The 115,343-nt window shown below is 36.8% G+C and carries 114 protein-coding genes and 2 pseudogenes (2 of these 116 cut by a window edge); 90 read left to right on the top strand and 26 right to left on the bottom strand.

Features of this window, described 5'->3' with window-relative positions:
* The 3 genes in view from U9R83_RS14680 to U9R83_RS14670 are tightly spaced (at most 1 nt apart) and all read left to right on the top strand, a layout consistent with a single transcriptional unit that may run on beyond the window.
* Positions 1–206, top strand: partial view of a sigma-70 family RNA polymerase sigma factor gene (locus U9R83_RS14680; protein WP_102813042.1) — the 3' portion only. 331 nt of this gene lie to the left of the window's left edge; only the last 206 of its 537 coding nucleotides appear in the window; its start codon lies off the left edge, out of view; the stop codon is at positions 204–206.
* A gap of 1 nt (position 207) precedes the next feature.
* Positions 208–606: a PadR family transcriptional regulator gene (locus U9R83_RS14675; RefSeq protein WP_243549455.1), complete on the top strand. Its 399-nt coding sequence runs from the start codon at positions 208–210 to the stop codon at positions 604–606.
* Positions 603–1,877, top strand: coding sequence for an FtsW/RodA/SpoVE family cell cycle protein (locus tag U9R83_RS14670; RefSeq protein WP_226555322.1), 1,275 nt, complete (start codon positions 603–605; stop codon positions 1,875–1,877). The genes U9R83_RS14675 and U9R83_RS14670 overlap by 4 nt, the downstream gene beginning before the upstream one ends.
* A gap of 10 nt (positions 1,878–1,887) precedes the next feature.
* Here the strand turns inward: U9R83_RS14670 and U9R83_RS14665 are convergent, their stop codons facing one another.
* Positions 1,888–2,175 carry a hypothetical protein gene (locus tag U9R83_RS14665; protein ID WP_014459530.1) on the bottom strand — a complete coding sequence of 96 codons (288 nt, stop codon included), beginning with the start codon at positions 2,173–2,175 and terminating at the stop codon, positions 1,888–1,890.
* A 221-nt stretch (positions 2,176–2,396) separates the two neighbouring features.
* On the opposite strand from U9R83_RS14665, the gene U9R83_RS14660 reads away from it, so the two are divergent.
* From U9R83_RS14660 to U9R83_RS14650, 3 genes are all read left to right on the top strand, one after another.
* Positions 2,397–2,885 carry a GyrI-like domain-containing protein gene (locus U9R83_RS14660; protein ID WP_014459531.1) on the top strand — a complete coding sequence of 163 codons (489 nt, stop codon included), beginning with the start codon at positions 2,397–2,399 and terminating at the stop codon, positions 2,883–2,885.
* 93 nt (positions 2,886–2,978) lie between these two features.
* The gene (locus U9R83_RS14655; protein ID WP_014459532.1) at positions 2,979–3,269 is read left to right on the top strand and encodes a hypothetical protein; all 291 of its coding nucleotides are present in this window, start codon (positions 2,979–2,981) and stop codon (positions 3,267–3,269) included.
* 324 nt (positions 3,270–3,593) lie between these two features.
* Entirely contained in the window at positions 3,594–4,052 is a 459-nt protein-coding gene (locus U9R83_RS14650; protein WP_014459533.1) for a hypothetical protein, read from the top strand.
* A gap of 41 nt (positions 4,053–4,093) precedes the next feature.
* Here the strand turns inward: U9R83_RS14650 and U9R83_RS14645 are convergent, their stop codons facing one another.
* Positions 4,094–5,314, bottom strand: coding sequence for a DUF418 domain-containing protein (locus U9R83_RS14645; RefSeq protein ID WP_243549453.1), 1,221 nt, complete (start codon positions 5,312–5,314; stop codon positions 4,094–4,096).
* Positions 5,315–5,479: 165 nt separating this feature from the next.
* Between U9R83_RS14645 and U9R83_RS14640 the strand changes: the two genes are divergently transcribed.
* The 6 genes from U9R83_RS14640 to odhB all read left to right on the top strand — a co-directional run bounded on the left by U9R83_RS14640 (position 5,480) and on the right by odhB (position 13,820).
* Complete coding sequence (locus U9R83_RS14640) at positions 5,480–6,376, top strand: NAD-dependent epimerase/dehydratase family protein (RefSeq protein WP_028412863.1); 897 nt, start codon at positions 5,480–5,482, stop codon at positions 6,374–6,376.
* Positions 6,377–6,497: 121 nt separating this feature from the next.
* A complete protein-coding gene (locus U9R83_RS14635) occupies positions 6,498–6,944 on the top strand; it encodes an OsmC family protein (protein WP_033579404.1) in 447 nt (148 codons plus the stop codon).
* A gap of 139 nt (positions 6,945–7,083) precedes the next feature.
* Positions 7,084–8,628, top strand: coding sequence for an MDR family MFS transporter (locus tag U9R83_RS14630; RefSeq protein WP_028412865.1), 1,545 nt, complete (start codon positions 7,084–7,086; stop codon positions 8,626–8,628).
* 66 nt (positions 8,629–8,694) lie between these two features.
* Positions 8,695–9,282 carry a PadR family transcriptional regulator gene (locus U9R83_RS14625; RefSeq protein WP_028412866.1) on the top strand — a complete coding sequence of 196 codons (588 nt, stop codon included), beginning with the start codon at positions 8,695–8,697 and terminating at the stop codon, positions 9,280–9,282.
* A 364-nt stretch (positions 9,283–9,646) separates the two neighbouring features.
* Positions 9,647–12,508 (top strand): 2-oxoglutarate dehydrogenase E1 component, encoded by a 2,862-nt coding sequence (gene sucA, locus U9R83_RS14620; protein ID WP_033579402.1) that lies wholly within the window; start codon positions 9,647–9,649, stop codon positions 12,506–12,508.
* A 16-nt stretch (positions 12,509–12,524) separates the two neighbouring features.
* The gene (odhB, locus tag U9R83_RS14615) at positions 12,525–13,820 is read left to right on the top strand and encodes a 2-oxoglutarate dehydrogenase complex dihydrolipoyllysine-residue succinyltransferase (RefSeq protein WP_014459542.1); all 1,296 of its coding nucleotides are present in this window, start codon (positions 12,525–12,527) and stop codon (positions 13,818–13,820) included.
* 41 nt (positions 13,821–13,861) lie between these two features.
* Here odhB and U9R83_RS14610 read toward each other — a convergent pair whose 3' ends face one another.
* Entirely contained in the window at positions 13,862–14,470 is a 609-nt protein-coding gene (locus U9R83_RS14610; protein ID WP_033579400.1) for a TetR/AcrR family transcriptional regulator, read from the bottom strand.
* A gap of 193 nt (positions 14,471–14,663) precedes the next feature.
* Between U9R83_RS14610 and U9R83_RS14605 the strand changes: the two genes are divergently transcribed.
* From U9R83_RS14605 to U9R83_RS14570, 8 genes are all read left to right on the top strand, one after another.
* Positions 14,664–15,839, top strand: a complete 1,176-nt coding sequence (locus U9R83_RS14605; protein WP_243549452.1) for a YhgE/Pip domain-containing protein — start codon at positions 14,664–14,666, stop codon at positions 15,837–15,839.
* Positions 15,840–15,874: 35 nt separating this feature from the next.
* Positions 15,875–17,386: an FAD-dependent monooxygenase gene (locus U9R83_RS14600; protein ID WP_328575322.1), complete on the top strand. Its 1,512-nt coding sequence runs from the start codon at positions 15,875–15,877 to the stop codon at positions 17,384–17,386.
* A 149-nt stretch (positions 17,387–17,535) separates the two neighbouring features.
* Positions 17,536–17,670: a hypothetical protein gene (locus U9R83_RS14595; protein WP_258873831.1), complete on the top strand. Its 135-nt coding sequence runs from the start codon at positions 17,536–17,538 to the stop codon at positions 17,668–17,670.
* A 171-nt stretch (positions 17,671–17,841) separates the two neighbouring features.
* On the top strand, positions 17,842–18,534 hold the full coding sequence (locus U9R83_RS14590) for a response regulator transcription factor (RefSeq protein ID WP_025751271.1): 693 nt from the start codon (positions 17,842–17,844) through the stop codon (positions 18,532–18,534).
* Positions 18,531–20,000 (top strand): sensor histidine kinase, encoded by a 1,470-nt coding sequence (locus U9R83_RS14585; protein ID WP_243549450.1) that lies wholly within the window; start codon positions 18,531–18,533, stop codon positions 19,998–20,000. Before U9R83_RS14590 ends, U9R83_RS14585 begins: the two co-directional genes overlap by 4 nt.
* A 25-nt stretch (positions 20,001–20,025) precedes the next feature.
* The gene (locus U9R83_RS14580; RefSeq protein ID WP_115654227.1) at positions 20,026–21,093 is read left to right on the top strand and encodes a TolB family protein; all 1,068 of its coding nucleotides are present in this window, start codon (positions 20,026–20,028) and stop codon (positions 21,091–21,093) included.
* A gap of 166 nt (positions 21,094–21,259) precedes the next feature.
* Positions 21,260–22,021, top strand: coding sequence for a M15 family metallopeptidase (locus U9R83_RS14575; RefSeq protein ID WP_243549449.1), 762 nt, complete (start codon positions 21,260–21,262; stop codon positions 22,019–22,021).
* A gap of 110 nt (positions 22,022–22,131) precedes the next feature.
* Positions 22,132–22,803: a DUF421 domain-containing protein gene (locus U9R83_RS14570; protein WP_328575321.1), complete on the top strand. Its 672-nt coding sequence runs from the start codon at positions 22,132–22,134 to the stop codon at positions 22,801–22,803.
* A gap of 28 nt (positions 22,804–22,831) precedes the next feature.
* Here the strand turns inward: U9R83_RS14570 and U9R83_RS14565 are convergent, their stop codons facing one another.
* The 3 genes and pseudogenes from U9R83_RS14565 to corA all read right to left on the bottom strand — a co-directional run bounded on the left by U9R83_RS14565 (position 22,832) and on the right by corA (position 26,333).
* A complete protein-coding gene (locus U9R83_RS14565; RefSeq protein WP_115654226.1) occupies positions 22,832–23,566 on the bottom strand; it encodes a polysaccharide deacetylase family protein in 735 nt (244 codons plus the stop codon).
* A gap of 83 nt (positions 23,567–23,649) precedes the next feature.
* Positions 23,650–24,927 (bottom strand): polyamine aminopropyltransferase, encoded by a 1,278-nt coding sequence (locus tag U9R83_RS14560; protein WP_014459551.1) that lies wholly within the window; start codon positions 24,925–24,927, stop codon positions 23,650–23,652.
* Between the two features lie 443 nt (positions 24,928–25,370).
* Positions 25,371–26,333: pseudogene (gene corA / locus U9R83_RS14555) on the bottom strand (magnesium/cobalt transporter CorA).
* A 148-nt stretch (positions 26,334–26,481) separates the two neighbouring features.
* Here corA and U9R83_RS14550 point away from each other — a divergent pair.
* From U9R83_RS14550 to U9R83_RS14480, 15 genes are all read left to right on the top strand, one after another.
* Entirely contained in the window at positions 26,482–27,339 is an 858-nt protein-coding gene (locus U9R83_RS14550; RefSeq protein WP_274596490.1) for an STAS domain-containing protein, read from the top strand.
* A 220-nt stretch (positions 27,340–27,559) separates the two neighbouring features.
* Complete coding sequence (ssuD, locus tag U9R83_RS14545; protein ID WP_140451444.1) at positions 27,560–28,630, top strand: FMNH2-dependent alkanesulfonate monooxygenase; 1,071 nt, start codon at positions 27,560–27,562, stop codon at positions 28,628–28,630.
* A gap of 121 nt (positions 28,631–28,751) precedes the next feature.
* Complete coding sequence (locus U9R83_RS14540) at positions 28,752–29,525, top strand: alpha/beta hydrolase (protein ID WP_115654222.1); 774 nt, start codon at positions 28,752–28,754, stop codon at positions 29,523–29,525.
* 79 nt (positions 29,526–29,604) lie between these two features.
* The gene (locus U9R83_RS14535; protein ID WP_013057578.1) at positions 29,605–29,805 is read left to right on the top strand and encodes a DUF6501 family protein; all 201 of its coding nucleotides are present in this window, start codon (positions 29,605–29,607) and stop codon (positions 29,803–29,805) included.
* Between the two features lie 300 nt (positions 29,806–30,105).
* Positions 30,106–30,345 carry a YiaA/YiaB family inner membrane protein gene (locus U9R83_RS14530; protein WP_013057577.1) on the top strand — a complete coding sequence of 80 codons (240 nt, stop codon included), beginning with the start codon at positions 30,106–30,108 and terminating at the stop codon, positions 30,343–30,345.
* A 124-nt stretch (positions 30,346–30,469) separates the two neighbouring features.
* The gene (locus tag U9R83_RS14525) at positions 30,470–30,991 is read left to right on the top strand and encodes a hypothetical protein (RefSeq protein ID WP_328575320.1); all 522 of its coding nucleotides are present in this window, start codon (positions 30,470–30,472) and stop codon (positions 30,989–30,991) included.
* A gap of 109 nt (positions 30,992–31,100) precedes the next feature.
* Positions 31,101–31,319 (top strand): spore germination protein, encoded by a 219-nt coding sequence (locus tag U9R83_RS14520; RefSeq protein WP_013083687.1) that lies wholly within the window; start codon positions 31,101–31,103, stop codon positions 31,317–31,319.
* Between the two features lie 6 nt (positions 31,320–31,325).
* Positions 31,326–31,559 carry a hypothetical protein gene (locus tag U9R83_RS14515; protein WP_115654219.1) on the top strand — a complete coding sequence of 78 codons (234 nt, stop codon included), beginning with the start codon at positions 31,326–31,328 and terminating at the stop codon, positions 31,557–31,559.
* Positions 31,560–31,714: 155 nt separating this feature from the next.
* Complete coding sequence (locus tag U9R83_RS14510; protein WP_013057574.1) at positions 31,715–32,056, top strand: DUF1033 family protein; 342 nt, start codon at positions 31,715–31,717, stop codon at positions 32,054–32,056.
* Positions 32,057–32,153: 97 nt separating this feature from the next.
* Positions 32,154–32,684: an RNA polymerase sigma factor SigY gene (sigY, locus tag U9R83_RS14505; protein ID WP_013057572.1), complete on the top strand. Its 531-nt coding sequence runs from the start codon at positions 32,154–32,156 to the stop codon at positions 32,682–32,684.
* Entirely contained in the window at positions 32,681–33,001 is a 321-nt protein-coding gene (locus U9R83_RS14500; protein WP_115654217.1) for a YxlC family protein, read from the top strand. Before sigY ends, U9R83_RS14500 begins: the two co-directional genes overlap by 4 nt.
* A complete protein-coding gene (locus U9R83_RS14495; RefSeq protein WP_115654216.1) occupies positions 33,001–33,201 on the top strand; it encodes a transcriptional regulator in 201 nt (66 codons plus the stop codon). The genes U9R83_RS14500 and U9R83_RS14495 overlap by 1 nt, the downstream gene beginning before the upstream one ends.
* Positions 33,202–33,393: a PLD nuclease N-terminal domain-containing protein gene (locus U9R83_RS14490; protein WP_014459563.1), complete on the top strand. Its 192-nt coding sequence runs from the start codon at positions 33,202–33,204 to the stop codon at positions 33,391–33,393.
* Positions 33,394–33,405: 12 nt separating this feature from the next.
* A complete protein-coding gene (locus U9R83_RS14485) occupies positions 33,406–34,296 on the top strand; it encodes an ABC transporter ATP-binding protein (protein ID WP_115654215.1) in 891 nt (296 codons plus the stop codon).
* Positions 34,293–35,069 (top strand): ABC transporter permease, encoded by a 777-nt coding sequence (locus U9R83_RS14480; RefSeq protein ID WP_328575319.1) that lies wholly within the window; start codon positions 34,293–34,295, stop codon positions 35,067–35,069. Before U9R83_RS14485 ends, U9R83_RS14480 begins: the two co-directional genes overlap by 4 nt.
* Positions 35,070–35,096: 27 nt before the next feature.
* Here U9R83_RS14480 and U9R83_RS14475 read toward each other — a convergent pair whose 3' ends face one another.
* Complete coding sequence (locus tag U9R83_RS14475; RefSeq protein WP_014459566.1) at positions 35,097–35,900, bottom strand: lipid II flippase Amj family protein; 804 nt, start codon at positions 35,898–35,900, stop codon at positions 35,097–35,099.
* A gap of 506 nt (positions 35,901–36,406) precedes the next feature.
* Between U9R83_RS14475 and U9R83_RS14470 the strand changes: the two genes are divergently transcribed.
* The 6 genes from U9R83_RS14470 (at position 36,407) to U9R83_RS14445 (ending at position 41,156) form a co-directional block, all read left to right on the top strand.
* The gene (locus tag U9R83_RS14470) at positions 36,407–37,054 is read left to right on the top strand and encodes a VC0807 family protein (protein WP_013057564.1); all 648 of its coding nucleotides are present in this window, start codon (positions 36,407–36,409) and stop codon (positions 37,052–37,054) included.
* Between the two features lie 161 nt (positions 37,055–37,215).
* Positions 37,216–37,890 carry a GntR family transcriptional regulator gene (locus tag U9R83_RS14465; protein WP_251466313.1) on the top strand — a complete coding sequence of 225 codons (675 nt, stop codon included), beginning with the start codon at positions 37,216–37,218 and terminating at the stop codon, positions 37,888–37,890.
* Positions 37,887–38,579 (top strand): DUF2848 family protein, encoded by a 693-nt coding sequence (locus U9R83_RS14460; protein ID WP_144632903.1) that lies wholly within the window; start codon positions 37,887–37,889, stop codon positions 38,577–38,579. The genes U9R83_RS14465 and U9R83_RS14460 overlap by 4 nt, the downstream gene beginning before the upstream one ends.
* Positions 38,576–39,358, top strand: a complete 783-nt coding sequence (locus tag U9R83_RS14455; RefSeq protein ID WP_310876496.1) for a carbon-nitrogen family hydrolase — start codon at positions 38,576–38,578, stop codon at positions 39,356–39,358. Before U9R83_RS14460 ends, U9R83_RS14455 begins: the two co-directional genes overlap by 4 nt.
* A gap of 39 nt (positions 39,359–39,397) precedes the next feature.
* A complete protein-coding gene (locus U9R83_RS14450; protein ID WP_310876495.1) occupies positions 39,398–40,693 on the top strand; it encodes an MFS transporter in 1,296 nt (431 codons plus the stop codon).
* Positions 40,694–40,883: 190 nt separating this feature from the next.
* Positions 40,884–41,156 carry a hypothetical protein gene (locus U9R83_RS14445; protein WP_223260190.1) on the top strand — a complete coding sequence of 91 codons (273 nt, stop codon included), beginning with the start codon at positions 40,884–40,886 and terminating at the stop codon, positions 41,154–41,156.
* Positions 41,157–41,213: 57 nt separating this feature from the next.
* Here the strand turns inward: U9R83_RS14445 and U9R83_RS14440 are convergent, their stop codons facing one another.
* Positions 41,214–42,914 (bottom strand): L-lactate permease, encoded by a 1,701-nt coding sequence (locus U9R83_RS14440; protein WP_115654212.1) that lies wholly within the window; start codon positions 42,912–42,914, stop codon positions 41,214–41,216.
* Positions 42,915–43,296: 382 nt separating this feature from the next.
* On the opposite strand from U9R83_RS14440, the gene U9R83_RS14435 reads away from it, so the two are divergent.
* The 7 genes from U9R83_RS14435 (at position 43,297) to U9R83_RS14405 (ending at position 52,877) form a co-directional block, all read left to right on the top strand.
* Positions 43,297–44,622 carry an FAD-binding oxidoreductase gene (locus U9R83_RS14435; RefSeq protein WP_042992070.1) on the top strand — a complete coding sequence of 442 codons (1,326 nt, stop codon included), beginning with the start codon at positions 43,297–43,299 and terminating at the stop codon, positions 44,620–44,622.
* Positions 44,623–45,984, top strand: a complete 1,362-nt coding sequence (locus U9R83_RS14430; protein WP_115654210.1) for a (Fe-S)-binding protein — start codon at positions 44,623–44,625, stop codon at positions 45,982–45,984.
* Positions 45,968–47,419 carry an FAD-linked oxidase C-terminal domain-containing protein gene (locus U9R83_RS14425; RefSeq protein WP_328575318.1) on the top strand — a complete coding sequence of 484 codons (1,452 nt, stop codon included), beginning with the start codon at positions 45,968–45,970 and terminating at the stop codon, positions 47,417–47,419. Before U9R83_RS14430 ends, U9R83_RS14425 begins: the two co-directional genes overlap by 17 nt.
* 172 nt (positions 47,420–47,591) lie before the next feature.
* A complete protein-coding gene (locus U9R83_RS14420) occupies positions 47,592–49,769 on the top strand; it encodes a malate synthase G (RefSeq protein WP_328575317.1) in 2,178 nt (725 codons plus the stop codon).
* A gap of 108 nt (positions 49,770–49,877) precedes the next feature.
* Positions 49,878–50,654, top strand: a complete 777-nt coding sequence (locus U9R83_RS14415; RefSeq protein WP_014459574.1) for a fumarylacetoacetate hydrolase family protein — start codon at positions 49,878–49,880, stop codon at positions 50,652–50,654.
* Positions 50,655–50,706: 52 nt separating this feature from the next.
* The gene (locus U9R83_RS14410; RefSeq protein ID WP_013057552.1) at positions 50,707–51,501 is read left to right on the top strand and encodes an IclR family transcriptional regulator; all 795 of its coding nucleotides are present in this window, start codon (positions 50,707–50,709) and stop codon (positions 51,499–51,501) included.
* 143 nt (positions 51,502–51,644) lie between these two features.
* A complete protein-coding gene (locus U9R83_RS14405) occupies positions 51,645–52,877 on the top strand; it encodes an aminopeptidase (protein WP_328575316.1) in 1,233 nt (410 codons plus the stop codon).
* 60 nt (positions 52,878–52,937) lie between these two features.
* Here U9R83_RS14405 and U9R83_RS14400 read toward each other — a convergent pair whose 3' ends face one another.
* Positions 52,938–54,062, bottom strand: a complete 1,125-nt coding sequence (locus U9R83_RS14400; RefSeq protein WP_328575315.1) for a site-specific integrase — start codon at positions 54,060–54,062, stop codon at positions 52,938–52,940.
* Between the two features lie 790 nt (positions 54,063–54,852).
* On the opposite strand from U9R83_RS14400, the gene U9R83_RS14395 reads away from it, so the two are divergent.
* From U9R83_RS14395 to U9R83_RS14345, 11 genes and pseudogenes are all read left to right on the top strand, one after another.
* Positions 54,853–55,548 (top strand): hypothetical protein, encoded by a 696-nt coding sequence (locus U9R83_RS14395; RefSeq protein WP_328575314.1) that lies wholly within the window; start codon positions 54,853–54,855, stop codon positions 55,546–55,548.
* Positions 55,549–55,634: 86 nt separating this feature from the next.
* A complete protein-coding gene (locus U9R83_RS14390) occupies positions 55,635–56,168 on the top strand; it encodes a hypothetical protein (protein ID WP_328575313.1) in 534 nt (177 codons plus the stop codon).
* Between the two features lie 586 nt (positions 56,169–56,754).
* Positions 56,755–57,246, top strand: a complete 492-nt coding sequence (locus U9R83_RS14385) for an HNH endonuclease (RefSeq protein WP_328575312.1) — start codon at positions 56,755–56,757, stop codon at positions 57,244–57,246.
* Positions 57,247–57,589: 343 nt separating this feature from the next.
* Positions 57,590–58,366 carry a hypothetical protein gene (locus tag U9R83_RS14380; protein WP_328575311.1) on the top strand — a complete coding sequence of 259 codons (777 nt, stop codon included), beginning with the start codon at positions 57,590–57,592 and terminating at the stop codon, positions 58,364–58,366.
* A 465-nt stretch (positions 58,367–58,831) separates the two neighbouring features.
* Positions 58,832–58,969 carry a hypothetical protein gene (locus U9R83_RS14375; RefSeq protein ID WP_328575310.1) on the top strand — a complete coding sequence of 46 codons (138 nt, stop codon included), beginning with the start codon at positions 58,832–58,834 and terminating at the stop codon, positions 58,967–58,969.
* A 62-nt stretch (positions 58,970–59,031) separates the two neighbouring features.
* The gene (locus tag U9R83_RS14370; protein ID WP_328575309.1) at positions 59,032–61,140 is read left to right on the top strand and encodes a hypothetical protein; all 2,109 of its coding nucleotides are present in this window, start codon (positions 59,032–59,034) and stop codon (positions 61,138–61,140) included.
* A gap of 1,122 nt (positions 61,141–62,262) precedes the next feature.
* Positions 62,263–63,057, top strand: a complete 795-nt coding sequence (locus U9R83_RS14365; protein ID WP_328575308.1) for a hypothetical protein — start codon at positions 62,263–62,265, stop codon at positions 63,055–63,057.
* Between the two features lie 73 nt (positions 63,058–63,130).
* On the top strand, positions 63,131–65,032 hold the full coding sequence (locus U9R83_RS14360; RefSeq protein WP_328575307.1) for a hypothetical protein: 1,902 nt from the start codon (positions 63,131–63,133) through the stop codon (positions 65,030–65,032).
* A 493-nt stretch (positions 65,033–65,525) separates the two neighbouring features.
* Positions 65,526–68,267, top strand: coding sequence for a restriction endonuclease (locus U9R83_RS14355; protein ID WP_328575306.1), 2,742 nt, complete (start codon positions 65,526–65,528; stop codon positions 68,265–68,267).
* Positions 68,268–68,419: 152 nt separating this feature from the next.
* A pseudogene (locus U9R83_RS14350) lies at positions 68,420–68,536 on the top strand (aminopeptidase); the annotation flags it as partial.
* 119 nt (positions 68,537–68,655) lie between these two features.
* On the top strand, positions 68,656–69,492 hold the full coding sequence (locus U9R83_RS14345; protein WP_014459589.1) for a hypothetical protein: 837 nt from the start codon (positions 68,656–68,658) through the stop codon (positions 69,490–69,492).
* Positions 69,493–69,521: 29 nt separating this feature from the next.
* Here U9R83_RS14345 and U9R83_RS14340 read toward each other — a convergent pair whose 3' ends face one another.
* Positions 69,522–69,656: a hypothetical protein gene (locus tag U9R83_RS14340; RefSeq protein ID WP_014459590.1), complete on the bottom strand. Its 135-nt coding sequence runs from the start codon at positions 69,654–69,656 to the stop codon at positions 69,522–69,524.
* Between the two features lie 80 nt (positions 69,657–69,736).
* Positions 69,737–70,228, bottom strand: a complete 492-nt coding sequence (locus U9R83_RS14335; protein WP_014459591.1) for a hypothetical protein — start codon at positions 70,226–70,228, stop codon at positions 69,737–69,739.
* A 407-nt stretch (positions 70,229–70,635) separates the two neighbouring features.
* On the opposite strand from U9R83_RS14335, the gene U9R83_RS14330 reads away from it, so the two are divergent.
* The 3 genes from U9R83_RS14330 (at position 70,636) to U9R83_RS14320 (ending at position 72,817) form a co-directional block, all read left to right on the top strand.
* The gene (locus U9R83_RS14330) at positions 70,636–71,055 is read left to right on the top strand and encodes a hypothetical protein (protein ID WP_014459592.1); all 420 of its coding nucleotides are present in this window, start codon (positions 70,636–70,638) and stop codon (positions 71,053–71,055) included.
* Between the two features lie 72 nt (positions 71,056–71,127).
* Entirely contained in the window at positions 71,128–72,111 is a 984-nt protein-coding gene (locus U9R83_RS14325) for a hypothetical protein (protein ID WP_328575305.1), read from the top strand.
* Positions 72,112–72,238: 127 nt separating this feature from the next.
* Positions 72,239–72,817, top strand: a complete 579-nt coding sequence (locus U9R83_RS14320) for an HAD-IA family hydrolase (protein WP_014459594.1) — start codon at positions 72,239–72,241, stop codon at positions 72,815–72,817.
* A gap of 2 nt (positions 72,818–72,819) precedes the next feature.
* Here U9R83_RS14320 and U9R83_RS14315 read toward each other — a convergent pair whose 3' ends face one another.
* From U9R83_RS14315 to U9R83_RS14305, 3 genes are all read right to left on the bottom strand, one after another.
* Positions 72,820–73,416, bottom strand: coding sequence for a mechanosensitive ion channel family protein (locus tag U9R83_RS14315; protein ID WP_328575304.1), 597 nt, complete (start codon positions 73,414–73,416; stop codon positions 72,820–72,822).
* Between the two features lie 852 nt (positions 73,417–74,268).
* On the bottom strand, positions 74,269–75,291 hold the full coding sequence (locus U9R83_RS14310) for a hypothetical protein (RefSeq protein WP_014459596.1): 1,023 nt from the start codon (positions 75,289–75,291) through the stop codon (positions 74,269–74,271).
* Between the two features lie 969 nt (positions 75,292–76,260).
* Positions 76,261–77,724: a hypothetical protein gene (locus U9R83_RS14305; RefSeq protein ID WP_115654203.1), complete on the bottom strand. Its 1,464-nt coding sequence runs from the start codon at positions 77,722–77,724 to the stop codon at positions 76,261–76,263.
* A gap of 313 nt (positions 77,725–78,037) precedes the next feature.
* Here U9R83_RS14305 and U9R83_RS14300 point away from each other — a divergent pair, with 313 nt between their 5' ends.
* From U9R83_RS14300 to U9R83_RS14280, 5 genes are all read left to right on the top strand, one after another.
* Positions 78,038–78,919, top strand: a complete 882-nt coding sequence (locus tag U9R83_RS14300; RefSeq protein WP_209366847.1) for an HAD family hydrolase — start codon at positions 78,038–78,040, stop codon at positions 78,917–78,919.
* 558 nt (positions 78,920–79,477) lie between these two features.
* Positions 79,478–80,302: a pyruvate, water dikinase regulatory protein gene (locus U9R83_RS14295; RefSeq protein ID WP_208733339.1), complete on the top strand. Its 825-nt coding sequence runs from the start codon at positions 79,478–79,480 to the stop codon at positions 80,300–80,302.
* Positions 80,303–80,422: 120 nt separating this feature from the next.
* Positions 80,423–81,925: a malate:quinone oxidoreductase gene (locus U9R83_RS14290; RefSeq protein WP_243549446.1), complete on the top strand. Its 1,503-nt coding sequence runs from the start codon at positions 80,423–80,425 to the stop codon at positions 81,923–81,925.
* A gap of 249 nt (positions 81,926–82,174) precedes the next feature.
* Positions 82,175–82,834 carry a 2OG-Fe(II) oxygenase gene (locus tag U9R83_RS14285; RefSeq protein ID WP_209366843.1) on the top strand — a complete coding sequence of 220 codons (660 nt, stop codon included), beginning with the start codon at positions 82,175–82,177 and terminating at the stop codon, positions 82,832–82,834.
* A gap of 418 nt (positions 82,835–83,252) precedes the next feature.
* Positions 83,253–84,077: a thermonuclease family protein gene (locus U9R83_RS14280; RefSeq protein ID WP_209366841.1), complete on the top strand. Its 825-nt coding sequence runs from the start codon at positions 83,253–83,255 to the stop codon at positions 84,075–84,077.
* A gap of 66 nt (positions 84,078–84,143) precedes the next feature.
* On the opposite strand, the gene U9R83_RS14275 is transcribed toward U9R83_RS14280, so the two are convergent.
* The gene (locus U9R83_RS14275) at positions 84,144–84,287 is read right to left on the bottom strand and encodes a hypothetical protein (RefSeq protein WP_158307786.1); all 144 of its coding nucleotides are present in this window, start codon (positions 84,285–84,287) and stop codon (positions 84,144–84,146) included.
* 159 nt (positions 84,288–84,446) lie between these two features.
* Between U9R83_RS14275 and U9R83_RS14270 the strand changes: the two genes are divergently transcribed.
* From U9R83_RS14270 to U9R83_RS14230, 9 genes are all read left to right on the top strand, one after another.
* On the top strand, positions 84,447–85,001 hold the full coding sequence (locus tag U9R83_RS14270; RefSeq protein ID WP_013057535.1) for a GNAT family N-acetyltransferase: 555 nt from the start codon (positions 84,447–84,449) through the stop codon (positions 84,999–85,001).
* Between the two features lie 197 nt (positions 85,002–85,198).
* Positions 85,199–85,759, top strand: a complete 561-nt coding sequence (locus U9R83_RS14265; RefSeq protein WP_014459607.1) for a hypothetical protein — start codon at positions 85,199–85,201, stop codon at positions 85,757–85,759.
* Between the two features lie 199 nt (positions 85,760–85,958).
* Positions 85,959–86,789 carry a YitT family protein gene (locus tag U9R83_RS14260; RefSeq protein ID WP_116740831.1) on the top strand — a complete coding sequence of 277 codons (831 nt, stop codon included), beginning with the start codon at positions 85,959–85,961 and terminating at the stop codon, positions 86,787–86,789.
* Positions 86,790–87,102: 313 nt separating this feature from the next.
* Positions 87,103–87,516 carry a DUF4395 domain-containing protein gene (locus U9R83_RS14255; RefSeq protein ID WP_115654196.1) on the top strand — a complete coding sequence of 138 codons (414 nt, stop codon included), beginning with the start codon at positions 87,103–87,105 and terminating at the stop codon, positions 87,514–87,516.
* 243 nt (positions 87,517–87,759) lie between these two features.
* A complete protein-coding gene (nikA, locus tag U9R83_RS14250) occupies positions 87,760–89,283 on the top strand; it encodes a nickel ABC transporter substrate-binding protein (protein WP_328575303.1) in 1,524 nt (507 codons plus the stop codon).
* Between the two features lie 2 nt (positions 89,284–89,285).
* Positions 89,286–90,227, top strand: a complete 942-nt coding sequence (gene nikB / locus U9R83_RS14245; RefSeq protein WP_226555333.1) for a nickel ABC transporter permease — start codon at positions 89,286–89,288, stop codon at positions 90,225–90,227.
* A complete protein-coding gene (nikC, locus tag U9R83_RS14240; RefSeq protein WP_328575302.1) occupies positions 90,224–91,030 on the top strand; it encodes a nickel transporter permease in 807 nt (268 codons plus the stop codon). The genes nikB and nikC overlap by 4 nt, the downstream gene beginning before the upstream one ends.
* Positions 91,031–91,035: 5 nt before the next feature.
* Positions 91,036–91,833 (top strand): ABC transporter ATP-binding protein, encoded by a 798-nt coding sequence (locus U9R83_RS14235; protein ID WP_014459614.1) that lies wholly within the window; start codon positions 91,036–91,038, stop codon positions 91,831–91,833.
* Positions 91,834–91,842: 9 nt separating this feature from the next.
* Positions 91,843–92,613, top strand: coding sequence for an ABC transporter ATP-binding protein (locus tag U9R83_RS14230; protein WP_115654193.1), 771 nt, complete (start codon positions 91,843–91,845; stop codon positions 92,611–92,613).
* Positions 92,614–92,678: 65 nt separating this feature from the next.
* On the opposite strand, the gene U9R83_RS14225 is transcribed toward U9R83_RS14230, so the two are convergent.
* Together U9R83_RS14225 and U9R83_RS14220 are read right to left on the bottom strand one after the other, a co-directional pair.
* Complete coding sequence (locus tag U9R83_RS14225; RefSeq protein ID WP_014459616.1) at positions 92,679–92,975, bottom strand: hypothetical protein; 297 nt, start codon at positions 92,973–92,975, stop codon at positions 92,679–92,681.
* A 689-nt stretch (positions 92,976–93,664) separates the two neighbouring features.
* The gene (locus tag U9R83_RS14220) at positions 93,665–95,053 is read right to left on the bottom strand and encodes a DUF2254 domain-containing protein (RefSeq protein WP_328575301.1); all 1,389 of its coding nucleotides are present in this window, start codon (positions 95,051–95,053) and stop codon (positions 93,665–93,667) included.
* Positions 95,054–95,158: 105 nt separating this feature from the next.
* Between U9R83_RS14220 and U9R83_RS14215 the strand changes: the two genes are divergently transcribed.
* Positions 95,159–95,605 carry a DUF4385 domain-containing protein gene (locus U9R83_RS14215; protein ID WP_226555337.1) on the top strand — a complete coding sequence of 149 codons (447 nt, stop codon included), beginning with the start codon at positions 95,159–95,161 and terminating at the stop codon, positions 95,603–95,605.
* On the opposite strand, the gene U9R83_RS14210 is transcribed toward U9R83_RS14215, so the two are convergent.
* Positions 95,606–96,919, bottom strand: coding sequence for a hemolysin family protein (locus U9R83_RS14210; protein WP_014459621.1), 1,314 nt, complete (start codon positions 96,917–96,919; stop codon positions 95,606–95,608).
* Positions 96,920–97,187: 268 nt separating this feature from the next.
* Here U9R83_RS14210 and U9R83_RS14205 point away from each other — a divergent pair, with 268 nt between their 5' ends.
* Positions 97,188–99,221: a Na+/H+ antiporter gene (locus U9R83_RS14205; RefSeq protein ID WP_115654189.1), complete on the top strand. Its 2,034-nt coding sequence runs from the start codon at positions 97,188–97,190 to the stop codon at positions 99,219–99,221.
* Positions 99,222–99,281: 60 nt separating this feature from the next.
* Here U9R83_RS14205 and U9R83_RS14200 read toward each other — a convergent pair whose 3' ends face one another.
* Positions 99,282–99,818 (bottom strand): histidine phosphatase family protein, encoded by a 537-nt coding sequence (locus U9R83_RS14200; RefSeq protein WP_014459623.1) that lies wholly within the window; start codon positions 99,816–99,818, stop codon positions 99,282–99,284.
* A 263-nt stretch (positions 99,819–100,081) separates the two neighbouring features.
* Between U9R83_RS14200 and U9R83_RS14195 the strand changes: the two genes are divergently transcribed.
* Complete coding sequence (locus tag U9R83_RS14195; RefSeq protein ID WP_014459624.1) at positions 100,082–100,963, top strand: M23 family metallopeptidase; 882 nt, start codon at positions 100,082–100,084, stop codon at positions 100,961–100,963.
* A 29-nt stretch (positions 100,964–100,992) separates the two neighbouring features.
* On the opposite strand, the gene U9R83_RS14190 is transcribed toward U9R83_RS14195, so the two are convergent.
* Positions 100,993–101,451: a hypothetical protein gene (locus U9R83_RS14190; protein ID WP_014459625.1), complete on the bottom strand. Its 459-nt coding sequence runs from the start codon at positions 101,449–101,451 to the stop codon at positions 100,993–100,995.
* A gap of 154 nt (positions 101,452–101,605) precedes the next feature.
* Here U9R83_RS14190 and U9R83_RS14185 point away from each other — a divergent pair, with 154 nt between their 5' ends.
* The 4 genes from U9R83_RS14185 (at position 101,606) to U9R83_RS14170 (ending at position 104,587) form a co-directional block, all read left to right on the top strand.
* On the top strand, positions 101,606–102,295 hold the full coding sequence (locus U9R83_RS14185; RefSeq protein ID WP_080564761.1) for a GntR family transcriptional regulator: 690 nt from the start codon (positions 101,606–101,608) through the stop codon (positions 102,293–102,295).
* An 80-nt stretch (positions 102,296–102,375) separates the two neighbouring features.
* On the top strand, positions 102,376–103,407 hold the full coding sequence (locus U9R83_RS14180; RefSeq protein WP_014459627.1) for a zinc-dependent alcohol dehydrogenase: 1,032 nt from the start codon (positions 102,376–102,378) through the stop codon (positions 103,405–103,407).
* Positions 103,404–104,165, top strand: coding sequence for a glucose 1-dehydrogenase (locus tag U9R83_RS14175; protein WP_013083640.1), 762 nt, complete (start codon positions 103,404–103,406; stop codon positions 104,163–104,165). The genes U9R83_RS14180 and U9R83_RS14175 overlap by 4 nt, the downstream gene beginning before the upstream one ends.
* Positions 104,166–104,227: 62 nt before the next feature.
* Positions 104,228–104,587 carry a hypothetical protein gene (locus U9R83_RS14170; RefSeq protein ID WP_014459628.1) on the top strand — a complete coding sequence of 120 codons (360 nt, stop codon included), beginning with the start codon at positions 104,228–104,230 and terminating at the stop codon, positions 104,585–104,587.
* A gap of 43 nt (positions 104,588–104,630) precedes the next feature.
* Here the strand turns inward: U9R83_RS14170 and U9R83_RS14165 are convergent, their stop codons facing one another.
* Positions 104,631–104,861 (bottom strand): hypothetical protein, encoded by a 231-nt coding sequence (locus U9R83_RS14165; RefSeq protein ID WP_013057513.1) that lies wholly within the window; start codon positions 104,859–104,861, stop codon positions 104,631–104,633.
* A 253-nt stretch (positions 104,862–105,114) separates the two neighbouring features.
* Between U9R83_RS14165 and U9R83_RS14160 the strand changes: the two genes are divergently transcribed.
* Complete coding sequence (locus U9R83_RS14160) at positions 105,115–105,627, top strand: topology modulation protein (RefSeq protein WP_328575300.1); 513 nt, start codon at positions 105,115–105,117, stop codon at positions 105,625–105,627.
* Positions 105,628–105,709: 82 nt separating this feature from the next.
* Here the strand turns inward: U9R83_RS14160 and U9R83_RS14155 are convergent, their stop codons facing one another.
* Together U9R83_RS14155 and U9R83_RS14150 are read right to left on the bottom strand one after the other, a co-directional pair.
* Complete coding sequence (locus U9R83_RS14155) at positions 105,710–106,378, bottom strand: glyoxalase (protein ID WP_209366835.1); 669 nt, start codon at positions 106,376–106,378, stop codon at positions 105,710–105,712.
* A gap of 43 nt (positions 106,379–106,421) precedes the next feature.
* The gene (locus U9R83_RS14150; protein WP_209366824.1) at positions 106,422–106,823 is read right to left on the bottom strand and encodes a hypothetical protein; all 402 of its coding nucleotides are present in this window, start codon (positions 106,821–106,823) and stop codon (positions 106,422–106,424) included.
* Between the two features lie 128 nt (positions 106,824–106,951).
* Between U9R83_RS14150 and U9R83_RS14145 the strand changes: the two genes are divergently transcribed.
* On the top strand, positions 106,952–108,184 hold the full coding sequence (locus U9R83_RS14145; RefSeq protein ID WP_328575299.1) for an MFS transporter: 1,233 nt from the start codon (positions 106,952–106,954) through the stop codon (positions 108,182–108,184).
* Positions 108,181–108,645 (top strand): GNAT family N-acetyltransferase, encoded by a 465-nt coding sequence (locus U9R83_RS14140; RefSeq protein ID WP_209366819.1) that lies wholly within the window; start codon positions 108,181–108,183, stop codon positions 108,643–108,645. Before U9R83_RS14145 ends, U9R83_RS14140 begins: the two co-directional genes overlap by 4 nt.
* 163 nt (positions 108,646–108,808) lie before the next feature.
* Here the strand turns inward: U9R83_RS14140 and U9R83_RS14135 are convergent, their stop codons facing one another.
* Complete coding sequence (locus tag U9R83_RS14135; RefSeq protein WP_116740784.1) at positions 108,809–109,720, bottom strand: DMT family transporter; 912 nt, start codon at positions 109,718–109,720, stop codon at positions 108,809–108,811.
* A 167-nt stretch (positions 109,721–109,887) separates the two neighbouring features.
* Positions 109,888–110,034, bottom strand: coding sequence for a hypothetical protein (locus U9R83_RS14130; protein WP_013057506.1), 147 nt, complete (start codon positions 110,032–110,034; stop codon positions 109,888–109,890).
* A 208-nt stretch (positions 110,035–110,242) separates the two neighbouring features.
* Here U9R83_RS14130 and U9R83_RS14125 point away from each other — a divergent pair, with 208 nt between their 5' ends.
* Both U9R83_RS14125 and U9R83_RS14120 read left to right on the top strand, forming a co-directional pair.
* Positions 110,243–111,133: a LysR family transcriptional regulator gene (locus U9R83_RS14125; RefSeq protein WP_050690503.1), complete on the top strand. Its 891-nt coding sequence runs from the start codon at positions 110,243–110,245 to the stop codon at positions 111,131–111,133.
* An 85-nt stretch (positions 111,134–111,218) separates the two neighbouring features.
* On the top strand, positions 111,219–112,391 hold the full coding sequence (locus U9R83_RS14120) for an iron-containing alcohol dehydrogenase (RefSeq protein WP_014459636.1): 1,173 nt from the start codon (positions 111,219–111,221) through the stop codon (positions 112,389–112,391).
* A gap of 38 nt (positions 112,392–112,429) precedes the next feature.
* Here the strand turns inward: U9R83_RS14120 and U9R83_RS14115 are convergent, their stop codons facing one another.
* Entirely contained in the window at positions 112,430–112,762 is a 333-nt protein-coding gene (locus tag U9R83_RS14115; RefSeq protein ID WP_209366817.1) for a hypothetical protein, read from the bottom strand.
* Between the two features lie 199 nt (positions 112,763–112,961).
* Here U9R83_RS14115 and U9R83_RS14110 point away from each other — a divergent pair, with 199 nt between their 5' ends.
* Both U9R83_RS14110 and U9R83_RS14105 read left to right on the top strand, forming a co-directional pair.
* Positions 112,962–113,999 carry an EAL domain-containing protein gene (locus U9R83_RS14110; RefSeq protein ID WP_226701331.1) on the top strand — a complete coding sequence of 346 codons (1,038 nt, stop codon included), beginning with the start codon at positions 112,962–112,964 and terminating at the stop codon, positions 113,997–113,999.
* 172 nt (positions 114,000–114,171) lie between these two features.
* Positions 114,172–115,343, top strand: partial view of a YeeE/YedE family protein gene (locus U9R83_RS14105; protein ID WP_226701330.1) — the 5' portion only. Its footprint extends 73 nt past the window's final position; 1,172 of the gene's 1,245 nt are visible here — the first part of the coding sequence; its start codon is at positions 114,172–114,174; the stop codon falls past the right edge of the window.

Raw genomic sequence — 115,343 nt, 5'->3', positions numbered from 1 at the left:
AAATGGTAAAAAAAGAGGAGTCTGAAGAATTGGTTCAAACTGTAATGAGTCTTCCATTAAAGTATAGAGAACTCATTTATCTGCATTATTTCGAAGAATACACAATTAAAGAAATAGCTGAGCTTTTATCTATTAATTCTAATACGATTAAAACACGATTACGGCGTGGAAAAGAATTGTTAAAACAAATGATAGAGGAGGGCTAATATGGATGAAAGATTACGTCATCTAAAAGGCTCAATGAAGCAATCTGTATTCCAAAACCTGAAGTTTACTGACAAGCACAAGCAAGCTATTAAGCGACAAATAAAACAAGAAAACATTTTACTGCCAGCGCTACAGCTTCTGTCAGTTGAAAAAAATGGAATAGAACTTGTTCAAAAACTACGGAGTAGAGGAATTCAAGAGTTTGATGAACAAGAAGGGTTTGTGTACATTCTGCTGCATCAGCTTGAGCAAAAATCATACGTAACAAGCCGCTGGAAAGAAGATCAGAAGAAATACTATCAGCTGAATAGTAAAGGTAAAAAGGTAATTAAAAGCTTAGAAAATGGAAGTCAACGATCAGCTTTTGTCCTTCAAGGGTTATTAGGAGGAGGACAATGAAAAAAGAAGAATTTTTACAGTCAATTACTCAAGAAATAAAACATAAAGAAGCAAAAGAAGCAGTGTATCAAGAGCTTGATACCCATATTAAAAACTTAGAACGAGAATCTATTCAGCGCGGTGTTTCTCAAGAAGAAGCTGAAAAAAAAGCTGTTGAACAAATGGGCAGTTCAGCGGAACTAAGCAGACGCTTTCAAAAGCTATACCGCACAAAGATTGATTGGATCTTAGTTTCATTATTTGTTGCAGCGTTAGGCTTAGGAATGTTGACAATTAAGCTAGGTTCATCTATATCAATGGAAACCAAACTTATTACTGCATTAATTGGACTAGCCCTGACAGCAGTATGTGCTTTTCAAAACTACCGCAAGTGGAGAGAGTGGGGGTGGGTAGCATTTATAGCTCCTACACTCCTCCTTGTAGTATTTAATCTGCATATATTGCCAGAAAGGATTCAACCAAACGTTCAAGGTACAACCGTAGTAAACCTATCTTTTTTTAGCCTAGATTTAAATTTCATTTTAATATTTTATTTAATAGGTTGGGGATATATTTTACAACGTAGGTCATGTAACGTTCCCATTATAGCAGTACTATTTATTTTAACCATAGTCTTATACGGGCGTTTAACTAGTATTCCTAATGTGATGATGTACATCATCATGATCGCTTCTATGTTTATATTTAGTGCTCGTAAACATGCTAAAAAGATCACTTTGTTGTTTCTGCTCACACTGTTTATAATTATAGCCGTTATGCTGCTCCTTTCAGGAAGCTCTTATTACTTAAGTCGTCTATCAATTGCGCTGCATCTAGGGAAAGATCCAGCAGGGGCAGGCTACGTCCCTGTACATCTTTCTCGCCTGTTCCATCAAGCTGAGTGGCTTCCTCAAGCTAATCCATCAGAGGGATACCGAATAGGTGGAATCGACACAGAATTTGTATATGCAGGTTTGACCTATGCCTACGGCTGGGGAATTTCAATTTTTATTATGCTAGTGTTGAGTGCTTTATTAGTAAAAATGATACTGTTAATTAAACAGATTCGCGATCCGTTTGGAAAAATGCTTGTTTCCGGAAGCGTAAGCGTGTATGCATTTCAGTTGCTTTATAATTTAGGTATGTCGTTTAATCTCCTCCCAATTATGGGTGTATGGTTGCCATTTATAAGTTATGGTGTGGGTCCCACAATTGCAAATGCGGTGTTCATTGGCATTGTGCTTAGTATATATAAAACAAAAGATATACCGATAAAAGAGCTGGCTAACTAAGCCAGCTCTTTTATGATGCAATAGCATACAATAGCTGCTTTTGCAGTTTGGGAGATAAAGGAATATTTTGATATAATTCGTAAATATGATGTTCATTCCGGTGATAACAAATCCAATCCTTGTATGTTCTTTTTAAGAAGATGCGAAAAAACACGATTCGCTTATTCGTGCCGCCTGTTTTTAATTCAATTTTCAAATCATCTGTTTCTAATGTATACTGTACTGTAGAAGAGGAAAGAGCAAGTTTAGTTGTTTTTTTACTTGTTTTAATGAATTCCGCAAGTTCAATGATCTTCATTTTTTTACCTCACTCTATTGTAAATTAGGGGTATCTTATACGTATGATGTGTACAAAGAAAATAGAATCGTTTTTTTATAGTTTAGAAGAATGATCTTTAGCCCCTTCATTAAGGGATTTGCATAAAAGGTTGACGTTTTCTTTGAATACAAATAAAATGCATATTAAGAAGTATTTCCCTCATTGTAACTACAGAAAAAGAAGAATTAAGGGGGCTCAATATGTTGACTGACTTAGTCGTAAGTCAAAAAGTAGTCAAGGTAAATGAATTTACTGTTGTAGGAGTGCCTATTCGAACAGATGAACCTGTGGAAGAAACGGGCACAGGTCTTATTCCTGAGCACTGGCAGACTTTTTATAAACAACAGTTAGCTAATAAAATCGCCAATAAAGTAAATGGTAATACATTTGCTCTTTATACAGAATTTGAATATAATCAAAAAATGGATTTTACATTTGCTCTCGGATATGAAGTTTTACCCGGCGGCGAACTGAAAGATGATATGAGAGAGTTTATCATCCCAGAAGGTGAATACATGGTGTTTACAACAGCTATCGGTCCAGCTAGACAGGTAGTCGTAGAGGCTTGGGCTTATATTCGCGAGTGGGCTAAAAAAAATCATCGTGCCTATAAAATAGATTTTGAATTATATGATGAACGCTGTATCGATCCTGAGTACAGTCAAGTTGATATTTACGTTTCGATTTAATAGCTAGTTTTGCTAAGTAGTTAAGATGCAGATAAGCGTTTTTTGCTGCGTTCTTACTTTTGACGATAGGAATACAAAAGGGGTTTAGTGAGAGTGATCAGCAACGATTTATTACAAGCTTTAAAAGACGGATATAAACAGAGAATTAAATGGGTACTTATAAGTCAAATGGCACTGTTCATCGCCGTAGCAGTCATACTTGTATCAAATTTTGTCACTAAATTTTCGTTTAACCAATTAAGCTTTATTTTTGTTTTGGTTAGTATAAGTTCGCTGTTATCAGGGGTAGAGCACGTATTGTTAAAACGTGAGAAGTGGCAATGGATTTTTGATTTTATTTTAGCTGCTTTTTTTATTGGTTTATCTATTTTTTTACACCGTTAAAGCGCCTGGTTCAGCGCTTTTTTATTTTGAGCAGCTCAGCACACAATCTTCGGACCTTTCTAGTATAAACAAAACAAAAATAGGTATTTATGACGAAAATAGTCAGAAAATTTAGTAAAAAAGTCTTGTATCCTGTCTTTATTTCGATTATGATAAGTTTACACCCTTCGTATTCACTTCTTTGGATGTCAGTACCTCTATTTTTACACTACAGAAAAGAGGTGAAGCCATTTCTTCAGTTTTCCTGCTAGCCTGCATATTAACCCTTTTAGCTATTTTATTTAGTAGCAACTACCCTCAAAATTAAAGGAGAGATCCGCGCTTATGTCAAAAGCTCCTGTAAAAACCGATATTGAACTTCAACTATCTGAAACGCACTTTTTCCAACTGCTTGATTTAATTTATTTAGGTAACTGGATGGTCACAGCATGTTCTGGAGTGGAAGATGAGCATGCACAGGAATATACGGACGTAGAAAAACAAATGTTTTCACACGCAGAGCCTTTCCTTGAAAAAGGACCTTTTCACATGCTAAACAGTGAGGTTATGTTTACAGAAGAACATGAAGATTCTCTTCAAGATATTATTGGAGAATATGATAACGAAGTGTTTTGGGAAGCGCTAGCCTATCGCATGGCTAAACGAGATGTGATAGAGCAAATAGGACCCATTAAAGAAATAAAAAATGAAGTCTTTATGCAAATTTTCCATCGAGAAATGGATTATATACGAGAGTTTGAGACAAATGGAATTAAACGAATAACTATACCGCCTTTGCAGTAAAGGAGACAAATCGGCTTTCAAACTTGAAGGCCGATTTGCTGTTAAGCTGAAGCTTTCCTATTCCGTCTGAGAGGTGGGAAAGATCGGTATGTAAAGCTCCGCCATAACCATTCACACGGACCGTAATAGAAATAATAAAGCCACCACTTATTAAAAAGAAGCTGGAGTGTATATATAATGAGACAAATAATCGTGCTTTCTGTTAAGGTAAGAGTTCCGTATAAACCAAAGGCTCGAACCATCCACAGGCAAATTAAAGTTTGGCTAAGGTAAGTTGTTAAGGCCATTGTTCCGCTATACTTAAAAAGACCCAGCATCGAAGCGTAAGGAGAAAATTGCAGGAATAACAGTAAGGTGGTAAGATAAAAAAAACATAGAAAAATGCCGCTCAAACTTGTAAAAAGGTGAATGGCCGCCTGCTGATAGAGTCCATATTTTAAAATTTCTAGTTTTAAGATAGCGAGAATGATAGTTAAAGTAAAACCTGCTGCGCCTGATATTAACTGAATTTTCTTAAAAAAAGAACGGTTTTGTTCGATACTATGTATGAATCCTTTTTTAGCAGTATATAAGCCAAACAACAACATAGAAAATACGGGAAAGATAGAAAACGGTAGATTTAATAGCATAGGCACCACTTCAACATTCAAACGATAAAACAGCCAAGATAAATAGTCTGCTTGCCTGTAGGTGGATAAATATTGGGTTAAGACATGTTCATGTGAAGCTTTATACTCCCACTGAGCCTCCTGCAAGACGTGTGCTGGAATAAAAAACTGCATACAAGCCAAAAGATAAAAAAAGCATAGCAAGCCTATTGCCCACAGCAAAATCGTCTTAGCTTTTCGATTGTAAAAAAAGAATAATAAAAGACCGCCAATAGCATACACATGCAAAATGTCTCCATACCAGAAAAAGACAAGATGAAAAAGCCCGATTAATAGCAAAGTAGCCATTCTTCTTGACCATAAAGCAGCGGCAAAGTACTGCTTTTCTTCAGCTCTATGCAAAAAAATTCCGCATCCAAGTCCAAACAAAAAAGAAAAGATGGTAAAAAACTTCCCTTGGACAAACAGCTGCAAGAATAAATCAATATAAGCATCTATTCCTTCATACTTATAAGAAACATTGTACAGCTGAAAAATAAATATCGGAGAAGTAAAAGCCGGTATATTCACTAAAAAAATGCCCAGCAAAGCAATGCCCCGAATAATATCAAGAATAACAAGACGTTCTTTAAGGGGAAGTGGAGAAGGATTCATCGCTGTCGCTCCTTTTGGTTAGATATGTACATCTTAACACGGCAGTGGCGAAAAAATAGGTGGAAGTACAAAAAAATAAGCGGAAAGATTCATAGCTTTATGGATGAAAAAGTTGGATAATAATGGTATGGTCACCCATATCAAATATGAAAGGTGGAGAAAAAGATGAAAACAGCACTTGTGTTAGGTGGAACGCGTTTTTTCGGAAAAAATTTAGTTCAGACATTGCTTTCTAAAGGAGTACAGGTTACGTTAGCAACGCGAGGTAAAACACCGGATGATTTCGGCGACCGAGTTGAGCGAATTTTTCTTGATCGTGTAGAAAAAGATTCTGTAATCGAAACAACAAGAGGAAGAAAATGGGATGTTATCTTCGATCAAATATGCTATTCTTCACACGGCGCAGCTGTTGCTGTTGAAGCTTTTCGTCATAGTACGAGTCACTATGTACTTACCTCGACTCTTTCAGTATATGGTTCTTTAGAAAAAACGTGTTATGAAGAAGATTTTGATCCATACAAGTATCCTATTTCATATACACGCCGTGAAAATATTTCCTATCAAGAAGGAAAACGCCAAGCCGAGGCAGTATTCTTTCAAAAAGCACCGTTTTCGGTAACAGCTGTCCGTTTTCCAATTGTTATGGGAAAAGATGATTATACGGACCGCTTGCGTTTTCACATAGAAAAAATTATGCATGGAGAAGAAATTGGTGTACCGGCTATTGAAGCAGAAATGAACTTCATTTCACAGGAAGAAGCAGGTGAATTTTTAGTTTGGTGTGCAGAACAGAAGCTAAAAGGGCCGATTAACGCTTGTTCAAATGGTACCATTTCACTCAAAAATTTATTTTCATATATTGAACAAGCAGCGGATAAAACAGCAAGAACAACCTCTCGTTTAACGGATGAAAATAGTTCTCCGTACGGAGTAGATCATTCTTGGACGATGAGCAATGAAAAAGCTAGCTTTTGGGGATATTCATTTACGAACCTGCAGGACTGGCTGCCTTCATTAATCAAAACTGTCGTTGAAAGCGAAAAGAAAGTACCTTTAAGTTAGAGAACAACAAAGACTGCACGTTTAGCAGTCTTTTTGCTGTTACAAGCAGAACATTTTTATTTTATGAGCAAAAAAGGTACGCTAAGTATACATCATTATATAGAAGAAAGAAGGATACACTATGGCAAAACATCACTTTCATTTGCAAGCAAATTGGCCAGGAGGCCGAAATGAAGTGGGAACAATTGAAGCAGGGCAATTAAAAACAAACATTTCTATTCCACCAGAAATGGACGGGCCAGGAGCCGGGACAAATCCAGATGAAATGCTGCTAGGAGCAGCAGCCACCTGCTACATTATCACGCTTGCAGCGATGCTAGAAAGAAGTGGAATCCATCAGGAGGCTTTAACGATGGAATCAGAAGCTATCGTGGATGTAACGAATGGTGTGTTTACGTACGAAAAAATCATTCATAAACCTCACGTGATCGTCACACCTGAATTTGCGGCCCAAGAAGAGAAAATCAATCGACTTATAAAAAAAGCAGAAACGTCCTGTATGATTTCAAGAGCCATTCAAGGAAATGTAGAGATCGAATTAGAACCTCAGTTCACAGTAAAAGCGTAATGAATCCATTACGCTTTTGTTATGTTTATTTCTAAAAAATAGCACATTTAAGATTGTAAAATACTCAAATTTGAATATAATAATTTAAGTAGCTATCATTTCTGTTCATCAAAAAGATGACGCGAAAGGAGGAACTGAAATGGTTTCATCAGAAAAACATATTCGTTTTATCGTAGCAGGATTGCTGCTCGGTATTTTTATGTCAGCCATGGATAATACCATCGTAGCGACGGCTATGGGGAAAATTATTTCTGATCTAGGCGGATTAGATAAGTTTGTTTGGGTTACGTCCGCTTATATGGTTGCCGTGATGGCAGGTATGCCGATATTTGGTAAACTATCTGATATGTACGGCCGTAAACGGTTTTTTATTTTTGGGTTAACCGTATTCTTACTTGGATCCGCATTGTGTGGTTTAGCACAAAGCATTGTGCAGCTAAGTATTTACCGAGCGATTCAAGGAATTGGAGGAGGAGCGCTTCTTCCGATTGCTTTTACCATCGTATTTGATATTTTCCCTCCTGAAAAACGCGGGAAAATGACGGGATTATTAGGTGCCGTTTTTGGCTCAGCAAGCGTATTTGGTCCGCTTCTCGGTGCTTACATTACGGAATACATCAGCTGGCACTGGGTGTTTTACGTGAACGTGCCAATTGGACTTTTATCGTTATTTTTTATTATGCGCTTTTATAAAGAGTCAAAAAGTCATAAAAAGCAAAAAATTGACTGGGCTGGTGCAGCCACTCTTGTCATTTCAGTAGTAAGTTTAATGTTTGCTCTTGAACTTGGAGGAAAAGAGTATGAGTGGTCTTCTCCGCAAATTTTATCTCTTTTTGCTATCTTTGCTGTGGCGCTGTCACTCTTCTTTTTTGTGGAAAAGCGCGCGCAAGAGCCGATTATTTCATTTTGGATGTTCAAGCGCCGTTTATTTGCAACATCACAGATTCTCGCTTTCTTATACGGAGCAACGTTTATTATTTTAACGGTATTTATTCCTATTTTCGTTCAAGCTGTCTACGGAGGTTCTGCTACAAATGCAGGTTTAATTTTAACTCCGATGATGTTAGGCTCGGTAGCAGGAAGTGCGATCGGCGGGATTTTTCTCACAAAAACAAGCTTCCGAAACTTGATGATTATGTCCGTTTTTTCATTTGCAGTAGGAATGTTCTTGTTAGGAACAATGGAACCTGATACACCTCGTTGGATGCTCACGGTATTTATGATTTTGACTGGATTTGGCGTAGGGTTTAGCTTTTCTCTTTTACCAACGTCGTCAACTCATAAGCTAGATCCACAGTTTAGAGGTTCTGCCAACTCAACAAACTCATTTGCTCGTTCTTTAGGAATGACGCTGGGAGTTACGATTTTTGGAACGATTCAAAGCAATACATTTACAAATGAGCTGCAGCGCAATTTTCAAGGTATGGGAAATGGATCACAAGGAGCATTTTCTCAAATAGGAGATCCGAGTGCAGTTTTTCAATCAAGTGCCCGAAACAGCATTCCGCCTCAAATATTAGATAAGATTGTTGATGCTATGTCTACATCGATCACGTATGCATTTATGCTTGCTCTTATTCCAATTGCAGTAGCTATTATTACTGTCTTTTTAATGGGAAATGAACGAGTGGAAGTTCCCCCTAAAAAGCGGGTAGAAGCTAAGGAACCGGCAGCTCAAAAATAGAAAAGGCACGAATTTATTCGTGCTTTTTTTACTAAATAAGATGCATGTCAAGAGGTGAAAGGTGTTATGAGTGTTAAATTAGTCATACTGGGCTTATTAATGGAAGGAAATAAGCACCCTTATGAAATTCAGCAAACCATTAATGAAAGACAAATGAAGCACTATATTAAACTTGCAAGCGGTTCTTTATATTACGCTTTTGATACGCTCGAAAAAGATCAGTTGGTGAAAGTAGTCGATGTGATTCGAGAGACGAACAGACCTGAAAAGACCGTTTATTCTATCACGGATGCAGGAAGAGAAGAATTTGAACGCCTTTATTTTGAACAGCTGTTAAAAAAAGAGCATATGCATAGACCTGTTTATGCTGCTCTTTCATTTACTTCTTACGTGGATCAAAAAAAAGTGGCTTCTGCTTTAGAAAAAAAGATTGAGGAAACGGCAGCTTATTTAGAAAAAATGCAAAATTTGTACCAAGTTAAAAAGGTGGATCATTCCATTGCAAATCTGTCGATCATTATGCGCACGATTATGCATTTGAAAGTAGAACTAACTTGGTTCACTCATTTACTCGAAGCGGCGAAAAGCAGCAAGCTTACAGAAGTAGATGATGGTTATTTTAAAGACGTTGAAAAAATCGTAGATGAGTTTTAAAAAAAGAAGCAAAACGCTGCTTCTTTTTTTAAATAGTCATAAAATATATTTCAAGCAATTTAATTTTGCCAAAAGCTAGGTCAATAACAATTAATTAACACCTGATTCGACCTTTAATCAGCTTTACTTATAAAACGCTTTCAAAAAGTAGTAAGACTATTAAAAAAGTAAAAAAAATTAAAGAAATATAGCGATTTCATTTTGATTGACGAGTAAAAGAGTGGTAAAATATAAGCAGATATCAGATACACACGCAGTGAGATTTATCACTCGTTGTAAAGATGTCAGACGATAAGGTAATCGACATTCAAAATGGAAAGATTGTTGAGTACGACAATTATTATAACTCGTTGGGGGTTTTATCATGGGTAACGAAACGTCGAATAGAGGGGAGCCTTGGCAAGGATTTTTGGGTCCGAACTATGGCTATGTATTAGAACAGTATGAGTTATATGAAGAGCAGTCAGATCTAGTAGATCCAGACTTAAAAGAATTATTTGATTATTGGGGTGCTCCTCCATTAAACGAAAGTGAGCAGGTTCAGCAAGCTGAATACGCACAGGCTGCACCTTCAGCTAACACATCTAAAATTGCATCGGCTATTAAGCTAGCGGAAAACATCCGTGCTTATGGTCATCTATACGCGTCAATTAAGCCTCTTGAAAGCGAGAAGAAAGATCCTGTCTTGCTTCACTTGGAAGATTACAATTTAACGCAAGAAGATTTAAAATCAATTCCGGTTGATATTTTATGTACGAATGCGCCATCACACGTCAAAAATGGTTTAGACGCAATTAACTATTTAACAGATGTCTACACAAAAACCATTGCGTTTGAATTCCATCACGTACATAACATGGAAGAGAATAAGTGGCTGACTGATATGGTCGAGTCAGGTGCTATTTTCCAACCTCTTTCAAATGAGAAAAGAACTTCTGTATTAAAGCGTTTAACAGAAGTAGAAGGCTTTGAACAATTTTTACACCGTACATTTGTCGGACAAAAACGCTTTTCTATTGAAGGCGTAGATATGTTAATTCCACTTGTAGATGAATTGATTGCACGCTCAGTGGAAACAAGCCCAAAAACGGTTAATATCGGTATGGCTCACCGTGGACGTTTAAATGTATTAGCACACGTATTAGGCAAGCCGTATGAAATGATTTTTGCGGAATTCCAGCATGCGCCTAACAAGGAATTAGTTCCTTCAGAAGGTTCAATCGGTATCAACTACGGCTGGACGGGAGACGTAAAATATCACCTGGGTGCCGACAAACAAATTAAAGCAGAGAACACAGTTCGAGCTCGTTTGACATTGGCTAGTAACCCTAGTCACTTGGAGTTTGTTAATCCGGTTGTGGAAGGGTTTACAAGAGCGGCTCAAGATGAGCGTGATGTGAATGGATACCCGAAACAAGATGTAAAAAAATCGTTCGCGATTTTAATTCACGGAGATGCTGCGTTCCCTGGTGAAGGTATTGTACAAGAAACGCTGAACTTAAATCAATTGACTGGTTATCAAACAGGTGGAACAATCCACATTATTGCTAACAACATGATTGGATTTACAACAGAAAGCGTCGATTCTCGTTCAACAAAATATGCAAGTGACTTAGCAAAAGGGTTTGAAATTCCAATTGTTCACGTAAACGCGGATGATCCGGAAGCCTGTTTAGCGGCTGCTTATTTTGCTTATGAGTATCGCAGACGTTTTAACAAAGATTTCTTGATTGATTTAATTGGATACCGTCGATTTGGCCACAATGAAATGGATGAACCGTCTGTAACGCAGCCGAAGATGTATGAAATTGTGACAAAACGTCCAACCGTTCGTGCTATGTATGCAAAGCAGCTCGAAGAACAAAACGTTATTCAAAGCGGTCAAGCAGATCAAATTAATGAAGAGTTACAAGCGAAGTTAAAAGCAGCTTATGAGAAAGTACCGCCAAAAGCTGAAAAACAACATAGAATTATGGAAATGCCACAAGCAGTCTTCAAAGGAATTTCAGATATTGATACATCTGTTACAAAAGAAGAGCTGTTTGAAGTGAATCAAGAGCTAGTGAAATACCCTGAAGGATTTAACGTATTTCCAAAACTTGATCGCATCTTATCTAAACGTGCCAAAGCGTTTGAAGAAAATGAAAGCGTGGATTGGTCATTGGGTGAGGCATTTGCATTTGCTACGATTTTAAGAGACGGCACGCCAATTCGTATTACAGGCCAAGATTCTGAACGTGGTACGTTTGCACATAGACATCTTGTTCTTCATGATCATAAGACAGGGGATGTTTACTCACCACTACACGCAATGAAGAACGTAAGCGCTTCCTTTGATATTCGTAACAGTCCATTATCTGAAGGTTCAGTGCTTGGATTTGAATACGGCTATAATGTATTTGCTCCTGAAACGCTTGTTCTTTGGGAAGCACAATTCGGTGATTTTGCCAATGCAGGTCAAGTTATTATTGACCAGTTTATTGCAGCAGGTCGTGCTAAGTGGGGACAAAAATCTGGAATGGTCTTATTGCTGCCACACGGCCATGAAGGTCAAGGGCCAGAACACTCAAGCGCTCGTCTAGAACGTTATTTACAGCTAGCTGGAGAAAACAACTGGACAATCGCAAACGTAACAAGCGCTGCGCAATATTTCCACTTACTTCGACGACAAGCTGCCATTTTACAGCGCGAAGAAGTAAGACCGCTAGTAGTTATGACACCAAAAAGTTTGCTTCGTAATGCTTTTAGTGTGTCAAACCTTGAAGAGTTTACAAAGGGCTCTTTCCGCTTAGTAGTAGAACAGCCTGGATTAGGCAAAAAAGAAGATGCAGTTGAACGAATCGTTCTGTGCAGCGGAAAAATCAGCAGTGAGTTAACGGAACGCTTAAACAAAGCAGAAGATGATAAAGATTGGCTACACGTTCTTCGTCTAGAACAAATTTATCCGTTCCCAAGACGCGTAATTGCTGAAATCTTTGCTCGCTATAAAAATTTAAAAGAGATTGTCTGGTTACAAGAAGAGCCTGAAAACATGGGCGCATGGAACTATGTAGAAGATCGACTGCGTGAAGTAGCACCAGAAGGAGCTACTGTTGACTACATCGGCCGCACAAGACGCTCAAGTCCAGCTGAAGGAGATCCAACAGTTCACAGACAAGAACAAGAACGTATTTTACAAGATGCATTAACTAAAAATGAAATTGCTAACGACGTTGTTACACGATAAGGAAGGGGAATGAACCATGGGAGAGATTAAAGTACCGGAATTAGCAGAATCAATTTCTGAAGGAACAGTTGCACAGTGGCTAAAACAAGTAGGAGATTTCGTTGAAAAAGGCGATTATATCGTTGAACTTGAAACAGATAAAGTTAACGTTGAAATTACAGCTGAAGACTCTGGTGTGCTAACAGAACTTCTTGCTGGCGAAGGCGACACAGTGCAAGTTGGTGAAACAATTGCGCGTCTTGAAGCGAAAGAAGGAGCTTCAGCACCAGCAGCACCAAAAGCTGAAGAAAAACCAGCAGAGGAAGCACCAAAACAAGAAGCTGCTCCAGCTCAGCAAAAAACAGTTGAAGAAGTAGCGCCAGCAGCTGAAGCGCCTCAACAAGGAAATCAAAAACAATGGCTGATTGCTTCTCCTGCAGCTCGCAAAGCAGCAAGAGAACGCGGAATCAAGCTAGATCAAGTACCAACTACTGATCCTCTTGGCCGTGTGCGTAAACATGATATTGATTCATATGCAGATCAAAAATCAAATGAGCAAAAACAGCAGGCACAAGCAAGTAAGCCAGCTAACCCGGTATCTCCGTCTCCAGCGGCAAGTGAAAATAGCGACAAACCTGTTGAACGCGAACGTATGTCACGTCGTCGTCAAACAATTGCCAAACGTCTCGTTGAAGTTCAGCAAACAGCGGCTATGTTGACAACGTTTAACGAAGTAGACATGACGGCTGTTATGGCTCTTCGCAAACGACGTAAAGACAAATTCTTTGAACAGCACGACGTAAGACTTGGCTTTATGTCATTCTTCACAAAAGCAGTAGTAGCAGCACTTAAAAAATACCCATTATTAAATGCTGAAATTCAAGGCAACGAGTTATTAATTAAAAAATTCTACGATATTGGTATTGCTGTGTCAGCTCCAGACGGTCTTGTTGTTCCAGTTGTACGTGATGCTGACCGTAAAACATTCGCTGGTATCGAAGGATCTATCGTTGATTTAGCGAAAAAAGCGCGCGACAACAAATTAGCATTAAAAGATTTACAAGGTGGAACGTTCACAATTACAAACGGCGGTGTATTCGGTTCATTAATGTCTACACCAATTTTAAACGGGCCTCAAGTTGGTATTTTAGGAATGCACAAAGTTCAGCTTCGTCCGGTAGCAATTGATGAAGAGCGTATCGAAAATCGTCCGATGATGTACATTGCACTTTCTTACGATCACCGTATCGTTGACGGCAAAGAAGCCGTAAGCTTCCTAGCTACTGTTAAAGAACTATTAGAAGATCCAGAATCTTTATTACTAGAAGGTTAATAAAAAGAACCTGCTATTCTCCGAGAGAATAGCAGGTTCTTTTATGTTCGCTTAATGCCTGCAACATAAGCAGGACCCAAAAAAGTCATGCTAGCGAGTGTCAGAGCCATTTCTCTAGGTGACTGCTTCATATCTTGTTCTAGCCAGTGCTGAATGACGCCAAGATGCGCTGACGTTACATAAGACATTAAATGTTCAAGTGGAACAAGCGGAGGCGTTTTATTATCCATGAGCTCTAATTTTTCCAGCATATTGGTTTTCATAACTTCTTTAATTTTAAGATGAAAGCCAGGGTTGCCTTTTGGACCAAGCATAACCTGCATAAAACGCGCATTCTCTTGAATATATTCAAAAAGCGCAATAATAAACGGCAAAGGCTGTTCTTTCAAATTAGCAGATACAATCTCATTTGGATTTGCTTTTTTGATAAATTCTTTTATTTCTTGAATGACTTCATTTTCACTTTTTTCAAGCAAATCGTATTTGTCTTGGTAGTGTAAATAAAAAGTTCCTCGATTAATATCGGCTTTTTTCGTCAGATCTCTGACCGTTACGCCTTCAAATCCTTTCTCTTCCATTAATTCTGTTAAAGCATCTCGGATAAATTTCTTCGTTCGAATAATTCTACGATCTGTTTTTGAATTCCCCACAGTTTTTAAACACCTACTTTTTTCTTTAATAATGAACAGTTATGTGTTTTGTGTTAAGTAAGCGACATTCCCATGATTATTGCATATTGAGAATGCAGGTAAATTTATTATAATTTACATAGTGATCACTAATCAACAGCATGTACATTATCTCTCCGTCAACGTGTATATGGTTAAAGAAGGGGATATCTATATGAAATTAAGTAACCAAAAGCTTATATATCTTTCACCAATTATAGTGGTAGCAGTTATTTTCATTTTTACCCTAACGTTAATTCCTTCAGTAAGCCAAGCACCTAAGAATTTGCCAATCGCATTTGTAAATGCCGACGAAGGAATGACAGTTCCAGCAAAGGGTAAGGTAAATATAGGAGATCATATAAAACAAAATATGAAGAGTTCAAGCGCTGAACAGTCTTCGGTTAAATGGATTTTTGTATCAACTACTAAAGAAGTTGAAAAAGGGTTAAATAATCAAAAATACTACGGAGCGCTTATCATTCCAAAAGATTTCACCAAAAAACAGGCGACTCTTCAGACGGCTCAGCCTGAGGCACCTGCTATTAGATTGTTAGTGAATCAAGGAATGAATACAGCTGCTTCAACACTAGCCAGTCAGGTGCTAAACGGAGCAGTTGATCAGATGAATGAAAATATGCGCTTGCAGCTAGTGAAAAGATTTGAACAAAGCGGAACGCAACTAAGTGCAAACCAAGCATTAGCACTCGCTGCACCGATTCAAAAGACAGTGATAAACGTCAATAAAACAGGGACTCATAGTGTCAACGGAAATGCCCCCGTTTCATTATTTCAGCCGCTGTGGATGGCAAGCATAGCAGGGGCAGCAGTTGTCTTCCTCAGCATCCACAAAATCACGTTTTCTTCTCGCAAAGAGAAATTTGTTAACCAAGTAGGATTCGTAATCATTGGTGCTACACTTGCTTTAGCTGCAGGTTTCGGGCTAGCGTGGCTAGCTGAAGTAGTTGGAATAAGCGTTCCTTCATTTTTGGATACAGCACTATTCTTAGCTATTGCTTACTTCAGTTTTTTCACCTTGATATCAGCCGCACTTTCATGGTTAGGACTAAAGGGACTTCCGATTTTCGTTATTATTCTATTTTTTGGCGCACCGCTGCTTCCAATGGCCCCAGAAATTATGCCTGATTTTTATCGAGAGTGGATTTATCCATGGCTGCCAATGAGGTTTATGGTAGATGGCGTAAGAGAACTATTTTTCTTTGGAGAACATCTGACATGGAATTCTTCTGTATCTGCTCTAGCTCTTATCTCTTTAATAAGTTTGTGTGCTCTGTTTGCTTCTGCTTTACCTGCATCTTCTGTAAAAAAAGAGAAGTCTCGCTCAATATAAAAGATACTGCAACTGAATGAGAAGGAGAGATAATGATGAAGCCACAAATCCTAATCGTTGGTGCCGGACCTACTGGCCTTGTGATGGCCTATAATTTAGCAAGACATAACATTTCTTTTCGAATTATTGATAGAAACGAAGGGCCTGGGCAAGCCTCCCGGGCAATGGCTATTTTACCACGAACCCTTGAATTTTATCAGCAGTTCGGTTTTGCAGATGAAGTCATAGACCGCGGGATTAAGATGGAAGATGTATACGTCCGAGTAAAGAATAAAATGAAAGCAAAAGTTCATCTAGGATCTTTAGGAGAAGGATTAAGTCCTTTTCCTTTTGTTCTTACATTTCCACAGGACGACCACGAGCGGTTTCTGCTTGAAAAATTAAAAAATCTTGGGATTGAAGTAGAATGGAAGACGGAGTTACTATCTCTAGCTGAACACGGAGAAGGGATAAAAACTTTATTAAAAGCCCAGCAAGAGGAAACCGCTTATTTTAAGTATATTTGTGGATGTGACGGAGCACACAGTACAGTTCGTAAACAAATGAATATAGAGTTTAAAGGAGAAAAATATAAACAGCATTTTTATGTGATGGATGTTCACGGCTCTGGTGAAGTGATGAAGGATCAAAAAATCAGTATTTCATTTAGCAATGAAGAATTTTTGATTTGTATGCCTGTTAGAAGTAAAGGAACGTATCGAATGATCGGCATTATTCCTTCAGCTCTTTTGGATCAAAACGATATAAAAGCTGAAAATATTCAAACTTTTCTTCAACAAACATTTGGTGCTGAGATTGAAAATATAAATTGGTTCTCAACATACAATATCCATCACAGAGTAGCAAGTCGTTTCCGACAGGGACGTATTTTTCTAAGTGGAGATGCGGCCCATATTCATAGTCCTGCAGGCGGACAAGGAATGAACACAGGAATTGGAGATGCAATCAACCTTTCATGGAAATTAGCAGCTGTCCTTCAACGCAAAGCGGCACTTTCCATATTAGATACATACGAAGAAGAAAGGTTGCCTTTTGCAGAGCTGCTTGTAAATACAACTGATCGCGCTTTTAAGCGAATGGTGGCACGAGATAAAACGAGTCAATTTTTTAGAAAACATATCTTTCCGTCTGTACTATCCTTTTTATTTCGTTTCCCTTATCCTCGTCACAAAGCATTTACGATTTTATCTCAAATCCGCATTGAGTATCGAAGTAGTGACCTAAGCAGCGGGAAAGGAACAAATGTGCAAAGTGGTGATCGGTTACCTTATGTAGAAGGGAATTTTGAATATTTACAGTCTATAAACTGGCAAATACATGTCTATGGAACAGCAGCAGAGAAGCTAAAAAAGAGCATGCAAGAAAAAGACTTCTCCTTGCACGAGTTTTCTTGGAACCCTTACTTAAAGAAAGCAGGGCTTCAAAAAGATGCTCTATACGTTATTAGACCGGATGGATACATTGGTTTTATTAGCAGCGAGCAGCGTATAGATCTACTTCATCAATATTTGAATACTCATAAAATCCTGCCTTTTACAAATGAATAATAACGCTAATAAAAAGCTAAGACAACATGATTTTAGCTGAAAGAAAATTGGATCGATGAATCGAGATTTCTCAAGGAAAATCAACTTTATTCGAATTTTTTTATAGTCATGGTAAACGTAGATTTCATCTATTTAGTTTACTCTAGCGGTTGATTGGAGTACAAGGCGCAGACTCCTGCGGGAAAAGCGGAATAGGTGAGACCCCGCAGGAGCGCAAGCGACGAGGAGGCTCAGCGGCCGCCCGCGGAAAGCGAAGCCTTGCACGGAAATCAACAGCGGTGTAGCGAGCAGTCAAGCTCATTGACCCCATTTGTTCGTTTTTAGATTGAATTGATTTTGTTATGTCTCAATCTATTTATTTTTGTTTACAATTTCGAAACAACTTGGAGATGTTTTTGCTAAAGCTGTTTGATAAGATAGACGAAGAGAAATATCAAATGAAAGTACGTGATACATTGAATAAAAGGATTTTAGTAGTTGATGATGAAAAAAGTATTGCTACAGCGGTATCTTATGCTTTCAAGCGCGAAGGATATATTGTAGACACAGCATCTGACGGTGAAGAAGCACTTGAAAAAGTAAAAAGCTTTCGACCTGACGTGATGATATTAGATGTGATGATGCCGAAATTAACCGGCTATGAAGTATGCCGAAAACTTGAGAATCGAAGAGGAATGGGGATTATCTTGTTAACGGTTAAAAATGATATCGTCGATAAAGTTCTAGGCTTAGAGTTAGGCGCTGATGATTACATGACCAAGCCGTTTGATGTAAGAGAACTTGTAGCTAGAGCTAAAGCACTTGTTCGGCGAATGGAAAAAAATGAAGCTCCTGAAGCTGTGGGAGAAATCACGGTGGGAAAAGTGAAGGTGAACTTAATTCAGCGCACGTTACATGTTGCCAATGAGTTAGTTAAGCTTACACCAAAGGAGTTTGATCTTATTGCTTTATTACTTGCCAATTTAGAGAGAGTATACACACGAGAAGATTTACTAGATCTTGTCTGGGGGATGGATTATGCAGGCGGTACACGTACGGTAGACATTCACATGCAGCGCCTTCGAAAAAAAGTAGGAGAAGCAGAGCCTTATTTGCTTCAAACGGTATATGGGGTTGGATATAAAGCGACAGCAGGGATCAATGAATGAAAATCAGCCTAAAAGCTAAGATGGGGCTCGTTCTTGCTTTTTTAATTATTTTAACAGTAACCGTACTGAGCGTACTTGTGTTAAAAGGAATTGAGACAAATCAGCGTGATCAGCTAGAAAGTGAACTTATTCAAAAAAGCAAAGCAGCCGAGCAGACGATTCGTCAAAGTTATGTAACCGGTGACACGTCTTTGAATACAGATTCTTTTCTTCAGCAAAAAGGACAGCGTCTTGCCTCTTCGATTGCATCACAAAGCGGAATGCAAACAGTCCTATATAATCAAAAAGGACAGGAAGAAGGAAGCTCTATTCCCATCGGCCAAAAAGATGTGGATGTTTCTGACACGCTTAGCTATGCTTTGAAAGGAAAAATAGCTTATCAAATCTCGGGTTCTTCCCTTATTTACTTTGCACCTGTGTCAATCGATAATCAATTTATCGGCGCCATTCGTTTTGACCATTCCCTAAAAAATAATCAGCAGTTTATAGCTGACATTAGGCACCTATTTCGTACTTGGGGAACGATTGCAGCAGCAGCAGCTTTTTTAATTGGCTACGCTTATTTTTACCGTATTGCTTCGCTTATTGCTAGCCTTCAAAAAACTTCACAGCAGATTCGAAAAGGTCGTTATTTAACCGACCTGCCGTTCAAACGGCGCGATGAACTCGGGGAGCTCAGTCAAGGCTTGTTTTTTATGAGTACGTCGATTGAAAAAAATATCGATCAAATGAATGAAGAAAAAAGAAAGCTTGAGTTCGCTATTTCGAAACTGCAGTCTCTTGAACAGCAGCAAAAGCAGTTTATCGGTAACATCAGCCACGAATTTAAGACGCCTTTAACATCGATCAAAGCTTATGTTGACTTACTTGATATGTATCGAGATGATCCTCAGCTTATGGAAGACGGCGTGCAAAATATTCGTAAAGAAACGAATCGCCTTCATGAAATGGTAGATAAAATCTTAAAACTTTCAGCGCTTGAGAAATATGATTTCGAGCAGCGGCCAGAGAAAGTTGAATTGAAGCGGCTTATAGAAGACATATGCGATCGTATGAAAGGAAAAGCAGCTAAATTTGATTTGACTCTTCATACAAATATAAAAGAAGCAGTTGTTTGGGCTGATCGTGAAAGCTTAATACACATTTTTATCAATTTAATTGACAATGCTATTAAATATAATGAACCAGGCGGAAAAGTGGAAGTAACGTCTTACACTTTAGAGAATTCTATTATTGTGGATGTAGCTAACACCGGAATAGGGATTCCACCCGAAGCAGAAGAGAAATTATTTCAACCATTTTTCACCGTAAATAAAGATCGGTCGCGTTTATCCGGAGGTACAGGCCTTGGCTTAGCATTAGCCAAAGACTTAACTGAAAAGCAAAAAGGCGTTATCAAGCTGCATCATTCTGATTCTAAATGGACGATTTTCAAAGTGTCGTTTCCTTTGAAAACAGAGAAATGAGTTAGCTAAAAGGAGTGAACCGTTATTGAAACGGTATAGATTAATGATATGTATAGCAAGCACTTTTCTTATTTTAACATCGTGCGGACAAGAAGAAAGCCATAGAGAAACCGTTGAAAAACCCGACAAGAAAATTACTGTATTGGACCAAGTAGATAAAGATGGAAAAATAGAAGTGAAAGACGTTCAGGATATTAACGGCGTAAGGGCGTTTCAATTTTTAAACGAAAACACAATGATTGTTAGTAAAGAAAATAAACAATTTCGTTCGCACGATTTCGGTCCCAAAGAAGTATATGCACAGAATCTAGCTACTTATAATCTAAAAAACAAGTCTACTTTTGTGTTGCATCCAAGCAATGAAATTCAACATGCGGCGAAGCTTTCTCCGAACGGTGAATATCTTTTTTATAAAGTAGCAAAAGGCGAAGATACATTTGGTTATATGATGAACCTTCAAACAAAAAAAACAGTTAAAATAAAGAATGTTCTGCTCTATCCATCAAGCGGAGAGTGGCTTAATAATTCAGAAGTAATGTTTATTACAATGGAAGGAAAGCTTTCTAAAGCAAATGTAAAAGGAGAAGCAGAACCTCTGTTGCACAGAGACGATCGAATCTTAGATGCAGTTAAAGGAATAGGTGGCATTTATTATATTGGTGTAAACAACCAGCTGTTTTTTCTTCATAACGAACAGACGGACCCTGAAAAAATCCGAGATAATGTGGTTTCTATTATCCCGTCTCCAAACGGAAAACAATTAGCGCTCGTTCAGCAAAAAGATGCCCAAACGAGAACGTTGTCTATCACAGATTTAAAAGGATCAGAGGCCTTTCAGCTTGCTCTGTCCACTCAAATTTTTGGCGTAAGCTGGTCTCCCGACGGTTCGAAATTAGCTTATAACTTTATTTCTGAAAAAAAGGGAGATAAAGGGATATTCATAGCAGATGGATTAACAGGAGATGTTACACACTTAAACGTAAATTTAGACTATGCTGCTGATCAGCTTGCTTGGAGTCAATCAGGAAATAAACTAGTTGCATCGAGCTTTACGCAAAATCAAGTTCATACGTATATTATCTTTTTGAAATAGACTGCTTAGGCTTAGGCAGTCTATTTATATTTTTTCACACCTTAATTTTTTTTAGAGTGTTTACAAGTTTGAAACAACTGAATAACAGACAGAAACATTTATATTTTATCCTTTCTTTATAGGCTTTTGTAGCGCATCAAAAGCCGTTTGAAAGGAGTAAGACATCATGAAATACTTTTTAGTTATTTGTTCTTTAGCTTTTACGCTGATGATAGCGGGATGCGGAACAAACAATTCTTCATCAAATACCGCCAGAGAATTTACAAAACATGGACAGGCTCAAAAAATAGAAAGCTCACCAGCTTCTTCACCTTTAACGAAACCTAACGTAGACGAAACAGTGGTCATAGCGAATCCAGAATCGTTTACGGCTTTAGTCAATAAAAAGCATCAGCTTCCTGACTCCTATCAGCCTTCTGATTTGGTCTATGCTGACGTTCCATTTATCTTTAGCGAAAAAATAGAAAAAAGAATGCTTAGAAAGCCTTCAGCCCAAGCACTTGAAGAACTTTTCCGAGATGCTGAAAAAGAGGGAATCAGCTTACTTGGTGTATCCGGTTATCGATCTCACGAGCGTCAAAAAGAGCTTTTTGCATTTTATGCAAAGCGAGACGGTGAAGAACAAGCACTAACCTATAGCGCCTATCCTGGAACAAGTGAACACGAAACGGGACTAGCAATCGATGTCACGGGAGGAAGCGGAATGTGTGCTGCAGCAGACTGCTTCGCTGATACACCAGAAGCTCATTGGCTTTCAAAAAATGCGTATCAATACGGATTCATTATTCGATATCCTGAAGGTGAAGAGCAGGTTACCGGCTATAAATACGAACCATGGCACCTTAGATATGTAGGGAAAAAAGCAGCCGCATCCATTTTTAATCAATATGCAACGTTAGAAACCTATGCAAGTAAGAAAAAAGCTTAATCAAAAGTTCTATAACTGGAGAACGAAGAAAAATCAAAAGTCAGGTTTATCACTCTCACATATGATACAAACTGATACTATAACATGCTTGCTATAGAGGAAGGGTATCAATGTATAAAGATATTGCGATTGAACTGATATGTGGATTTTTAGCGCTATTTATTATGCTGAAGCTTTTAGGTAAGACGCAGTTTGCTCAAATCACTCCGTTTGACTTTATTACAACGCTTGTCCTGGGAAATATTGTGGGGGATGCAGCTCTTGAAAAAGGAGTAGAGTTAACTGAAATTCTTTATAGCGTTTTGATTTGGGGGCTTCTAATTTACGCAGTGACAAAGCTATCTCAAACCTTTACAGGATTTAGGGGAATTCTTGAAGGCAAGCCTTCAATGATTATTTATAAAGGGAAAATCCTTTATAAAGAGCTTAAGAAAAACAACTTGGATTTGAATCAACTTCAGCATCTAATGAGACAGCAAGGGTATTTTTCACTGTATGAAGCAGAATACGTCATTTTAGAAACGAATGGAGAGGTGAGCGTCGCTCCTAAACATGAATTCGGCCCTCCGACGAAAAATGATTTAAACATCCCTTATTCTCAAACCAATTTACCCATTGCTTTAATTATGGATGGAAAAGTAGTGCCTGGCAATTTAAAAGAAGCTAACGTAGATGAAAAGTGGTTAAAAAAACAGCTGGCAATCAAAAAAATAAAGGAATACAACGAAGTTTTTTATGCTGAATGGCAGCAAGAGCGAGGGCTAGAAATAACAAAATTCTAAAAACCCTTTCCTTTTAAGGAAAGGGTTTTTAGCTTTCTTTTAATAGCTTAGCAAAATCTTCAATCGTTGTAGAATACGTGACGTACAGACGAGGAATAAGATAGTTTTCATTCTTTTGTCCGCTTTCAGTAAAAAAATTTGGAATCGTTGAAAGACCAAATGTATAATTCTTTTTTGTTTCGTCGACTACGCGGCTATTGACCTTTCCATAGGGGTAAGCAACAGCAATAACTGGCCTGCTCGTAATGGCTTCAATTTTTCGTTTTGAATCAGCTAGCTCATAGGATAAATTTTTCGTCTTAGTTAAGTCCGGATGAGTAGCGGTATGAGACTGAATAGAAAAAAATCCTGAATCAATAAATTTTTTTAAATCGGCTGGCGACAAACGGTTGGGACGGCCGATAAAGTCTGAAATCACAAAAATTGTAGCCGCTGGATGAAACTGAGGGCTGGCTGCTCTTTGGAAAATAGGCAAGATAGTAAGATTATTTTTATATCCATCGTCAAATGTAATAAATATAGGTTTTTTCACACGCTTTAGTTCCTGCCATTTTTCAAATGTTAGCGGCGTATATCCTTGCTTTTTAAGATAAAGAAGCTGTTTCTCAAAATTTTCAGGCGTCACATACAGTTCTTTTTCCCCGTGGCCTGTGTAGGCATCAATAGAATGGTAAATCAGGACAGGCACTTTCACTTGGCTAAAAGCGGGGGAAGGGAAAATAACAGTTAGCACTAAGATAACAAAAACCGAAATTTTTCTCATAACAATCCTTTCTGTTGCACAGTGGTGACGAGACTGTTTTAGTATGTCAAAAGAAAAGGAATGTATAAGCCAAGCTTTCTTTTTTACAAATATAAGCCTTCTTTTTTAAATATTTTATGCAGAACCAAGTGCTCAGCAGAGTTCACAACTGCAAACTGTTTTTTAGAAAGCGAATGGGGAGAAAAACGCATTAGCTTAGTAAAGTCTGATGGCAGCGTAGTAGATGAAACATCAGTAGAGAGTACCGGGGCAGACAAAGGTGTTTTCGAGCCGATGTGAAAACCCCAATCTCCGAAAGAGGGAATAATGGTGTGGTAGCTCAACGTATAAAACTGAGAAGCTTTCATCGTCTTATTAATGCTCCAAAAAACGATAGGTGTGTCTCTAGGAGAATTTGACTGACATACGACCAAGCCGCTGCGCGATAGTGAACGTTGGAGAAGTGCGTAAAATTCTTTTGTATAAAGAGCACTTATGTTTTTGTTAGTAGGATCAGGAAAGTCGATAATGATAATATCATAACACGCTGAATTCAAAGAGAGGTAGTCAACAGCATCTTGAATATGAACGGTGACACGAGAATCTTCGAATGAGCGTTGATTTAACTTCTTTAATTCTTCTACATTCATCGCAGCATTTACCACGTCAGCATCTATTTCCACAAGGTCTATTTCTTTAACTTCTTTATATTTAAGAACTTCTCGCAAAGCTAAACCATCTCCTCCGCCTAGAATAAGAATGCGGCGAGGACTTAAGGAAGCTGCAAATATAGGGTGTACAAGAGCTTCATGATACGCATGTTCATCCAATGAGCTAAATTGCAGCTGTTCATCCAAATACATTCGAATATCAGATGCTTTAATCAGCTGAATATCTTGAATACTGTTTTTCTGATGAAACAAAATGTCATGCTGGCCTGATAAGATCTGCTGTAGACTAACGTGATCTGAGTCATCTCCACCATTGAGAAGACGGGTGCTTTCAGCATGCTGACGATTTTTTGTTGGAGTTTCGGCGTGTTGAATTCCGCGAGAAATCGAATACACAACAGCTTTTTTTGAAGCTAATTGCTTCAGCAACGCATAACCAATTTCAATTATTTCTTTGTCTCCGCACGTATAAAAATCTAATGAAGCGTAGTTTTCCTCCGGCCACGTATGAATAGACAAGTGAGAGGTAGCTAATACGAGAATGCCTGTAATGCCTTGGGGCGTAAACTGGTGAAAGTAACAGTGCAAAACTTCCATCTCTGCATCTAGTGCAGCTTCAACAAGAATTCTCCTTAAAAGTGAGGGGTCGTTTAATATCACTTCATCGCATTCGAACGCATCCATTAGCAAGTGTTCGCCTTTAGTATCCACTACGTCAGCCTCCTTTCTGAGCATTATTTTCACTATCTTATGAAATTTTTTAGAAAAGGGAAACGTAAGCACGTTATTTTATGGATATTTTCGGGAAATAACTAGTTATCATCACATAGAAAGGCGGTTGAGACAAACATATTTTCGTTGAAGGAAGATCCGAACAATGAATCCATATTCTTGATAGGAATCGAAACCTTTCGAATTTTTTCATTGGTAGGATGAACGTAGGCTTCATGTATGTAGGATTTCTAGCGGTTGATTGGAGGGCAAGGCGAAGACTCCTGCAGGAAAAGCTGAACAGGTGAGGCCCCGCAGGAGTGTAAGCGACGAGGAGGCTCACGCCCCCCGCAGAAAGCGAAGTCTTGCGCGGAAACCAACAGCGGTGTCTCAAGCGATTCATGCTATCTCATTTATCTTTAAGTGGGATTGATTCAATGTCTCTACTCTTTATCAGCATTAAACCAGCCTTTTCGCTTGAACCATAAAATTAAACCAAGCGTTATCACTCCCATGAAGCCAAGCACAAAGAAATAGCCATAGTGCCACTTTAGCTCAGGCATATTTTCAAAATTCATTCCGTATACGCCAACGATAAATGTAAGGGGAATAAAGATAGATGAAATAACAGTCAGTGTCATCATGATTGAATTCATCCGGTTTGAATTAAGAGAAAGATAATTATCACGCATATCAGACGTCATTTCCCGATTTGATTCAATCATATCGGCTAATTTTAATAAGTGGTCATAGACATCTTTAAAATACCTTTTTTGTTCAGGATGAACATCTAGGCGTTCAGAATTTATAACACGGTACAATAAATCGCGCATAGGCAAAATGGTTCTTCTGATTTTTAGCAAATCACTTCGAAGTTTGAATACATCTTCCATTAAAACAGAAATGGATTTCTTTGCATCTATGTTTTCTATATCATTCAGCTCATCTTCAATCTGGTATACAGTGGGGAAATATTCATCTACCACTTTATCCATCACAGAATACGCAAGATAGCTTATCCCTTTTTCTTAAATCGAAGGTGTATGAAGCAGCTTTTCCCATACTTTATCAATTGCAGCTGACGGGTGAAAATGAAAAGTAACCATATAATTTTCGCCGATAAAAAGGTCAACTTCTTCAGCTTCTAACGTTTGACGATTTAACGAATGAAGGACAAAAAAACTGTATCCTTCATAATAATCGAGTTTTGGACGCTGCAGAAAATGAAAGCAATCTTCAATCGCTAACGGATGAAAGTGGAAGGATGATTGAAGCAGCAGCGCTTCTTCTTCAGAAGGGCAGTTAAAGTCAATCCAATAGTACTGAATAGAAGGGTCGTGAATCTGATCTAATTGTATATGTTTCACAAGTTTGTCATCGTTCGTAAGAGCTAACGTTCGTATCATTTGAAAACTCCTTCGTGTTTTTATAGCCATTTTCAATGTAGCATAAAATCATAAACTACACGTATTTTTTTAAAAAATTTTCTTTCTTCTCTTTTTATAAAACTAGTAAGGGGGAAAAAGTTGAATTATAATGATAGTAGTAGCTGGTATGGAAAGGGGAATCGTTTTGAATAAAAATGAAGCACTTCGAATGTTTTTCTTAAAACATGCAGATCAACTGACGGAAGAATGGTATGAAAGCATTGAAGACAATGACCCAGAATCGGTTTATGCATCTACTCATCCGGAAGTCATTTCAGTATTAAAAGGTCAAAATAATGAATTTCATTTATACATAGCCGATGTATTTATAAAAAGTGAAAAAGAATTTTTTGATTCATTTGAAACGTGGATTTTAAAGATTGCGGAAGACGGAGAGCATGTAAGAACGCCTATTCATTATATTATTCGAGAATTTTTCCGAGTTAGAAAACAGTATTTAACGTATTTAAATCAATTTGTAGAAGAGTATGACCAAGATATTACGCAAGAAGAACTAGACGAATGGAACGAATTGATTGTACGCGTGTTTGATATCACCGTTTATAAATTTGTTGAAGAGCACCATCAGCATTCAAGGCGGTTGCTTGAAGCACACAAGGAGCTGATTAATGAGCTGAGTTCCCCAGTTATTCCATTGAGCGATCATATTGCGATTCTTCCGCTTGTTGGGGATATCGACACAGCAAGAGCGCGCCGAATTTTAGAAAATACGCTAACTCGCTGCGCTGAACAGCAAGTGAATCACCTTTATATTGATATTTCAGGAGTGGTTATTGTTGATACGATGGTTGCTCATCAGATTTTCCAGCTGATTGATGCATTAAAATTAATAGGTGTAGAATCAACGATCTCTGGGGTACGTCCTGAAATCGCGATTACCGCTTCTCATTTAGGTTTATCGTTTGAAAATATATCAACAAAATCAACCCTTGCTAATGCAATGGCCTCACGTATGAGGAAATAAAGCGAACAAGAATTACTTTTAATTCTTGTTTTTTTTATTTCAATTCACACTTGACATATAGGTTAAAGAGGTATTATGATTTTACTAATTTAATAAATAAAAAGAGTTGTATTACATACGCTAATATAAAAATGCATCTCTGTAATTAGCGGACAAGAATTGAACAAACAATATGAAAACGCTTTATATAGAATACGAGAATATTTAGGAGGAAATGGAAATGAACATCTTATGGTTTTTCCCTACAGCAGGCGACGGACATTATCTAGGCACAACCGAAGGAAGCAGAACAAGCGACATTCACTACTTAAAGCAAATCGCACACGGGCTGGATTATCTAGGATATGACGGCGCTTTATTGCCTACTGGTTCAAATTGTGAAGATTCATGGGTGATTGCATCGGCACTTGCTTCCGTTACGAATCGACTGAAGTTTTTAATTGCACTTCGCCCAGGTGTCATGTCTCCCACACTTTCAGCACGGATGGCTTCGACATTCGATCAAATGTCAAACGGCCGACTTATGTTAAATATTGTGACGGGAGGAGATCCTGTGGAGCAAGCAACGTACGGTAACTATTTAAGTCATGATAAACGCTATGAGTTAACAGATGAATTTTTAACGATTTGGCGAGATGTAATGGCAGGAAAAAAAGTGAATTATAAAGGAGAACATGTTGATGTAACAGGCGCGTACATTCCATCGCCTCCTGTCCAAAAACCGTATCCTCCGCTGTACTTTGGCGGATCTTCTCCAGCAGGAAAAGAAGTAGGAGCAAAGCATGCAGATGTATATTTGTTATGGGGAGAGCCGCCCGCAGTGATTAAAACAAAAATTGATGAGATGAAAGAAAAAGCTGCAAACGAAGGTAGGGACATTCGTTTTGGTATTCGCCTCCACGTTATTGTAAGAGAATCGGAAGACGAAGCGTGGGAATCTGCAGATAAATTAATTAAACATGTTAATGATGATACGATCAAAGCGTTTCAAGATAAGTTTGCCTCATTTGACTCCACTGCCCAAAAAACACAGTCAAGTTTGCACAGCGGCACAAAAGATCGAAGTGCACTGGAGATTGCTCCGAATCTATGGGCTGGAATTGGCTTAGCACGAGAAGGAGCTGGAACCGCTCTTGTTGGAAGTCCTGAAATTGTAGCGGATCGTTTAAAAGAATACAAAGAGCTAGGAATTGATACGTTTATTTTATCAGGCTACCCGCATCTAGAAGAAGCGTATACGTTTGCTGAGCTAGTATTTCCACATATTCAAAAAGAACGAAGCAAGAGATAATTCTTGCTTCGTTCTTTTTGAATCGTAAAAAAATAAATACCCCAGTTGACTTATAGGAATTATAGGTGTATTATAAAGATAGTTCATTTAGTCAGAAAATTTGTGATAAAGGGTGAAGAAAATGGAACGTTATGACGTAATTCAAGGCGCAGAATCTTTTTATTATAAAGGCAACGACATTGGTATACTTGTTTCTCACGGATTTATGGGGACTCCTCAAAGTATGGAATATATCGGAAAAGAATTAGCTGAAAAAGGTTTTACTGTGTACGGTTTGCGACTAACGGGACATGGTACTCACTACTATGATATTGAACAAACAACGTACGAGGAATGGAAGCAAGACTTTTTAAATGGGTATCAGCGTTTGAAGCAAGAATGCCGTCATGTATTTATCTTGGGTCAGTCCATGGGAGGCACTCTCACCTTTCATACAGCAAGCCAAGGATTAGATCTTGACGGAGTTATTGCAATCAATCCGGCTATGACGTCCATTCCTTCAATGGAGCCTTACCGCTCTCGTCATACGCCTCGTTATTTAAAAGAAGATCATCCTGATATTAAGGATCCAAACGTACATGAAATTACGTACGACAAAGTACCAGTGCGCTCTATGCGTGAGCTGCTTTCTTTAATGGACGAAACAAAAGAACGCTTACCTTATGTAACGTGCCCGGCTTTAGTACTAACATCAACCGTTGATAACGTAGTACCGCCTGAGAATTCAGCTTATATCTTAAACCATATTCAATCAGCAGAAAAAAGACAGCACATGCTTCGAAACTCTTACCATGTTGCGTCGATGGATTTTGATAAAGACACAATTGTTGCACAAACGGCACAGTTTGTACAAGCAACAGTTGCCAAAAAAAAAGTGCATGAGCGAATTTTTTAATTTTTAAATTCGCTCCGTTTCTTTTTTACTTCAAGTAAGATAAAATGAATCTTGAATGAAAACAAAGGAGTGTACATACATGATTCATTTAGAATGGAACGATCGTCCAACAATTAAACAAGTAAAATGCATACATACAGATGCAAAAAAATTCGTGGTTGAAAATGTTTTAACAGCAGGAAAAACATATGATGTAAAAAACGAAACAGAAGAATTTTATTTTGTTGTTGATAACACTGGCCAAGTCGGCGGCTTTTATAAAGAATACTTTGAAGGCTAAACAAAAAATCATCGTCTCGGCGATGATTTTTTTGTTGTAATAGAAATGATTAACTGAACTTTACAAACAATGTCTTCTACTTCTCAATGAGAACGAATGAACGTACTTTTAAATAGAATTTCTATATACAATCACTTCGCGAAAAAGCTCTGAGATAAAAATAGGATGTAAGACCTAAATTCTTCCGTTTCTTGTTCTGATTAAAAGGGTAACTGACTATAAATACCCATGACAACAATTATTTTACAATGTAAAATGAAAGCGACGCTTAACAGAAAAAGGAAAAGAGGAGGTCATACGATGAAAAAGCGTAATACAGCAGCTTTTACATTTTTAGCATGGACAGCTTTCATTACAGCACTATTAGCTATGTTTATAGGAATTTATACCTTAGATGCATCATTACCGGTTAAAGGTTATTATGCTGTTGGAACTTTATACTTAACGATGTCCGCTTTTGTGCTTCAAAAAACCATTCGTGATAACGAAGAAGATACGGCGCATGAACGTAAATATGACAAAGCCGAAGAAGAATTGTAAGTCGAAAAAAGAGCGTTTTTCTAGCTCCTTGAAAAACATCTCCATTTTTGGGAGATGTTTTTTTATATAAAAAACAGGGAACTTGTCACTCCATGTCGTATTAATAAAGAAGGAGGCGATTGAATTGACACAACTAATGATTAATAACGTAAATTTTCACGTTGATATGTTTGAAGAAAAAATGATTACTGATGCGAATACAGGTGAAAAGCTGAAAAGGCTAAACTTTTCTTTTTCGGTTGTAGGCAAAGCAGCTTATGATAAATATGATGCATTTTTTGAGGATCCGTACTTTGAAGTAACAAATATGGAGACAAAAGAAACGCTAACACTAAAAAACATTTCGCATAGCACATTTTATCAGTCACCTGAAATTACAGAGCATACAAATATTGTTTTCAGAGTGAAGCTGCAGCAAGAACCTGTTAAAACAAAAGAACAAGTGAAAAATGAACAGCCAACAGAGAGCACGGTAAACGAAATGCTTTTATCTAGAATAAAGTTTAAGGCTCTTGTCGAAATACTTGAAGAAAAAGGACTTTTAACAGAGAATGAGTTATATACAAAAATTGAAGAAGTAGCAGAACGAGATTTTGATATTCTTCGAGATGAATTAAGTCATTCTAAAAAAGAGGTAAAAGCGTAAAAATACCCCATTCTGCAGGGGGATTTTTTATTTATATCCATTAATTTATAACCCTTTTGATAAATCATTCATATATTACATCACGATGAAAATAAAAAGGGTGAGGATAATGCCGATTGTTATTAATCATGTAGTGATTCCAAACGTTACAGGAGGAGTCGTTACGTTTGGCGACACGTACTATGTTTCTCCAAAAAGTAACAGTAAAACCGCACAAGGTTCAGGGTCTTCAAATACAGGAATTTGTGTAAATACAAATTCAGGACTTTCTAATACAAATACGCTCGATCCGGATGGTTCTGATCAAAACGGCTTCGGAAACGGATAAGGAGAGATGTTTTACTCTTCTTTCTACACGCCTTTTCAGTATTCGTTTTATCCGTATTTTATACCTTCTTTTGCACGTCCGATTGGATTTGTCGTGTCACCTGATGGAGCGATGGATAACTGGTGGGGCAAAAAACCATCTTGGTGGGGGAAAATTACGCCTTCAGCCGGCGTTTTCCCTCCTGTTACCCAGTACTATACGGGCAGTTTAGTTCCTTATAGTTTAAGGAGCTATTATTAATATAAAAAAGATGTTCGAATTAAGCTACCTTGTTGGCGTCTATTTCCTGAAAATAGGCGTTTTTTTCCGTTTTACTTGATTCAAAGTTATTTTTGCTGAATAATAAGGAAAAGAGAATTTTTAGAAGTAAGCTGTAAGTAAGGAGATGTTCAATCATGACAGATAAATGGAGAGTTCATAAAATAAAAAGTGATTGTGAACCTTGGCTGTTTTTAGAAGGCTGGGAAAAAGATATTATTGAAACCATTGAATTTGAAAAAAAAGAAGAAGCGCTTCGCTACTACGCGATGATGATTTATGAATTTCATCAAAAATATGCAAGCGTGCGAAGTGATGAACTAGCGCTCTTTAGCTTTTGGAACGAAGGCGAAAAGGAATTTTGCGAGGCCTGTGATGATGATCTTCAAATCTTCCACGGTGTTTTATTCGCTAAAAACGATGAAGTCTATTCATTAGAAGAAGATGAAGAAGGATTAAAAATGCTTCGTACTAAATAAAAACGTCCTGCGGGGCGTTTTTTTTATATAAAAAATGAACGATTTCAATTGCTAAAGCGTCATATAGGTGATGAAACAAAAAGGAGGGGTGACCGCTTTGGAACAAGATGATTTCATCCTTGTCCAAAAAGCATTACAAGGTGATGATGATGCCTTTTCATTATTATTTCAGCGCTATCATTCATTTTTATATAAATACCTTTTAAAGCTGACATTAGATGAGGACTTATGCAGTGAATTGTGTCAGGAAGCAATGATGAAGTGTTACGTGAATCTTTCTTCATACAAAAATGAAGCAAAGTTTTCGACTTGGATGATATCCATTGCTTCAAGACTGTACATGGATTATTTGCGTAAGCAAAAACGTGAAAAAAGCAGTCTTCAGCGAATAAAGCAGTCTTTATCGCACCAGCTTCAGTGGAAAGCTAAATACAAAGGAGTGGAATGGAGCGAGATGTTTTCCGATTTTAATGAACTCGATTCGCGCTTTCGAATTCCTGTCTTGCTTCGACATTATTACGGATACACATACGATGAGATTGCCCATATGCTGAATATGCGAGCAGGAACGGTCAAATCAAGAGTAAATAAAGGAGTAAACATACTGAGAAAGGAGTGGAAAGAATGAGAGAAGAAAATGACAATCAGCCCTTGCATTCTTTAAAAAAAGATTGGGAGCAGCTAGAGAGTTTAGCAAGTCATGAACATATTTCTCTTCATGTAATTAAAGAGCAACTTCTTATTGAAAAACAAAAGCAGAAAAAAGCTTTCCGGAAAGAGTTATGCTTATTTACATTAACAGCACTTGTTATTTTAACAGTAATGGCGACGGCTATTTTACAAATACCTGCCTTATTTATCGCCATTGAAGTGATCGGGATCATTGTTGCTCCTATTTCTTTTATCGTTTTTCACTATAAACGAAAAAAGGAGATGTTTTTATAATGAATGAAAAATGGATTTTGGTTCTGTTTATTTCGCCATTTCTTCTTCTTCAAAGCTTTCTCCTTTTTATCAATGCAAAAAAACGCGGCGCCCATCCATGGTTTTGGGGAATATGGGGACTGATTCAAATTCCAATGCCAACGCTTTTTTATTGGTTTTTTATTATTTGGCTTCCAGCACGAAAAAAAAGGGGGATATAAATGAATGAAATTAACTGGTTGTTAATTGCTCCAATTCTATTATTACAATTATTTTTAATGATTCCAGCATTGATAAGCTGCATAAAGCAAGAAGAGACAAACGGACCAAAATGGTTATGGGGACTCATCATTTTATGTGTAAGTACAGTCGGTCCCGTTTTATATTTTGTTTTAGGACGTAAAAAACAGTGAGGTGGAACGAAGATGTTTATGCAAGTAGAAGGACTGACAAAAACGTACCGCAATATAACCGTTGTAGATAACCTTTCATTTAATCTCGATAAAGGAAAATGTGTAGCATTGTTAGGGCCTAATGGTGCAGGTAAGACAACTACTCTGCATATGATTGCAGGTCTTACGGCACCTAATAAAGGGAAAATTTCTTTTGAAGATAAACAACATCAAGACGTACGGTCATTTGTTGGCTTTCTGCCACAGCATCCTACGTTTTTTAATTGGATGACGCCTCAGCAGTATTTAACTTTTTTAGGTCTTTTATCTAATATTTCAAAGAATGTGCTTTCCCAACGAATAGATGAAGTACTTGAAACTGTAGGTTTAAAAGGAAAGGAAAAGCAGAAAATTGCTGGCTTTTCTGGAGGAATGAAACAACGTTTGGGCTTAGCGCAAGCCTTGTTGCATAAACCTGAACTGCTAATTTTAGATGAACCCGTTTCGGCTTTGGATCCTGAAGGCAGGAAAGATGTCCTAATGATTATCGAAGCATTAAAGAAGGATACATCCATTCTATTTTCAACCCATATTTTGCATGATGCAGAACAAATATGCGATAACATTATCATGATTAAAAACGGACGTATGAAATGGAATGGAACAAAGAGTTCGCTGCGCCAAGAGTTTACGTCTCCTACTTTTACGATTGAAACAGAAGAAAGGCTCCCTGCATCTCTTAGCAGTCTGCCAAGTGAACAGCTGTTGTTTCATTCGCCATATAAAGCCACTGTAGGTGTAAAAGATACATCTCAGCAGCAGCAACTGCTTCAACTGCTTGTTGATCAACAAGCAAATCTTGTTTTATTTGAACGAAAACAGCATTCTCTCGAAGATGTGTATCTAGAGGTGATGAACAAATGAACACATTTGGAGTCTTATTTAAAAAGGAACTGCATGAATTATTTGCGAACGGCAAAGGAATTTGGCTGCCTGTCTCTCTAATTTTGCTAGGCATCACACAGCCTTTAACGAATTATTATATGCCACAAATCATTGACATGGCAGGAAATTTACCAAAAGGAGCCATTATTCAACTTCCTACGCCCACCGGTCAAGAAGTATTGCAAGGTGTCCTTTCACAATATAGCACAATAGGAATCTTATTGATTGTACTAGCAAGCATGAATATGATTTCAAATGAACGACAAAATCATGCGGCTGTACTTGTTATGATGAGACCGGTGAGCGTCATTCAATACATTATCAGTAAATGGGCTGCGCAAATCGTACTGGTCATTGGCTCAACGTTTATAAGCTATATAGCAGCGTGGTATTATACAAATCTTTTATTTTCACATGTGGATTGGACTCATATGCTAGTTAGCTTTCTTTTATACAGTCTGTGGCTGATTTTTATTCTGTCCGTTTTAGTGGCAGCTGGAACCTTTCTTTTACAAAGCGGAGGAATTGCTGGAGTAAGCATATTGATCATTGCGTCACTTTCATTTTTGAGTACTTTGTTTACGAATCAATTAAAGTGGAGTCCTGTAGCGCTGTCACAATACGCCGGTCGTATACTTGAACAATTGCACTGGTCACAAAGTGTCACCAATACCGTAGTTGTTACATTAGTGAGCTGCTTTCTTCTTTTAATTGCTGCTGTTTATAGATACAAAAAAGTAGAATATGTATAAAAAGACTTCTGAAACGAAGTCTTTTTTCTAAGGAATTAATTTGCAAATCCACGCAATATAAAGAGCAGCGGGGACTAAGAGAATCTGGGCACATACTGTCCCGCATAAACGAGAGATGACGAGTGTACCAACCATTTTATTCATAGATTGCTTAGTAGATTCACCTTTCATTACCTTTTCAGTTAAAATGGCTACTTGCGGATCTACAAACACAGCAAGGGTAATCATCGCTAGTCCGTTAATAAGACCAGAAGACATCAGAATTGATTTAGAAAGGGTAGGCTCGAGCGTAGAAGCATAAAGAGTGGAAAGAACACCTACTGTATAAATGGTCGTAGCCATTAAATTCAAAAGAAGCAACCGCTTGGGCACTCCGCCTATTCGCAGCTGAGACAGCATAATCCACCTAGGACGCTTCACGTGTTTTTTTGCTTTTTCCAGCGTATGTATGGAAGCAATGTTTTTCATCATTTTGGGTACAGATCCCGCTACTTCTAAGTGTGAAATCATGCGGGAGAAGATCGATACAAAGCTAGGAATTAAAAGAGCACCTGCGATTGTCCCGATAGAAGCCGCGAGCAAGATAGTTTGAAGCTGATGAAGTAGAAGGGGCAAATCTTCTTTAGACTGGACCGCATCTCCTAATTTGCCGGTCAGCGGAGCTTGCACCATATTAGCTGTTCTTGAAACGATGACAATAATATTAAAAAGAGATAGGGCCACGACTAGTTTTCCAGTTTTCAAGCCCGCAAGTCTCACAGAGTAGGCTAGTGTTTCAATCATGTGAATAATTCCTACAAATACACAAATAATCAGTAATTTTTCCATCATAATAAGTAAGTTCCTTTCTTTGATACACGCACTTCCTTATTATGTATAATTTTGGTTCATTTGTAAATAAAAAGCCACTTGCTACCAAGAGTAGCAAGCGGCTTTTTATTATCGATGCTGGTTAATATCACGAAGTATATCTTTGCTAGCCTGATAATCTTTTTCCCGTTCTTTTTCCACCTGTAGACGTTTGTCTAGTTTACGGCTATATTCAGCATACCCCACGCCGTGAGAAAGCTGCATGGCCTTTTCCATTTCTGACGTGTACGTTAGGTGAAGTGCGATAATGAATCAATCCTTTCAGCATTTTTCACTTGTGGCACATGTATTGCTGCTCAAGTGTTTCGATGTTTATAATTCTTGAAGTCTTTCTAGAAATCGTTTTCCCTGTCGCTTTGGATCTAAACATAAATGATTAAAATTTCATAACATTCCAGGTAAAAGCCTTTTTTTCTTGCGTAGTATCCCATATAATAGCAGGAACAACGTTTTTAAAGGAGTTATATATGAACAATACAAAACGAGTATGGTTTGATTTACTTTTTTATATCGCTATTCCTTACCTAATATGGAATCAAGGAAAAGACATTATTGGTGATTACTATGCCATTTTGCTTTCAACAGCACCAGCGTTTGTGTATACCATTTATACATTTATTAAAGATCGCCAGTTTAACGTAACAGGATTGTTTATTGTCATTACGCTGCTGGCACGTACCATTATTGATTTAATTTCAGGGAACGCAGCGACGATGTTAAACAATCAAGTATACTTTATGATTGGACTGGCTGTAGTTGTTCTGTTTACCATTGTGATAAAAAAGCCAATTGGTTTGTACTTCTTTGTAGATACGGCTTACTTAATGGGCTATAAGCGAGAAGACTCTCTAAAACTCTTCCACCAGCCCGATTTATTCAAAATGATGAACTGGCTTACAGTACTGTTCGCAGGTCGCTATGTATTTTTAGCAATCGTAAAATACGTATTGATTCAAAAGTACGGAGTAGAAGGGTACGGGAACATGATTGTATTCCGTCAGGCCGTTACGTGGGCATTCTCCATTTTAATTGCCGTCTACACGTATTTTATCTATAAAAAAATTCAAGATAAAACAGGGATGGATAATCCGATGAATCCAAATGTAAATGAATAAAAAAAGAAGCGTGCGTTTAACTAACGTACGCTTTTTTGTGGCAGGAATAAGTTTGTTAAATTTTCTGACAAAAATATTGTAAAGAGATTCTCTCATGTATATACTAGAAATAAGAAGTAACTGGCATGCCACATGCCAAAAGAATCAAAGGAGATAAAATTATGAGTTTATCAAAATTAACACAGCCGTTATCACTAAAGCAGCAGGCGTATGAAGGAATTAAAAACGCTATTATCGATCATACCATTGCTCCTGGAGAAGTCTTGTATGAAAGAAAATTAAGTGAAGAATTAGGAATCAGCCGCACACCGATTCGTGAAGCTATTCCACTTTTAGAATTAGAAGGGTGGGTTACATCAATTCCGAGAAAAGGAACGTTAGTGAGCAGTATTACCGTAAAAGATGTAGAAGAAGTCATCCAAATTAGACGTGGTTTAGAGGTGTTGGTAGTAGAGCTACTTATTCCGATAATCTCAGAGGAACAAATTTCAATGATTGAACAGCTTTATCAGCAGCAGGTAAAACTACAAAAAGAAAATAAACTATTTATTTCTACAGATAAAGACTTTCATATCTTTTTAGCAGAATTAAGTGGAAATAGAAGATTAGTTAATCTAGTGCAAACTGTCAGTGATCAAATGCGATGGTTTGGAATTAGCGCTTCTTACTTACCTAATCGAATAGAAGAGACGTTAAAAGAACATTCAGCTATTATTGATTGTTTAAAAGAAAAAGACGTCGACAAAGCAAAGAAAGCTGTACTTAATCATATTGATCTTACTCGAGAAGCTGTACTCGCCAGCCTAAAAAATAAAGAAGGAGATGTCAGTAAATGAAAAAAGTAGCCATTTATGTGGAAAGTGTAGAAAAGGGAATAAAAGAGGAAGACATTCATATAAAAGATGTTCTTGTTGTTGGCTATGGTGGTAGAGATCTAAAAAAAGTCCAGGAGCACATTGACGAGTTGGCGGAAATTGGTGTCGCGCCGCCGTCAACTATACCAGCTGTTTATCCAATGCAACTATCTAATCTGTCTTTTGAACAAGCAATTAACGTTGCAAGAAAAGAAACGTCGGGGGAAGCAGAATATGTTTTATTTCATAACGGAACAGAATGGCTAATTACCCTTGGAAGTGACCATACGGACCGATTTCTCGAAATTGAAGATATTCAACTTTCAAAAGAAGCTTGTCCTAAGCCTCTTGCGACTAAGTTTTGGCGTTTAGAAGACGTTCAAAATCATTGGGATCAGCTATATTTACGCTCTTGGATTACAGATGAACAGGGGCGACGAAAATATCAAGACCATGACCTGACTTCTCTGCTAAGCGTTAATGATCTTCTCAATAAATTAGAGGAATTTGGTTATAAAGATATTGCAAATACAGTCATTTTCTCAGGAACAGTTCCAACGTTAGAAGGATTTGTATATGGTAGTAAATTTGAATATGAGCTTGGTGATCCGGTATTAAACCGAAAGATTGAGAGTTGTTATTCGATTGTTATACAAGAGGTAAGAGTATGAAGCTTGCGCTGATTCAATTAGATGTTAAAATTGGTGAACCAGATTGGAACTATCAGCATGCTAAAACGCTTATGTCCAAGACAATGAAAGAAAAGCCAGATATAGTTGTGCTGCCTGAAATGTGGAATACAGGCTATGCTTTAGAACGTGCACAGGAGTTAGGAGATAGAAACGGTCTACTCACAAAAGAACTGTTATCCTCATTTGCTAAAGAGCATAATGTAACGGTTGTTGGTGGAAGCATTTTAAATTGTCGATCCCACAGACAGGAAGTAACCAATACTATGCTAGTTTACAATGGACAAGGAGAACAAGTATTGGAGTACGATAAAATCCACTTATTTCGTTTGATGGATGAAGACAAATTTTTAAAAGCAGGAAATCGGTTTGGGTTGTTTTCTTATCAAGATATAAAAATAGGCACTATGATATGTTACGACTTGCGCTTTCCGCAGCTATCTCGAAAGTTAGTAAATGATGGCGCCCAAATGTTAATTAATGTTGCACAATGGCCAACAGCACGAGTAGATCATTGGAGAAGCTTATTAATTGCAAGAGCAATTGAAAATCAATGTTTTGTTATAGCTGTGAATCGCTGCGGGGAAAGTGAAGGAACTCATTTTCCAGGAAATTCAATGGTAATAGATCCATTAGGTGAAATTCTGTTGGAGGGGTCTCAAGAAGAAGATATATATATTATTGAAGTTGACTTAGAGAAAGTGAAAAATGTTCGAGAGCATATTCCAGTTATCACTGATCAACGGTTAGATCTGTATTAAAAATACAGAATTTTTAAAAAATATTGAGGAGGAAAGTAAATGGGGCAACCAGTTTATGAAGCAAAGTCATCTGACAAAACGCAGTCAAGAAAGGTCGTAGGGCTACGTTGGTGGTTAGCGCTTTTATTCTTTTTAATTGGTTTAATTGCTTACATGGATCGCTCTAACATCGCTATTATTGCTAAGCCAATGATGGAAGATTTAAATATGAATAAAGTTCAATTTGGCATGCTAGCCTCTTTGTTTTCACTAGGGTACGCTTTGTCTCAAATACCAGCAGGTTTGCTGGCCGAGAAGTTCGGGGCTCGTAAAATAGTTTTCTATGCTTTAGTTTGGTGGTCTATATTCACAGGATTAACAGCTTTAGTAAAGTCACACGGATTAATCGGACTTGTTCGATTTTTGTTTGGAGTTGGAGAAGGTCCCATGTATCCAGGAAACGCAGTATTTAATACGTACTGGTTTCCAAAGCAAGAAAAAGGAAGAGCTGCAAGTGCACTGCTTGCTGGTTCTTATTTCGGACCCGTTATCGCCCCCATTGTAACCGTTGCAATTTATCAGTCTCTCGGCTGGAAAGCTGTGTTTTATATTTTTGCTTTAATAGGGTTACTTGTTGCATTCGTTTGGTATGCAATAGGCAGAAATCGCCCAGAAGAACATTCGTGGATTAGCAAAGAAGAGCTTTCATATGTTATAGAGAATCGAACTGTTCAAAAAAAATCTAAGCAAACGGCCCCATGGGGAAAGTTTTTAAAAAATGGACGCTTCTGGGCTTTAGGGCTACAGTACTTCGTTGTATTATATATTGTAACTTTTTTCCTTGTATGGCTTCCCACTTATTTACTAGAAGCGCGTCAATTTTCTCTCAGCAGCATGGGATTTGCCGCAAGTTTACCGTGGCTGTGCATTTTTATTACAGTTATGACTGGGGGGGCACTTTCGGATTCATTGCTAAAGAAAGGAAAATCTAAAATGTTTGCACGCGGTGCTTTAGCTATTGGTGGATTGGTTGTTTTTTCTATCTCCATGTATCTAGCAGCCTATGCAACTACACCTTGGATGAATGTGTTATGGTTAACCCTTGCTTTGGGTTCGCTCGGATTTCCTGTTGTAACATCATGGGCAGCAGCGGTTGACTTAGGAAATGAGTATTCAGGATCTGTTTCGGGATGGATGAATTTATGGGGAAATATTGGAGCTTTTTTATCACCTATTCTTTGCGGATGGCTTGCCGAAACTATTGGATGGGAAGGAGCTTTACTTGTTAGTATTCTCCCAATTATTGTAGCTATTATACTTTGGTTTGGAGTACGCCCAGATCGTTCGTTAACATAAGCTTTTTATATTATCTGGCATACCACATGCCAATACAAAGTAAGATAGTCATAGAACATTCCTATGGCTATCTTTTTTTACATAGAAGCCTTTGTTACAAAACAGTGAACAATGCACAAAGCACTAACATCTCATTTAAAATTAATAGTAAAATAACGCTATTAGAAACGGGATGAAAGTAGGTCAAGAAATGAAACTATTATTAGCATGTCAAAAGCAGCCTTATCGAATTTTAGAAATGATTATGGTGTTTTTTACCTTAATTTTTGTCGTACTGTCGTTTTTTGATTACCGTCAGCTTTTTTTCCTTGTGTTTACGCTTGGAATTGTATTTGCTATTCGAGCGTTTGAAATGCAAGAAGGAGAGAAAAAGACTCAAGGAAACATCTGGCTACTTGTCGGTGTTGTGATGATTTTGCTAGATATAGTTTTATTTGTTGTATATGCCATCAATCGATCTTAACTAAAAGAAAAATGCTTCCGTGCAGAGGGTCACCTCTAGCTGCGGAAGCTTTTTTGATTAAGGAATCATCCACGATAGTACATTGGATTGTAAAAATGTTAATACGCAGACAATCAGCAGTAAAAATAAGCTGTGCTTCACCGTAAAACGAAGCAAATCGGACTCTTTTCCAGCCAACCCAACCGCAGCACAGGCAACAGCGATGGACTGCGGTGAAATCATTTTACCGGTTACTCCACCAGAAGAGTTTGCTGCAAGCGCAAGAAGCGGATCCATTCCAATAGACGTAGCCGTGATTTTTTGCAAGTTGCCGAACAATAAGTTGGCTGATGTATCTGATCCTGTAATAAAAACACCAAGCCAGCCGAGTACAGGAGAGAAAAAGGGAAATAACGCGCCTGTTTTAGCTAGCAGCAGTCCTAAGGTTGTACTCATTCCAGAAGCATTTGTCACGTAAGCAAATGCTACAACGGACATAATGGTAAGCAGCGGCAACGCTAATTCTTTGCACGTCTCGTTAAACGTAATAAACCATTCTTTCCAAGAGATGTTGACGATAAATTTTGTGACAACAGCAGACAACAGGATAGCTGTGCCGGCAGCGCCTAGTAATTCTAACTTATACACTGCCGCAATCGGTTCTCCATTTCCATTTAAAATTAAATTATTTAACCAAGGTACTTCTGGCATAAACGTTAAATAATGTCCGATGGAATTGATAGCGCTCAAAAAAGCGTTAGATCCTTCATAATGTCCTGTCAAAGCGGTTTTAATTTGAGGAATTCCCCATATAGAAATAAAGATCGTTAAAATTAAAAAAGGTGACCACGCCTTTGCAATTTGAGCCCCCGTGAATGCGGGTTGATCCTGAGTTTCTCTTGGCTCAGCCGAAGCGGAAGCTACTTCATGTGCTGCTTTTTCAGATCGAAAGCGAAACGTTGTTTTTGGTTTCCAGAATTTTAAGAAAATAGCGAGCGCAAAAAGTGAAACGAGTGCCGATAAAATATCGGGAAGTTCCGGTCCTAAAAAGTTAGAACTGACAAACTGGGTAAGGGCAAAAGAGATGCCGGATACTAAAATAGCAGGGAGTACTTCTAATGTTTTCTTAAATCCAGCCATTACAAAAACCAAATACAGCGGAATAAATACAGAAATAAAAGGAAGCTGGCGGCCTACCATTTTAGAGATTTCCATTGCCGCTACTCCAGTAGGACCTTCCATAGCCGTGATAGGAATACCGATTGCACCAAAAGCAACGGGTGCTGTGTTTGCTAATAAACATAAGCCAGCGGCATACAGTGGATTAAATCCTAAACCTACCAGCAGAGCTGCTGAAATAGCAACAGGTGCACCAAAACCAGCGGCCCCTTCAAGAAAAGCCCCAAACGAAAAAGCAACCAACAAAGCTTGAAGTCTGCGATCTTCTGTAATAGATACGACAGAGGTACGAATAATATCAAACTGACCGGTTTTTACGGTTAGTTTGTAAAGAAAAACAGACGTAATGATAATCCATCCAATTGGCAGTATACCGTATACGGCCCCTTGGCTGGCTGACATAAAAGCCATGCTAGCCGGCATTTTATAAGCAAGTATTGCAACGGCAAGTGCGACCAGTAAAGTTGTAACTCCAGCCATATAACCTTTCATTCGTTTAATAGCCAGAGCCCAAAAGAAGTAAAGAATAGGAATCAAAGCGATTAATGAAGACCAAATGACGCTGTTTCCTACAGGAGTGAACTGCTGTGTCCATGTCATAACTAACACCTCATTTTCAAATTAGTGAACTATAAATTTAGTAAAACGAAACCATTAAAACTACGATGATAAGGTCATCTGATGACTTATGTAAAAATGAATTCGCTTACATTATATTCTAATCCTTTTGTGATAGGCAAGTACTAAAAGAAACTTTTTTTCAAAAGAACGGACATTTTTTTGTTGATAAGAAGAAAATATTGGTTGAAAATCCCAAGAATAGGTGATTTAATGATTGTAAGCGCTTGAAATATATCTTTTCATCTATTCTACTAATTATTCTTCTTATTAATCTACTACTTTTAGTCGTATTATATATGGCACTTCTTTATGTTATTAGTGAAACGGTGTTTGCTATTACAAAACGAGAGGAGTCAATTTATTGAGTACGTCGAAGCTTCCAGGTCATTTAAAATCCATTTTATCTCATCCTTCTACACTTGAAGAACATCATATGAATCACTTCCTTGGAAATAACGGATCCCTTCATGTTAAGCCAACTTCAGAACAAGAAATAGCAGCCGTTTTAAAGTATGCGACGGAACACGGAAAAAAAGTCGTCATTGAAGGGAACGGTACAAAAAAAGGGTTTGGCGGACTTATAGATACAGCAGACCTTTTGCTTTCGCTGACTGAATACAGCGGAATTGTTGAACATACAGTAGGTGATATGACGGTTACTGTAAAAGCTGGTACACCGTTTGGAGAGCTGCAAACGTATTTAAAAACGTACAATCAGCAAGTTTCACTTGATCCACCTCTAGGAGACTACGCTACAATCGGCGGGGTTATTGCAGCGAATGAAAGTGGTCCAAAGCGCTTGTCTTATGGATCAGCTCGAGACGCAGTAATTGGCATGAGAGTCGTATATTCAGATGGAACCATTGTTCGTTCAGGGGGAAAAGTCGTCAAGAACGTGGCTGGCTATGATATGAATAAGCTGTTTATTGGTTCAATGGGAACACTCGGCGTTATATCCGAAATAACGTTAAAGCTGCGTCCGCTGCCTAAGTATCAAAGCGTTCTTTTTCTTTCTTTTTCAACAGGCAATATCGAAGAAATCTATGCTTTTGTTAGCAAAGTCCTAGACTCGATGATAGAGCCCGTTGCTTTGGAATTATTGAATCCTTCCCTAGCTGAAGATGTAATAGGGCAGCATCTGTTTACGCTTGTAATTAGCTTCGAAGATGTGGAAAGTTCCGTTCATTATCAAGAGAATTACATTAAAAGTATTCAGCCGTCTGATACCATTTTAAAAGTACTGCAGCAAAAAGAAGCCGAGGTATTTTGGGGATTTTTTAGTAACATTAGTCCAAATGGTGCACGTTGTTCTTCCGAAGAAGAAACGGAAGCCACGCTAAAAATTGGAGTACCAAATATGAATGTACTCGATGTAATAAACAAAAGTAATGCATTAAAAACGTCCCGTCCAATGCTGATAAAAGCACATGGAGGAGTTGGACATGGTCTTTGTTCGGTCTACATAAAAGGCTCAGAAGATGCCATTCTTTCCGTTATTACTTCATTTATTGAAACTGCTAAAACGTACGGAGGATATGTGGTCGTTAAACACTTGCCTTTTATACTGCGCCAAAAAGTAAATGTATGGGGAGAAAAACCTTCTCATTTTCCGTTACTAGCAGAAATTAAAGCAAAGATGGACGCTAAAAACGTGCTTAACTATAAACGATTTATAGGAGGAATCTAAGTGAATTCAGCGAAAGCGGATATCAAAGATGCTCCATGTCAAAGCGTTAGCAATTATCTGTGGAAAGACGCGCCAGACGAAAAAAAATGGGCGGATTGTGTACACTGCGGAATGTGCTTGGAGTCTTGTCCTACTTACGAAATAACGGGGCAAGAACAGCATTCACCAAGAGGTCGCGTTCATCTTATCAAATCGGTAGCAGAAGGAAAAATAAGCGTGAATGAACAATTTACAGATCCTGTGTTTGCCTGTTTGGACTGCCGTGCCTGTACAACTGCTTGTCCTGCAAATGTAGACGTTGGCGGACTTATTGAAGAAGCTCGCGGCCAAATTCGTCAGGCGATGCCTTTGACGGGATGGAAAGGCATGATTAGCAAGTTTTTTCTAAAGGAACTTTTTCCTCATTCCCATCGCTTAGAAGCTGCAGGAAGTCTATTAAAATTGTACCAAAAAAGCGGGATGCAAAAAATGATGCGCACGACAGGGATGTTAAATATGATGCCGACACATCTATCAGAAATGGAATATGTAATGCCTAAGATTACTCGTTCTGTTCGGAAAAAATATAAAAAAGAACGTGTTCTAAAAGCAAAAGCAGAAAGAAAAGCAGAAGTTGCTTTTTTAACTGGGTGCATCATGGACGTCATGTTCAGTGATATTAACGAAGCGACTCTTAATGTATTAAGAAGAAACGGCAACGATGTTGTTATTCCTCAGTCTCAGACGTGCTGTGGTGCTTTGCACGTTCATGCAGGAGACCGAGACATGGGAAGACAGCTTGCCAAAAAAAATATAGAGGCGTTTCAACATGCCGATACTATTATTGTAAACGCTGCGGGATGCGGCTGCATGTTAAAAGAGTATCCTGAATTATTTAAAGAAGAAGAGCAAGAGTGGCTTGAAAAAGCCGAAGTCTTTGCTGAAAAAGTCCAGGATATTTCAAAATACCTTCACGATACGGGATATCGCCCTCCGCAGGCGAAGCTGCATACGCGCATTACGTACCACGATGCTTGTCATTTAGCTCATGGTCAAGGAGTCAGAGAAGAACCAAGAGATATTTTGCTTTCTATTCCAGGAGTGGAAATGGTTCATATGGCTAATGCCGATCGGTGCTGTGGAAGCGCAGGAATTTATAATTTAACAAACCCTGAAATGGCGGGAGCCGTACTCCAAAATAAAATGGAACATATCCCTGATGACGTAGAAATGATTTCAATGGGAAACCCAGGATGTATGCTGCAGATGGCAGTAGGAGTAAAAAAATATGGACGAAGTCAGCAAATTGTTCACACGGTACAGCTTTTGGAGTGGGCCTATCAAAAAGAAGAGGAGGAAGCACATCGTGTTGAAGAAAAATAGAATAAAAGATCTTCACGTAAAAAACCTTTCTCAACTAGTAGATGCTCATTCTATTTTGTATCATAAAGAAGATTTGCTTGCGTACGACTGCGACGGGTTTACCATTCATAGACATTTGCCTAAAGCGGTGTTATTTCCTCAAAATACGAAAGAAGTTTCTAGCATTGTTAAATACTGCAATGAAAATAATTTGCCTTTTCTTGCAAGAGGAGCAGGCACAGGACTGAGCGGAGGAGCAATTCCTCTTAATAACGAAGTGGTTATTAGTTTAGTGAAAATGAAGCGCCTGCTTAGCGTCGACTATGAAAACAGACGTGCCGTTGTAGAGCCTGGATTTATTAATCTTAGATTAACCAATTCAATTTCTGAAAAAGGATATTATTATGCACCCGATCCTTCGAGTCAATATTGCTGCACCATTGGTGGAAATGTAGCGGAAAACGCAGGAGGGGCACACTGTCTTAAATATGGCGTCACTACCAACCATATTTTAGGGCTAGAGGTGGTGCTTCCAAATGGAGATGTGATTGAACTTGGCAAGCAAGGTATTCCGGATGAACCGGGATATGATTTATTAGGACTTTTAACGGGATCAGAAGGAACGTTAGGAATCGTTACAAAAATTACGGTGCGCATTTTGAAAAACCCCGAAGCAAAACAAACGGTTCTTGCCTATTTCGACCGCGTAGAAGACGGCAGTCAAGCGGTATCAGACATTATATCAGCCGGCATTGTGCCTGCTGCGCTTGAAATGATGGATAAAACCGCTATTGAAGGAGTGGAAGCTGCTGCATTTCCGGTCGGACACCCTAGAGATATTGAAGCTCTTTTATTAATTGAAGTAGACGGCATTTCAGCTGGTATCGAAGAGCAAATCCTTCGTATTTTAGACGTATGTAAAAAACAAAACGTACGGGAAGTGAAAGTAGCTGAAAGTGAAGAAGAGCGCGCCAGATGGTGGGCAAATCGCAAAACAGGATTTGGAGCGATGGGAGCTATATCCCCTGACTATCTCGTACAAGACGGCGTCATTCCAAGAAGTAAACTGCCTCAAGTGCTGAAGCGAATTAACAAAATTAGCGAACAATCTGGCCTTCGCATTGCCAATATTTTTCACGCTGGAGACGGGAACTTGCATCCGCTTGTATTATTTGATGCTAGAAAGCCAGGGGAAACCGAAAAAGCACTCGACGCCGGAAGCGCATGTTTGCAAGTATGTGCAGAAGTAGGAGGAACGATTACCGGCGAACACGGCGTAGGCATTGAAAAAAAAGAAGAAATGCGATTTGTTTTTAATGAAGAAGAAATTCAAGCACAAACGAATATACGAGAAGTATTTAATCCTAAAAATTTATTAAATGCAGGAAAGCTTTTTCCAAGTCCGAGCCGCTGCGCTGAAGTCAAAAAAGAAAAGAAAAAAATAGAATATTTTTAGAAAATTCTTGAAAATACATTCGCTCGATGATATGATTTTTTTAACAAAAATAAAACGCTGTTTTGTAATAAGAAACAGCAACGCATATGTTCGTCTTAACCATCTTGGTCAGAAAAAAATGAAAGCGCGTCCAATTCTAAAAATATAAAGAAGTAAGAGGAGGAAACAGACGGTGACAAACTATAAACAAGTTGGAAATCTGAAAGTAGCTCCAGTTCTCTGTCAATTTATCAATGAGGAAGCTCTTCCGGGCAGCGGCCTAAGTACAGAAAATTTTTGGTCTGATTTTGAAGCGTTAGTAACTGAGTTAACACCCGTAAATAAACGCTTGTTAGAAAAGCGTGATCAGCTGCAAGCTCAAATTAATGCGTGGCATCAAGAAAATCCTGACGGTGACTTTAACGAATACAAATCGTTTTTAACGAGAATTGGCTATTTAGAAGACAAGACAGAAGATTTTCTTATTGGTACAGAAGGAGTAGACAGTGAAATTGCTTATCAGGCAGGACCACAGCTTGTTGTACCAGTGAATAACGCCCGGTATGCTATTAACGCTGCTAATGCACGCTGGGGAAGTCTCTATGATGCTCTTTACGGCACTGATGCAATCAGTGAAGAAAATGGAGCTTCGCGCACGAGTTCTTACAATCCAATTCGAGGAGAAAAAGTTATTGCGTTTGCGAAGAATTTTCTTGATGAAATTGTTCCGCTCGTTCAGTCTTCTCATGCGGAAGTGGTTCAGTACAGCCTTGAAAATGGAAGGCTTGTCGCTCAATTAAATGATGGCAGTTTAACAGAATTACAGGAAGAAGAGAAATTTGTAGGGTATCAAGGAGAAGAAGAAAGCCCTGATGCTCTTTTATTCAAAAACAACGGCCTGCATTTTGAAGTTCAAATTGATCGTACGGATTCGATTGGTAAAACAGACGATGCGGGTGTAAAAGATATTTTAATGGAAGCAGCTCTTACGACGATTATGGACTGTGAAGATTCAGTAGCGGCAGTAGACGCAGAAGATAAAGTAGATGTTTACCGCAACTGGCTAGGATTAATGAAAGGTGATTTGACGTCTACTTTTAAAAAAGGAAGTCAAAACATGACAAGGCGTTTGAATCCAGACCGTACCTATATTTCTCCCGACAAGGAAAAGATTTCACTGTCTGGCCGTTCGCTTATGTTTGTTCGAAACGTTGGGCATTTAATGACAAACAGCGCTGTTTTAGATCGAGATGGCAACGAAATCTATGAAGGTATTTTAGACAGCGTGATTACTAGTTTAATTGCCAAACACACCTTGCTTAAAAACGGTACGTATCAAAATTCTAAAAAGAGCTCTATCTATATCGTTAAACCGAAAATGCACGGCTCCAAAGAAGTGGCTTTTGCCAACACGTTATTTAATTCAATTGAAGATATGCTAGGGCTTGAGCGTCATACGATTAAAATTGGCGTAATGGACGAAGAGCGCCGCACAACGCTTAATTTAAAAGCGTGCATCAAAGAAGTAAAAGATCGAGTGGCTTTTATTAATACTGGATTCTTGGATCGAACAGGTGATGAAATTCACACTTCTATGGAAGCAGGCGCTGTTATTCGTAAAAATGATATGAAGGCGTCTAAATGGCTTCAAGGCTACGAGCAGTCTAATGTAAATGTAGGATTAGCAAGCGGATTCCAAGGCCGCGCTCAAATCGGAAAAGGAATGTGGGCAATGCCGGATATGATGGCCGAAATGCTGAAACAAAAAGTGGGGCATTTAAAAGCAGGAGCGAATACGGCATGGGTGCCTTCACCAACCGCAGCAACGCTTCATGCTCTTCACTATCATCAAATTGATGTAAGAGATGTTCAAAACGAATTGCTTACTCGGTCTACTGATTTACAAGATGACATTTTGCAAATTCCTGTGGCAGAAAAACCAAATTGGAGCAAAGATGAAATTCAGCAGGAGCTCGACAACAACGCTCAAGGAATACTTGGTTATGTAGTAAGATGGGTTGACCAAGGAGTAGGGTGCTCAAAAGTACCGGATATTAATAACGTCGGGCTAATGGAAGACCGGGCAACGCTTCGTATTTCCAGTCAGCACGTAGCTAACTGGCTTCATCATGGGATTTGTACAAAGGAACAAGTAACGGAAACATTAAAGCGAATGGCAAAAGTAGTGGATCAACAAAATGAAAATGATCCTCTATATCAGCCAATGGCACCAAACTACAGCACATCCATTGCTTTTCAGGCAGCCTGCGATTTAGTATTTCAAGGCTATGATCAGCCAAACGGCTATACGGAACCCATTTTACACCGCCGCCGTATCGAAGCAAAAGCAAAAGCAGCTATAAAACAGTAAAAAAAAACGGCCTGTCACCATAGAGATGGCAGGCTGTACTTACATCTTAAGAACCTGACTACCTACGATCCTTATTAAAACAAAGCAAATGGGAAAAGGAGCCATGTTATGAAATTTGTAAGGTTTGCTGTACAAGATAGCCGTCATACAGGTGTACTAAAAGAAGATACGATCAGCGTTATTAAAGGAAATATATTTGAGAAGTGGGACTATACAGGGCAGACTTTTTCACCGAGTGAAGTAAGGCTTTTGGCTCCTTTAGAGCCGAATCAAATTATTGGAATAGGCGCAAATTATGCAGCTGCAAAGTCGGAGCTGCCAAAAGAAATGCCTTCTATTCCTGTCTTCTTTTTTAAGCCCACATCCTCTGTGATTGGTCCAAACGAAGACATTGTCATTCCAACTGCCATTAAGCACGTCAAGTTTGAGTCTGAACTTGCAGTTATTATTGGAAAAGAAGCGAAGAACATCGCAAAAGAAGACGTACGGGACTATATATTTGGGTATACAATTGGAAACGATGTAACGGCTCCGGATTATTTTCATGAAGACGGGCACTGGACCATTGGAAAATCCTTTGATTCATTTACGCCTCTTGGCCCCGTAATCGAAACAGAGCTTGATTTTAAGTCCATTCATGTAAAAGCGTTTTTAAATGGCGTTGAAAAACAAAACAGCTCAACAGATTTAATGATTATTTCCGTTGGAGAAATGATTGCTTACCTTTCTACTGTTATGACCCTTAAGCCGGGAGATGTGGTTTTAACAGGAAGTCCGGTCGGCGCGGAACTGGTGAGCGCAAACGATATTATTGAATGCACCATCCGAGAAATTGGGACCCTCCAAAATCCGTTTGTTGCAGAGAAAGAACGTGTAAACGTATAAAAGTGATAAAAAATGCCCGGCAGTAAAACGACACATAGAGGAGAGAGGAAAAATGGAGCGAGAAAATATGGTGAAGTCTGTAAGCCGGGCATTGGATATTGTCACAATTGTCAGCATGGAAAGAGAAGGGGTAGGAGTCACAGAAATTGCAAAGCAAATGGACATTAATAAAAGCTCCGTATACCGTATTCTAACTACTCTTGCTCAGTATGGCTATATTGAACAAGATCAAGAAACCGGGCGGTACAAGCTTGGGTATAAGTTTTTAGAAGTAAGTTCAAAGCTTTTAGATTCTATTGATCTACGAACGGAAGCAAAGCCGTTTTTGCAAGAACTTGAAAGTGAAACAAATGAAGTCATTCACCTTGTGGTCTACGATCAAGGTGAAGTAGTGTATATTGAAAAGCTAGAAGGAAATCAGACGCTGCGCATGCATTCAAAAGTGGGGAAAAGAGCGCCTATGCACTGTACGTCTGTCGGTAAAGCTATTCTAGCTTTTTTACCGCTTAATACGGTAACGAGCATTCTTGAAAGAAAAGGCTTACCAGCTCATACCGATCACACCATTACAGATGAAGAAAGCTTTCTTCGAGAACTTTCAGAAGTAAAACAAAAAGGATATGCGCTGGATTTAGAAGAAAATGAATATGGAATTACCTGCATCGCAGCGCCTATTTTTGATCACCTTGGTCAAGTCGTTGCCGCAGTCAGCATTTCCGGTGCTACGATGCGTATGACAAATGAGCGATTAACGTATCTTCAAGAACGCATGGTTGATATAGGCAAGAATATTTCAGAGCGGCTCGGCTACAAAACGGAATCTGTGAAAGACAAAAGTTTGTTCTGATTCTTAAAGAACAAACTTTTTTTATATAATAATCTGTAAAATAACGTAATTATATTATGTAAACTATAGGCTAGGATTTTTAATTGATGTTTTATTCATGATACAATAAAGTCGTTAGAATATATACGTAAAGGAGATAAATTATGGAACAGTTTGAGCGCAATATTGAAAAGTACGCCGAGCTAGCTGTAAAAGTCGGTGTAAACATTCAAAAAGGGCAAGTATTAAACATTAATGCCGATATTTCTTCCGCTGATTTTGTTCGTGAAATTGCGAAAAAAGCGTATGAAGCCGGAGCAAAGTCTGTTGATGTAGACTGGCATGATGATCACTTAGTTCGTTTGAAATACGAAAAAGCGGATGAATCTGTATTTAATGAATTTCCTGCTTGGAAAGCTCAGGCAAGAGAAGAGCTTGTTAAAAACGGAGGCGCTGTTTTATCTGTAATTTCAAGCGGTCCTGACTTATTAAAAGGAGTAGACGGCAAACGTATTGCTGCGTTCCAAAAAGTAAGCGGAAAAGCAATGAAAAAATTCCGTGAAGCGATTCAATCCGATAAAATCAGCTGGTCCATCGTAGCTGTTCCTTCCAAAGACTGGGCAGCCAAAGTATTTCCTGACGTTCCAGAAGAACAGCAGCAAGAAAAACTATGGGAAGCTATTTTTAAATCTGTGCGCGTAGACCAAGAAGATCCAGTGGCCGCATGGGAAGAGCATAATGCTTCATTACATACAAAAGTAGACATTTTAAATGAAAAGAGATTTGCTAAGCTTCACTATAAAGCGCCGGGAACAGATTTAACAATTGAACTTCCTGACAAACATATTTGGGTTGGCGCAGGCAGTGTTAATGAAGACGGCAACTCGTTCATGGCCAATATGCCAACAGAAGAAGTATTCACACTTCCAAAAAAAGACGGCGTAAACGGTCAAGTAACAAGCACAAAACCGCTTAGCTACGCAGGAAACTTAATTGAAAACTTCACGCTAACATTTGAAAACGGAAAAATTGTGGATGTAAAAGCAGAAGAAGGCGAAGAAACGTTAAAGCACTTAATTGAAACAGATGAAGGTGCCAAATACTTAGGAGAAGTAGCCTTAGTACCGCATCAATCGCCAATCTCTCAGTCAAACATCATTTTCTACAACACGCTGTTTGACGAAAATGCATCCAACCACTTAGCCATCGGCAGCTCGTATTCTTTCTGTTTAGAAGGCGGAAAAACGATGTCTAAAGAAGAGCTATCAGAAAACGGAGCAAACGACAGCATCACCCACGTTGACTTCATGATTGGCTCAGCTGAAATGGACATCGACGGCATCAAAGCTGACGGTACAAGCGAGCCTGTGTTTAGAAAAGGGAACTGGGCGTTTTGAATTAAACCTTGATATAGTAAGGTTTTAACCACCTGAACCTTTTAATTGGTCACAAGCTGGTCACATATTAACGAATAAAGTATTTAATTTATCAGCCACTTCTTGTTGCATACTCGGCAAGACGTGGCTGTATTGATTTAATGTGATTTGAATGGAAGAGTGTCCGACACGTTCGGAGATAACTTTCACATTTACATTTTGCTGAATCAACATGGTTACATGCGTATGACGTAAATCATGAAATCGTATCACAGGTAGTCCAAGTTTTTTAGCATGATTTTTAAATCTCTTCGATAAAGTAGATGAATCTAAAGGGTTACCGAACTTTGTGCAGTTTACTAAGTCATAATCGTTATAAGCCGTACCTTGTTTAAGTTTGTTAGCTAATACTTTCTTACGCTCTTTTTTCAATTGATTAACAAGCATATCAGGGATATGAATAGAACGTACACCAGACGCTGTTTTAGCCCCTACCTTAAGTTCTTTTGCATACCCGTCATAGATTTGTCTAATATAGATAATCTGCTTTTCAAAATCAATATCTCTCCATCGCAGCCCTAGGATTTCTCCTTTTCGCATTCCAGTGAGCAAAGCCATAAGAACGATTGTATAATATCTATTTTGCTTAGCGTGAGCAATGTAGTAATTTACTTGCTTCAAGTCCCAAATGCTCATTTCAGACTTTACCTCTCTTAGTATATTCACATGTATTAATGGATTCTCAGAGATAAGCTTTAAACCATGTGCTTTCTTCATAAGCTGATTTATTAAGAATAAAAGCTTCCGAATAGAATTGTGACTAAGAGAAGAATCTGCTACCAAACTGTTAGTGAACTTTTGAAGAACGATTGGATTTAAATCTTGTAGCTTATAATGACCTAACTTAGGTTTAAGGTGATTTCTGTATAAGCACTGATGGTTCTTTAGTGTACTTTTAGCTAACTGAGTCTGTCTTTCTACAAACCATTCCTTTATAAAACTGTCTAAATCAATAAGCTGTGGCTCTATAAAAGTACCTAAGTTCAACTCATTTAGTACAACCGCTAAAGCTTTTTCTGCTTCTTTCTTCGTTGTAAAACCACGTTTTTTCTTTTGTCTTCGTTTACCTGTTAGTTCGTCTCTACCAATATCTACTATGAAATAATATTTACCTGTTGTTTTATCTTTTTTTATACTTCCTTGCATCTTAAGAGCCTCCTGTATTGCTCTTAAGCTATTAGTAGTTAAAGGCTTCCTTACGTAATTTTAACATATAGGGATTAAAGAAAATATGTAAAGGTTCAATGAATCCTATTTAGCTAATGTTTTATCCTGACCTGAGAAAGTTTTGAATATTGATACGAAGCTAATTCTCTGTAGGATAAGCAACGATGAAGGAGAGTCCAATATGAATGCTCTCCTTGGTTTTAAAGTAAAAAGTAAGCAAGAGGGGGGGATTTTCCACATATTACAGGCTTCTTTCTGCAAGCATAACCTATAGTAGGTATAGATACACGTCACAATCGTTCCGAAACGATAGTTGATTAATAAAATATTGCTTTTATTACCTTTAGTTTTAAAAAGTTTGTTCACCATATAATTCTATAATCAGGAAAAACATAGTTACAAGTTCATTATCTTGGTAATGTTTAAATTAAGGCTGTAATTTTTATAAATTGAACAGATAACATATTAAGAGTCTCCTTCTGTATCATTCTTAAACTATTGAAATTAGAGGTTTTCCCATATTATCCCGACATATATAGGATATAAAACAGCTTTGAGTACCTAATATATATAAAGCTTTTGTGAGATAACAAATATATTGCAATAATTTTGTTTAACGATTTTTAGTGATTTCCTTAAACAAAAGTATTGATATTAAAGCATTTATTTATTTTTTGTATTTTTCTAAAAACTATTGAAATATCATTTATAAAGTAATATCATGTTGAATAAAGCGGGATGCAGTTTAATTAGGAGGTGATTTCAAACTATGTTTATTGCATACTCAGATGCCTCAGTAAGGGATGAAGAAACTTCGTTAGGTTTCTTTATTGTTTTCGAGGATAAAAGTGAAATAAGGAGAAGGATAGTCGTACATGAACATGATAACAACGTTGCTGAAGCCATGGCATTATCTGAACTGCTTGCTTTTCTCAAGTATTACAATTTAAAGAAAGGTACTATACTTTTGGATTCTAATGGAGTAAAAGCTCAACTGAAAAAAGAGTGGAAAAATAATAATAAGGTTAAAAAAAGAAGGAGGAACAAAAAACATAGATATTTGTCAAAGGGCGTATATAAAGTCCTTGAAAAGTTGCAGGTTCGAACTCAACTAATAACCCGAACACGTAATGTTGCTCACAAGGTATGTTATGGAGAAGAATTTATCTTATCCACCCCAATTTCTAAAGTTAATCGTAAGTACTATCAGGCACTAGAAACGTATAAAGATTATTTCATGCAGCAATCAGTTTTAGATGAATATAGAAAAGTACATAATACCCCCTCCGCTACGTTTCACGAAGCACAAATAAATTTGAACAATACAATTTCGTTAGCCGATATTATTGAAATAGAATCTGATTTTAGAACCTATCAACTAAAAGAAAAAAAGATAAGAGTATATAAAGACACTATTGTGAAGATTAGTGAAGAACTAAACGTACAAAAAAGGGATGAGAACTAACAATATTTAAAAAGTTCTATATTTGTAAAATATTCAAGTGAAAAGAGCTGAGATTTAAAATGATACTGTCTGAGGAAATTTTAAGAATGATTGATGATATAGGTAAACAAATTACTAGATATACGGGGAAAACATTCAATGGTTTAGAAGAAATAATTAGATATAGTCTAAATAATACACAAGAAAACCTTCACAATGAGAACTTAGACAGTGAAAGGTTTATAGACTTACTTAAAGCTTATTTTACAGTTTGTTACTGTCAGACCTGCTTTTCAGATAATATGTATAGAGGTGATAGAACACGCTATTTAGCTAGGATAAAGGCTATGGAAGAAATAATGATATGGCGTTATGAACTTGAGGAAATGTTTAGGGAATTTGATATTGAGGAAATGGAAGAACTTGAATTACTTTTCAATGAGAATCAACCAATCACGTTAGGCGACCTAATTCGTTTCAAATATAGGTTATTACCTGAAATTTTTTTAAACTTCATAGGAGTAGAAGAAATAGATTATTCAGAATTAAAAGATAACGAATTAGGGAATTTCATCATAGAAAAATTAAAAGATGAGCATTTTAGTAATAGAGCTAAAACTTTCTTTTCTATAAATTTTTAGAATATCTATTGTAAATTATCAACTAGATGAAATCTTACACTTCAATTGAACTAATAATATAAGTACATCCAAACAGCTTAAACGTAATAAAATTTTTTTTAGTAGAAATTAAGATACAAGGTGAAGGGGAGGATTTACAAATTTTTTGCATTACTACAGTTCCGAGAAGGCTATAGTTACTTAAACTACACATCACTTCTTCTCAAAAATCCGATACGAGATGTATATTTAATTATTTTTACAATGATAAAAGGCTTTAATTACTAGAATTAATGTTACTCTTTTCGAAACATCATCCGATAAAGCAAATTAATGCATCAATAATTATAAAGCTGCCTATTAGATTATATAGAACATAAGTTGAAAGAGTACTTTTTACAAAGTACTCTTTTTGGTTTTATTTGGATTTTTTATTACAATTAAATTACAAATAAACAAAAAGTATTGACATAGTTTTCGCGAAAAAAGCGAGATTGGATAGGTTTTTGCTGTTAAAACTAGCAAAAACCTCAATATGTATAATGAGAATTAGATAACAAAGATTATATTGTTACGTTCATCAAATTAAAGAAAGGGTGAAAAAGCAGTGCAAAAGAGATGTAGCAACTGCAAGGAGTTTAAATCAGCAACAGAGTTTCATAAAAATAAATCTAGAAAGGATGGATTAGAGCCTTACTGTAAGAAGTGTTCATCAGAGAGAAAAAAGAAGCGGAATAGAAATGGTGGTAACTTTACTCAGAAACAAAAAGAAAAAGCATTTATGCAGTATGGATATTGCTGTCAAATATGTGAAAACAGCAATAAAGAAGAATTACAAGTAGACCATTTAATGCCACAGATTATTTGTAAGCCGAATACAGCTAGTGTGCAAGAAAATGCGTGGGTTCTATGTTCTAGTTGTAACATCAAAAAAGGTAAGCGAATGATAATAGACTTCATTGAGAAAGTACCAAAGAAAATACTAGGAAATATGCTAATTAAAGAATACGCACAAGCAATTGTACAACAGCTATTCAAGAAAGTGCCAGTAACAATTAATGGGAAACAGTTTACCGAAGTTCAAGTTCATCTTAAGTAAATTATAAGTATATTCTAAACTTCATATAATATCTTCGAGCTTAAAACACTAAGTAACTAAAAAATAGGTGTAGTTTAAAGACAAGGTAAAAAAGTACACCTAAAAATCAGGTAACCATCTCCTAAACTAGACCCAAAAAGTGGGTGACCCTTCACCCCTAGATACGCTAGTATCTGTCAAGACTTTTTGTGCATTCCAGAAAGGGAATAGATAGAAGATTACTAGATAGAAGACAATATAATAGATACAAATGTATGGGCGAGAGTCGGCAAAGCCGACTGTATCCCTCTCAAACAAGCTTATTTAATAAAATAAAGAATTTAAATTGAAAGGAATAAGAAAGATGAAAAATGAAAAAATATCAACAACACAACAAGAAAGACTAGAATCATTTATTAAAATTTCCAAGTCATTAACTGAAACAAAAAAATTAGGCGAAAATGGTGAACTAGACGTTTATCATTTAACAATTATTAAATCATTGGCAAATAACTTTGAAGGCGTGGCTTATACTGGTATTAACCATATCATGAGATTTATTGGCATGAGTACAGAACAGAGTAAAACAAAGGCAAGAACAAAAAAATCCCTACTTAGTCTACAAGAAATGGGACATATTGAGATTTATGAAGATAGAGAAATGCAAAGTATGGCTAACGACTTAAAGCCAGCCAATAACTACTTTATTAAACCCACAGGAAAAGATGAAGAATGTGGTTTTGCTAAGGTATTTTACAAAGATATTCAAAAAATTATTAGTATGAAGAGTGATTATAAGCCCAAGATATTCGCTGCCTATCTCAATATAATTAGTAACATGTTTTACGATAACACAGGTACAAATAAAAATGTACCGATATCATTTATAGCTATTGATACAATTAGAAAGAATACAGGAATAAATAGAAATTCTGTTGTAGAATACCTTAAAGTATTAGTTAAAGAAGAAATCTTATATTTTGTACACTTTCGTATTAATAATTCTACTACAAAGAACTACTGCACAAGGTGGATTCACAAAGAACATACTGCTAAGTGGGCTATACCATTCGCCCAGTACCATTACAAACTAGAAAAGGATAAGTTCAAAGGTGGAGGGATTGGAGTGTCAGAAGAGTAAAGAGAATCTCATAATAGAGGTTCTCTTTTTTTATTTTATATAAATATAAATCAGATTTAAAAGATAATGCTTGTTCCATACATATGTGGTATGATTTTCCTGTTGGTATGTAGAAAGTATTACTCTTTCTATCAAGGTGATTAGTTAACTGTCTTAAAGTGACAAATGATAAAAACTCATGTGCTTTTATCATTTAAAAATCTCGCTTGGAAGATACTTCAATAAAAATGATTGAAAAGTAGGGATGGTGAGAAATCAAACCCTTAGTTGTGACTAATAAAATCCGTCTTGTATTGTATTCTTCAAAATGATGTAAGTATAGAATACAAAAAGATTATTTTTTAAAATACTTCTCCTTCTATATATGAGAAAAGTAGATAATAGGTACGGATACTTATCACAATTTTTTTATGTGTACAAGTTTACTACTTTATTTTTATAAAAACTACGGGGGGGTTACTCGGTGTGTTACAAGCTTTTGTTTATAAAAATATACAAAATAGTAATTCAAAAGGAAAAGATAATGAAAAAACAAAAGGTTATGAGTTAGAGCTAAACGAAAGTGAAGTGAGACTTTATTATTTACTATTTCAAAAGTCTTAAAGATTTTGTTAGAGAACCAAATGAGGTTAGTAATAAAAAATATAGGGCAGGAGATTTTAAAAATGGATTTAGATATATATACTAATGTTGAGCAACTGTTAAGTAAAAAAAAGTATGAACAAGCTTTCTTGATGATGAAACTGTACATAGAGAAGTTGATTGTAAATAGCGGTTTTTCGGAAAAGAATTTTTTACAGGAAGTTAAAGGAAAGAAAATTTTAATTAACACTACTAACGATGCAAAAAGAAAAAGATTATTTTGTACGCCTTTAATAAACTACTTAAAGCTTAAAAATTTGCATAATTTAAATGAGTATTTAGAGCAATGTGAATATATAAATGGTGAATTTGAGTCATTAAATTTGGACATAAATGATTTTCTTACAAGGCTAAAAAAGGATAACCAGACTATAGCTCTATTCAAAATTTTAAGTACGTTTGAGAATATAAATCATACAATATTAAATAATGAAAAAAAGAATCCTTACATAATCTTTAACCATGTTGGTAGTGAGAGTGAAGCACTCTATGAAAATAATATAGAAGCTTTAAATATTTTAATTGAAAAGTGGGCTTCAATGTGCAAAGAAGGTTTATTTAGTAAAAAAGCACATAAAGAAAAAGATATAGAAAAATTAAAGCCGTTATCAATTAACGAAAAAATGTGGCAAAAAAATGTAAGTCTAAAGTTTTTATATTGGCTAATTAACGAAGTTACATTAAATAAGATGGTAGTTAAAAGAGAAGAAAATAAAGTAAGGTTTATTTACACAGATAAAGATGAATATATTAGGTATCGTTTACCATTCATAAGAGAATCATTTTTAAATAAGAAATTCACGTATAATTTAATGAACAAGAAGAAAAATGCAAAGCAAATAGATTACGGAAAAGTGCTTGAATTAAAAAGGGGAGGTGAGCATTTTTCTTTAAGGTTAACTCCTCAAATAATTTATGAAAATATGGAAAATTCTATAAACGTTGGATACTCAGAATACATAAAAATAGCGACATTATTAAAGGTTCAGGGTTATTCAGAACTGGAATATAATAACGTAAATATTGAAGAAGCATTTATCTTTTACTACTGTTTAAGAAATATGGCAACTATTTATTATGAAGCGACTGAGTACTTTATTAAGAAATATGGTAAATTTCCCAAAGCTCCTTTTCTATGTGTATCGATAAAAAGTTTACATGAACAATTGTCATATATGCTATCAAAAGTATTTAAGCGAAATATTGAACTGGATGATATAAATAAGTGGGTGAGATTTTTTAGTTTTGGGGAAGATAAAATAAATGACCTGTATTATAAGCCTTTAATAAAAAATAAAGAGTCTATTATTATAATACCAAGTCTTTTTTTAATGAATAATATGTATATGACTTTTACTCGTCACTTGCAAATGTTACAAATAAATTTGTCTAATAAAGGTACACTTTTCGAACAAGCTGTTAGGAGATTGTTTATTAATTCTGGCTTTGTAACCTATGGGGATAACTATACGTTTAATTATTACTCTACTTCTTGTGGACAAGAAGTAAAAGGAGATATAGATATTATAGCTCATAAAGGCTCACATCTTTTTATAGCTGAAGTGAAGAATCATTTAGACCCTGTCGAACCTGAAGATTATAGAAGTGGAAATAAAGTAATTAAAAAGGCTAATAGTCAAATTAGCAAAATTTTGAGATATATTGAGGAAAAAACGGATGAGTTTTGCGAGAGAGTAGGAATAAATATTGAGGAATTAAATAGGCTTAAAATAGTTCCTTTTATAGTTATTAGTGGCTATTATAGGTCGGGAGAAAAGATAAATGGTATACCTATAACAGATTATAATAGTCTAGAGAAATTTATTGAGGATGGAGAACTAACAATCCAAGCAGGTGAAGATATTTTGGCTAAAGTTCCGATAAGGAACGCTAAAATGACTACTACTGACTTAATAAACTTTTTAGAAGAACCATATTTTTATGGACTAAATGGTTGCTATGCTCCTATGCTGTATGTGGCAAATACGATGCAGATGTCAAGCAAAGAACTTTTTGTTTCGCCAGATTTACCCGATTTGGAAAAGGAAAAATACAAATATTCTATCCTCTTCCCAAATGAAGATGAGATGAGAGAAGTTTTAGGAGAGCCAGCTGGAGAAAGCAAGCGTTAAAGTCTTAAAAAAGAAATTGTAATTTGTATTCGCAAATTACAATTTCTACTTTATATTATAACCACTACTCTACAATAGAAAGTGCCAGATATCATTGAGCATTAGTATTAAAGTAGTTTAAGTAATTCTCGCGCACTGAGATTCCCATTTAATTTTGGAATCAAATGCTATATATTAAATCCTGGAATATCTGCGATTTAAATTCATGGATACGTAATGATACTTCTTAGTGAGTAAAAGCGTCAAATACATGATAGAGGTATACATCCGTAAATTGGAAATTGTGGAGAACTACAAGAAGAAGTGAAAATCGTTGCAAACCTCTCCGATAAAGGGTTTGATTCTCTTATTAAGAAACATAGAAAGTGAACAAGAATTATAAAGAACACAAATAAAAATAGGAGTAATTGGAATTAGATGGTGGCAATGTTAATTGCCATCTTTTTTTATTGGGGACATAAGGAAAATTATTATATATACAGATTTTATGGTGACAAAACTTAATGGTATATCACCATTGTTCCAGTCCAGTATTATCAAGGTATCTAAAGGTGACAAAATATAGTGACACAAATAAGAGCAGAAAACAATATGAAATGTGGATATGCACGTGTGAGTACAGTTACGTAAGATTTAGCTGTATAAAATGAAGAACTAAGGAAAGAATGGTGGGAAGTCATCTTCAAAGTGGAATTTTACAGGGATGAAAATAGATAGACTACAATTTAAGAGATTAGTGGATAAGTTGCAAACGGTTGATAATCTTACATATAAGGAAGCTTAAGAAATGATAGGCATTAATAAGAGAACTCTAATTAAGAGAAAGACCGAATTAGAAGCAAAACAACTTTAAAGGTCTCTTTTTTCATTTGACTCTCTGAAAGAGGTTTGCATAACTACACTTCAACTAAATACGGTAGTGTAGGAGTATACAAAACATTTTCTTAGTGCTTTCTAAGGCAAGGAAACCTATGTTGCTACACATACATAACACAATTTTCTACGATTCCTTCTAGATGGTTGAATTAAGATATATTGCTGATGTAATATATTGTTAAAAATCTGTTATAATTAATAGATTAATAGTATTTATATATTATGTCATACGAGGATGGTAATAGCATGAACCTTAATCATAAAATTAAAAAAAGAAAAAAGGCTCTTGAGACTATCAATGAACTTGTGAACAATGCTTCACATTTGTTGTTAATCCATTATTCATGTGAAAGTTTTTATAATGTTCCCAGTGGTTATACACCGAGGGTTACTACGATAGCAGTAAGGTATTATAATACAGCACAAACGAAATCTTTTGGTATTCATAAGATAGCCGAAATAAAAAAAATACCATTTGAAGATATTGAAAATAATTATGATGAACTTGAAAGAGAAATGTTAAAGGAATTTTTTCAATTTGTTAAGAAGCATAAGTCCTATACTTGGACTCATTGGAATATGAGAGATTTGAATTTTGGATTTGAAGCAATTGAAAATAGGTATAGGGTTTTAGGAGGAAGACCCGAAACAATAGACGATGAAAAAAAGTATGACTTAGCAAGATTGCTTATTGATATTTATGGTGTGGGCTATATTGGTCATCCGAGGTTAGAAAAACTCATTGAAAAAAATAAAATTTCATATAGAGATTTTTTAGATGGACAATCCGAAGCCGCAGCATTTACTAATAAAGAATATGTAAAACTGCACATGTCAACTCTAAAGAAAGTTGATGTTTTTCATTCCATTCTAGATAAAGTAGCATCAGGAAATCTGAAAACAAATGTTAAATGGCATGAACCCTACGGATTATCTCCCCAAGGCGTTTATGAAGCTATTAAGGACCACTGGCTTTACGCTATCATTATGCTACTTTTGGGAGCAATTGTAGGAGCAGTTGTATCTAATATAATGGGCTGAACAAGGATTATAAGAAACAATATGAATATGATTAAAGAATTGTATAAAGAGAATGATTACGAAAGGAGAGCGTATGTTAGGAATTAAATTCTATTCTGATCATGACATGGCTTTTGGTGAAGAAGTGAAAAAAATAGTGAAAAAAATTAATGATGAAGATATTTATTCTGAATGGGGTATTGTTGATTTATTAGAATTTCACAATATTTTGAAATACATAAATATTAAAAATGTTAGTGACCATATTGTACAAGAGACAAATGTTGATATAAAAGATTATGAGAAAAGAATAAGACAAAAAATTGGTAAATTCATAGGGTGTCACAAACATGGATTCATCAATTTATATGATGAAATTGACTTTGATGCCACAGATGATTTCTTTGAAGTGCTTCAAGATTACAAAATATATCAAAGAATTGAAATTAATGATTTTAAAAGGTTTCTTGAAAAGGAAAATGTACATATCTATACAATACTCAAGTTTAATAAATTGGTTGAGTATTTTGATGAAACGGTTAAAGACGTGTTACTATCTGACTCTATGAATGCAGAGGCAATTCTCTCAAAGTATTTAAAAGAAAATGTTTTATTCTTACCCCAATCTTTAAATAAGACAGATATATTCAGCTTGATTAGTGAGTATATTGATTCACCACAAGTCAACATAAATGTATTGAGGGAAATCATTACTTTTCCAGCGAGTAAAGGTTTAAGTATACCCGATAAAATCAAGTTGCATGCTAAGAGGAAAGCAAAAATAGAGGAGGAAAAAATATTTAATAATGGAACAGGTATTGAAAGAGGGGTACAGGTTTCTTATCCAAATGACCAAAATGAAGCTATATTGGTGACTATGGATGGTAGAACAGCGGATATTAAGGTAAGTAGAAAATGGCTAGAAGAAAATACTGATTATCCCACACTTTGGAATAATTTTATTCATCTATTCGAATTTGTTGATGAACAAATGAGATTAGAACTTGACTCTAAAAAAAGTGAAAGTAGTGCTTTAGAGTCAGTACTTAGTACACAAGCAGAATACCTATATTACCAGTCATCCTCTTTTCGTTTTAAAGAAATGCTGGCTAATGCTGAGATATACAGCTATGTCAAAGTTTTAAATGTTCTTAATGTAAGATTGGAAGAAATGATTGAATGGTTTTTTGATGTGTATCTAAAAGAAGAATTTCAAATCAGCAATTTCATGGTTAAAATGCCTTCGAATAAAGCATCATATTTTGAAAAGTGTAGAACTATTCTCCCTGAAATCGATAGAATTTTTAAACAGTATAATACCCTAATTGAAGATGGAATAATAGATCAGGAATTAATTCAAATGTCATCTTCTAGTTTTAAGAATAAAGATATTAAATCGTTTAATGAAAAGAAATACGTATACTCTTCTAGTGACTGGTATAAAACAGCATCATTCTTATTGTTTTCTGACCAGAGCGGCATATTTTATTTGCCACACAAAGAAGAGAGATATAAGAATTTTTTCAACTTGATAATTTCTGAAAAATTAAACAGAAGTGATTTTCAAAAACATCAACAGTTAAGAATGCAATGGTTATTTGATAATAACTTAATTTATGAAAGCAGCATGGGCTACTTAGAATTTGTAGACCAAAGAGTAATATATGTTCTTAAGCAACTATATTATGGAGAAGTAATTAGTTATTGGCATTGTCCTGAGAGTATACAAGTATTGATAGATGAGTTAGATACTCACAAGCTTATTAATTTTGAAAACAGTCTATTTTCAAGAAATGAACAAGATTATCTTGATTATTATCTCAATAAATCAAAGTTTACTAACGGTCATGATATCCGAAATAAATACTTACATGGAACAAATGTTAACGATGAGGCACAATACGAGTTAGATTACTACTTAATTCTTAAACTATTTGTCATAATAATTATTAAAATCAACGATGATTTGTGTATCAAAAGCAACAGAGGTGAATAAATTAAAAAGCAAAGACCTGCCTGATTAATAGGTAGGTCTTGTTTTATTGCTTACTACTATCAGTATGCTGTAGTATCGGATTAAATTTGTCTATAGAAAAGGTTAAGGATTCTATTACAGTTGAAATTGGTGAACTTAAATTTAAAGTTCCTAAAGAATTAAAAAAGAAGTTGTGACAAGAGAGTCCTATAATGAAACTTTCTTTTTATGTTAGAACGAATATAGATTTAGAATTAACAATACTTTTATGCACACAGAACAACTGTAAGTTATATCATGGAACTATAATAAAAAGGCGATATTACGTACCTTGATGATGAGCTAGATAAATTTTCTCACTGTTTTATACAATAATGACCTAGGCTAATTTATTTAATATTAAACCAATACTATATAACTATTAAGAGACTTTAGTGGTATAATTTTGATATAAATGTAGATTTATGTATTTTTTTAGTTATTAACTATTAAGTATAACAAGGAGATATTGTTAATGGGAAATTTTGTAGAAATTGTTGTGTCTGATAATACCACTAATACTCAAAAGGGGAGACTTCTAGAGGAGTTAGGGAAAGAGTTATTATCTATCCTGCAGTATGAGGTAGTAGAAGAAGTGAGAGTTACAGCTATGGAAGTTGATTTGCTAGCAAGACATCTCATTAGTGGAGAAACAATCTTTGTAGAATGTAAAGCTCACCAAAATAATTTATCTGCGGATGTACTTACTAAATTATTAGGAAATGTTTTTTTTAAAGGTGTTTCTTCAGGGTGGCTGTTCACAACTGGACCGCTGGGGAAAGATGCAAAAGGTTTTAGAGAGGAATGGTCCCAAAAAATCCCAGACGAAAGAAGAAAATTGAATATTTATACATCTGATAAGTTAGTAGACTTATTAATTAGTTCAGGTAAGATATGCAATCCTATAGCGTTACCAAAAGATAAAAAATACACTTATGCGGAGGAAAATACTCTTATAATTTCTGAGTACGGAAGGTTTTGGGCTATTAAAGTGTTACATGTTTCTGCGGGTATACCATATGGAGTGATTTTATATGATGCTGAGAATTCTAAGTTAATAATTGATAAAGATGTGATTAATTCTGTCTCAAAATTGCAGACTTCATTAAACGACCTTGAATTTATCATGACTGAACTGAACGATGAAAACAAAGTACTTACAGAGGAGCTTACAGAAGAACTTAGCAATATTGCAATAGTTACAGGTGGAGACCAATGGGCGGATTATAGACCTTCTAGACCTAGAGATTTCATAGGGAGAGAGGATTTACTTCGTGATATATTTAAATATTTTAATTCTGTAGTAGAAAATGAAACTAATACAAGACTTTTGGCTATTAAAGCTCCTTCAGGATGGGGAAAGAGTTCAGCATTACTAAAATTAGTTTCAAAATCAAAAAGTAAGAGATACAAAACTAAGTTCTTTGTTCATGCAGTAGATGTGCGGGCAGCAACTTCACGTAGGTATGGAGAGTTATCACTATTATCATGTATTAATTCTGCAGTGGAAAAAGGATTCATCACTAAACCTTCAGAAGAAATCATTATAAACAGTGTCACTAATCCCTTGTCTAGTAAAGGTTTGGCTGAAATATTACAGTCGCTGAGAGACGAAAATAAAGTATTAATTTTATGTTTTGACCAATTTGAAGAGATATTTTCTAAAAATGAATTAGCTGATTTATTCGAAAGTATTAGAAAGTTAGCAATTGCTATAGATTCAGCTAGAGAGAACATTATCCTTGGGTTTGCTTGGAAAACGGATGGAACTACACCTACAGACCATCCAGCTTATTATATGTGGCAGAGTCTATCTGATAGAAGGAGGGAATTTCAACTCTCTACATTCACACCCAAAGAAATAAACAAAGCTCTAAGTATATTTTCAAAGGAATTGGGACAATCTTTAAATCCTAGCTTGAAGAAATATCTTATAGACCACTGTCAAGGTTATCCATGGTTATTAAAGAAACTTTGTATTCATGTTCATTCTTTAATCAAGAATGGTATCGAACAAAATGAGATAATGGGGAAAGGACTAGATATCGAATCTTTATTTGAAAGGGATTTAAGTGAATTATCTTCATCTGAGCAGGCATGTTTAAAGAAAATTGCTAATGAATCTCCTGCAGATTTCTTTAAAGTTGACCAGGATTTTGGAAGCGAAACTGTTCATGCTTTACTTAATAGAAGGTTGATAATTCGTAAAGCACATAAACTAATATTGTATTGGGATATTTTTAAAGATTATGTTTTAACAGGTTCTGTACCTCGAATAACCATAACATACATCCCTCAGGGGAATCTAAATAAATATAGTAACCTTTTACAATTGCTGCTAAACCAAAAAGAAATGAATTTATCGGACATAGCAAAGAATTTGAAGATTAGTATAAAAGCCTCAGACAACCTTATTCGGGATATGGTTATGTTCGGAAATGTCACCAGGCAGGGAGAGAGAATAATACTTCTTCAAGAGACAGAAAATGAGGCAATAAATAAAGTCTATTCCTTTTTTAATAGCCACATTTTATTAAAAACTTTAGTAACACAATATGGTGACGGTTTTGGAGTAACTTTTCAAGAGTTTGAAAAGACATTTATTAATTTGTATAAAGAATCTCAATTTTCACAAAAGACATTTGGCGTATATATAAATAGAGTTATAAACTGGTTTTTAGGATTGAATATTATAAGAGTTAGCCATGGACAAATCACTTACTTGTCAGAGAAGACTCCTGTGCCTAAACAAATATTAATACCTAATGGTAGGATAGCTGTCAACGCTCGAATACACCCATTTTTAGGGTCTGCTCCTGCGGAAAGGGTTCTAGAGTTAATTGCAAAAATTGAACATGGTATAGATAATGAAGAAGAATTAAAAAAGTTGGGCTTAAGAAATGCAGTTACTGTTCTAAAGTCACTTGGACTAGCAATAAAACAAATTGACACAATAAAATTAGTTAACTTAGACGATGACTATAAATTAACTATAGCGGAAAAGATAATTGAAACTCAAACGATACAACTAATTGTACACTATATTAAGGAACAGGGGACTGCACCTAACTCAAATGAAGTAGGAACAATGGTAGCAAAACTCTTAAATAAAGAGTGGAAAGACGCTTCTAAAACTCGTACTGGACTAGCTTTATTAAAGTGGCATAAGTGGGCTACAGAAGTTATTAAGGAAAAAAATTCTGCAACTATAATTTAAAAATTAGAAATACTATAATTGGAACTTTAGGTTGGGGAAGCTATGCTGATAAATATAAGTAAGGAAACCTTTAACAACAAGCTTAAGAGCCTAAATTTTTTGGTCACACAGTGGTCACGGATTGGTCACAGAACCCTAATTTTCCATTCTAAAACGACAGCATCACCCACGTTGACTTCATGATTGGCTCAGCTGAAATGGACATCGACGGCATCAAAGCTGACGGTACAAGCGAGCCTGTGTTTAGAAAAGGGAACTGGGCGCTTTAATAAACAGTTTAATCTATGAAGTCTCTACAATAATCAAGGTAATAAATGAATTAGCCACTTCTCGATTTATAGAAGTGGCTATAAGTTTTTTTAATGTAAAGAGGAGAGTAATACGTTAAATGAATGAATTAGTAAAAATTGTTTTAAATAGTGTAGACCAATTATTTGGCAAAAATTATGTGCAATTGATTACTTATTTATTAATAGCATTAATTGGAACATGGTTGTACAAAGAGTTCAGAACTCAATTACTAAATAGTGAAAACTATAAAAGAGAAAAGTACAGTGAGGTATTAACAATTTTACTAGAATTGGAGTATGCACTAAATAGATTCTTAATAAATGAATTAGAGTTTAGTCAATTAGAAGAGAATTTAAAGGCTGCTTATCCGTATTTATCTTATGATCTAAGTAAGGATGTTGGAAGCTTTAGTACTGGAATAGAAAAGAAAAAAGTCGAGGAATTCGTCGAAAGATTGAGTGCAGAGAGAAATAACCTTAAATATAACCAACCTAATGCTTTCTCTTATTTAAGTGAAAGAAGTATATCTCGGTCATTTGGTCACTTATTTAGAACAATGCTTTCACCTGTGCTTATACCTTTCCTGTTGACTTTATTAACTGTAGTGGTTTCATTTATGCTATTATATCTCACGTCTGCTATGTCAACTGTTGAATCTGTTGTCAAACAATATTATTTGATACAAGGTGTAATAGATTACATATGTTTCTTAATGATATTAGTTGGTATCGCTGATATTATTAATAACCAAAAGGTGTCTAGCATGAAACACTTAGTTATTTTTCTTATTATTTTTATAACTTTGTCTATTACTGCATTTTTACTTTTTTCAAAATTCATTATTATTCCTACAATTCTATTTGTATGCTACGGAATATTATTAAAAATGTACTTACCAAAAATTATTGTTGGGCTAAAAATAAAGAATATATAAATAAAAAGAAGAATCACGGCAGGCGAACTTCACTCAGTTCCACCTTGCTGTGATTCTTCTTTTTTTACCGGAGCGTCACGCTTGAACATGTGATAGTAGGTAAACCCTAAGCATAGAGCGCCGGCGATTGAACAAAAATATTGCAAAAAACGGACGAAATCCATTGGAATGACCTCCCATTTTCAGTTTCGCTTCTAGTATGTACAGGGAAGTGAAATAATATGTGAAAAAGGGAGGTTTTCTCTTATAGTTCGTATGGTTCTTGGAGAGTAAGGTAAGGCTGCTGATCTTCAAGACCAAGACGCTTATTTAATTGTCTTTTCATTAAATCGTACTGGTAGATGAGGTGAAATTGATTTTTTTTCGGTGTTTCACAGCGAATGTAGGTTTCTTGCCCGTTCTTGTCTGTGAAATGAATGGTTAACTCACCGAAATAGCGTTGAACAGGAGCTCCGTGAAGGCCTTTTTCATTTTTGACAACCTTTGAAAATTCTGCTCGTTGAATACGGTTAAATGGAATAATAGCTACTTGATTGATAACAAGACGCTGATCGTACATGTCAATTTTAGATATAGAAATTTGATTAATTCCTTCTGCAAATTTAACATGCCCGTTTACAGAAACAAGCGGTTTGCGATCCTCAGGATCAACAGCGCCTTGAGGCCGCTTAATGACGTAGAAGCTACCTACGCCAAGTGCTACGATACCAACCACAACAATAAGTGCAAACATCATTTTGCATTCCACCTCCTGAGTATAGATGTGTAATCTGAATTTAACAGCAAGCTGTTTCAGTTGCCATATTGCCTCAACAATGAGGGTAGAGAAAAGCAGTTCGGCAGTTCATTATAAGTATATACATACGTTCGACAATATGGTGTGATATTCCTTCTTATTATGACTTTTTTACGACAAAATGGGCAAAACTCTTTTCGAAAATGAAGCGAATCAGTTACAATTTAAGGATAAGGTACCAAATTTCTTTTTTATCTCAAAAAAGTGCAGAAAAGCGTAAAAAATTCTAGGTACTTTCTCATATTTTTACTATTTTTATAGAATTTATCCCAATTTCTAATCCTTTATCGTGTATAATCTCTTGTGTGCAGCATGATATACATAAAGGTGTAAGGAGGCACAGTTCATTGTCTTTATCAGCAAAAAAGATATTATTATTAGTTTTAGTAGTTATATGTTTAGTGTTAGTTGTGATGCAATTCATAAATCGATCAGCAGAGCCGACTTCTGAACAGGCCCAAGAAACACTGAGTAAGCTTCCTGAACAAGAAACCGTTAAAGAAAAAGCAAAGGGCGACGAGGAAGCGCACAAATATCGAGTGTATTATATTACTATTGAAAAAATCGAAAATGGTACATACAGCGGAACAACCAAAGAAGGAACGGGCATTAAATTTTCCGATAAAAATTTAAATGAACCGATTCCAAGCAATTTGAAAAAAGGGGATATCGTTAAAGCATACTTTGATCTTGAATATAGCACGAAAGGTCTAGTCAAAGTAGAAAAGGTAGACGAGATACCCGATGATGACGAGAGCTCAAGTTAATTGAGCTCTTTTTTTGTGTTTTACGAATGTGGTAAAATATTGAATATACAGATACGATACAGGGGGAAGAAGATGATAGCAGCAATTATAGTAGGAGCGGTAATTCTTTTAGCTTTGATTATTAAAGGGATTGGAAAGCCAAGGGGATTTCGCTTGTATAAAGAGGAGCTTCCAGATGAGCTCGGAATACATAAAGGTAATGGTTTTGAAGATATTGTTCATTCACTAGAAGATTCTTTACCGATAGCCTATGTTCAGCAAGTGAAACAGCGTATGAAAGGGAAAAATACAAAAGACGATGAAGTGGAATGGACGTTTTTTGAGATGAAGCGCTACTTTTTATTAAATGCAGTCATCAAAGATGTACCGATGTTTAGTGCAAAAGTGGATGAAGTATGGCATGAAATGATTATGTTTACAGTGGATTATGAACGTTTTACAGACCGTTTTTTCAACCGCTTTTTGCATCACCAGCCAAATGTAGAGACAATTCCATCCCCACAGCCGAATAAGCGAGCGTTCTTTGATTGGATGTATGCTCATTTGTTTGACATAACGGGTAACAGCCGACTGCTTTGGGGGAAATTTTTTCAGCATCCGCTTGATAAAAGTACGCTTCAAGATTTTCAAAGGTTATCAGAAGATGAATTACTAGATCGCTATTTTTTAAGAAACAGCAAATGGGAAAAACAACAGAGGCACTTGATTCAAACATTAAAAGAAGAAATTAAGGATGCAAAAAAACGAATGAAATCCGGAGGATCGTCGTACTTTAAAAAAGCATTAACAAAAGGGAATGTATCAACCGAACTTCTCTTTCAAGGCTTTGTTTTTTATTCACTTTACGAAGCTACCGACTTTTCAAGACATATGAATGAACTGCTGCTATACAAAAAGACAATCTATGCGGGAGATACAGCCTCGTACAGCGGCTATAGCTGTTCAAGTCCATGGGAAGACAACCGTCATCATCACCACGACGGAGGTCACCACCATCATGACAGCGGCAGCAGCTGTTCAAGCTCTAGCTGCGGGAGCGGGTGCAGCAGCAGCTAGTACAGTAAAAAAACTCGTATAAAGCGAGTTTTTTTACTGCAAATGTAACGATGATAAAAAGGTTAACTGACAAGCAATGAAAAATTTGGTATAATCGTTACGTTTTTAAAAAGGAGAGACAGCGAAAATGAATATTTTATGGGACTTTGATGGAACCATCTTTGATACCTATCCGACTATTGTAAAAGCATTTAAAGAACTACTAACAGATCAAACGATCTCAGAAGATAATATTCTAAGACAAATGAAGGTTTCTTCTGACGTAGCAATTAAGCATTTCAATATTGAAAAGTCTTTGTTTGATAAACACTTCCATGTGCTCGAACAGAAAATCAACCCTAAAGATAAGCCTGCTTTTCCTCACGTAGAAGACGTACTGAGCTTTGCGGATACAAATGTAATTGTTACGCATAAATCTAGACAGTCTACTCTTGATATTCTTGCATTTTTTAATATGGAGCACTATTTTACGGAGATTATTACAAAGGATGATGGCTACAAACGAAAGCCTGATAGCGGCGCTTATGCATATCTTCACGATAAGTATCAGCTCGATTTAGTGATTGGAGATCGCGAGCTCGATTTAAAACCTGCTCGTGAACTGGGAATTAAAACATGTGCATTTCAAAATGACGATATTGAAGCAGATTATCACCTTACATCATATGATCAATTCTTTACAACGGTCGTAAATAAAAACTCGTGAAGCTATTCTTCACGAGTTTTTATTTGTTCAGGTGTATGTATTTCGGGAATTTCACCGAGCGTGTAGTTCGCTACTTTTGTAATGTTACTATTGGCAAAAAAGTAAAACTCTCCGTCAACTCCGCGAATTTTTGTCGTGCGCAATCCAATTTCTTCAACAGTTCCTTTCGTATCATTTATGGATACGTGATCTCCTACTGAGAATTGATCTTCAAACAGAATAAAAAAACCGTTTAAAATATCTTTAATTAAATTCTGTGCACCTAAGCCTGTAATAAACCCTGCTACGCTAATACCAGCTAAAAGTGCTTTCATATTAATTCCGATTGCTTCTAAAGATGTGATAAGTACAATAAAATACACGACGTACATGATAATGCTCAGACAAAGTTTTTTGAGCGTTATTTCTTTACGTTCATTGTACCTCAGCAGCTTAGTTTTAAATCTGAAATCAAAGATTTTATTAATTACACTACGAGCAAACCGGATGACAATTTGAGCAATGATAAAAATGAGGATAATCTTTATGATTACTTCACTAATGTCAATCCACTTACCGGTATTAAATAGAGTTTGCTGTATCCACTGTATGTATTTCATGACTAAGTCCCTTTCTTGCTTTATAAAATTTTCTCTACTGAATAGTATAATTTATTTTAAAAAATATACTACTAGAATTTATTAGGGTAAGTTTGAACGATTGTATAGTTTTATTTTAATTTAATTTATTTGTATCTGGTATATGTAATAAAAATTCCTTAATTTAGAAAAAAAGAAATCTTCAAGTATAGAGATTTTTAAAGCATTTCTTTATACAAAGATTAAATAAACAATTATAGCAGATATTAGTATAGATCTTATTAACAAACATTATATACAGATATTAAAGAAAGAAAAATCTTCTAAAAACCCAATGATATCAAGGGTTAGAAAGAAAATAGCTTTTCAATAAATAACTGTGTGGAAAATAGACCCTTTTTGTGAACAGCATCCTTTAGCTAAAGGATGTTTTTTATCGTAGTAAATATGGAATATATTTTATTTACTATGTTTTTTCTTCTACAATAGATGGATTTTAAAATCAATGGTATGAAGATTGCTTTTAAAAGTATGAATTATTTCCGCTGTGGATAAAAGTAGTTATGTTAAAGAGTAAATAACCTGGAAATTATCGTTAATAAAAAAATAAAAGGGATGTTTTTATTAACAAAGAGGATGATATAACAATCATTGAATATGTTTTCTTTCTTTTGTGGATAAGTATGAAGGTGTTTTTTTAGTAATATTCCGTAGTTATACACAAGAAATATCATTTATTTGAACTCATCACGTTTATATGGATAGGATAATGGAATTGGAGAGCTGCAAAAATGGGTGTTTGTTTGCGCTATTTGTATCAAAAAGAGAAGAGAAGGGAGAGAAAATAAAAAAAAGGCATGCCAAATAAGCCCCTTATGAAGCTGTAAGTTCGGCAGGGACTTGATCTTGAAGATTTTTTGAAAGCTCTTTTCGAATGAGCGTACGGATTTTTCCACCGTAATTTTCAACAACTTGAGCGTCATGGCTGAAGAAGGCCTGTTCAATCAGAGAATAAAGGGCAGACTTCACTCGTTCAATACCATATTCAAAAGAAAGCTGAACCAAATCAGCGATGTCTTCGTTTTGGAATGAAGACATAACAATTCCTGTAGAATCTGTGCTGTGTCCAGATAATTTTGCAAAAATCTCTTCAATAGTACGTCGAATCGCCGCATTATATTGATCTTTCTTTTCTTGTTTTGACATCTTGCCATTTTTCGCTCCGTCTTTTAAAACAAAGAAAATAGTAGATCCTTGGACAACGGTTTTAAATGCGCTCGTCTGTGTTTCAGCTATTTTTTGCATCATACCCTTGTAGTGAGTATATTTCGGCGTAAAAATTTTATAGTCATTAAAGCTAATTTTTGAAGTGTTTTCTCCAGGATTAAACTGACGCTTAATCGTATCGTTGTCATAAACCAATTCTTTGCGCAGCTCTAAACGAAGGGCATTTACGTTTTCAATTAGAATAAGTTCTTCAAAGCGAGTATATTCTAATTCCATAAACCCAAAGCCGTGTTCTTCAAAATATTGAGGATAGGGAACAATACAAATATTGATTCCTTTGCCGCTGCGAGAATAGGAAATTAATTCTGTTTCTGCTAATACTACATTGTTGTTGCGAACTGTTCGAACTGTACAATTCAAAGCGGCTGCAATCTCTTTTTCAGAAACATCACAAATAATACCTCTTTCATCAACGTGAAGGAAGTGATAAAAAATTAATTGTGAAATTTGAGATTTAGATAAACGGTGATGTTCTGCCACTGTTTTGATTGTAGGGTTCCCATGAGCGTCTAGGTCCATGTGATCTTCAATATCTTTATATTTTTCTACGGTGCTAGACAATTGGCGAATAATTTGTTTTCCAATTTTCGCAAATTCTTTTTTTATCATGAGAATCCCTCCAATCTATTTCATATCAACAATAATTTATTAGGGTAAAATAACAAAGAATACCTTGTGAAAATTATATCAATAAGAAACAGAATCGCAAACGAACGAGTAGTACGCTAAAAACGGCAAAAGGTTCAAAGAATGCTGTCGTATCAAGGGGTTCAGCGTATAGGTTTTTTAGTACGACAAAAACGGCAAAAGCAAGCAAGTACCGGTAGAACAGTGTTTGTTACGATCAGTAAAAACCAAAAAAAACTTTATGCGTTTTAGTACGTAAAAAACGGCCAAAGTTTCAGTATAGTACGCTAAAAACAGCAAAAGTGAAGAATGGTACGCTAAAAACAGCAAAAGCTACCTCGATTCACCTAAAAAAAGGTAAAAAAATCACTTCTCTAATCGCTGTAAATAACACAATGAATTTCAATAGTACGTCAAAAATGGCAAAAGCTATTTTTAGTACGTGAAAAACGTCAAAAACGACCTGGTAGTACGCTAAAAACAGCAAAAGTTATCGTTTGGTACGTCAAAAATGGCAAAAGCTTTATATATGCTGCGAAAAAAATAAAAAATGGGGTTTGAAAAGGCAATAACAAAGGGAAAAGCAATGTTTAGTACGCAGAAAACGGCAAAAGTAGTGAAGGAGTACGTCAAAAACGGCAAAAGGTAGGATTGTTTTACGAAAAAAAGAGAATAATTAACAATTAATAAGTGATGACGAGTAAATAAAATGAATTTAGTACGTCAAAAATGGCAAAAGAATCAGAGTGGTACGTCAAAAACAGCAAAAGGTAGTAATTAGTACGCTAAAAACGGCAAAAGAAGCGAAGAGGTACGTAAAAAACGGCAAAAGCTTCTGGTTAGTACGTTAAAAATGACAAAACTTCCAAACTATGAAATAAAAGTAGAGGGATATTTTGTATTTATAAGCTGAAAGTGGCAAAATATCAAATAAAAAAGGAAGGGAACAATTTACCCTTCCAATGTTTCTCTATGTTCTCCTCCAAAATAATCTTGAATTTCATAATTTTGAAGAGGAATAAAAGAGATTTCAAATCCTTGAAGTTTTTGCTGATAACTTTGGATCAGCACTTGATTGCTAACAAACTCTGCTAGAGATTCATTAATTAATTTTAAGTTGACATCAATTTTCTTTGAACGAAAACGAACTTTTGAAGCAAAATATTGATACGGGTAAAAATGGGTGTAAGACTTCTCTTGTAAATAACAATCTAATCGCTCTTTTTGAAATGCATACAGCAGTAAAGAAGACAGCGAGTTATCTTTAAACTTTTTAATAACGTCACTGTAAATTTGTACAAACTGCTGATTTAAAAAGCCTTGATGCGTATCGTCGCTAAATACGATGGTTGCATATCGTCTGCCCGTTACTTCATCGGTTTCAATAACAGCTTTTTGGAAGAAGTTTATCGCAAATTTTGTATCTCTGGAATTTTTCTTCTTCGCTACACCTTCTACGTGATATCTGGCAATTTTCATAATGCGGGCTTCAACCGCTTCATAGTTTTTTACACCTTTTGAATTATAAATTTCTTTAACGATATCCGCTAAATCAAGAGTCACCGTTTTTTCTTTATAAAACATCTCGTCGCGCTGTGAAAGAGCAAACTGGATAATTTGGGAATCTTTTGGGTCTAAAACCATATTTCGTTTGGAAAGAACTGTTTGATTATCATTCACAGGGATAATGGTGCGAATGAAATATTCTTCATCAACTTTATAGTCATTATATAAAACGACTTCTTGGGAGTTTGTTTTAACTTCCATATTGGTTTTAAGAGAATGACTTTCATTTGAGAAGATAGGGGCCTCTACCCACGAATTTAATCTTTTATCAATCCAGTTACTCAAATTTCCATTGTATTTTTCTAGTATGATTTCAGCAATTAAAAAAGTAAAGTCTGTGTGAAATGCTTTCTCTATTTGATAATTCATCTTTGAATCTAGATAAGGAAAATCGGTAATATTTGTTTTTTTACTTTTAGCCCATGCCTCTACTTCTTTTAACTTTATCTTTAAAATATCTTCAGGCTTTTCCACGCCAAACAGCTTTTTTAAGTGTTCGGTATCCACTTTTTTATCCATCACTTTTTTGGCCAATTCAATGTCTTCAAAAATAGGGTTAGGCTTTTCTGCTTTAATATCTTTTTTTAACGTTTGCAGCCAGTTTTTCTTATTCGACTGTCTTCTTTTGTAGGCAGGGTTTCTGATTTCCTTAGGATTTATTAATTTATTCTCTAAAACAAACGTATCTTGCAATATATTTAAAATGTAGTCTTCTATAAAATCTTTTTCATTCGAAAAGAACGAGTGAGAATCATATAAAAAGTCTATACACTTTGCTTTGATATTGTCATCGATCGCATCGCTGATTTGTTTAATAAGGTAAGGAGAAAAATTGGATGGTTCTTTCATGTTGACCTCCTCTGTATGTATTTAATCTGTAACAGTCTTATTATATCTTTTTTAAACGATACTCTAAAGACTAAAAGGAAAATTCATTTTTGTGAAAGCTGTTTTATATCAAATAAGCCCAGCCGGCTATTAGTATATAAAGGCTTATTGCAAATATAAAATTCTTTCTTTATAGCGCTTGTACAATTTTAGATGTAAGGAGAGTATTGTAGTAGCTTTATAAAAGAGAAAAGCAAAGTACATTCATTGAGTTTAAAAATGGAAAAGTTTATACTTGCCAAGTACACTCTTTTTACAAATAGGGGGAATAAATATGTTGTTAAAACCTAAAGCAATTTTTTTAGATATGGACGGTACGATATTAAATCGCTCCAACAAAGTAAGTATTCAAACAAAAGAAACCATTGACGAATTACGAAAACAGGGAATTTTTGTTTTTATTGCTACGGGAAGAGCGTTTGATGAAATAGAAGAGTTAGTTCCTGAAGGCTTTCAAGTGGATGGATTTATCACGTCAAATGGTATGGCAGGGTACGTAGGAAAAGAAGCAGTCTTTCAGCACTCGCTTTCGCTTCAATTGGTGGAAACTATTATTGAAAAAGCAAGAGCGAACAAGGTATACTACGAGCTTTTCCCGTATGGCACACCTCGCGTGACGTTAAAACAAGATCAGCCATATGTTAAAAATGAAATTAGAGAGCCAAAGCCAGACAGTGTGGAAATTAACGAATGGCTTTCTCGTAAACAAGCAATTAAAGAAGAAATTGACTGGAAAGATTCCGTAGAAGGAAGTGAATTTTCAAAGTTCTATTTCTTTGCAAGAACGCACGAGCATATCGATAACTGGAAAGAGGAGCTTGAAGAACTTAAAAAAGAAATCGACTTTACAACTTCTACTTCATCTAAACACAATGTTGAAGTGATGGTGGCAAACGTAAATAAAGCAACGGGAATTCAGCAAATGCTAAAACATTTTAATTTGCCTGAGCAAGACATTCTAGCAATTGGCGACAGCAACAATGATTTACCAATGTTCCAGTTTGCCAGCTATGCCGTAGCGATGAAAAATGCGCCGAATCATATTAAAGAAATTGTCGATGACGTAACGGAATTTAACTGTGACGAAAACGGCGTATCTCATTATCTTTCTAAATTTTTATTGCAAAAATCTACTAGAAGTAATCCCGTTTTATAAAAATAAGTCTATTTCACGACAATGCATTATAACCAACTATTCAAAACATCGTCTTTTAGGCGGTGTTTTTAGTATGTATAAGGTAAAAAGTAAACCGTTCATTATTTTTAGTTATAGCACTCTTAGCTAAAAAGAATAGCTAAGAATAAATCTTCTATAATTTAAAAATCATGTTATAAACAACATAACTATCCTCGTGCCTATTCCTGCAAAACGCCTCTCAGCCCTGATGAGTGCACCATGCCAAAGCATAAAACATTTTAAAATCTAAACTTTTTCTTTCTTCAAACTTTTTATAAAATGCGCAGAAAAGGGATTGTATCTCCGTATATTTAATGCTAATATAACATTTAATGAAAATAGTATAACATATTTAGCTTTATTCTGTAATTAGTATGACATAAATTCTTGATTAAATTGTTTTGTTAAAGTGTTTATAATCACAGTGACCAGCATATTTATCTATTCATTACTATTAAATTGTGTATCTTGTAAGCTGCTAAATAAAAAATATTAGCGTTATTAAACTATTAAAATCAAAGAATAGGAAGATTTAATGTGAATAAAAGAAAAATTGTCTATATAGTTTCCGACTCAGTAGGTGAAACGGCTGAGCTGATGGTAAAAGCAGTTTTAACTCAATTTAGTGGAGAAGATATTGAAATTCAAAATACTTCTTACGTAGAAAATGAGGAAAATATTGATAATATCATTGCCGAAGCAAGGTGTAACGAGGCCATCATTGCGTATACTATCGTCATCCCACCTTTAAAACAGTATCTTGACCAAACGGCACAAGAAGAAGGAATTGTAGCCATTGATTTGATGACCCCTCTTATGAGTGCCTTTAGCCAAACCTTTAATAAAGAACCTAATCTTCAACCGAGATTAACGAGAAAATTAGACGATAACTATTTTCGAAGAGTAGAAGCAGTTGAATTCGCTGTTAAATATGATGATGGACAAGACTTCAGAGGCATCAAGCGAGCTGATCTAGTGTTGATTGGTGTTTCGAGAACATCTAAGACGCCACTTTCTATGTATTTAGCTCATAAAAGTCTTAAAGTAGCGAATATACCGTTAGTTCCAGAAGTGACGCCTCCTGACGAACTTTTTACTATTCCAAAAAATAAATGTATTGGTTTAGTTATTACACCGGATAGGCTCAATGAAATCCGAAAAGAACGATTAAAAAATTTAGGTTTAGCGTCTCAAGCCAATTATGCCAATGTAGATCGAATCCTTGAAGAGCTGGACTATGCTGAGAAAATTATGAAGCGCATTGGCTGTCCTATTGTTAATGTCTCAGGTAAAGCAGTTGAAGAAACCGCTGAAGTGATATTGAGCATGTTAAAAAAGGACAAGATGAAAGGGTATGTATAAAAACTCCCATTATGTAAGACAGACAACTTGTCAGACATACTTAATCTATAGAGAGTCAAGTAGAACAGGCGTGTTGCTAAAAGGTGCTTTTTTAAAATATAAAAGATAAGGAAGATTGTGATGAGCAATGTATATAAAAAAACAGACGTTATCTTAATTGGGGCCGGAGTGATGAGTGCAACGTTGGGATCTTTACTAAAAGAGTTAGCGCCGGAATGGGAAATCAAAGTATTTGAAAAACTCGCAGATGCAGGAGAAGAAAGCTCCAATGAATGGAATAATGCAGGGACGGGCCATGCTGCACTGTGCGAGTTGAACTATACATCTGAACAAGCTGACGGATCCATAGATATTACGAAAGCCGTGCGAATTAATGAACAGTTTCAACTTTCAAGACAGTTTTGGTCGTACCTTGTAAGCAGTAATTTAATTCATCATCCGCAAGAGTTTATTATGCCAATCCCTCACATGAGTTTCGTACAAGGAGAAAAGAACGTATCCTTTTTGAAAAAACGTTTTGAAGCGCTATCAAATAATCCGTTGTTTCAAGGGATGGAGTATTCGGATCGTCCTGAAAAGTTAAAAGAATGGATGCCGCTTGTTATGAAAGGCCGTACATCGACTGAAGCAATTGCGGCAACCAAAATTGACTCAGGGACGGACGTGAACTTTGGAGCTTTAACTCGTATGTTGTTTACACATTTAAAAAGTAAAAGCGTAGAAATAAACTATAACCACAGCGTTGAAAATCTGACACGTAACGCAGACGGCTCGTGGGAAGTAAAAGTACATGATATTCATAGCGGCAAACAGGAATATCACACAGCAAACTTTGTTTTTATCGGAGGAGGAGGCGGAAGTCTGTCTTTACTCCAAAAAACGGGTATTCCTGAGTCCAAACATATTGGAGGGTTCCCGGTAAGCGGATTATTTATGGTATGCACTAATCCCGAAGTTGTAGCGCAGCATCACGGGAAAGTGTACGGAAAAGCAAAGGTTGGCGCTCCACCGATGTCGGTTCCGCACCTTGATACACGCTATATCGACCGCAAAAAAACACTGCTGTTTGGACCTTTTGCCGGATTTTCACCAAAGTTCTTAAAAATGGGTTCAAATTTGGATTTAATCAATTCTGTAAAACCAAATAATATCTTAACGATGTTAGCAGCAGGCGTCAAAGAGATGGGCTTAACGAAATACTTGATTCAGCAGGTGCTGTTGTCCAATGAAAAGCGTATGGAAGAACTTCGCGAGTTTATTCCAAACGCAAAAAGCGAAGACTGGGATATCGTCGTAGCGGGTCAGCGTGTACAAGTAATCAAAGATACGGAAGCCGGAGGTAAAGGAACTCTTCAATTTGGTACAGAAGTTGTGAGTTCAGCGGATGGTTCCGTTGCTGCATTGCTCGGGGCTTCGCCAGGTGCTTCGACTGCCGTTCATGTTATGCTTGAAGTGCTAGAAAAGTGTTTCCCCCAGCATATGAAGAAATGGGAACCAAAAATAAAAGAAATGATTCCTTCTTACGGCTTGTCACTGGTAGAAAATCCAGCGCTTTTTAACGAAATTCATGCTTCTACAGCACAAACGCTTGATTTAAGTAAAAAAGAACTTGCGTACCGATGATTTTAGGCGCCTTTGACACGTATGCTTTAGATTAAAAGAATTTTTCAGGCTGCTTTATAAAGTGTTTAAAATATAGGTGAAACATATAATAAAAAATGAAGGAGCTTCGTTATATAACGGGCTTCTTTTTATTTATTTCCTTTGCTAGCAGAATTTACTTCGTATTCATGATATAATTCTTATTAGTAAGCGTTTACATATAGTGAAGTGAAGAAGTGGAAAATAGCTATTTCGAGGAGCCGATAAAAGATGATTCTAACTAATACATCTTTACTAACGAAAGAACAAACGATTTTTAACCATTCAGGGAATAAAATTAAATTAGAAGACAGAGAGATTGATATTGTTGCTCGATTTGAAGAGCCTCTTGTTCTAGTTTTAGGAAATGTCCTAAGTAACGAAGAATGTGACGAACTTATACAGCTATCCAAAGATAAAATGCAGCGATCAAAAATTGGTGCTGAACGTGAAGTAAACAGTATTCGAACGAGCAGCGGCATGTTTTTTGAAGAAAGCGAAAACGAGCTTGTACATCAAATCGAAAGAAGACTTTCTAAAATAATGGGACCATCTATTGAATATGCTGAAGGTCTTCAAGTTTTAAAATACTTGCCTGATCAAGAATACAAAGCGCATCACGATTATTTCACTTCTGCAAGTAAAGCATCTAAAAATAACCGTATTAGTACATTGGTTATGTACTTAAACGATGTGGAAGAAGGAGGAGAAACTTATTTTCCTAAGCTGGGTCTTTCCATATCTCCGACAAAAGGAATGGCCGTGTACTTTGAATATTTTTATAGTGACGCTGAACTTAATGACCGTACTCTCCACGGGGGAGCTCCTGTTATAAAAGGAGAAAAGTGGGTCGCTACCCAGTGGATGCGCAAACAAAAAATTCGATCGTAATAACAAAGGTTTGAAGAGCCCTATTAGCTATTGTTAATGAGGGCTCTTATTTATGTTACAAAAAATAGCAATCATGTTAGCTAGTTATTATATTGAAATATTCATACTTATTCTATTTGTGCGGCTATTCCTTATTCTTATAAGCCGGTAGACGATAAATGTATTTGTAGTGTAAAATATCCTCATGATTAAAAATCTGGATACACGAAAACGAAAAATGTGTTCGTGAGATAAAAATAAAATAGATGCCATTTAAATAATGATTTTAAAACAGGTAACCAATTTTTATAACAGGTGCACGAAAAAACTCGTGAAAGGTATTTTCACGAGTTTTTGTTTTTAGGTGATTTACACTATTTATAAAATCATTTTACTTTTATATAGTAGATAGGGAACGTGTTAAAGGAGGACCCGGGTTTTGAAAGAAATAAAAGCAATTATTTACGCCATGCTCGCGACGTTTATGCTGCTTCTTACTGGATGCAGCGATGAGCAGGCAAGTCATTCAACCACATCTTCTACGGATACAAAACAAGCAGTTCAAGTAGAAAGTTCATCAGATCAAGAAGACGATCATAGTCCTTCTAAAGCAAGTCGTGAAGATGTAGTAGGTGAGGCAGCTACGGTAGAAAGAGTGGTGGATGGCGATACGCTTAAAGTGAAAATGCTGAACGGAAAGACGGATCGAGTGCGACTACTTCTTGTCGATACCCCTGAAACAAAGCATCCCAAACTAGGCGTACAGCCCTTTGGTCCAGAAGCATCTGCTTACACCAAAAAAAGGCTAGAAGGGCAGGAAATCACTCTTGAATTTGATGTACAAGAGCGTGATCAATATGGACGCTTGCTTGCTTATGTATGGATAGACAATGAGCTGTATAATGAAGAGCTGCTAGTAAAAGGGCTAGCCCGCGTAGCGGTATTTCCTCCTAATACAAAGTACGTAGATGAATTTAAGAAAATACAGGAGCAGGCTCGAAAAAGCGAAAAAGGCATCTGGAGTATTGAAAACTATGCACAAGAAAAAGGATATAACACGGATGCTGTAAAAAATCAGTCCTCTTCTAAACAAAAGGATACTCAGTCTGCCAAAAACTGTGAAGGTAAAATAAAAGGAAATCAAAACTCTAAAATTTATCACGTGCCAACAGGGGCACACTACAACCAAACCATGAACAACATCATTTGGTTCTGTACCGAAAAAGATGCACAAGAAGCAGGATACAAAAAAGCAAAAAACTAACAAAGAAATTCAGTAGCTGCTGAGTTTCTTTTTTTGTGAGTTCCGTAAGTATGTGTATAGGATTGGCTAAATACCGTCCAACAAAGAACGACCAATTCGTATAAGAAGACGCACGGGCCATATGAGCAACTGAGGCACTTGTAAAAGAACCTCCGCTATAAGTTCTCTCCCGCTCATCGTATTATCTTTCTGCTGCCGGCGTTTTTTCATAGTCATCATCCATTCATTTGAAAATATACATTAATTATACAATGAAAGGAAGATTAGGAGTTAATTTTTTCTTTCTTTTCTTTTTCGTGTTAAAGTAGATAGGTAAGAAGTTTTGCTGCAAATAAAGCAAGCAAAGAGGATAAAGGGAGTTTGAAAATCGTGAAAATAAGGAAAGCAAGAAAAGAAGATGCTTCTGCTGTAACGGAATTACTTTATGACATGCTTGGCAGTATTGCACGCTCTCATACGGCGGCTACAACGAATGAAGAAGCGCTTTTAAGACTTAAAGCGTTTATTCTGTCTGAGAAGAATCGCTATAGCTATCATCATATTACAGTCGCAGAAGTCGATGAGAAGGTAGTTGGACTTATGCTTTGCTATGAAGGAAGTATGTTACAAACGCTTTATGAACCAGTTAAGCGTTTTGTACGTGCTAAACTTAATAATCCAGCGTGGGAAATTGATATAGAAACGGAACATGGAGATTATTATATTGACTCTCTATGTGTAGATGAAGCTTACCGCGGAAAAGGGATAGGAACGGCTCTTTTAAATGTAGCCAAGCAAGAAGCCAAAAAGCGTAAGATGTTTTTATCGTTAAACGTTGAATATAATAACGTAGAAGCCAAAAAATTGTATCAGCGTATAGGCTTTCAAGAGCATAAAACCATTTTTATTGATAAAAAACCATTTTTTTATATGAAGACTGCCTGATCATCTTTACGGTAGTATTTTTTGTGATAAAATGGATATATAAGTAAAATAATAAGAACCAACAGCTCAGCAGTTTTGCTGAGCTTTCCTGTAAATCGCGTAAACGTATCAAAATGGAGAGAACCCTACATCAAATGGACCATAAGCAAGCGGTCATGAAAGTATGTTTGCTGATGTGCCACACGAAAGGAGCGTGCATGAACATCAGAGATCTTCCGTTTAATATGAGTTATCGATTTAATGAACAGCTTCGAGAAGTTCCGGTTAACCCACACCAAATGAAGCAGGGAATTATCTATTTAAAGAAACGAGCTCTTGAAGAAGAGGATGAGTGTGCCGCTGCTAAAACATATGGACATATTGGTGTATATGAGCGCATACTTGGAGAATTAATGAGCAGTGAAAGACATCTGCAGCTGGCCATTTATCTATATGACCGACATGCTGATACAAAAGGTGAATTTTTGAATACGATCCGACTTGGACATACATATCACTGGCAAGAACAGTGGGATAAAGCGAATGAAACGTTTCAGCTACTCATTGAACAATTAAAAGCAGATGAAGACCTTCACATATATGAAGACTTTGTCTATCAGCATTATGGAAAATGTTTACTTGATCAACGGGTTGTTTCCAGAGCGCATCACTATTTTCAACGCGCGTTAGAAATTCGATTGAAAAAAGGCGATAAAGAATTAATTGAGTCGACTAATTCCTGCATCCGTCTTTGTTTAAATAAATTAAAACATTCCTAGTATACATAAAAGATAAATGACTCATAGCCTTGGTTACACATAATGCATAAACTTTCCGTTTGACAAACGTATGTGAACATATTATAGTCATACATGGCAATTTAAGAATACGTAATATAAAAACTAAACATAAGCGTCTCTTCTCTTTTGGAGAAGGGGCTTTTTTATGTGAATTTTTATGCTGAGGAGGGTTTAATCGATGAGTAAAACAGTAAAAGATGTCATCTTTTTATTAATAGGTTCGTTTGTATTTTCACTTGCAGTTAACATGTTCGTCATTCCAATAGGACTAGGTGAAGGCGGCGTTACGGGTATCTCCATTATTTTATATTATACAACGCATCTTTCAACGGGCATCACTAACTTTATTTTAAACGGTATCTTACTTATCGTAGGGTATAAATTTTTAGAGAAAAAAACCATCGTTTATACGATGATTACGATTATCGCTACATCTATTTTTCTTCACGTAACTGAAGGCTGGGGTCTTCATCTTCATGAAGAGCTCATCGGCATGGTTTTTGCCGGTGTACTGCTAGGGGTTGGAATTGGGATGATTTTGCGAGTTGGCGGAACGACAGCAGGTTCAGCCATTATTGCTCGAATTCTAAATAAGTTTTTAAACTGGAAAGTCAGTTACGCACTTTTAGCTGTTGATTTACTAGTGGTATTGGCTTCTTATTTTATTATTGGAGCCGAAAAGTTATTATTTACAATCGTTATGCTTTACATTACAACAAAAGTAATTGATTTCGTTATTGAAGGATTTGATGCGAAAAAAGCCGTTACCGTTATTTCAAGCAACAAAAACGAGGTGGCGGACCAAATCAATGAACAGCTTGATCGCGGTGTAACGATTCTAAACGGTCGAGGGAACTATACAAAAGAGTCAAAAGAAATCTTGTATGTTGTTATTAACAAGCAAGAGCTTATTAAGCTTAAAAAGCTGATTAAAAAAATTGATGATGAAGCATTTGTTATTGTGCACGATGTACGAGATGTAATTGGAAAAGGCTTTTTAAGCGCATAAAGCCGCAATTCTTGGCAATTTTTTCTGACGTTGGTGTTTTCCGAAAAAGTATGATATAAGTGTGTCTAAAGACAATTCAATATACGAAAGGAAGAACCCATATGCGTAATAAAAGGCATGTAAAACGTCTTCTTCAACGTCGAATTCGTTCTTTACGATACGTTGTCTTTATTTTATTTACGATACTGATTTTAAAGTACGTTAGTGAAATTATGTAGCTTTTTTTATATGAGTCTTATCGCTCATTTGGAGTGCTTTTTCTTTTAAATTAGTAAACCAATTTGTATAATAGGTTTTAAGAAGGAGGAATTCCATGAGCATTCCAAAGCCATTAGTTCAGCTTAATCAATTTTTTGTCGTTATAACGGTTTTGATTGCCTTACTTGCAACAAAATGGCTGTTACTTTTGCCTTTTCTTGTTGGAGTAGTCACACTTGTAACAAAGCGTAATCCTGTAATTATGGCAGGGAAAAAGCTTCTCAAGAAACCTATTTCTTCGTATCAGATGGAAGACCGTGATCAGCAGCTTTTTAATCAATGGATTGCAACGATATGCATCGGGATTGCTTTCATTTCATTTTTACTTAGTTATACGTTTGTTGGCTATGTATTTAGTATAATGGTGATTCTTGCTGCGGGTGTAGCGCTGATGGGATATTGTATAGGCTGCACGATTCGTTATCGATATATGATGTGGAAATATAAAAGAAAGAAACACGCTGTATAAACAAAGCCTCGAGAAGGCTTTGTTTTTTTTATGCTCATTTGTATACGTTATCAATAAATTCAATCATCACAACGAGTGAAAGCAGGTGCTAGAGCACCTGTATCCTTTAAAAACCTTTGTTGACAAAGTAAGGTAAACAAATTAAACTTTTTATGATAATAATAATCGTTACGATTTAAAGGGGGATTATATTTAGAGGCAGTACATAAAAGAAGGATAGTTTTTAATAAAGGAAGGGTTTATATGAGAAAAAAGATAAGTCTGCTGTGCTCAATGCTTGTTACGATAGGTCTGCTGGCTGCATGTTCGGATAACTCCGCAAGTACCGAAGAAAAGAGTGGAAAGAAATCACTTACTTTTGTATCAAATTTTCCAAGCGACACGCTCGATCCGCAGCTAAATTATACAACTGTAAGAGCGGGAATTGCTGAGACGCTAGTCAAAGTGAATGAGCAATTACAGATTGAACCATGGCTCGCAAAGAAATGGAAAACAGAAGATAATGGGACGACCTGGATATTTGAGATTAGAGACGGAATTACGTTTCAAAATGGCAAGGATTTGAATGCTGAAGCCGTGAAACAATCGTTAGAAAGAACGATAAAAGAAAGTGAAGCAATGAAAAGTGCACTTAAAATTAAAGAAATGAAAGCCAGTGGCCAAATCTTGACCATTACAACAACAGAGCCGCTTGCCACGCTGCCTTCTGAACTTGTTCACCCAAACACGGCAATTATTGATGTTGACGCTCCAAATATAAAAAATAAACCAGTCGGAACAGGGCCATTTAAAGTAGCTTCGTTTAAACCGGATAATGAAATGAAAGTAAAAAAATATAACGAATACTGGGGTGGAGAACCAAAATTGGATGAAGTTGTGTTAACATTTAATGATGATGAAAATGCACGAACGTCCGCTTTGCAATCAGGTGAAGCCGATATTGTGTACCGTCCGGCAATTGAAAGCTTAAACATGTTAAAAAAAGATTCTTCTATTGTAGTAGATATACAGCCGAGCCTAAGAAATCAAATGCTTTTGTATAATTCAAGGCAAGAAGCGTTTAAAGATAAAAATGTGAGAAAAGCGTTTGATGTATTATTAAATCCAAAAGATGTTGTCGACACAGCGCTTGCCGGTCAAGGATCCCCGGCAAAAGGTCCATTTTTAAAGAGTTTAGATTTTTCGAACGATCAAAAAACGAAAACCTATGGACCAAGTGAAGCTCAAACATATTTAGAAAAAGCCGGTTATATACTCAAGGATGGAAAAGCAATAAAAAATGGAAAACAGCTTTCTTTTAAGCTTGTTACATACCCTTATCGTCCAGAACTGCCTTTAATGTCACAAATGCTTCAGTCAGAAGCAAAAAAGATTGGTGTAAAAATAGATATTCAACAAGTTGAGAATATGGATGAGTATATGACAACAAAAGATGATTGGGGAATCGTTACATACAGTCTAGTAACCGCGCCGCGAGGAGATGCAGGATATTTCTTTAATGCTCTTTATACGGAGGGAGGAGCATTTAATGTCGGACATTTTCATGAACCAGCATTAGCTTCCATTATTGATGAGCTTAATAAAACCGTTGATCAAAAACAGCGCAATAAGTTAGCAAGACAAGCCGGAGAAATAGCAGAAAAGGAAACGCTGCATTCTTCGATTGTTCACCCAAATAATTTTGTAGCCTATAAAGACAATGTGAAAAATTGGGTTACAACCAAAAGTGAATACTATGTGATAACAAAGGATTTAGATGTGAAGTAGATATGAAATTAATTGGTAAAAGAATAATAGAATTACTCATCTTTTTAGTTATACTATCGTTTCTCAGCTTTGTTTTAATGAAGCTAGCTCCAGGAGATCCAGTTAAGCAAATGCTTCGCGTAGATGACGTGGCAGTTTCTGAGGAACAAATGAATAATTTGAGAACAGAGCTAGGGTTTAACGAACCTGTATATATTCAATATGGAAAATGGCTGACGCGTTTTTTTCAGTTTGATTTAGGATCTTCATACATGACAAAAGAGCCTGTCATCGATGAATTGGTAGAGAAGTTTCCGGCTACGCTGCGCTTGACGGCTGCATCTTTGGTTGTGATGCTGTTAATAGCTGTGCCACTCGGAACGCTGTCAGCACTATATCCAAATAAGTGGATTGATTATCTCAGCAGAAGTATTTCTTTAATTGGAGCGTCTATTCCAAGCTTTTGGCTCGGCCTTTTGTTTATACAGCTGTTCTCTGTACGTCTTCAATGGCTTCCTTCAATGGGTACAGGCACAGCAGCCCATCTTGTGCTGCCTTCTTTAACGCTTGGTTTTGCCATGTCCGCTGTGTATATGCGAATGATTAGAGCTAGTCTGCTAGAAGGATTGAAACAAGATTTTGTACGATCTGCTCGAGCAAGAGGAATAAGTGAAAGCCGCATTTTTATTTTCCACGCGTTTCGGTATAGCTTAACACCGCTTCTGACTATTTTAGGGACAAGCTTAGGCAGTTTGCTTGGAGGAACGGTCATCATTGAAGTGCTTTTTGCTTATCCTGGAGTTGGAAAATTAGTTATTGATGCGATTATGAATCGTGATTACCCTGTGATTCAAGGGTATATTTTGTGGATGGGCTTGTTTGTTGTGTTAATCAATTTACTTGTGGATTTGAGCTACAAATATGTAAATCCCCAGCTCTATGTAAAGGGAGGGGATAAAACGTGAAAAAGCCGCAGCTTCCTTTTGTAGTAATAAGCGTGTGTGGTATTATGCTTATTTTATTTTGTCTGTTTGGAAGTCAGCTAACACCGATGGATCCCACACAAGTCAATATGCAAGATCGGCTTCAAAGATCCACCGGTGATCACTGGTTAGGAACTGATCACTTAGGCAGAGATCTCTTTTCACGAATCGTAGCTGGAGCTCAGACCACAATTGGGACTAGTTTTCTTGTCTTAACTCTTTCTCTTTTGATTGGAGTACCTGTTGGCTTAGTTTCAGCGTATATTGGAGGGAAAATAGACCGCTTTTTAATGAGAATTGTAGACGCTTTTTTAGCTTTTCCTGACTATATTGCAGCCATCGTCTTAAGCGGACTGTTAGGGCCTGGATTATTTAACTTAATTGCTGCGATGGTTATTGTAAAGTGGGTTAGTTATGCAAGGGTAGTGCGCAGTATTGTACTTCAAGAAAAGTCAAAAGAATATGTGCTGATCGCTAAATTAAACGGAGTGGGAACATTACCTTTAATCCTGCGCCACTTTCTTCCTCATGTGGGAGGACATATTCTCGTGCTTGCTACGCTGGATATAGGGAAAATTATTTTAATGATGGCTTCACTATCCTATATTGGACTAGGGACTCAGCCGCCTACTCCGGAATGGGGAACGATGCTAAATGAAGGCAGGACCTACTTTTACAATGCTCCGCAGTTAATGTTGATACCAGGTGTGGCCATTATTTTATTTGTGCTGACGTTTACAGCTTTAGGTGAATATATTCGAGGGAAATATCAAGTTAATCGATAAAAGAGGTGGTCGTCATCGTTTTAGAAGTAAAGCATCTAGCCATTCATAATAAAACAAAACAAATCGTAAAAGACGTTTCTTTTATAATCGAGCAAGGACAGTGGATGGCGCTTGTTGGAGAAAGCGGAAGCGGTAAAAGTATCACTGCTGCTTCGATAGGAGGACTGCTGCCTTCAGGTGTAACGCTTAAAGGAGGATCTATTATCTTTAAGCAGAAAGGAGAGGCGCCTATCCTTGGAAAAGATATTTCGTATATCTTTCAAGACTATCGAAGTGCTTTTACTCCTTTTTTAACAATTGGAAAGCAGTTTGATGAAACGATTCGTACACATAGTAAGCTGTCTAAAAAAGACAGGAAAGCCGCCATTTTTCAGGCTTTAAAAGCTGTGAATTTACCTAATGAACGCGTATATAAAAGCTATGCTTCTCAGCTGAGCGGAGGACAGCTTCAGCGAGCAGCGATTGCTTTAGCGCTGGTGATGAAGCCTGCCTTGATTATCGCAGATGAACCAACTACGGCTTTAGATAGCGTGGCAGCAGCTGAAGTTCTTCAGCTGCTGTATAAGCTGAAAGAAGAAGCAGGCTGTGCCATTCTGTTTATTACCCATGATTTGCGTCATGTGCGGAAATATGCAGACCGAGCAGCCATTATGCTAGAAGGAGAAATCGTGGAAGAAAATAGTATTGAATCTTTGCTTCACGCTCCGCGTCACGTTTATACAAAAAAACTGTTTAACGCCATTCCTTCTTTACAGAAAACGCCTGATCGATTATTAGATACGCAGAAAAAAGTGTTGGTATAGGAGTGAAATATGAAAGAAAAAAGTATATTACGCGTCACGCAGCTTGTGAAACAGTATAAAGACGTTAAAGCGCTAAATAATGTTTCCTTGTATATCGATAAAGGGGAATGTGTAGGGATTGTCGGAGAAAGTGGAAGTGGAAAAAGTACGCTTGTAAAAAGTGTGCTAAGGTTAACAGAAATTCAGCAGGGAGAAGTATGGTTTGCAGAGAAACCTCTTCACCGGTTAAAAGGAAAAAAAATGCAGCAAGCTCGTCTAGGCATGCAGGTTGTATTTCAAAACCCAGCGGCTTCTTTTAATCCGAAAGTGAAAATCATCGACTCTTTGCTAGAGCCTTTGCGGCAGCAGCGAACCGTCCCTTCATTTTTATCTCATGTTAGCAAGAATGAAAAAGAAATCGCTTTCTATTTGTTAGAAAAAGTCGGACTCAGCTCGGAATATGCGCTGAGTTATCCTCATGAGCTCAGCGGCGGACAGCTTCAGCGTGTAGCGATTGCGCGTGCCATTAGCGTAGGTCCGTCTCTAGTGCTATTAGACGAACCAACAGCTAGCCTTGATGTTACAGTACAAGCGAAGATTTTGAATTTATTAAAAGATTTGCAGGAGACGTTTCAGCTATCTTATTTGTTTATTTCGCATGATTTAGCAGCAGTAAAATTTATGAGCAGTCGCATGATGGTTATGCAGCAAGGCGAGGTTATCGATCAATTTGACCGTGCACAGCTATTTGATAAAAACAGGCATCCCTATACAAAAAAGCTTGTGCGTTTATTTGAATAGAAAATAAAGCTCTTCGTTTAATATACTAAACGAAGAGCTTTTTTATAAATGAGAATGAGACAAAGTCAGGGACGCGGCGGTGGAGTATGCATATGGATAAAGTGATAGCCTGCTTGAAAGAGCATGATAAAACTAATGCTGAGTACAATGAGAGGAATTAGTTTGTTTTTTCCACGTTCTTCATATAGTCCGGCTGCGCTTAAAAGGAAGCCAATAGTAGCTAATGGAGGAGAGACGCGAAAGAATAAATCCGCAGCGGTAAACGCTTGGTTTGTATATTTATAATAAAAAAATAGACCTGTAATCAATAAAAATAGTCCAATCCAAAACAGCGTAAGTTTTCCAAAAAGGGTTTTAGGCACTGCGATTTCACTCCTTTTGTCAGTCAAGTACCATAAAATACTAGCATAAAACGTTCTAGCTTGCATTAGAGAAAAAGAACGTGAGTTATACAATATGTGTAAAAAAACAGGTTTGAAGTAGGAGGAGATGAGGTATTCAAAGCGCTTCATGTAAAAAAATACATATCGTTGGACCTGTTGGAAGTGGAAAAACAGCTCTTGCCCGTTTATTATCCCATAGATTAAAAGTTCCTCACTACGAACTTGATAATATTATGTGGGAACGAACACATGAAGGAGATAAAAGAAGAAGTGAAGCGGATAGAAAGAAGTGTTTACATCATATTGCAGCTTCAAAGGAATAGATCGTAGAAGGTGTACACTATACGTGGGCAAATGAAAGTTTTAATGAAGCTGATCTTATTATTTTTCTTGATACCCATTATCTAAAAAGAATATGGTTTATTATAAAAAGGTATGTTCTGCAAAAAGCTAAAATCGAAAAAGCGAATTATGCACCCACATTTTCTATTTTTATTAACATGTTTCAGTGGAATTCAGATTTCGAAAAGCAAAGCAGACTTAAAATTTTGCATATTCTTCGTACGTCATATAACGATAAATTTATAATAGTGAAAAAGAGAGAAGAGATAGAGCACTTCATACCCTAAGAAAACGCCGCTCAGTTGATGAGCGGCGTTTTTTTGTTTTTATCCTATCAGTATAGAAGTGCATTTTTTATCACAAGCTTTTGCAAGGTTTTTGAGAAGCTGATTGAGAAATTCTTTGTCCATTTTAAGCCACTCTTCTTTTTGCAGACCTTCTACGATATAGGAAGAAAAAACCCATACGTCGTTTTTGATGGCAGAGCGATTTGTTTCAGCGATTATGGTTAATGCCTTAATGATAGCAGACATCACGGAAACATCTTCTTTTCCATAATGGCGAATTTGATAGAACGCTTTGTACAAATAATCCATAAAAGAAGGTTTTTCTAGCAGCACTCGAATGCGTCCTTCTTCATCGCAATAATAAGGAGAAGAAGAATAGCTTTGTCCGAGTTTGATAAACACTTGGGTGAGCTGTTCAATGCAGTTAATGGCTGTTTCAGGATCATTAATAGCTGGTGAAATAGCTCTTAACGCAATTTCACTTATTTTTTGAATACCTAACTTTACGTCTTGGATCGATTCTTGATCATTTGTAATAAACAAGCAATGAAGAAATCTTTCACGTTCTAACGATTGATTGTGAGTGATCACAGTTAACAACGGTGTGTCCACTTCTACATACTCACCGGGTGCTTTTTCCAGTTTAACAATGACATTTAATTTAGATGCTAGTGCTGTTAAGTGGTTGAGTTCGATATATTGAATATATCCTTGTCTGTTACTTCTAATTTGCAGCGTGTTTTCACTATCGAAATCAAGCTGTATTTCATTCTTTGATTGGGGGTGCTTTTGTTGTTCTAGCCGTCTCTCTTCAATGGTAAGCATCGTTTTTTTTGCAATGTTTGAAATTAAATTTCCAACTTTAATCCAGTTGATGACGTGGTGAATCAAAAACACAAACATCCCTAAGCAAATGAATGCTACCACAATCGCTAATGAAGGAACAATAAAAGTATTGCTGACTTGGTTGCTGCGAACTTGAATGAGCAGTACGAGCACGTATACGTATCCACCGATAAAAGTGCCAAGTACACGCTGAGTTTTGGCATCTGTATTAAAATTCTGAATCGTTCTAGGAGAAAACTGACCTACAAACGTGGTCAGTACCACCAAAACAGAAGAAAAGGTAATCGTCGTCATCGTTAATAAGGAATTTGATACTGAACTTAAAATAGTATGAGCCAGCTCTTTATCCGTTAGAAACACGGAAGGAACTAACTTTAACCACTGTTTGTGAGCCGTCAAATATCGATCTAAAAATGTACTAATAGTGGCTAAAACAAAAGCAACAATTCCGTATATAGAAGGAGTAATCCAAAAATTAGCTTTTATTCGATTTTGCTGTAGCTTTATTGACATAACGAAATCTCCCGTATCATGATTTAATAAGTTCGGACTTCTTTTAGTATGAAGAAAAAAGTTAGCCATACTTATCCACCTATTATTACCCGCACCTGCATGTGAAAAACTTCTTTAAGAAAAGTTTTATCATTCATTTGTAAAGGGTAGAGATCAAAAAAGGAGGGGAGAGCCGTGGCATTTGATTATTCACTTGACTTTGAACATATCGATTTTAGAAAACATCCTGAAAAGTATAGAGTAGGAAAAGGAGAACAAGGAGTTCTCCTTGTTGAGCCATATAAAAGTGAAATTCTTCCTCACTGGCGTTTTCGTACACCTGAAATTGCTGAGGAATCCGCCGACGCCATCTATCAGCTTTTTTTAACCTACAAAGAAAAAAGCGATTTTGTTGGAATGGACATGGCCCGGAAATTTCTTCAAATGGGATACACGCGATCGAGGCGCTACGCGAACTACAAAGGCGGAAAGAAATACAACAAAGACGGAGAGCGGAACGAACGGCAAATTGATGAACGAAAAGCAGAATCGGCATCTATTTTTATGAAAAAATGGAAGGAGGTACGAGAGAATAAAGAGTATTTGCAAATGAAAAAAGAGCATCAAAAAAAGTACGGATAATTAGCTGGTATCCGTACTTTTTTCCTTTGTTATTTCGATTCGTTTAATATGGTGATGTTCAATATCAATGACTTTAAATGAAAAACTTTCGTTTTTGATGCTATCACCTTTAGCAAGGTCAAACTTTTCGGTCAGCATCCAGCCGCCAATGGTATCAACATCTTCTTGTTCAATATTTGTTCCGAGTAAATCATTTACTTCTTCAATCAACACCTTCGCATCTAGTACGTAGTGATTTTCATTAATTTTGTGTACGTCCGGTATTTCATCATCATCAAATTCATCACGAATTTCACCAACAATTTCTTCTAAGATATCTTCTACCGTTACAAGCCCTGTTGTTCCTCCGTACTCGTCTATTAAGATGGCCATGTGAATTCTGTCTTTTTGAATTTTAAGCAATAAGTCGTAAATGGCGATGGAATCAATAACTTGAATGATGGGTTTCATATATGTTTGCACGGTACGCGGTTTAATATCATCTTCTTTTATGTAATCCGCTAATATTTCTTTAATATTAACTAATCCCACCACTTGATCTTTGTTTCCATCTACCACTACTGGATAGCGAGTATATTGCTCTACTCTAGCCATTTTTAAGAATTCTTCTATCGTTTCATCTGCTGATACGCTAACAATTTCTGTACGAGGCACCATGATTTCTTTAGCCGTACGATTATCAAATTCAAAAATATTATTCATGAACTTAAACTCCGATTGATTAATTTCACCGCTCTCATAGCTTTCAGATAAAATAATTCTAAGCTCTTCTTCACTATGAGCTACTTCATTTTCAGAAGCTGGCTTCAGGCCAAATAATCCGACAACGCCTCTGGCTGAGTGGTTTAAAAGCCAAATAAACGGATAAAGTAACTTAGAAAAAAGAATAAGGGGACGGGAAAATAACAGCGTCACTTGTTCGGCTTTTTGAATCGCCACCGTTTTGGGCGCAAGTTCTCCAGCTACCACATTTAAAAATGTGACAATCGAAAAAGCAAGAACAAAAGATATGACATGCGAAAGTGATGTAGCAAAAGGAAGCATGTCAATAAGCGGCTCTAATAAATGACCTACCGTAGGTTCACCTATCCAGCCTAGACCTAGTGCGGTAACCGTAATGCCCAGCTGTGTGGCTGAAAGATAACCATCTAAATTTGATACTACTTTTTTTGCTGCTAAAGCGTTCCGGTTTCCTTCTTCAATTAACTGGTCGATTCTAGTCGACCGTACCCTAATGACGGCAAATTCCGTTGCAACAAAAAAGGCTGTTAATATGATTAATACGATGAATAAGATGACATTTACTGTTTCCAAATTTATCTCCTTACCCCGTTGAAACGGATAAGGGAACACCTCCTTTATAAAAGTTTGATGAGCTGATTTATATGGTAAATAAAGAATATCATGTATACTGTTCCCTTAATCTCCGTAGAAATAAACTTACCGAAAAGAAAGAGCACTTTTTAATAACCCGCAACATTTTTTGGCAGAAAAAGCGTAAACTAAACACTATAAAATGAACGAAAAGAGATAACGTGAAACTTTAAAAGGATGTAAATAGAAGTAGGAGTCGATTGTTTTTATGGAATTTTTTCTGACGATATTAGTCTTATTGGCTTTGATTGGTCTATCTAATATCATTAATCATTTTGTACCATTTATTCCTGTTCCATTAGTTCAAATAGCTTTGGGAGCAGGGCTTGCTATCTTGCCGTTTGGCGGAGATGTCCATTTGGAGCCTGAATTATTTTTTATTTTATTTATTGCCCCGCTATTATTTAATGATGGGAAAAACGTGTCAAGAGCTGCTCTTTGGAAGCTTCGTACACCTATTTTATTACTAGCGCTGGGACTGGTTTTTGTAACGGTGGCAGTAGGGGGATATCTAATCAATTGGCTCATTCCTTCCATTCCGTTACCGGCTGCATTTGCACTAGCCGCTATTTTGTCCCCAACAGATGTAGTGGCTGTTGGAGCTATGGCGAGCCGAGTAAAGCTGCCTAAGCGAATTATGCATTTGCTGGAAGGCGAAGGGCTGATGAATGATGCCTCTGGTCTTGTAGCGTTTCAAGTAGCAGTAGCTGCTACCGTAACGGGCGTCTTTTCGATAGTAGATGCTACATTTCAGTTCCTTTGGGTAGCGCTAGGCGGTTTGTTTGTAGGAGCATTTATCGCTTTTCTGATTATCAGACTGCGTGTACTTGTTCGACGTTTAGGAATGGAAGATATTACGATTCATATGTTAATACAAATTCTAACTCCATTTGTTGTCTTCTACATTGCTGAGCATTTTCATTTATCAGGAATCTTGGCAGTTGTAGCAGGTGGCATTGTGCATGCGATTGAGCGCGACCGAGAGGAATCACCTAACCAGCAGCTTAAAGTAGTATCAAAAAGTACTTGGACGGTTATTTTATATTTGTTAAATGGTTTGGTGTTTGTACTGCTTGGTCTGCAAATACCAAAAGTGGCGAAAGCAATTATTCAAGATCCAAACTTTAATAATGGACAAGTGCTTCTTTATATTTTGATTATTACTGTCTTTTTGCTTGTACTACGATTTATTTGGGTGATGGTGTCATGGTCAGTAGGCTGGTATTACAAAAATAACAAGCATCTAAAACCTGAGCCTCGGTCTATTGGCATTATTACGGTTTCAGGTGTACGAGGAGCTGTTACGTTAGCCGGAGCGTTTTCGATTCCATATACGCTTGATAACGGCAGTGATTTTCCGGAACGCTCTCTGATTATTTTTCTAGCAGCAGGCGTTATATTGTTAACCTTAGTTGCGGCAAGCATTCTTTTACCTGTTATTGCGAAAACAGAAAAGGCGCCGAAGAAGCCTGAGCGCAATACAAAAGAGGTTAAAGCACGCATCAAAGTGCACAAAGCTGCTATTCAGCGGTTAAAAAGAGAAATGACCGAGGAAAATCGTGGAGCAGCCCTTTCGTTAATTTCAACGTATAATACAACGATTAATAACATCATTGTTAAAACTCATCCTTTAGAAGCCTCTGAAAACAAACAGTATGAAGAAGAAATTCGATTGCTGGCTCTTCAGGCCAAGGGGAAATTGGTGGAAAAGCTATTAAAAGAGGAAAAAATAGACCGTGAGACAGCGTATATTTGTTTGGAACATACGCACAAGCTTGAAATGGCTGTAACCAATCGTGTAAGGTACAAATTATTGGTGAGCTGGATGAGGTTTAAAAAAGTTTTATTATTATTAGTCCGAATTTTTTCACCGAATAAGCAGGCTTTAAGAAAACAAAGCTTGCGAAGAAGAAGCAAAGTGAACAAAGTACGTATTCAAATGATGGAAGAAGCAATAAAGGTCATTAAAGAAAATATGAACGAAGAAAATCGAATGATTTCACTTGCTATCATTAGTGAATACCATAGATCCATGGCAAGACTTAGAAAAGAGAGTACGGAGTATAATTCAGGCAAACGTAAAAAAGCAACGAGAGATTTATGTTATAAAGCGTTTCATACCGAGCGGGAAACGGTGCAAGAACTTTATGAAAAAGGAGAAATCACGCGTGAAATCGCTCATAATATCCGAAAAGATATCGCTTTGCGTGAAGCATTAACAATTGAAGAAAATGGTTATTAAAAAGTCGCAGGGACTGACCTCTGCGACTTTTTTATGAATGTTTTTCTAGTAAGCTTCATTCTATTGCTTTTCAAAAAGATAAAGCTTTCCGTTAACAGCAATATCAAACCGAGGCCCTTTAAAGCCGCGTTTTATAAGTTCTTTACGCATAAACTTCATAATGCCTCCGTGGCTGACAATCAGCAAATCGTCTTCTGACTCGGAAATAGCGCGATCTAGCACTGCTGCTACTTTTCTCTTAGTCTCAGACATATCTTTACGAGCTTGTTTGTTGATGAGTCCGGACATGCGAAACAGTAATGCCCAGAGAATAAAAGGAAGTTTAAATTTTAATGGAATAATAGGCATAGGTATTTCTCTAAGTTCCGGAAGAAGAGTAATCTCTTGTTTATAAATATGCTTTGCCGTTTTGTGTGCTCGTGGCATATCGCTTGAAAAACAGCGTTTCCATTCAATATTATTCAAATCAGTCTCTCCATACGTAATATCTGATTCATCATATTCCTGAAACCAAGCCACTAGTTCATCGGTGGATAAGCGGTGATTCTCTGGAAGCCCTTTGTTTACTTTGTAATGACGTACTAATGCTACTTTCATTGTGAAATCTCCTTAAAATCTAAGCGCCAAAAACACTTACTCGGCGCAGCTTGATTTTCTTATTTAACGTTATTTTCATCATGCTGCACCTCCTTTCAAATATTTGTAAAATAAGTATAAGATGGATTGAGAAAATTGTAAATACGGCATAGAAGAAGATTTTGAGATAGAATAATTGGAAAATGAAACCTTTTTATAACATAAAACGTATTACTTATAGATAATTCAAACAAATTGAAATACATATAAAAGGGTGGATTACAATGATGGATACAGAGAGAAAAGTGAATATCAGAGAAGAGTTTGGAACTTTATTTGCAGAAGGGGACTTTAAGAAGCTTTATGATTGTGTAAGCGAAGAATTTAAACGTCAAGTTTCACTTCAGCAATTTTTGGAGCAGAGCAAATTGTTTAATCAAGGAGAACAGTTCTACAGACTAGAAACAAATCTTTATTTAACCCCTCAAATTGAGCAGTTTATTTGGATAAATTCTACGCAGACAAAAACCATCAGCGTTATGTTTGATGAACATAACATTATACAAGCACTTGTGCTTGCTCCTATAGAATCATCTTCAGAGAGAGAGCGATGGAGTACAAACAAATATACAATGCCGATTCAAAGTGAATGGTTTGTCTATTGGGGAGGAAAGCATGAGGTGTTAAACTATCACCATCCAGTCGAAAACCAAAGGTATGCGTATGATTTAGTCGTGCGAAAAGGAAAGCAAAGCTATAAAAATGATGGAATGAAAAACGAAGATTACTATGCATATGGAAAAAAGGTTGTAGCTCCGCTTGAAGGAGTCGTTATCGCAGCAGCTGATGGCCAAGAAGATAATGAAATAGGACACACGAATAAAAAAAATCCTTTAGGAAATCACGTTATCATTGAGCATGAAGGAAAAGAATACAGTGTGCTTTCACATTTGAAGAAAGGGTCGGTTTCTGTGAAAAAAGGAGACGTGGTTCGTAAAGGAACGCTGCTCGGAAGGTGTGGAAATTCTGGGAATTCATCCGAACCCCACATTCATTTTCACGTCATGGATGCCGCTGACATCGAAACGTCAAAAAGTTTGCGAATTCAGTTTCATGCGGCTATTGAACCGATTCGCGGAGATACAGTTATTCCATTTTTCTATTGATTAAAAGCCATAGCGTTTGCTGTGGCTTTTTATGCAGGGATTTCCTCAAATATAAAGTCAAGCAGCCGTTGAAACAAGTAAAGAATAATGGCTACAGTAGTCATGACAAGGAAAAGCCCAAAATGACTAATTTCATACAGATTATAAAGCCCGATTTTAGCGAGAAAAGGAACAATAACATAACCATGAATCAAATCCAAAATCACGTTAACAATTATGTACAAGATAAACCCGGGATACGTAAGGTAAAAGACAAAGATTGTAATCACAATATGAAGGCAATAAATCGTTGCTCCCATGCTAGTAAGAAAAAATACGTTTTCTTGAACCGTCCACCAGTGCATTTTTTCCGCTACTTGATAAGCGATTGTCATCATTAATGCAGCAAACAACCCTACAGTAAAAAATCGTTTAACTCGCTGTTTATCAAGAAGCAGCAGTAAAAACCATGGAATAACAAGAATCCCCCACAATATAATTTGATTCATTCATCTTCCCACCTTTTATTTATCAGTAGTTCTTAGTGTAAGAAAGAATTGTAAAAATATACATTTTATAAAGAAAACGTTTACAAGTAGCTTTCTTATCTATATACTAAATCTTGAATACTTGTATACAAGTTGGCTAAGGAAGTGATGACACATTAAAAAGGTAACCTACCCGGAAAGATGGCTTCGGGGAGCCTCCCTAGGAGAACAAGTTGTAAGCAAATTGAGAATTCAAATTATGAGTGGCGAGCTGAAGAAAGGAACCATACTATCGGAAAATCAGCTCTCGGCAGAGTTTGGAATGAGTCGATCTCCTATAAGAGAAGCGCTGCGGACCCTTTCAAACGAAGGACTAATTGATTTACAGCGAATGGGAGCAGTTGTTATTGGTTTAACAACTAGGGATTTAAACGAGCTGTACGATGTTCGTCTGCTTTTAGAACATTTTGTCTTAGAACGTTTATCTGAAGTTAATCATGATTCGCTTATTAAAAAGCTGGAGCAAAGCATTGATCAAATGAACATGGCAGCTAAATACGATGACTATGTAGAGTTTGCTTATCAAGATTTGCGGTTTCATGAGCTCGTGATTATCGAAGCAGACCACAAGCGGATATTAAAATTGTGGGAAAGCATCCGTGAAATTATTTTAGCTGCTCTTTTAATTACGACTGAAAAAAGGTTTCGAGATGATAAAGCAGCTGTGCTCCCACTGATTAAGCAGCATCATGAAATGATTAAGGCATTAAAGTCTCAAAATACAGAACGTATTCAAGATGAAGTGAAACGTCACTTTGAAGACACGCGAAATACGATAACAGCTTCACTTTTGAATGAAGCATAAAAAAGGGATAAAAGATTCAAAATGTTTTTGGACCTTTTTCTCTTTAACTTGTCGACAAGTATACAAAAGGGGATTGAGAAATGAAAGCAGGTGTCTACGTTTCAAAAGCAAAAGCCGTTATGCAGCAAAAAGCGAAACCGGTTATAAAAGAAGGAGAAGCGCTTGTAAAGGTATCTCATGCTGGAATTTGCGGAACGGATATGATGATTTATTTTGGAAAACACCCCAGAGCACAAGCACCACTTATTATGGGGCATGAATTCAGCGGAGTGATAGAGGAGATCCGAGGAGAAACGGAATTTTCTTTAGGTGACCGGGTAGCAGTTGAACCTACGCTTAGCTGCGGAACATGCGAAGCCTGTGTAAGAGGACAGTTTCACGTTTGTAAGAAGTTAAAACTAATTGGTATTGATCAAGATGGAGGATTCGCACAGCACGTGGCTGTTCCAGTGAACCGCCTTCACCTCTTGCCAGAGAAACTGTCTAGCGATCATGCAGCTCTTGCAGAACCTGTAGCGGTTGCCGTACATACAGTAAGACGCTCGCGCTTGAAAGTAGGAGACCAAGCTGTCATTTTAGGGGCAGGACCTATTGGACTGCTGATCGGGATGATTGCGAAACGAGCAGGAGCAAAAAAAGTAATGATCTCAGATATTAGTTCTTATCGCTTAACTAAAGCGAAAGAACTTGGCTTTATACCAATTGATGCAGCGAAAAAAGACGTTGTAAAAGAAGTGCGTTTGCTTACGAATGACGTCGGTGCAGACGTTGTATTTGAAGTAGCCGGAAATCAAATTACAGCAAAACAAATGGTTGAAACAAGCCGTATTCAAGGAGAGATTGTAGTGGTGAGCGTATACAAAAGCGCTCCAGAAGTAGATTTAGCAGCGATGCACTTTAAAGAAATTTCATTAACTACAACGAGATGTTATACAAGGGAAGATTTTCAGACGGCTATTGATTTACTGGCAAACGGTGAAATAGAAGCAGATTCTTTAATTTCTCATAAACTGCAGCTTGAAGATATTCAAGCGGGGTTTGAGTTTATGCAGCGGCCTGATGAATCACTTAAGGTTTTATTTGCACCAAACGGAGAGGAGAATGAACAATGACAGTAGATTTGTTTTCTTTAGATGGTAAAGTGGCAGCGATTACAGGAGCAACAAGAGGAATTGGAAGATCAATGGCGATTGCTTTGGCAGAAGCAGGTTCGGATATCGCTCTGCTGCAGAGATCAAAGGAATTTCTTGGAGTAAAAGAAGAAATTGAACGTCTGGGAAGAAAATGTTTTATTGTTAATTGTGATCTAGAAAACGCTTCTGAAGTAAGCGAAGCGATCTCATCGGTTGTTGCTTATTTTGGCAAGCTCGATATTTTAGTGAACAACGCGGGCATTCAAAGACGTTCACCCGCTGTAGACTTTGCAGAAGAAGATTGGGACGCTGTTATGAACGTTAATTTAAAAACCGTATGGCTGTTATGTCAGCAGGCGGGCCGCCAAATGCTTAAACAAGGAAGCGGAAAAATCATTAATATGGCATCTTTGCTTTCTTACCAAGGAGGTATTACCGTTCCAGCTTATGCCGCAGCAAAAGGCGGAGTTGCTCAGCTTACAAAGGCTTTATCTAATGAATGGGCAGCAAAAGGCGTAAATGTTAATGGAATTGTACCAGGGTACATTGCTACTGATATGAATGAAGCACTTATTAACGATGAAACGCGCAGCAGACAAATTATTGAACGTATTCCTGCAGGAAGATGGGGACAAGCAGATGATTTTAAGGGAGCGGTCGTCTTTTTAGCATCTGATGCGTCTGCTTATATTCACGGGCACTTGCTTGCCGTAGACGGAGGATGGCTAGGAAGATAACGCATGAACCAATAAATTTTTTCATATCATGAACAAACTCGATTAAAAGGGGCGTTCATGGTATGAAAGTGTGGGTATTGAATGTTGGTATTGCTGTCACAGTGCTGACAACTGCTTGGGCGGTGTATACAAAGCCTGAAGAGAAAGAGGTTTCGCTAGTTTCTTACAATCAGTTCTCCATAGCTGTCCCAAAAGAAAGCAGCGACTTTGAAAAAGAGTTAAAATCAGCTTTGACGCAGTATGGTTTTCAAGAGGTTAGAGTGCTGAATGACTATGCGGAAGCTCAAGTTCTCGTTCTTCTGCCCGCCGAACAACTTTCTTCCTATAAGAAGAAGGAGGTTCAGCAAGTCGTAAATCAACTTGCCAAGCAGTATCACGTTAATCCTGATGTAGTTAATGTTCAGTTATATGAAAAAAAGTAAAAGCCTTTTAGAAAGGGGAATCCCCCTCTATAAAAGGCTTTTTTTACTCTTTTTTCTTCTCTTGTTCAGCGAGCTCTTCTTGTCTTTTAAAATGTGATTTTCCTAACGCATACACAAAACTAAAAAACAAAGGAAGTAAAATAGTCAACAGCACAAGGCGAGTAAGCATATCGCCCAAGTCATTTCTCGTTAAGTAAATATTAATAGCTGCGATGACAATATAAATAAAAATCCCGAGGTTTCGTAAAAATCTCTTTAGCATAGATGCATTCATTTTTTTCACCTTACTTTTATATACTCACATTTAAGGTAAAGGAAACGATTAATAAAAGCAACCTATTTACTACAAAGCAAGAAGGAATACAGAAATTTATGATGAATGTTTATATGTTATCTGAAAATTATGCGAATAAAATTGCTAACATGAAGCTTCTTTATACAGCAGTCTGCTTTTAGTACACCGAGTCAGTATAAACAGTTGCCTTCTCTTCAATTAGCTTTATTTTTTAAAAAGGTAAGGTGATGAGATGAAAAGAGTGCTGGTAATGGGCGTTTCTCCAGGAGTAGGAAAGTCCACATTTGCCAAGAAATTAGGGAAAAAGCTTGATCTAGAAGTACATCATTTAGACAGCCTGTATTGGCAGCCGGGCTGGGCGGAAAGAGACAATGATAGTTTTAGAGAATTGCAGGAGCACATTGTAAAAAAAGACAGCTGGATTATCGACGGGAACTACAGCAATTCGTATGACCTGCGAGTGAAGCGTGCAGATACCATTATTTATTTAGAGCTTCCGCTAATCGTTTGTGTGTACCAAGTGATAAAGCGGAGGATTGTATATGCAAGAAAAACGCGTGAAGATATGGCAAAAGGATGTCCTGAAAAAGTAGATTGGTCATTTTTTACATTTATTCTTACGACGTACAGAGAGCGGCAAAAAAAGATGAGAAAACGGTTTGAAAAGCTTAGAAACGATGAGGATTGCAAGGTTTTTATGCTGATGAATAGAAAGGACATCGAAAACTATATACAAAACCTATAGGTGGAGTACGAGCTGAATTTTGAACAAAAACAGCCACGTAACAAGTTCGCTTGTTACATGGCTATATTAAAAAAACAATCATTTATTGTGTAATCTTCAGCATTCTTTTTTCGTCCAGCGCAACTGTTAAAGAATGATTGACCTTCACCGTTAATGGATGAACTTCAGAGTCTCGGTCCGAAAAAAACCACCGTCTTTTAGGCGCCCCTACAAGAAAAAATGCACTGCCGCTTCCTAAAAAGTTAAAGGTCTCGTTTAACGGCCTGTTGTTGCGCACGGTGATACCGGAGTTAATAAGCTGTGTCCCTACAGAGCGGACATGAGGCGTTGTCAAGTTGATTTCTCCTATGCTTAAAAGCGACTTAGAAGAAAAGGGGTCGTTGGATGGTGGGCAGTCTGAATATCTGGAAATGTATTCAACAATATTATGAGCAGGATCTTCAAAATAAAACGAATGAGCATCAAATGCTTCAAAATAAATCTCATCTTTCTTCTCTTCTGTATTGAGGAGGACTCTCTGAGTAGCCCATTTCTTTGCTTCCATAAAGCGGTTTGCTGGAACATTAAAAGCAAAATGGTAAAAGGGCTTTGTATGTAGAGAAGTTTCTTTAAAAGTTAGCTCACTTTCACCAACTTTAATGGAAAAAGAATCAGCCGAAACGGCGGTTAAAGGGAAATCGAGAGAGTTTACATAAAAATCCTTCATTTCGTCCAATAGATGAGTGTACAGGACAGCTTGATTAATCATCATAAACCATTCCTCCTCGTTTAAACGTTGTCTAAATCACATGGCATTAAACAGATGTTTCATTATCCCTTTGAACGCTGCTTTTCCAGTGAAGCTGAAAAGAGCCTTTATGCTCCGAGCCTATAAAGTTAACGCGATATCTTCTCGTTTTTTCGGGTGTTAGATAAAGAGAGTTATTAGTCATCTCAAAGAAACGTGTACGTCTTGGATCTTCTACATATAGAGAAAGGTCTCCACTTTTAGTGTTTTTAGATAGCGTAAAAGCATAGGTTACGCCTTTTTTGAGTTTAATGCTCCGAGAGTAGCGGCCTGTAAAGCTGTCATATTCTCCAAAAAAAACCTCACTTCGCTCTTTTTTTATTCTCCCACCTACAATTTGATTTTCCTGGCCGTTAAAGTTAATAAGTAAAAAAGCAATAAGAACAATAAGAAAACTATATTTAAACATAAAAACCTCCATCTACTAAATTATAGATAGTTTTGGATTTCGTCAAATAGTGTTATAGTTTAGAAAGGTAAAAATTAACAAAATATATTATCCCTTTGCATGTTATGTCTAACAGAAAGGAGAAAAAATTGACTCAGCGTTTTTATTTTTTAGCAGCAAGTCAAGTAACCACAAATGTAGGTTTTGTTCTTTATACAATGGCCCTCACTTCCTATATAAATCAAAACACCGGTTCAACAGCTCTTGCATCGATGATTACGATGACGAGCTTACTTGCTCGCCTCCTTAGTGGCCTTAGCGTACCTCTACTAGTTGATACATATAAATCTATTCATATTATGCGGGCTGTACAGGTTATGCAAATAGGAATGCTCGCTGGATTGTATATGCTACTCACACAAGAATTTACAGTCACAGTACTAGCGATGTGTTTTGTCATTGTTGGGATCATTTCTTTTTTTAACGGTTTTTTTACTATTTTTAAAACGTCGGTTGTCCGCAGCTTAGTGAGTGACAGTCAAAGAATGCAGGCAAATAGCTTGCTTTCAACAATTGATCAAACTTTTCTATTTGCCGGTTGGTCGCTTGGTGGTTTCGTTTTGTCTTTAACGGGATTCACTCAGTCTCTATTTATAACGGTAGGTCTTCTATTGATCTCATTTGTTTGCTTGCTGTTTATAAAAGAAGCCCACACATATAAACAACCAGAAAAGCGAAGCGTGGCAAAACTAATGGAAGGATGGCATTTTTTATGGATACATAAACGTATTAGAGCACTCGTTATAATGGAAATAATTGAATCACTCGTTGGAGGCATTTGGATTGGAGCTATTACTCTTTCTTTTGTGAAAGAAGTGCTTGGAAAAGGAGAAGCGTGGTGGGGATATATAAACGGTGCGTATTATTTTGGAAGCATAGTCGGAGGAATTATTGTGTATCGAATCTCCTCTATGGTAAAAGGAAGGCTTTTGCTTTTTATGTTCGCAGGCTCAATCAGTTATGCTGTTTTAACCGGTTTTTACGGATTAGTAACGAACTTGTATTTAGCTTTAGTACTTTTAATAATGATGGGTCCTGCTTATCAGCTTCGAGACGTAGCGCAGGAAACCATTTATCAAAATGTCTGCAGCAGTTCGGTATTTCCTAAAGTAATAGCGGCAAAATCAACTCTTGTACAGGGTGCGTTTATTCTTTCTATCGCGTTTGTAGGGACAGTAGCGGACTTCTTTGGGGTGAGGTTTGTATATCTATTTTCAAGCTTCATATTGCTGTTAACGGCTCTAACAGGTATCGCCGTATTCGTGCATAATAAGCATTCTATCGAAACAAAATCATCTGCTGAACGGAGAGGGAATATATGAAAATCATCAGGCTAACGTATCTTATGGAGCAGGATATAAAAGAACTGCTAATGGAAAGTCAGCAGGAAGGTTTTGTCTTTCTTACAAAGCTAATAGCAGAATATAAAAATGCTCAAAACGTATTTAACAAAATAGGAGAAAGGTTGTGGGGAGTTTACGGTGAACAAAACCAATTAATAGCCGTAGCGGGCCTTAATCAAGATCCTTACAGTAAGTGTGCTAACGTTGGAAGAGTAAGAAGGTTTTATGTTTCAGCTCAGTTTCGGAGAAAGGGTATAGGCAAGCGACTTTTAAAAGAGGTCATTCATTATGCAGAGAACTATTATGACACCCTCGTTCTCTATACAGATACGGAAGAAGCGACGTTATTTTATGAACGAAACGGCTTTAAACGCGTATACAATCAACATAAAATTACTCATGAATATAAACCAAAAATCAATATACTAAATGTTCATTAATCAAACCAACGGGCGTTTAATTCAATTTAGGACATTAAAATAATATACAAATAACGTTCAGAAAAAATCTCAGCGTTATTCATTACCATTCACATTGCCAATTAGGTTTTTATTTACATGGATTTTAGCATTTTTTCCGTATTGACCAAACCTGTTACTCTTTTTAGTTTGCTTTTTTGAGTTTGAGAGCTGTTTTAGGAGCAGGGCTTTTTTTAACAATATATAAACCGCTAAAAATAATAAGTCCTCCAAGCAGCTGCATGGAATTGATGGTTTCTCCAATGGCTACAGCAGCAAAAACAACGGCGAACAAAGGAATAACATACATGTAAACCATTACTTTTGTAGATCCAATTTTTCCAATTCCTACGTACCACATTACCAGCCCGTACACCGTCACGAACAAAACAGAGTATGCCAAAGAGCTCCAGCTGCCTATATCTGTTGGCCAGGTAAGTGTTTGATAGGTGAAAAGACAGTAGACAGTAAGTGGAATAGCTCCGATCAAAGCAGACCAGGCAGTCACGCGCAAGGCAGAATATTTTACGACTAAAGGTTTTGCTAAAATCGGGTACCAGCCCCAAGCAATGGCTGCCACAATCCCCATGATGTTTCCGAACCATGCAAGCTGCGACAGCGCATGACTAGAGTGACCAAACAGCAGTACAAACGCAGCCCCGAAAAAAGCAAGCACAGAGCCTAGCTGTGTTTTTAACGAAAAAGCTTCATGCTTATATAATATAGCTAAGATTCCTGTGAAAATAGGAGACATGGAAATAAGTAAAGAAGCATTTGTAGCTGTCGTATACTTAACAGATACCATAAACAGCGTTTGATAGAGCGTAACGCCTACTATGCTGACCGCTATTAAACGCCCCCAGTCTTTTTTTTCGATCCGAATGCCTCGCTCTATTATTCCTGTAATAAGTAAAAGAATAGGAGCGACCATTATAAAACGCAGTGCGCTAAATTGAATGGAAGACATATGAGCAACTCCAAATTTTCCGATTGTATAATTGGCTCCCCAAATTAACGCTACGGATAATAATATCCATTCCAGCCAGCCTTTTTTCATGTAATCACCTCGAGTAAGTATAGAAACTAAATAAGTGCGAATATCCTTAGTTACAAAGTATACAGGAAGAAATTATGTAAAAGGCCAGCCAATTCAGCTATTTTTACCTCATCCACTTGTTTTTAACACAAACAAAAAAGCAGCTGCATTAGCTGCGTTCATGACTGTTATCCACATTGTTCTATCTCATCTAATCGCACAAGTTCGACCTTAAAAGCATGATCAATCGGTCGAATTTCACAGTATCCTGAATCATATACGTGAATTAGTACAAAGCGTTTTCCTTTATATAACACTTCTTTGTAGGCTGTCACGAGATACACCCTTTCTTTTCATAGGTTTGTTTTTCATTCTATGAACAAAAAGCGGCGTAATTGCCTAATATAAAAATAATCTTTACGGTTGATAAAATTGCTTGGCAAAACGAGTTCGTTTATACTGTACTGTGATTCTAGTCTGATTACTAGAACAGCTTTAGCACAGAGATAACGAAACAAACCAGCGGTACATAAGGAGCAGCACATGGATATTAATTATTTATATACATTTAAAGAAGTAGCGAAGTGGGGGAGCTATACACGAACGGGCGAGGAGTTAGGGTATGCTCAGTCAAGCGTTACCACTCATATAAAAAAATTAGAGGATCATTACGGTCAAAAACTATTTGAACGAACAGGACAAAAAATGAAGCTGACTCAGCCTGGTGAAGAATTGCTTTATTATGTGAATCAAGTAACCGAGTTATTAAATGAAGCAAAAGAGCGCCTTACTACGAACGAAGATGCTAGAGGAACCGTTTCAATAGGAACCGTGGAGTCGCTGGCCGCTTATTTTATTACACCGTATATTCGTGAATTAAAAAAGCAGCACCCTTCTCTAAAGATTATGCTAGAAGCGGGTTTATGTCCAAATTTAACACAAGGAATTATTGACGGAAAGTATGATGTAGCCGTTTTGCTTGATCGCCTTCAAACATCTTCAAGCTTAGAAGTGATTCCTATTCGAAAAGAAAAGATGGTTATGATTGCTTCCCCTTCCCATTCTTTTAGTAAAAGAAACAGCGTTCTAATGGAAGAGTTTGAGGGAGAGACCATCATTTTAACTGAGAGCGGCTGCCCTTATCGCACGCTTTTAGAAGAGATGATGCGCAGCAGCGGTATTCATATGCAATCGGTCATATCATTTAGCAGTCTTGAAGCGATTAAACAGTGCGTAGCGGATAATTTAGGTATTGCTCTTGTACCGGAAATAGCGGTAAAACAAGAGATGGAAAGTGGAAAACTGATTAAAGTCCCGTTTGACCACGAAGAGTTTTATCTTTATTCACAGCTCATATTCAAAAAGAAAAAATGGCTGACGGCACCTATTCAACAATTTATTTCACTTGTTCAAGAAGGTTATCAAAAATATTGATAATAGATATAGAGAATCTTCAATAATGATGAAGTTGTTTTCGTGCTACACTTTTTATAAGAAAAGAAAACTAGAGGTGTAGAACATGAATATATTTTTGCAGCACAATCCTACAAAATTATACTTTGGAAAAAATCAAATTACGAAGCTATCGCAAGAGCTTGCTTCTTATCATAAACAAGTAAAGGTTCTGTTAGTATACGGAGGAGGAAGCATCAAACGAAATGGCGTATACGACGAAGTGAAAGCTGAACTTCAGTCTATTGACGCAGTTGTTCACGAGCTGTCTGGTGTAGAACCGAACCCTCGTTTGACTACGGTTGCTAAAGGCGTTGACATATGTAAAAAAGAAAACATTGATTTTCTCTTAGCCGTTGGGGGAGGAAGTGTGATCGATTGTACAAAAGCTATCGCAGCTGGAGCCGTGTATGAAGGGAATACATGGGACTTAATTACACGTAAAGAAGAGATTGCAGGTGCTCTTCCTTTTGGAACGGTCTTAACACTTGCAGCAACAGGATCTGAAATGAATTCAACTTCTGTTATTACAAATTGGGAAACAAAAGAAAAGCTAGGTTGGACGTCTTCTCACGTATTTCCCGTCTTTTCTATCTTAGATCCGGCGTACACATTTTCAGTGCCGCGCGATCAAACCGTCTATGGAATTGTTGATAGTATGTCGCATGCGCTTGAACACTATTTTCATCGCACGGAAAATACGCCGATGATCGACGGCTTTATTGAATCTTTACTAAGAACGGCTGTACAAGAAGGTCCTAAGCTTCTTAAAGACCTGACTTCTTATAAGTATCGTGAAACGATGATGTATATCAGCACGACGGCATTTAACGGAAGCTTAGCAAACGGAACGGACGGGGGAGACTGGGCTACTCATCGTATTGAACATGCTCTGTCGGCCGTATATGATATTCCCCACGGAGGCGGTCTTGCTATCTTGTTCCCTAACTGGCTGGAGCATGTACTAAAAGAAGATCCTTCTCGTGTAAAACAATTGGCTGTAAACGTATTTGGCATTGATCCAGCAGGAAAAAACGATGAAGAAACAGCAATGGAAGGAGCAAAAGCGCTTCGCACTTTCTGGAATGACTTAGGAGCCCCGAACAGCTTGCGTGACTATGATATTGATGATTCTGAATTTGATTCGATTGTTGAAAAGACCTTTGTAAAACCAGGTGTTGGAACTTATAAAGAGCTTGACTATGCAAGCGTTCGAGATATTCTAGAAAGATCCAAATAAAAAAAGACGAGCTGCCTGCTCGTCTTTTTTATATGTACTCAATAATCCATTAGAAAATAAAGAAAAAGAAAAAAGCACAGCACGATGCCTCCTGCTCCTACCGTTATTTCGGAAAATCCTTGAATAAACGTACTTTTAGGACTGCCTCCTTCATTTTGTAGCTGAAATACACGTTTTCTTTTGCGTTCATGTACGATTACCAACAAACCCAAAGCAACCGATAATAATGTAAAGAGCGGCACCGCAATTAAAAACAGCTTAATAGAATACGCCCAGTACGATATATAAAGCGTATAATACATTGCGCCGGTACTTAAGGCAAAGAGTATTAAAGAAAATAAAAACCACTTCGTAAAACGGTTTTTGCTCATGTATCGTTCACTTCCTTTTATCAAGTGCGTCTTATGATGTAGACAATAAAACACGTCTATCATTTTACCAAAACTTTTTAATACATTCTATTTTAGCGGGAAAATAGGGTTTGTAAGTTTCTTAAAAGTGGTATAGTTCCTAAGAACTATCCATGTGTACATACAAAAAACTGATGATAAATGAGGGAGAAGATGAGCTATGGGGTGCGACGCGTGTCTGCCAATTAGGACAGGATATACGGTTTCTTTTCAGCAATCAAGCGATGTGAAGAAATTGGAAAAATACTTTAAAGATATTTCTCAAAACCAATGGAAGACTCTTGGAGAAGATATGTTCTGGATGAGGGAAGATATCTTTTGGAGTTTTATGGATTATGTTCATCAGCATTTAGACCCTCGGCACGTGTGGGCTGTAGAAGCCAAGCCGCGGAGCCCGTTTGAAAACCTGCGGCGTATGGAGCCAATCACCGTTTTTCAAAAAATGAAAGATGCCTTGTGGATTGATGAGCTCATTGAAGACAAGCGAATTTGCTCATATTATCAGCCGATTGTATCGGTTAATCACGAACGCGTGCATATCGTTGGCCACGAAATTTTATCAAGAGGATTAGAAGAAGACGGAAGTATTATCCCGCCTTTTAAAATGTTTGAAGCTGCTCAAATAAGAAATAAAACCTTCGCTCTTGACCGAGCCTGCCGCTTAGAAGCTGTAAAAAATGCTAGTATTATTGATCGTCAGCTGATTTTTATTAACTTTATTCCTACAGCAATATATAATCCCGAACATTGCTTGGCATCTACATTTGCGTTAATTAAAGAATTGAATATAAAACCCGAGCAAATAGTGTTTGAAGTGATTGAAACGGAGGATGTTCAAGATATTGAGCATTTAAAAAACATTTTGAATTATTATCGTTCCCACGGATTTAAATATGCTTTAGATGACGTAGGGGTTGGTTATAACACGCTGAAGAGGCTTTTAGAAGTGGAGCCTGACGTGGTGAAGTTAGCATTTGAATTCACAAACGGAGTTAGTAAAAATGAGAAACAGAAAAAAGTGGCCCAAGAGATGTTAGCTATCACCCATAAAATGGGGGCGAAGGCTCTTGCGGAAGGGGTAGAGACAGAAGAAGATTTAAAATGCCTGATAGAGATGGGTTATGATTTGTTTCAAGGGTATTATTTTGCAAAGCCTAATCCTAAACCGTTAAAAGAGATTCATTCTATTTACGTTTAGCAGCCAAAAGCAGAAGAACAGAAACTTCTGCTTTTTGTATGAACGAAAGTAAGAATACTCAAAAAATAAACAATTCACTTTCATTTTGCTAAATAGTTTACAGAGAAAGGGAAGTGCTATAAGATGATAAATATTAATTCTTAGTATTTCTATCAGAAAAGGAGTGGATGATTTGGCACAAACGTTGCACTCATCATATAAATCAAAGCCAACTACTGTTGTAACAGAATTAAGCCCTATGCAAAAGCCGTTATTTGCAGGAGGGGTTATAGCAGCAGTTATTTTGCTTCTTGCAATTGTACTAACGACTAACTGGACGCAAGGTGTGTTATTTATTATTGGCCTAGCGTTAGGGATGACACTTCTGTACGCACGCTTTGGCTTTACATCAGCATTTCGCCGACTGGTATCTGTCGGAAATGTTCAAGGTTTACAGGCGCATATGCTTATGCTAGCGATTGCTTCAACGCTGTTTGCTATCATTTTAAGTACAGGCTTTAGCTTTACAGGCGTAACGCCAAAAGGATATGTTTCACCTGTAGGAGTCAGCGTGATAGTTGGTTCGTTTATGTTTGGAATTGGCATGCAGTTAGGAAATGGATGTGCCTCAGGAACGCTGTATTCGTTAGGCGGCGGCTCTTCTTCCATGATTTTAACGCTTTTATCCTTTATTGTAGGTTCTATGTTCGGGGCGTATCATTTGCCATTTTGGCAAAAACAACCTTCGCTTCCCCCTATTTCATTAGCTGAATCGACAGGCCTTGGTTATTTTGGTGCTTGGATTGTACAGCTTATCGCGTTCGCAGCGATTTACTGGATTACGATTCAAATTGCCAAAAAGAAAAATCCGCCGATGATGAAGCAGCTTCCTACGACAAAAGGGTGGAAAAAGATCATTCGCGGCTCTTGGCCTCTATTTACTGCGGCGATTGTGCTGGCTGTATTAAATGCATTGACGCTGGCTGTAAGAGGAAATCCTTGGGGCATTACTTCTGCCTTTGCTTTATGGGGCGGAAAAGCGATGATGGCAGCTGGAATAGATGTATCAAGCTGGGGATTTTTCCAAGGTGCAAATGGAGAAGCGCTAACGCAAAGTGTGCTAGCAGACTCTACCAGCGTGTTAAACTTTGGGATTATACTAGGGGCCTTCATTTCAGCGACGGCGCAAGGAACGTTCAAACCAGGGAAAATTAAGCCCGGCGTCGCAGGAGCAGCTGTTGTTGGAGGCCTTTTAATGGGATATGGTGCGCGTCTTGCTTTTGGCTGTAATATTGGCGCTTACTTTGGCGGCATTGCTTCATTTAGTCTTCATGGATGGGTATGGATGGTTATGGCGATGCTAGG

The organism is Priestia sp. LL-8, from assembly GCF_036227845.1.
GTDB classification, from domain to species: Bacteria; Bacillota; Bacilli; order Bacillales; family Bacillaceae_H; genus Priestia; species Priestia zanthoxyli.
Note: the sequence above shows the minus strand (reverse complement) of the source record. Positions and strands in the feature narration are given on the sequence as shown.

What these genes read in the sequence shown, in the direction of transcription:
- U9R83_RS14660 (WP_014459531.1), top strand. Translation starts at nt 2,397, where the DNA reads ATGTTGACTGACTTAGTCGTAAGTCAAAAAGTAGTCAAGGTAAATGAA.
- U9R83_RS14390 (WP_328575313.1), top strand. Translation starts at nt 55,635, where the DNA reads ATGATTGATGATATAGGTAAACAAATTACTAGATATACGGGGAAAACA.
- U9R83_RS14205 (WP_115654189.1), top strand. Translation starts at nt 97,188, where the DNA reads ATGGAATTTTTTCTGACGATATTAGTCTTATTGGCTTTGATTGGTCTA.
- U9R83_RS14565 (WP_115654226.1), bottom strand. Translation starts at nt 23,566, where the DNA reads ATGAGAAAAATTTCGGTTTTTGTTATCTTAGTGCTAACTGTTATTTTC.
- U9R83_RS14450 (WP_310876495.1), top strand. Translation starts at nt 39,398, where the DNA reads ATGGGGCAACCAGTTTATGAAGCAAAGTCATCTGACAAAACGCAGTCA.
- U9R83_RS14550 (WP_274596490.1), top strand. Translation starts at nt 26,482, where the DNA reads ATGGAAAGGGGAATCGTTTTGAATAAAAATGAAGCACTTCGAATGTTT.
- U9R83_RS14380 (WP_328575311.1), top strand. Translation starts at nt 57,590, where the DNA reads ATGAAAAATGAAAAAATATCAACAACACAACAAGAAAGACTAGAATCA.
- U9R83_RS14135 (WP_116740784.1), bottom strand. Translation starts at nt 109,720, where the DNA reads ATGAAAAAAGGCTGGCTGGAATGGATATTATTATCCGTAGCGTTAATT.
- U9R83_RS14625 (WP_028412866.1), top strand. Translation starts at nt 8,695, where the DNA reads ATGAGTGTTAAATTAGTCATACTGGGCTTATTAATGGAAGGAAATAAG.
- U9R83_RS14575 (WP_243549449.1), top strand. Translation starts at nt 21,260, where the DNA reads ATGAAATACTTTTTAGTTATTTGTTCTTTAGCTTTTACGCTGATGATA.
- U9R83_RS14570 (WP_328575321.1), top strand. Translation starts at nt 22,132, where the DNA reads ATGTATAAAGATATTGCGATTGAACTGATATGTGGATTTTTAGCGCTA.
- U9R83_RS14650 (WP_014459533.1), top strand. Translation starts at nt 3,594, where the DNA reads ATGTCAAAAGCTCCTGTAAAAACCGATATTGAACTTCAACTATCTGAA.
- U9R83_RS14485 (WP_115654215.1), top strand. Translation starts at nt 33,406, where the DNA reads ATGTTTATGCAAGTAGAAGGACTGACAAAAACGTACCGCAATATAACC.
- U9R83_RS14455 (WP_310876496.1), top strand. Translation starts at nt 38,576, where the DNA reads ATGAAGCTTGCGCTGATTCAATTAGATGTTAAAATTGGTGAACCAGAT.
- U9R83_RS14530 (WP_013057577.1), top strand. Translation starts at nt 30,106, where the DNA reads ATGAAAAAGCGTAATACAGCAGCTTTTACATTTTTAGCATGGACAGCT.
- U9R83_RS14665 (WP_014459530.1), bottom strand. Translation starts at nt 2,175, where the DNA reads ATGAAGATCATTGAACTTGCGGAATTCATTAAAACAAGTAAAAAAACA.
- U9R83_RS14515 (WP_115654219.1), top strand. Translation starts at nt 31,326, where the DNA reads ATGTTTTACTCTTCTTTCTACACGCCTTTTCAGTATTCGTTTTATCCG.
- U9R83_RS14160 (WP_328575300.1), top strand. Translation starts at nt 105,115, where the DNA reads ATGAAAAGAGTGCTGGTAATGGGCGTTTCTCCAGGAGTAGGAAAGTCC.
- U9R83_RS14155 (WP_209366835.1), bottom strand. Translation starts at nt 106,378, where the DNA reads ATGATGATTAATCAAGCTGTCCTGTACACTCATCTATTGGACGAAATG.
- U9R83_RS14150 (WP_209366824.1), bottom strand. Translation starts at nt 106,823, where the DNA reads ATGTTTAAATATAGTTTTCTTATTGTTCTTATTGCTTTTTTACTTATT.
- U9R83_RS14470 (WP_013057564.1), top strand. Translation starts at nt 36,407, where the DNA reads ATGAACAATACAAAACGAGTATGGTTTGATTTACTTTTTTATATCGCT.
- U9R83_RS14265 (WP_014459607.1), top strand. Translation starts at nt 85,199, where the DNA reads ATGAACATCAGAGATCTTCCGTTTAATATGAGTTATCGATTTAATGAA.
- U9R83_RS14410 (WP_013057552.1), top strand. Translation starts at nt 50,707, where the DNA reads ATGGAGCGAGAAAATATGGTGAAGTCTGTAAGCCGGGCATTGGATATT.
- U9R83_RS14605 (WP_243549452.1), top strand. Translation starts at nt 14,664, where the DNA reads ATGAAATTAAGTAACCAAAAGCTTATATATCTTTCACCAATTATAGTG.
- odhB (WP_014459542.1), top strand. Translation starts at nt 12,525, where the DNA reads ATGGGAGAGATTAAAGTACCGGAATTAGCAGAATCAATTTCTGAAGGA.
- U9R83_RS14255 (WP_115654196.1), top strand. Translation starts at nt 87,103, where the DNA reads ATGAGCATTCCAAAGCCATTAGTTCAGCTTAATCAATTTTTTGTCGTT.
- U9R83_RS14405 (WP_328575316.1), top strand. Translation starts at nt 51,645, where the DNA reads ATGGAACAGTTTGAGCGCAATATTGAAAAGTACGCCGAGCTAGCTGTA.
- U9R83_RS14260 (WP_116740831.1), top strand. Translation starts at nt 85,959, where the DNA reads ATGAGTAAAACAGTAAAAGATGTCATCTTTTTATTAATAGGTTCGTTT.
- U9R83_RS14290 (WP_243549446.1), top strand. Translation starts at nt 80,423, where the DNA reads ATGAGCAATGTATATAAAAAAACAGACGTTATCTTAATTGGGGCCGGA.
- U9R83_RS14670 (WP_226555322.1), top strand. Translation starts at nt 603, where the DNA reads ATGAAAAAAGAAGAATTTTTACAGTCAATTACTCAAGAAATAAAACAT.
- U9R83_RS14520 (WP_013083687.1), top strand. Translation starts at nt 31,101, where the DNA reads ATGCCGATTGTTATTAATCATGTAGTGATTCCAAACGTTACAGGAGGA.
- U9R83_RS14585 (WP_243549450.1), top strand. Translation starts at nt 18,531, where the DNA reads ATGAAAATCAGCCTAAAAGCTAAGATGGGGCTCGTTCTTGCTTTTTTA.
- U9R83_RS14180 (WP_014459627.1), top strand. Translation starts at nt 102,376, where the DNA reads ATGAAAGCAGGTGTCTACGTTTCAAAAGCAAAAGCCGTTATGCAGCAA.
- U9R83_RS14220 (WP_328575301.1), bottom strand. Translation starts at nt 95,053, where the DNA reads ATGGCTAACTTTTTTCTTCATACTAAAAGAAGTCCGAACTTATTAAAT.
- U9R83_RS14305 (WP_115654203.1), bottom strand. Translation starts at nt 77,724, where the DNA reads ATGAAAGAACCATCCAATTTTTCTCCTTACCTTATTAAACAAATCAGC.
- U9R83_RS14640 (WP_028412863.1), top strand. Translation starts at nt 5,480, where the DNA reads ATGAAAACAGCACTTGTGTTAGGTGGAACGCGTTTTTTCGGAAAAAAT.
- U9R83_RS14675 (WP_243549455.1), top strand. Translation starts at nt 208, where the DNA reads ATGGATGAAAGATTACGTCATCTAAAAGGCTCAATGAAGCAATCTGTA.
- U9R83_RS14365 (WP_328575308.1), top strand. Translation starts at nt 62,263, where the DNA reads ATGAACCTTAATCATAAAATTAAAAAAAGAAAAAAGGCTCTTGAGACT.
- U9R83_RS14445 (WP_223260190.1), top strand. Translation starts at nt 40,884, where the DNA reads ATGAAACTATTATTAGCATGTCAAAAGCAGCCTTATCGAATTTTAGAA.
- U9R83_RS14340 (WP_014459590.1), bottom strand. Translation starts at nt 69,656, where the DNA reads ATGGATTTCGTCCGTTTTTTGCAATATTTTTGTTCAATCGCCGGCGCT.
- U9R83_RS14140 (WP_209366819.1), top strand. Translation starts at nt 108,181, where the DNA reads ATGAAAATCATCAGGCTAACGTATCTTATGGAGCAGGATATAAAAGAA.
- U9R83_RS14635 (WP_033579404.1), top strand. Translation starts at nt 6,498, where the DNA reads ATGGCAAAACATCACTTTCATTTGCAAGCAAATTGGCCAGGAGGCCGA.
- U9R83_RS14320 (WP_014459594.1), top strand. Translation starts at nt 72,239, where the DNA reads ATGAATATTTTATGGGACTTTGATGGAACCATCTTTGATACCTATCCG.
- U9R83_RS14195 (WP_014459624.1), top strand. Translation starts at nt 100,082, where the DNA reads ATGATGGATACAGAGAGAAAAGTGAATATCAGAGAAGAGTTTGGAACT.
- U9R83_RS14395 (WP_328575314.1), top strand. Translation starts at nt 54,853, where the DNA reads ATGTTTATTGCATACTCAGATGCCTCAGTAAGGGATGAAGAAACTTCG.
- U9R83_RS14335 (WP_014459591.1), bottom strand. Translation starts at nt 70,228, where the DNA reads ATGATGTTTGCACTTATTGTTGTGGTTGGTATCGTAGCACTTGGCGTA.
- ssuD (WP_140451444.1), top strand. Translation starts at nt 27,560, where the DNA reads ATGAACATCTTATGGTTTTTCCCTACAGCAGGCGACGGACATTATCTA.
- U9R83_RS14495 (WP_115654216.1), top strand. Translation starts at nt 33,001, where the DNA reads ATGAATGAAAAATGGATTTTGGTTCTGTTTATTTCGCCATTTCTTCTT.
- U9R83_RS14500 (WP_115654217.1), top strand. Translation starts at nt 32,681, where the DNA reads ATGAGAGAAGAAAATGACAATCAGCCCTTGCATTCTTTAAAAAAAGAT.
- U9R83_RS14535 (WP_013057578.1), top strand. Translation starts at nt 29,605, where the DNA reads ATGATTCATTTAGAATGGAACGATCGTCCAACAATTAAACAAGTAAAA.
- U9R83_RS14360 (WP_328575307.1), top strand. Translation starts at nt 63,131, where the DNA reads ATGTTAGGAATTAAATTCTATTCTGATCATGACATGGCTTTTGGTGAA.
- U9R83_RS14285 (WP_209366843.1), top strand. Translation starts at nt 82,175, where the DNA reads ATGATTCTAACTAATACATCTTTACTAACGAAAGAACAAACGATTTTT.
- U9R83_RS14230 (WP_115654193.1), top strand. Translation starts at nt 91,843, where the DNA reads ATGAAAGAAAAAAGTATATTACGCGTCACGCAGCTTGTGAAACAGTAT.
- U9R83_RS14170 (WP_014459628.1), top strand. Translation starts at nt 104,228, where the DNA reads ATGAAAGTGTGGGTATTGAATGTTGGTATTGCTGTCACAGTGCTGACA.
- U9R83_RS14370 (WP_328575309.1), top strand. Translation starts at nt 59,032, where the DNA reads ATGGATTTAGATATATATACTAATGTTGAGCAACTGTTAAGTAAAAAA.
- U9R83_RS14415 (WP_014459574.1), top strand. Translation starts at nt 49,878, where the DNA reads ATGAAATTTGTAAGGTTTGCTGTACAAGATAGCCGTCATACAGGTGTA.
- U9R83_RS14600 (WP_328575322.1), top strand. Translation starts at nt 15,875, where the DNA reads ATGAAGCCACAAATCCTAATCGTTGGTGCCGGACCTACTGGCCTTGTG.
- U9R83_RS14300 (WP_209366847.1), top strand. Translation starts at nt 78,038, where the DNA reads ATGTTGTTAAAACCTAAAGCAATTTTTTTAGATATGGACGGTACGATA.
- U9R83_RS14355 (WP_328575306.1), top strand. Translation starts at nt 65,526, where the DNA reads ATGGGAAATTTTGTAGAAATTGTTGTGTCTGATAATACCACTAATACT.
- U9R83_RS14310 (WP_014459596.1), bottom strand. Translation starts at nt 75,291, where the DNA reads ATGATAAAAAAAGAATTTGCGAAAATTGGAAAACAAATTATTCGCCAA.
- U9R83_RS14125 (WP_050690503.1), top strand. Translation starts at nt 110,243, where the DNA reads ATGGATATTAATTATTTATATACATTTAAAGAAGTAGCGAAGTGGGGG.
- U9R83_RS14465 (WP_251466313.1), top strand. Translation starts at nt 37,216, where the DNA reads ATGAGTTTATCAAAATTAACACAGCCGTTATCACTAAAGCAGCAGGCG.
- U9R83_RS14440 (WP_115654212.1), bottom strand. Translation starts at nt 42,914, where the DNA reads ATGACATGGACACAGCAGTTCACTCCTGTAGGAAACAGCGTCATTTGG.
- U9R83_RS14315 (WP_328575304.1), bottom strand. Translation starts at nt 73,416, where the DNA reads ATGAAATACATACAGTGGATACAGCAAACTCTATTTAATACCGGTAAG.
- U9R83_RS14540 (WP_115654222.1), top strand. Translation starts at nt 28,752, where the DNA reads ATGGAACGTTATGACGTAATTCAAGGCGCAGAATCTTTTTATTATAAA.
- U9R83_RS14475 (WP_014459566.1), bottom strand. Translation starts at nt 35,900, where the DNA reads ATGATGGAAAAATTACTGATTATTTGTGTATTTGTAGGAATTATTCAC.
- U9R83_RS14630 (WP_028412865.1), top strand. Translation starts at nt 7,084, where the DNA reads ATGGTTTCATCAGAAAAACATATTCGTTTTATCGTAGCAGGATTGCTG.
- U9R83_RS14490 (WP_014459563.1), top strand. Translation starts at nt 33,202, where the DNA reads ATGAATGAAATTAACTGGTTGTTAATTGCTCCAATTCTATTATTACAA.
- U9R83_RS14200 (WP_014459623.1), bottom strand. Translation starts at nt 99,818, where the DNA reads ATGAAAGTAGCATTAGTACGTCATTACAAAGTAAACAAAGGGCTTCCA.
- U9R83_RS14175 (WP_013083640.1), top strand. Translation starts at nt 103,404, where the DNA reads ATGACAGTAGATTTGTTTTCTTTAGATGGTAAAGTGGCAGCGATTACA.
- U9R83_RS14345 (WP_014459589.1), top strand. Translation starts at nt 68,656, where the DNA reads ATGAATGAATTAGTAAAAATTGTTTTAAATAGTGTAGACCAATTATTT.
- U9R83_RS14480 (WP_328575319.1), top strand. Translation starts at nt 34,293, where the DNA reads ATGAACACATTTGGAGTCTTATTTAAAAAGGAACTGCATGAATTATTT.
- U9R83_RS14110 (WP_226701331.1), top strand. Translation starts at nt 112,962, where the DNA reads ATGGGGTGCGACGCGTGTCTGCCAATTAGGACAGGATATACGGTTTCT.
- U9R83_RS14190 (WP_014459625.1), bottom strand. Translation starts at nt 101,451, where the DNA reads ATGAATCAAATTATATTGTGGGGGATTCTTGTTATTCCATGGTTTTTA.
- nikB (WP_226555333.1), top strand. Translation starts at nt 89,286, where the DNA reads ATGAAATTAATTGGTAAAAGAATAATAGAATTACTCATCTTTTTAGTT.
- U9R83_RS14165 (WP_013057513.1), bottom strand. Translation starts at nt 104,861, where the DNA reads ATGAATGCATCTATGCTAAAGAGATTTTTACGAAACCTCGGGATTTTT.
- sucA (WP_033579402.1), top strand. Translation starts at nt 9,647, where the DNA reads ATGGGTAACGAAACGTCGAATAGAGGGGAGCCTTGGCAAGGATTTTTG.
- U9R83_RS14645 (WP_243549453.1), bottom strand. Translation starts at nt 5,314, where the DNA reads ATGAATCCTTCTCCACTTCCCCTTAAAGAACGTCTTGTTATTCTTGAT.
- nikA (WP_328575303.1), top strand. Translation starts at nt 87,760, where the DNA reads ATGAGAAAAAAGATAAGTCTGCTGTGCTCAATGCTTGTTACGATAGGT.
- U9R83_RS14115 (WP_209366817.1), bottom strand. Translation starts at nt 112,762, where the DNA reads ATGAGCAAAAACCGTTTTACGAAGTGGTTTTTATTTTCTTTAATACTC.
- U9R83_RS14325 (WP_328575305.1), top strand. Translation starts at nt 71,128, where the DNA reads ATGATAGCAGCAATTATAGTAGGAGCGGTAATTCTTTTAGCTTTGATT.
- U9R83_RS14120 (WP_014459636.1), top strand. Translation starts at nt 111,219, where the DNA reads ATGAATATATTTTTGCAGCACAATCCTACAAAATTATACTTTGGAAAA.
- U9R83_RS14275 (WP_158307786.1), bottom strand. Translation starts at nt 84,287, where the DNA reads ATGAAAAAACGCCGGCAGCAGAAAGATAATACGATGAGCGGGAGAGAA.
- U9R83_RS14510 (WP_013057574.1), top strand. Translation starts at nt 31,715, where the DNA reads ATGACAGATAAATGGAGAGTTCATAAAATAAAAAGTGATTGTGAACCT.
- U9R83_RS14460 (WP_144632903.1), top strand. Translation starts at nt 37,887, where the DNA reads ATGAAAAAAGTAGCCATTTATGTGGAAAGTGTAGAAAAGGGAATAAAA.
- U9R83_RS14400 (WP_328575315.1), bottom strand. Translation starts at nt 54,062, where the DNA reads ATGCAAGGAAGTATAAAAAAAGATAAAACAACAGGTAAATATTATTTC.